85 protein-coding genes and 2 pseudogenes are annotated in these 103,980 nt (G+C 36.9%); 13 read left to right on the forward strand and 74 right to left on the reverse strand.

The features are described 5' to 3' along the window. Window positions 1–429: 429 nt before the first annotated feature. From GCWU000282_RS14125 to GCWU000282_RS14145, 5 genes are all read right to left on the reverse strand, one after another. Complete coding sequence (locus GCWU000282_RS14125; RefSeq protein WP_023355852.1) at window positions 430–888, reverse strand: DIP1984 family protein; 459 nt, start codon at window positions 886–888, stop codon at window positions 430–432. Between the two features lie 81 nt (window positions 889–969). Beyond that, entirely contained in the window at window positions 970–1,785 is an 816-nt protein-coding gene (locus tag GCWU000282_RS14130) for an ABC transporter ATP-binding protein (protein WP_023355853.1), read from the reverse strand. Then, window positions 1,785–2,804: a FecCD family ABC transporter permease gene (locus GCWU000282_RS14135; protein ID WP_023355854.1), complete on the reverse strand. Its 1,020-nt coding sequence runs from the start codon at window positions 2,802–2,804 to the stop codon at window positions 1,785–1,787. Before GCWU000282_RS14135 ends, GCWU000282_RS14130 begins: the two co-directional genes overlap by 1 nt. Next, window positions 2,801–3,799 (reverse strand): FecCD family ABC transporter permease, encoded by a 999-nt coding sequence (locus GCWU000282_RS14140; RefSeq protein WP_023355855.1) that lies wholly within the window; start codon window positions 3,797–3,799, stop codon window positions 2,801–2,803. Before GCWU000282_RS14140 ends, GCWU000282_RS14135 begins: the two co-directional genes overlap by 4 nt. A gap of 25 nt (window positions 3,800–3,824) precedes the next feature. Further along, window positions 3,825–4,958 (reverse strand): iron-siderophore ABC transporter substrate-binding protein, encoded by a 1,134-nt coding sequence (locus GCWU000282_RS14145; protein ID WP_023355856.1) that lies wholly within the window; start codon window positions 4,956–4,958, stop codon window positions 3,825–3,827. Between the two features lie 342 nt (window positions 4,959–5,300). On the opposite strand from GCWU000282_RS14145, the gene GCWU000282_RS14150 reads away from it, so the two are divergent. Beyond that, complete coding sequence (locus GCWU000282_RS14150) at window positions 5,301–6,509, forward strand: EAL and HDOD domain-containing protein (RefSeq protein ID WP_023355857.1); 1,209 nt, start codon at window positions 5,301–5,303, stop codon at window positions 6,507–6,509. Between the two features lie 65 nt (window positions 6,510–6,574). Here GCWU000282_RS14150 and bcp read toward each other — a convergent pair whose 3' ends face one another. From bcp to GCWU000282_RS14165, 3 genes are all read right to left on the reverse strand, one after another. Further along, complete coding sequence (bcp, locus tag GCWU000282_RS14155) at window positions 6,575–7,027, reverse strand: thioredoxin-dependent thiol peroxidase (protein ID WP_035041176.1); 453 nt, start codon at window positions 7,025–7,027, stop codon at window positions 6,575–6,577. Window positions 7,028–7,050: 23 nt separating this feature from the next. Then, entirely contained in the window at window positions 7,051–7,278 is a 228-nt protein-coding gene (locus GCWU000282_RS14160) for a (2Fe-2S)-binding protein (RefSeq protein ID WP_023355859.1), read from the reverse strand. A gap of 184 nt (window positions 7,279–7,462) precedes the next feature. Next, the gene (locus tag GCWU000282_RS14165) at window positions 7,463–8,452 is read right to left on the reverse strand and encodes an AraC family transcriptional regulator (protein ID WP_023355860.1); all 990 of its coding nucleotides are present in this window, start codon (window positions 8,450–8,452) and stop codon (window positions 7,463–7,465) included. Window positions 8,453–8,691: 239 nt separating this feature from the next. On the opposite strand from GCWU000282_RS14165, the gene GCWU000282_RS14170 reads away from it, so the two are divergent. The 4 genes from GCWU000282_RS14170 (at window position 8,692) to GCWU000282_RS14185 (ending at window position 13,837) form a co-directional block, all read left to right on the forward strand. Next, window positions 8,692–10,578, forward strand: a complete 1,887-nt coding sequence (locus tag GCWU000282_RS14170) for a DUF5696 domain-containing protein (protein ID WP_023355861.1) — start codon at window positions 8,692–8,694, stop codon at window positions 10,576–10,578. Window positions 10,579–10,734: 156 nt separating this feature from the next. Then, window positions 10,735–12,057 carry an ABC transporter substrate-binding protein gene (locus tag GCWU000282_RS14175; protein WP_023355862.1) on the forward strand — a complete coding sequence of 441 codons (1,323 nt, stop codon included), beginning with the start codon at window positions 10,735–10,737 and terminating at the stop codon, window positions 12,055–12,057. A gap of 18 nt (window positions 12,058–12,075) precedes the next feature. After that, window positions 12,076–12,996: a carbohydrate ABC transporter permease gene (locus tag GCWU000282_RS14180; protein WP_023355863.1), complete on the forward strand. Its 921-nt coding sequence runs from the start codon at window positions 12,076–12,078 to the stop codon at window positions 12,994–12,996. 13 nt (window positions 12,997–13,009) lie between these two features. Further along, entirely contained in the window at window positions 13,010–13,837 is an 828-nt protein-coding gene (locus tag GCWU000282_RS14185; protein ID WP_023355864.1) for a carbohydrate ABC transporter permease, read from the forward strand. 131 nt (window positions 13,838–13,968) lie between these two features. On the opposite strand, the gene GCWU000282_RS14190 is transcribed toward GCWU000282_RS14185, so the two are convergent. The 11 genes and pseudogenes from GCWU000282_RS14190 to GCWU000282_RS14235 form a co-directional block, all read right to left on the reverse strand. Next, window positions 13,969–15,135: a CapA family protein gene (locus tag GCWU000282_RS14190; RefSeq protein ID WP_023355865.1), complete on the reverse strand. Its 1,167-nt coding sequence runs from the start codon at window positions 15,133–15,135 to the stop codon at window positions 13,969–13,971. A 106-nt stretch (window positions 15,136–15,241) separates the two neighbouring features. Then, a complete protein-coding gene (gene gtfA / locus GCWU000282_RS14195; protein WP_023355866.1) occupies window positions 15,242–16,684 on the reverse strand; it encodes a sucrose phosphorylase in 1,443 nt (480 codons plus the stop codon). 182 nt (window positions 16,685–16,866) lie between these two features. Beyond that, on the reverse strand, window positions 16,867–18,201 hold the full coding sequence (gene gdhA / locus GCWU000282_RS14200; RefSeq protein WP_023355867.1) for an NADP-specific glutamate dehydrogenase: 1,335 nt from the start codon (window positions 18,199–18,201) through the stop codon (window positions 16,867–16,869). A 382-nt stretch (window positions 18,202–18,583) separates the two neighbouring features. Continuing rightward, window positions 18,584–18,793 (reverse strand): hypothetical protein, encoded by a 210-nt coding sequence (locus GCWU000282_RS14205; protein WP_023355868.1) that lies wholly within the window; start codon window positions 18,791–18,793, stop codon window positions 18,584–18,586. Then, window positions 18,793–19,563, reverse strand: a pseudogene (locus GCWU000282_RS17715) (ABC transporter ATP-binding protein); the annotation flags it as partial. The gene GCWU000282_RS14205 and the pseudogene GCWU000282_RS17715, both read right to left, overlap by 1 nt. A gap of 384 nt (window positions 19,564–19,947) precedes the next feature. Continuing rightward, a pseudogene (locus GCWU000282_RS17720) lies at window positions 19,948–20,310 on the reverse strand (ATP-binding cassette domain-containing protein); the annotation flags it as partial. Then, window positions 20,300–21,304 carry an ABC transporter ATP-binding protein gene (locus GCWU000282_RS14215; protein ID WP_023355870.1) on the reverse strand — a complete coding sequence of 335 codons (1,005 nt, stop codon included), beginning with the start codon at window positions 21,302–21,304 and terminating at the stop codon, window positions 20,300–20,302. The pseudogene GCWU000282_RS17720 and the gene GCWU000282_RS14215, both read right to left, overlap by 11 nt. 9 nt (window positions 21,305–21,313) lie before the next feature. Further along, the gene (locus GCWU000282_RS14220) at window positions 21,314–23,143 is read right to left on the reverse strand and encodes an ABC transporter permease subunit (protein WP_023355871.1); all 1,830 of its coding nucleotides are present in this window, start codon (window positions 23,141–23,143) and stop codon (window positions 21,314–21,316) included. A 13-nt stretch (window positions 23,144–23,156) separates the two neighbouring features. Next, window positions 23,157–24,143 carry an ABC transporter permease gene (locus GCWU000282_RS14225; protein ID WP_023355872.1) on the reverse strand — a complete coding sequence of 329 codons (987 nt, stop codon included), beginning with the start codon at window positions 24,141–24,143 and terminating at the stop codon, window positions 23,157–23,159. Between the two features lie 208 nt (window positions 24,144–24,351). Next, window positions 24,352–26,292: an ABC transporter substrate-binding protein gene (locus GCWU000282_RS14230; RefSeq protein WP_023355873.1), complete on the reverse strand. Its 1,941-nt coding sequence runs from the start codon at window positions 26,290–26,292 to the stop codon at window positions 24,352–24,354. A gap of 363 nt (window positions 26,293–26,655) precedes the next feature. Continuing rightward, window positions 26,656–28,587, reverse strand: a complete 1,932-nt coding sequence (locus tag GCWU000282_RS14235) for an ABC transporter substrate-binding protein (protein ID WP_023355875.1) — start codon at window positions 28,585–28,587, stop codon at window positions 26,656–26,658. 309 nt (window positions 28,588–28,896) lie between these two features. On the opposite strand from GCWU000282_RS14235, the gene GCWU000282_RS14240 reads away from it, so the two are divergent. Continuing rightward, on the forward strand, window positions 28,897–29,511 hold the full coding sequence (locus GCWU000282_RS14240; RefSeq protein ID WP_023355876.1) for a DUF1653 domain-containing protein: 615 nt from the start codon (window positions 28,897–28,899) through the stop codon (window positions 29,509–29,511). A gap of 78 nt (window positions 29,512–29,589) precedes the next feature. On the opposite strand, the gene clpB is transcribed toward GCWU000282_RS14240, so the two are convergent. From clpB to GCWU000282_RS14255, 3 genes are all read right to left on the reverse strand, one after another. Further along, window positions 29,590–32,184: an ATP-dependent chaperone ClpB gene (clpB, locus tag GCWU000282_RS14245; RefSeq protein WP_023355877.1), complete on the reverse strand. Its 2,595-nt coding sequence runs from the start codon at window positions 32,182–32,184 to the stop codon at window positions 29,590–29,592. Between the two features lie 9 nt (window positions 32,185–32,193). Then, the gene (locus GCWU000282_RS14250) at window positions 32,194–32,856 is read right to left on the reverse strand and encodes a hypothetical protein (RefSeq protein ID WP_051384204.1); all 663 of its coding nucleotides are present in this window, start codon (window positions 32,854–32,856) and stop codon (window positions 32,194–32,196) included. Window positions 32,857–33,236: 380 nt separating this feature from the next. Next, the gene (locus GCWU000282_RS14255) at window positions 33,237–35,432 is read right to left on the reverse strand and encodes a bifunctional metallophosphatase/5'-nucleotidase (protein WP_023355880.1); all 2,196 of its coding nucleotides are present in this window, start codon (window positions 35,430–35,432) and stop codon (window positions 33,237–33,239) included. A 449-nt stretch (window positions 35,433–35,881) separates the two neighbouring features. Here GCWU000282_RS14255 and GCWU000282_RS14260 point away from each other — a divergent pair, with 449 nt between their 5' ends. Then, the gene (locus GCWU000282_RS14260) at window positions 35,882–37,057 is read left to right on the forward strand and encodes a YibE/F family protein (RefSeq protein ID WP_023355882.1); all 1,176 of its coding nucleotides are present in this window, start codon (window positions 35,882–35,884) and stop codon (window positions 37,055–37,057) included. A 63-nt stretch (window positions 37,058–37,120) separates the two neighbouring features. On the opposite strand, the gene GCWU000282_RS14265 is transcribed toward GCWU000282_RS14260, so the two are convergent. The 12 genes from GCWU000282_RS14265 to GCWU000282_RS14320 form a co-directional block, all read right to left on the reverse strand. Then, complete coding sequence (locus GCWU000282_RS14265; protein ID WP_035041321.1) at window positions 37,121–37,798, reverse strand: GntR family transcriptional regulator; 678 nt, start codon at window positions 37,796–37,798, stop codon at window positions 37,121–37,123. Window positions 37,799–37,995: 197 nt separating this feature from the next. Then, window positions 37,996–38,475, reverse strand: a complete 480-nt coding sequence (ybaK, locus tag GCWU000282_RS14270) for a Cys-tRNA(Pro) deacylase (RefSeq protein ID WP_023355884.1) — start codon at window positions 38,473–38,475, stop codon at window positions 37,996–37,998. Window positions 38,476–38,515: 40 nt separating this feature from the next. Continuing rightward, window positions 38,516–38,869 carry an arsenate reductase family protein gene (locus GCWU000282_RS14275; RefSeq protein ID WP_023355885.1) on the reverse strand — a complete coding sequence of 118 codons (354 nt, stop codon included), beginning with the start codon at window positions 38,867–38,869 and terminating at the stop codon, window positions 38,516–38,518. Window positions 38,870–38,913: 44 nt separating this feature from the next. Further along, window positions 38,914–41,310 (reverse strand): glycoside hydrolase family 31 protein, encoded by a 2,397-nt coding sequence (locus tag GCWU000282_RS14280; RefSeq protein ID WP_023355886.1) that lies wholly within the window; start codon window positions 41,308–41,310, stop codon window positions 38,914–38,916. Window positions 41,311–41,321: 11 nt separating this feature from the next. Then, complete coding sequence (locus GCWU000282_RS14285) at window positions 41,322–42,161, reverse strand: carbohydrate ABC transporter permease (RefSeq protein ID WP_023355887.1); 840 nt, start codon at window positions 42,159–42,161, stop codon at window positions 41,322–41,324. Window positions 42,162–42,170: 9 nt separating this feature from the next. Continuing rightward, complete coding sequence (locus GCWU000282_RS14290; RefSeq protein WP_023355888.1) at window positions 42,171–43,067, reverse strand: carbohydrate ABC transporter permease; 897 nt, start codon at window positions 43,065–43,067, stop codon at window positions 42,171–42,173. A gap of 84 nt (window positions 43,068–43,151) precedes the next feature. After that, complete coding sequence (locus GCWU000282_RS14295) at window positions 43,152–44,522, reverse strand: ABC transporter substrate-binding protein (protein ID WP_023355889.1); 1,371 nt, start codon at window positions 44,520–44,522, stop codon at window positions 43,152–43,154. A gap of 83 nt (window positions 44,523–44,605) precedes the next feature. Further along, complete coding sequence (locus GCWU000282_RS14300) at window positions 44,606–45,610, reverse strand: LacI family DNA-binding transcriptional regulator (protein WP_023355890.1); 1,005 nt, start codon at window positions 45,608–45,610, stop codon at window positions 44,606–44,608. Window positions 45,611–46,014: 404 nt separating this feature from the next. Then, window positions 46,015–46,911 (reverse strand): hypothetical protein, encoded by an 897-nt coding sequence (locus GCWU000282_RS14305; RefSeq protein ID WP_156913161.1) that lies wholly within the window; start codon window positions 46,909–46,911, stop codon window positions 46,015–46,017. Window positions 46,912–47,141: 230 nt separating this feature from the next. Further along, on the reverse strand, window positions 47,142–48,584 hold the full coding sequence (locus tag GCWU000282_RS14310; RefSeq protein ID WP_023355892.1) for an ABC transporter ATP-binding protein: 1,443 nt from the start codon (window positions 48,582–48,584) through the stop codon (window positions 47,142–47,144). Then, window positions 48,569–49,201, reverse strand: a complete 633-nt coding sequence (locus tag GCWU000282_RS14315; RefSeq protein ID WP_242828971.1) for an energy-coupling factor transporter transmembrane component T family protein — start codon at window positions 49,199–49,201, stop codon at window positions 48,569–48,571. The genes GCWU000282_RS14310 and GCWU000282_RS14315 overlap by 16 nt, the downstream gene beginning before the upstream one ends. Before the next feature lie 50 nt (window positions 49,202–49,251). Next, window positions 49,252–49,857, reverse strand: a complete 606-nt coding sequence (locus GCWU000282_RS14320; protein WP_035041179.1) for an MptD family putative ECF transporter S component — start codon at window positions 49,855–49,857, stop codon at window positions 49,252–49,254. Between the two features lie 183 nt (window positions 49,858–50,040). Here GCWU000282_RS14320 and GCWU000282_RS14325 point away from each other — a divergent pair, with 183 nt between their 5' ends. Further along, window positions 50,041–51,468: a carboxylesterase family protein gene (locus GCWU000282_RS14325; RefSeq protein ID WP_023355895.1), complete on the forward strand. Its 1,428-nt coding sequence runs from the start codon at window positions 50,041–50,043 to the stop codon at window positions 51,466–51,468. 79 nt (window positions 51,469–51,547) lie between these two features. On the opposite strand, the gene GCWU000282_RS14330 is transcribed toward GCWU000282_RS14325, so the two are convergent. The 3 genes from GCWU000282_RS14330 to GCWU000282_RS14340 form a co-directional block, all read right to left on the reverse strand. Further along, window positions 51,548–52,138, reverse strand: a complete 591-nt coding sequence (locus GCWU000282_RS14330) for a uracil-DNA glycosylase family protein (RefSeq protein WP_023355896.1) — start codon at window positions 52,136–52,138, stop codon at window positions 51,548–51,550. 162 nt (window positions 52,139–52,300) lie between these two features. Further along, window positions 52,301–53,554 carry an ATP-binding protein gene (locus GCWU000282_RS14335; protein WP_023355897.1) on the reverse strand — a complete coding sequence of 418 codons (1,254 nt, stop codon included), beginning with the start codon at window positions 53,552–53,554 and terminating at the stop codon, window positions 52,301–52,303. 127 nt (window positions 53,555–53,681) lie between these two features. Beyond that, window positions 53,682–54,710 carry a YdcF family protein gene (locus tag GCWU000282_RS14340; protein WP_035041182.1) on the reverse strand — a complete coding sequence of 343 codons (1,029 nt, stop codon included), beginning with the start codon at window positions 54,708–54,710 and terminating at the stop codon, window positions 53,682–53,684. 489 nt (window positions 54,711–55,199) lie between these two features. Between GCWU000282_RS14340 and GCWU000282_RS14345 the strand changes: the two genes are divergently transcribed. Beyond that, a complete protein-coding gene (locus GCWU000282_RS14345) occupies window positions 55,200–56,660 on the forward strand; it encodes an amino acid permease (protein ID WP_023355899.1) in 1,461 nt (486 codons plus the stop codon). Between the two features lie 72 nt (window positions 56,661–56,732). Further along, complete coding sequence (locus GCWU000282_RS14350) at window positions 56,733–58,199, forward strand: glutamate decarboxylase (RefSeq protein ID WP_023355900.1); 1,467 nt, start codon at window positions 56,733–56,735, stop codon at window positions 58,197–58,199. A 55-nt stretch (window positions 58,200–58,254) separates the two neighbouring features. On the opposite strand, the gene GCWU000282_RS17310 is transcribed toward GCWU000282_RS14350, so the two are convergent. From GCWU000282_RS17310 to GCWU000282_RS14360, 3 genes are all read right to left on the reverse strand, one after another. After that, window positions 58,255–58,383 carry a hypothetical protein gene (locus tag GCWU000282_RS17310; RefSeq protein WP_023355901.1) on the reverse strand — a complete coding sequence of 43 codons (129 nt, stop codon included), beginning with the start codon at window positions 58,381–58,383 and terminating at the stop codon, window positions 58,255–58,257. A gap of 66 nt (window positions 58,384–58,449) precedes the next feature. After that, a complete protein-coding gene (locus tag GCWU000282_RS14355; RefSeq protein ID WP_023355902.1) occupies window positions 58,450–59,661 on the reverse strand; it encodes a sensor histidine kinase in 1,212 nt (403 codons plus the stop codon). Then, on the reverse strand, window positions 59,658–60,365 hold the full coding sequence (locus GCWU000282_RS14360; RefSeq protein ID WP_035041184.1) for a response regulator transcription factor: 708 nt from the start codon (window positions 60,363–60,365) through the stop codon (window positions 59,658–59,660). The genes GCWU000282_RS14355 and GCWU000282_RS14360 overlap by 4 nt, the downstream gene beginning before the upstream one ends. A gap of 158 nt (window positions 60,366–60,523) precedes the next feature. Here GCWU000282_RS14360 and GCWU000282_RS14365 point away from each other — a divergent pair, with 158 nt between their 5' ends. After that, the gene (locus tag GCWU000282_RS14365; RefSeq protein WP_156913164.1) at window positions 60,524–61,252 is read left to right on the forward strand and encodes an ABC transporter ATP-binding protein; all 729 of its coding nucleotides are present in this window, start codon (window positions 60,524–60,526) and stop codon (window positions 61,250–61,252) included. After that, the gene (locus GCWU000282_RS14370; protein ID WP_023355905.1) at window positions 61,249–62,760 is read left to right on the forward strand and encodes an ABC transporter permease; all 1,512 of its coding nucleotides are present in this window, start codon (window positions 61,249–61,251) and stop codon (window positions 62,758–62,760) included. The genes GCWU000282_RS14365 and GCWU000282_RS14370 overlap by 4 nt, the downstream gene beginning before the upstream one ends. A 59-nt stretch (window positions 62,761–62,819) precedes the next feature. Here GCWU000282_RS14370 and GCWU000282_RS14375 read toward each other — a convergent pair whose 3' ends face one another. The 22 genes from GCWU000282_RS14375 to GCWU000282_RS14485 form a co-directional block, all read right to left on the reverse strand. Further along, entirely contained in the window at window positions 62,820–64,187 is a 1,368-nt protein-coding gene (locus tag GCWU000282_RS14375; protein WP_023355906.1) for an MATE family efflux transporter, read from the reverse strand. Between the two features lie 13 nt (window positions 64,188–64,200). Continuing rightward, window positions 64,201–64,773 (reverse strand): TetR/AcrR family transcriptional regulator, encoded by a 573-nt coding sequence (locus tag GCWU000282_RS14380; protein WP_023355907.1) that lies wholly within the window; start codon window positions 64,771–64,773, stop codon window positions 64,201–64,203. 386 nt (window positions 64,774–65,159) lie between these two features. After that, a complete protein-coding gene (locus GCWU000282_RS16950; RefSeq protein WP_023355908.1) occupies window positions 65,160–65,351 on the reverse strand; it encodes a hypothetical protein in 192 nt (63 codons plus the stop codon). Between the two features lie 27 nt (window positions 65,352–65,378). Continuing rightward, window positions 65,379–65,831, reverse strand: a complete 453-nt coding sequence (locus GCWU000282_RS14390) for a DUF2262 domain-containing protein (protein ID WP_023355909.1) — start codon at window positions 65,829–65,831, stop codon at window positions 65,379–65,381. A 125-nt stretch (window positions 65,832–65,956) separates the two neighbouring features. After that, window positions 65,957–66,313: a hypothetical protein gene (locus GCWU000282_RS14395; RefSeq protein ID WP_023355910.1), complete on the reverse strand. Its 357-nt coding sequence runs from the start codon at window positions 66,311–66,313 to the stop codon at window positions 65,957–65,959. Window positions 66,314–66,416: 103 nt separating this feature from the next. Beyond that, the gene (locus GCWU000282_RS14400) at window positions 66,417–67,529 is read right to left on the reverse strand and encodes a hypothetical protein (RefSeq protein WP_023355911.1); all 1,113 of its coding nucleotides are present in this window, start codon (window positions 67,527–67,529) and stop codon (window positions 66,417–66,419) included. Window positions 67,530–67,549: 20 nt separating this feature from the next. Continuing rightward, a complete protein-coding gene (locus GCWU000282_RS14405) occupies window positions 67,550–68,389 on the reverse strand; it encodes a class I SAM-dependent methyltransferase (protein WP_023355912.1) in 840 nt (279 codons plus the stop codon). A 79-nt stretch (window positions 68,390–68,468) separates the two neighbouring features. Next, entirely contained in the window at window positions 68,469–69,404 is a 936-nt protein-coding gene (locus GCWU000282_RS14410) for an acyl-CoA thioester hydrolase/BAAT C-terminal domain-containing protein (protein ID WP_023355913.1), read from the reverse strand. A gap of 33 nt (window positions 69,405–69,437) precedes the next feature. Continuing rightward, window positions 69,438–69,719, reverse strand: coding sequence for a CD1845 family protein (locus tag GCWU000282_RS14415; protein ID WP_023355914.1), 282 nt, complete (start codon window positions 69,717–69,719; stop codon window positions 69,438–69,440). A 65-nt stretch (window positions 69,720–69,784) separates the two neighbouring features. Beyond that, window positions 69,785–70,498: an HsdM family class I SAM-dependent methyltransferase gene (locus GCWU000282_RS14420; RefSeq protein ID WP_023355915.1), complete on the reverse strand. Its 714-nt coding sequence runs from the start codon at window positions 70,496–70,498 to the stop codon at window positions 69,785–69,787. A gap of 82 nt (window positions 70,499–70,580) precedes the next feature. Beyond that, window positions 70,581–71,882: an ATP-binding protein gene (locus GCWU000282_RS14425; RefSeq protein ID WP_035041188.1), complete on the reverse strand. Its 1,302-nt coding sequence runs from the start codon at window positions 71,880–71,882 to the stop codon at window positions 70,581–70,583. A gap of 156 nt (window positions 71,883–72,038) precedes the next feature. Then, complete coding sequence (locus tag GCWU000282_RS14435; protein ID WP_023355917.1) at window positions 72,039–72,833, reverse strand: acyltransferase domain-containing protein; 795 nt, start codon at window positions 72,831–72,833, stop codon at window positions 72,039–72,041. 224 nt (window positions 72,834–73,057) lie between these two features. Next, window positions 73,058–73,780, reverse strand: a complete 723-nt coding sequence (locus GCWU000282_RS14440) for an MgtC/SapB family protein (protein ID WP_242828972.1) — start codon at window positions 73,778–73,780, stop codon at window positions 73,058–73,060. 67 nt (window positions 73,781–73,847) lie between these two features. Beyond that, window positions 73,848–74,774, reverse strand: a complete 927-nt coding sequence (gene tsf / locus GCWU000282_RS14445; protein WP_023355920.1) for a translation elongation factor Ts — start codon at window positions 74,772–74,774, stop codon at window positions 73,848–73,850. A gap of 110 nt (window positions 74,775–74,884) precedes the next feature. Beyond that, on the reverse strand, window positions 74,885–75,610 hold the full coding sequence (rpsB, locus tag GCWU000282_RS14450) for a 30S ribosomal protein S2 (RefSeq protein ID WP_035041192.1): 726 nt from the start codon (window positions 75,608–75,610) through the stop codon (window positions 74,885–74,887). Window positions 75,611–75,846: 236 nt separating this feature from the next. Then, window positions 75,847–77,133, reverse strand: a complete 1,287-nt coding sequence (locus GCWU000282_RS14455; protein WP_023355922.1) for a S41 family peptidase — start codon at window positions 77,131–77,133, stop codon at window positions 75,847–75,849. A 39-nt stretch (window positions 77,134–77,172) separates the two neighbouring features. After that, entirely contained in the window at window positions 77,173–78,387 is a 1,215-nt protein-coding gene (locus GCWU000282_RS14460) for a murein hydrolase activator EnvC family protein (RefSeq protein WP_023355923.1), read from the reverse strand. After that, a complete protein-coding gene (gene ftsX, locus GCWU000282_RS14465; protein ID WP_023355924.1) occupies window positions 78,380–79,285 on the reverse strand; it encodes a permease-like cell division protein FtsX in 906 nt (301 codons plus the stop codon). Before ftsX ends, GCWU000282_RS14460 begins: the two co-directional genes overlap by 8 nt. After that, window positions 79,257–79,961, reverse strand: coding sequence for a cell division ATP-binding protein FtsE (gene ftsE / locus GCWU000282_RS14470; RefSeq protein ID WP_242828974.1), 705 nt, complete (start codon window positions 79,959–79,961; stop codon window positions 79,257–79,259). Before ftsE ends, ftsX begins: the two co-directional genes overlap by 29 nt. Before the next feature lie 101 nt (window positions 79,962–80,062). Beyond that, window positions 80,063–81,151 carry a PucR family transcriptional regulator gene (locus GCWU000282_RS14475; protein ID WP_035041194.1) on the reverse strand — a complete coding sequence of 363 codons (1,089 nt, stop codon included), beginning with the start codon at window positions 81,149–81,151 and terminating at the stop codon, window positions 80,063–80,065. A gap of 172 nt (window positions 81,152–81,323) precedes the next feature. Continuing rightward, window positions 81,324–82,436, reverse strand: coding sequence for an ABC transporter ATP-binding protein (locus GCWU000282_RS14480; RefSeq protein WP_023355927.1), 1,113 nt, complete (start codon window positions 82,434–82,436; stop codon window positions 81,324–81,326). A 212-nt stretch (window positions 82,437–82,648) separates the two neighbouring features. After that, window positions 82,649–83,593, reverse strand: a complete 945-nt coding sequence (locus tag GCWU000282_RS14485) for a helix-turn-helix domain-containing protein (RefSeq protein WP_023355928.1) — start codon at window positions 83,591–83,593, stop codon at window positions 82,649–82,651. A gap of 166 nt (window positions 83,594–83,759) precedes the next feature. Here GCWU000282_RS14485 and xylA point away from each other — a divergent pair, with 166 nt between their 5' ends. Beyond that, window positions 83,760–85,082: a xylose isomerase gene (gene xylA / locus GCWU000282_RS14490; protein ID WP_023355929.1), complete on the forward strand. Its 1,323-nt coding sequence runs from the start codon at window positions 83,760–83,762 to the stop codon at window positions 85,080–85,082. A 78-nt stretch (window positions 85,083–85,160) separates the two neighbouring features. Here the strand turns inward: xylA and GCWU000282_RS14495 are convergent, their stop codons facing one another. The 12 genes from GCWU000282_RS14495 to GCWU000282_RS14550 all read right to left on the reverse strand — a co-directional run bounded on the left by GCWU000282_RS14495 (window position 85,161) and on the right by GCWU000282_RS14550 (window position 103,579). Then, window positions 85,161–87,176 (reverse strand): beta-galactosidase, encoded by a 2,016-nt coding sequence (locus GCWU000282_RS14495; RefSeq protein WP_023355930.1) that lies wholly within the window; start codon window positions 87,174–87,176, stop codon window positions 85,161–85,163. Between the two features lie 119 nt (window positions 87,177–87,295). After that, window positions 87,296–88,933, reverse strand: a complete 1,638-nt coding sequence (locus tag GCWU000282_RS14500) for a glycoside hydrolase family 43 protein (protein WP_023355931.1) — start codon at window positions 88,931–88,933, stop codon at window positions 87,296–87,298. A gap of 3 nt (window positions 88,934–88,936) precedes the next feature. After that, a complete protein-coding gene (locus GCWU000282_RS14505) occupies window positions 88,937–90,112 on the reverse strand; it encodes a glycoside hydrolase family 5 protein (RefSeq protein ID WP_023355932.1) in 1,176 nt (391 codons plus the stop codon). Window positions 90,113–90,179: 67 nt separating this feature from the next. Beyond that, window positions 90,180–91,109: a carbohydrate ABC transporter permease gene (locus GCWU000282_RS14510; RefSeq protein WP_023355933.1), complete on the reverse strand. Its 930-nt coding sequence runs from the start codon at window positions 91,107–91,109 to the stop codon at window positions 90,180–90,182. Between the two features lie 11 nt (window positions 91,110–91,120). Continuing rightward, a complete protein-coding gene (locus GCWU000282_RS14515) occupies window positions 91,121–92,041 on the reverse strand; it encodes an ABC transporter permease (protein WP_023355934.1) in 921 nt (306 codons plus the stop codon). Between the two features lie 180 nt (window positions 92,042–92,221). After that, complete coding sequence (locus tag GCWU000282_RS14520; protein WP_035041198.1) at window positions 92,222–93,757, reverse strand: ABC transporter substrate-binding protein; 1,536 nt, start codon at window positions 93,755–93,757, stop codon at window positions 92,222–92,224. A gap of 121 nt (window positions 93,758–93,878) precedes the next feature. After that, window positions 93,879–95,660, reverse strand: coding sequence for a sensor histidine kinase (locus GCWU000282_RS14525; protein WP_023355936.1), 1,782 nt, complete (start codon window positions 95,658–95,660; stop codon window positions 93,879–93,881). Continuing rightward, complete coding sequence (locus tag GCWU000282_RS14530; protein WP_023355937.1) at window positions 95,657–97,156, reverse strand: response regulator transcription factor; 1,500 nt, start codon at window positions 97,154–97,156, stop codon at window positions 95,657–95,659. Before GCWU000282_RS14530 ends, GCWU000282_RS14525 begins: the two co-directional genes overlap by 4 nt. Before the next feature lie 12 nt (window positions 97,157–97,168). Next, window positions 97,169–99,703 (reverse strand): glycoside hydrolase family 3 protein, encoded by a 2,535-nt coding sequence (locus GCWU000282_RS14535; protein ID WP_023355938.1) that lies wholly within the window; start codon window positions 99,701–99,703, stop codon window positions 97,169–97,171. 163 nt (window positions 99,704–99,866) lie between these two features. Next, on the reverse strand, window positions 99,867–100,769 hold the full coding sequence (locus tag GCWU000282_RS14540) for a YitT family protein (RefSeq protein WP_023355939.1): 903 nt from the start codon (window positions 100,767–100,769) through the stop codon (window positions 99,867–99,869). A gap of 51 nt (window positions 100,770–100,820) precedes the next feature. Further along, entirely contained in the window at window positions 100,821–101,627 is an 807-nt protein-coding gene (locus GCWU000282_RS14545) for a hypothetical protein (protein WP_023355940.1), read from the reverse strand. Between the two features lie 5 nt (window positions 101,628–101,632). Continuing rightward, window positions 101,633–103,579, reverse strand: a complete 1,947-nt coding sequence (locus tag GCWU000282_RS14550; protein WP_023355941.1) for a hypothetical protein — start codon at window positions 103,577–103,579, stop codon at window positions 101,633–101,635. Window positions 103,580–103,980: the final 401 nt, after the last annotated feature.

The following is a 103,980-nucleotide window of genomic DNA, read 5'->3' on the forward strand; positions in this document are numbered from 1 at the left end:
TGCTTATCCATTGTTGTATGGAGGAGAGACTGATTCCCAATCTGACAGCAGCATGTCGGAGTGATTCTTTACCTTCTAATATCAGATATACTGTCTGTAATTTCTCTGAATGTGATATCTTGCTTTTAGACATAAAATGCTCCCTTCCAGGCAGTAAGAGATTTTATTTTTTCTCTTGTCTACCTAGAAGGGAGCATATCAGCCCTATCCAATATTTCACAACTCTAAGTCCCCGAACCCACCCTCGCTTCTTAGTCAATGTATGGTTTAAATTATAAACATAATTAAATTATACGCTTGTACTCCATAATGGTCATAACAATAAGGTTGGGGACTCGAACCCCGGCCTACCTTAAGCCAGCCACCTGTAATGAGCAAAGCTCAGAATTTTACATTCGCCCTAATCTGCTACCAACTAAGTATGATTTATTAATCTTCTATAAGCTCTGTGCTCCAATTAGTTGCCTGAAGGCTATTGTCAAGCAGTCTGATTTCTTTTGAAAGCTTGTCAACTTCTTTTTGAAGTTCAGTTACCTTAAGAGTTGCCACTATCTTAATTTCAGTTCCTCTTGCCCTGCCTGTTATGCTGCTTGCTTCATACACAAAATCTCTGTAAGCTGAGGCTTTTAAAATAAGTGCATCCTTTTTGGCTATGACCTCTGTTATGGTCATATTTCCTATTTTAGTCTCATTATTGGTTTTATTTATTCTTGCTGCAAGGTATTCAAACCTTTCTATACAGCTATTTAACTCTTTTATGAGTGCTTTAGGATTTTCAGCAGGTTCTTCACCTTCCTGTACCTGAGCATTATTTCTTATCCTTGCTCTTAATCTTTCTATATTATTTACCAAATCTGCTCTTTCCTGTAATGCTTCTGCAAGTTTCATATCTTACCTCCGTTTCAAATACAAAAATCATTTACAATGCATAATATACTGTTTTCGTGATAAAAATAAGGCAAAATCCAACTATTTATCAGTAATAATAAAACTCTTTTTGTACTTTCCTATCGGTACAACCATAGGTGCATTTGAAGTAGGATCTGTTACAACTTCACTGTCAAGTCCGTAGACATCCTTTATGAGTTTTTCGTTTATTACCTCCTCAGGAATCCCTTCGGCATATAAATTACCTGATTTAAGTGCAAATATATAATCTGCATACCTGACCGAGAGATTGATATCATGCAGTACCATTATTATAGTTGTCTTTTTGGTTCTGTTCAGTTCACCGAGTAAATCAAGAATTTCCACCTGATAAGCTATATCAAGAAAGGTTGTAGGTTCATCTAAAAACAAAATTTCTGTCTGCTGAGCAAGAGCAAGCGCTATCCAGACTCTTTGCCGCTGTCCGCCTGAAAGTTCATCTACCGCCCTGTCACGAAGCTCTGTTATACCCATTATTTCCATAGCCTCTTCTATTGCCTTAAAATCCTTTGTATCCATCCCCCTAAACACCTTGCGATACGGGAAGCGACCTCTGCTTATAAGGTCATATACAGTTATTCCTTCAGGAACCAAAGGTGACTGCGGCATAAGACTGATTATTTTTGCCACTTCTTTAGGGGCATACTCCGATATCGGTTTATTGTCCAAATAAATATCTCCCGACATCACCTTATTTAACCTGCAAAATGTTTTAAGAAGAGTAGATTTACCACAGCCGTTTGAACCTATAATTACAGAAATTTTCCCTTCCGGTATAATTAAATTAAGTCCTTTTATAATCGCATTTCCGTCATAGCCTGCTACCAGATTTTTAGCTTCTAATATATGTTTTCCCATTAATTCACACCTCTTCTATTCATTCGGATAAGCAAATAAAGCATATATGGTGCTCCTAATATGCCGGTAACCACACCTACAGGATAATGTACCGGAAAAGCGTGAAAGGCCACTAAATCTGCTCCTAAAGTAAGTACAGTTCCAACAAAACCTGCCGGTATAAGACAAGATTTTCCTTTACCTGCCAGGCTTGAGGCTATAGGTCCCGACAAAAATGCCACAGATGCTATAGGCCCTGTAACTGAGGTTGCAAAAGAAACAAGAATAACAGCACCAATTATCATAACCGAATAGGTAAATCCGGTATTTAAACCTAGTGCAACCGCAAAATTATCGCCTAAAGGAATAATCTCCATATGTCTTGTAAGAGATACCAATATAAGTGTTATTACTCCGACTACTATAATAAGTGCCGGTACATCTTCCATCTGTACTCCGTTAAGACTTCCACTCAGCCACTGCATAGTTGTACCTACGTCATACTCTGCTGCCTTTGCCAAAAGATATGAAGTAACAGCCCTTAACAAAGCAGAAATTCCTATACCTATAAGAATCATTCTTCCATAGGTGAAATGTCCCTTAATCACTGATAATCTATATATTACTAAGGCAGTAATTATACCAAAAATCATAGCCAATACAGAAACTATGCTTCCTCTAAATCCCATAACTAATATAAAAAATACTGCCGCAGTACTTGTTCCTGCCGATATTCCGATTACGTCGGGAGAAGCAAGCGGATTATGCAAAAGAGTCTGAAATACATATCCTGCCATACCGAATGCAAACCCTGAAAATACTGCTCCCATCATTCTGGGAAGTCTTACATTATTTACCGCATAAGATACACCATCTATTGTCTCACCAAACAAAACCTTAATAACATCTCCGATAGGATAAGACACACTGCCAAAGCAAAGTTCACAGGCAATCAGTATCAATGCAAGTACAAAAAGGAAGAATACAACCAGCCTCCATCTCAGGATTCTTTTCTTAAATCCATAGTTCAACTCTGTCATAGACTTTTTACTCTCCCTTTCCTGATTGCAAATATAAATATAGGTGCACCTAATACCGCAGTAACTATTCCTACTTCAGTTTCTCCGGGAGAACCTATAATTCTTCCAAGTATATCCGACAAGAGCAACAGTATACCTGAACCTATGAAAGAAAGCGGTAACATTTTACTCATCTCACTTCCGAAAACTAACCTGACTATATGAGGAATTATAAGCCCTATAAAGCCTATCGGACCTGCAAGTGCCGTGGCAGCGCCACATAACAATACTGAAGCAAGTGCTCCTACAGACCTGGTAAGCACCACATTAGTACCTAATGCTGTAGCGGCCTCATCACCTAAAGCAAGATTATTTAAATATCCTGAAATTAACATAGAAATTATAAAGCCTAATATCATAAACGGACTTATAAGAGCTATATTCTCCCAAGTAGCACTTCCTATACTTCCCACCTGCCAGAATCTGAAAGCTTCCATTACCCTATTATTGGGAAGCATAATTGTGCTTACCAAAGATCCCAGTACTATACTTACTGCCGAGCCTGAAAGTGCTAATTTAAGAGGTGTAGCCCCATCTTTTCCCATACTTGCAACGCTGTATACAAATACTGCCGTAAGTCCTGCTCCTATTATAGCCAGCCATATGTACTGGTAAGCTGCTGTAATATTAAAAAAAGCAATACCGGCAACCACAAACAGCGATGCGCCGGTATTTACCCCAAGTATACTCGGATCTGCGATAGGGTTTCTTGTTATACTCTGCATCAGTGCTCCCGATATGCCAAGAGCTCCCCCCGCCAGTATTCCAAATACAGTTCTCGGAATTCTTTGTAATATTATTGTCGCTTCAATGCTATCCAAATCATTTCCAAATATTACTTCCATAACCTTTGAAAATGCTATTCTCTTCACTCCCAATGAAACAGAAAACATTGCTATAACAGAAAGCAGGGCTAAGCATAGGATTATAACAAGTACAAACTTTTTCTTTCCCATATTTACCCTGCCCTTTAATTCATATTTACTTAACTACTGCATTAATAGCATCAAGATAATTTACTAACTCTGCCTTTATAGAAAGTACGGAAGGATTGCAGGCTGCTGCAAGATTACCGTTGTTGTCAAGCACCACTACTCTGCCTTCCTTAACAGCAGGCACTTTGGAAAAAATAGCATCTTTCTTTAGGGCTGCTATTGTCTTGTCATCCCCGTATGTAATAATAATATCGGTATCGCTTAAACTTTCAACTGCGAGTTCTGCTGAAATCTGCACATAAAAAGCATTCTTATCCTGTGCTTGTGCTTCTATTTTTTCAGGGAAGGTAAAGCCCAAATCCGTAAGATAAGCACCGCGAGGATCTGCCGTCCTATATACGGAAAAATTGCTAAGATCAGCTGCATTTATATAACACAGGGCAACGCTTTTTCCCGACAGATTAGGATATTTGGCTAAAGTTTCCTTTATAAAATTATCCGTATCAGCTACAAGCTTCTCTCCTTCAGTCTTCATTCCAAGAGCTTCAGCCGCCTCTACAGTCTGCTCTCTCCAAGTGGTTTTCCAAGCTGTCTCCTTAAAAGGAAGAGTCGGAGCTATCTCTGAAAGACGTTTATAAGCTTTCTCATCCATTCCGGAATAAGGTGCAACAATAATATCAGGCTTTGTTCCGGCTATGGCCTCATAATCATATCCCTCAAGATCATTAAATACATTTGGATTCTCGGTTCCAAGTTCTTTAAATTTAGCTTCCGTCCAAGGGAGAAGTCCCTTATCTGTCACAGGTCCCCAGTTTGCTCTGGCAGTCCCCACCGGAACTATGCCAAGTGCTAAAACCGCATCTGCATTATTCCAATCTAATGTGACCACCTTTTCAGGTTTGGCATTGATAATTGTCTCCCCATAGGCATGCTTCATTGTAATAGGGAAAGTTGCTGTTTGGGCAGTACCGATTGAAGACCCCTGCGATACATTACTGCCTGCTGATGAAGCGGAAGATGTTGCTTTATCTGATGATGCACTCTTAGATGTACTTGTTACACTTCCACTCTTTAGAGAACCGGAATTTTCTACCTTTCCTGTCTTTGTACCACAACCTGTAACTACTGCTACTGCAAGCAGTGTTGAAACTACCGCACTAAATAAGTGTTTAACTCTCATAATTATCCTTTCAAGTTTATATTATATTTTGCTGACTGCAGACTAAATATAACAGATATCGCAAATAATTATCAATATCATTAATCAACAAACTTTTACTTATAACATTTTATCTTTAGTGCATTTTAATTATGTTTAATTTCCACTAATTATACATATTAGACATACTAAAGAATACATTGTTCGTAATCAGGTATATTTATATACTATAATTTTTTATATCTAATCCATATATTTTTAATTATTCTTTTACTTAACAAATCAACAAAAGAGTGTTATACTAGGTAATATTACCTGAATATTTAACATATTTATAGATTTTTTTAAGAAAGGGATGCCTATATGTATATTGCAAGACAGCCCATATTTGACAAAACTAAGGATGTATATGGCTATGAACTGCTTTTTAGACATAGCAATACTTCCGCAACCTATACCGGGACAAGTGCAGAAAGCTCAACAGCAGTTGTACTTGGCGGACTTTTTGAGTTAGGTGTGGACAAAATAGTCGGAAATAAAAAAGCTTTTGTAAATTTCAATTATAATTCTTTGTTGTCCAATTCCATAGAACTTGTGGATCCTTCTACACTTATTATAGAAGTATTGGAAGATGTTGAAGTGGATAATCGTCTGATGCGCCGCCTCGAAAGCTTACGCAAAGAAGGATATCGTATTGCGCTTGATGATTTTGTCCATAGTGTCAAGGATTATAAAATGGTGCCTGTAGCTGATATTATCAAGTTTGATCTTATTGCTACTCCGTTAAAAACCATACAAGATGAGGTAATCGAAGCATTAAACCGCAGAAAAATACTTCTTGCTGAAAAGGTAGAAACCGAAGAAGAGTTTCTGGAAGCACGTAAAATGGGCTTTCATTTATTCCAGGGATATTTTTTCAGCAAACCTGTAATTGTTGCGGGACTAAAGGGTAAAAAGCCTGATATAACCATATATAGAAGGTTGCTAAATGAGCTCCATGCTGAAGATCCATCCTTCCACATACTTTCTGAAATTCTTGAAACAGATGTTTCGGTGGCCTACAGACTTGTAAATGTAGTGAGTAAGAAAGGTGGGCATGATATACAAAAAGGCCTTAAATCTGCCCTTATTAAAATGGGACTTACTGACTTTGAGCGTTGGGTGCATATTATGATGTTGCAGGATCTCTCTGTAAATAAGCCTCATGAGCTAATAAGAACATCTCTTATACGTTCTAAATTTGGAGAGCTTGTTGCTTTGAACTGCGGCAGTTTGTATCAAAGAGCCTCCGAAGTATCACTTATGTGTCTTTTCAGCGTACTTGATGCCATGTTGGATCTTACTATGGATGAAGCTATGACTGATTTATCAATAAGTGATGATATTAAAAGTGCTCTAATAGAAAGAAAAGGTCCGCTAGAGCCTGTACTAAAGCTTGCTGAAGCCTACGAAAGAGGCGAGTGGGAAGAAATCGATAAATTATCAAAACAGCTAAACATTGATTGTAACCGCCTTGTTAACTGGTATATGGACTCTATTAACTGGGCAGAAAACATAATGAAGAATTCTTAAATTAACTAAGTAAAATATAAGCAGGAAAGAATTTTAATTTTCTCTCCTGCTTACTTTATTCTTTATTATATCTCACTGAGCATATTTTCAGGATCTTTCTCAGCCTTTACTTTATCATTAGCTCTAATTATAATTCCTTCTTCATCTATAAGGTATGTTGTTCTCACAACTCCCATATACTCTCTGCCTGCCATCTTCTTTTTATGCCATACATCATAAGCATTTATTGCGGCAAGCTCGGTATCGGAAAGAATAGTGAAGCCAAGTCCGTTCTTTTCTTCAAATTTTTTATGTGAAGCCACGCTGTCCTTGCTTATTCCGATAATCTCCACTCCTTTTTCCACAAAAAGCGGATACCTCTCTGAAAATCCACAAGCCTGTTTGGTACAACCCGGAGTACTGTCCTTTGGATAAAAATAAAGAATCAGCTTCTTTCCCTTATACTCTGAAAGCGAATGCATATTGCCGTTTTGATCCGGCAGGTTAAAATCAGGTGCCTTTGTTCCTACTTCTAACATAATCCCTCCTACCACATACAAATCTACATATTATCTTCAGGAAACATAACTAAATCCCTTACAAAAACCTCAATAAACTCTCTGCAGCCACCACAGCCTGTGCTGCAGCCTGTGATTTCCGATACTTCTTCAAAGGTTTTAGCCCCGGAGTTTACCGCATCTATTATCTGTCCGTAAGTTACATTTTCGCAATTACAGGCAATCTTATCTCTTTTCATATACTTTCCTTTCTTAATGACTAATTTTTTCAATAATATTTCTTCCTTAGTCTATAGCTTAATTGGGATATTTGCAAGTGGTAAACTAAAATTTATCTCAAATTATTCACGAAATATCTTGTGAAAAATCGTAATCAAGCCATAGGCTAGCAATTACGATATTTTGCAGATATTTGGCAATATCACCTTTTAAATACTTTATCGGCATTTACCCATATCATTCCCCCGTCAGATTCGAAATATTCTTCACTGAGGCAGCATATTCCATAGGCGACATATTTTCAAGCTTCCTAAATGCCTTTGAAAAATAGGAAAGTGAGCCATATGACAGAAAAATTGATATTTCAGTAAAACTCATATTTCCTTCTCTTATAATAGTCTTTGCCCTGCCTAACTTAAGCTTGTTAAAATAATCTATGGCCCCGCAGCCCTTAGCCTTATAAAATAAGTTGTGCAAATATGACTTGCTCATACCGAATTTGGAGCAGATTTCTCCTATAGAAAGCCTGTCACAGATATGAAACTCCATATATCTGATTACTTCAACAAGAAGTTTCTCCTTATCCATTCCTTTCATTCCCACAGACAGATTAAAATAATTTAAGCTTTTCTTAGAAATATTATCCTCTGTAGACAGGCTTGAAAGTTCAATTTCTTCCTCTTTATCTTTTGTATTGTTTACTTCCGTCCCCCCTACTTCGATATGATTTTGTAAATTTAATATAAGAAAATACTCTAATATACTTTGCAATATCTGTTCTTCTCCGATTTTTAAATCCGGCTTTAGTAGAACCTGCTCGACAGAAGGAATATTAAGCGGTGTTTTTAATATATTTTTAGCCTGATTAATATAAGAAGAAAGTACTACTTTTTCATCCTTATTAAGGGCATACTTTTTCCCTTCAAATAACTTTATTAATTCTGATTTACTCTTAAAGGAAGCTACCACTAAGTTAGGCGATGCCTTACCAACTGACTTCAGGGCATGGAATTCATTAGGCTTATGAAATATTATTTCTCCCTGTTTTACCGTCAGCCATTTATCTCCCGCATATACATCTACTGCACCCTTGTCTACATATAAAAATTCCCAGAAATCATGAAACTCTCCTGAAAATACAAAATCCTTCATATATTCAAAGTAATGAATGGTGATAATTGAATCAATCTCAATAACCTTTCTAAGTTTTGTTGCAACATAAGCCATATTCTACCTCCATCACAATAAATGTACCATTTCTCTGTCATTCGTCAACAAAAACTACAATATTTTTTGTATATAAGCTTTTAATTTATATATTTTCACCCATTTGTGGATTATAATACAACATTTTTGTCTATTAGTGCAACTACCTTTGTAGGTTTTGTATTATAATCATATCAACATCCCTATTAATTTAGTAGAATTTATTGATGTTTCAAATATAACAAAGGACGTGCTTACCAATGAAAATAACAAACAATAAGCTTTCACTTAATTTTGATGAAAATACTCTGAGATTTATTATATCTGCTAACGGAACAGAATGGCAGACCAAAACCGATTTTTCTCCCTTTATAAAAACAGCGGATAAAATTATATATTTTAAGGAAGCCTCGGTTATAAGCCATAAGGAAGTTATAACCGGTGTCGGAAAGGGCATACTAAGCAGATTTGAAGGCTATGAATCAGGAATTGTATTTGAAACCTTTGTATGGATTGAAAACACAACCAATGATATTTATTTTGAATGGATACCTATCGAAGAAGGTTCTACAAATGTAGACTATATATATTGGCCGGGAGAGTTTGAATTTAACAAAGATAGTTCAGACTGGTACACCTTGCTTCCTAAACAGCAAGGTTTGCTTATCCCAAATAACCGGAGCACCGAGTTTAGGCCGGACGGATTCAACGGCAGATTTGGTACAGCCAGCGCCTACCTTCCGTTCTTTTCACAGATTAAAGAAGGAGAAGGTTACATAGCTATCAGCCTTACCCCTTGGAACATGGGCTACTATGCTATGCACCCTGAAAATGGCGGGTATACCTCAGTAGGCTTCAGACTTGAAAATAGTCTTGGCAAGATGGATTACCGCAGAATAATGAGATATTCCTTCCTTACTTCCTGCGATTATAATGATATTTGCAAGCTTTACAGAAATTTTGCGATAGAAACAGGCAGACTTAAGACCTTAGAAGAAAAGGCAGTAAGAACTCCTTCTATAAATAATCTTATAGGCTGCGCCTTCGTACATAAGGGAATTAAAACCTGTGTACAGTCCGATTCAGACTTTTTTGATGCAGCTGCTCCCGATAAAAACAATCATCTCACAAGCTTTAAGAAAAGAGCTGAAGAAATGAGGGAGTTGAAAAGTCTTGGCGTGGATAAGCTCTATCTACATCTTGATGGCTGGGCAGAGCCCGGCTATGACAATAATCATCCCGACTACCTTCCTGCCTGCGCCGAAGCCGGTGGTTGGGAAGGGATGAAGGAACTTTCTGACACTATGAAAGAACTTGGCTTTATGTTCGGAATTCATGACCAGTACAGAGATTTTTATAAAAAGGCCAAAAGCTATAGTGATGATCTTGCCTGTATGAGTCCTGACGGAAGTATATACACTCACAAAAGATGGGCAGGAGGACCACAAAGCTACCTTTGTACCACACAGGCTCCTTATTACGTAAAGAGAAATTTTACTGAAATAGCAAAACATAACATCCACCTCGATTGTGCCTATCTGGATGTGTTTACCTGTAATGAAGGAGATGAATGTGCCAACCCGCATCACCGTATGACCAGATGTGATTCTTACAGATATAGAAATAAATGCTTTGATTACCTGCTTTCAAAGAATATACTTCCAAGTTCCGAAGAAGTGAATGACTGGTGTATGAAAAGCCTTGTATTTTGCCATTATACACCTTATGATTTTATGTTACATGAACCGGGAAGTCCTAAAACCGGTATACCTGTACCATTGTTCAACCTTGTCTACCATGATTGTGTAATAGAGCCTTGGATGATGGATAAGGTAAGTGAAAATGAGGACTATATGCTCTATGCCCTTATAAATGGCGGTGCCCCTTACCTTATTAGAGAGCCTGCTTATCCCGGCATAGACGGCTCATTTACCATAGATAATGACTTAAAACTTACAGATGATATAAAAAGAAGCAAGGTCGTATCAGACTTCCATGAAAAAGTTGCAAAGGCAGAGTTAATTAAACATGAGCTTCTTGATGAAACAGGCAGGAAGCAGGCTTCCACCTTTGCAAACGGATATAAGGTGATTGTGGACTTTGACACTTCCTCTTATGAGATTCTTATGTCTGATTCAGATAGTTAACTATAATTTGTCTATATCGAAATTTTACTTTCATGTAGATAAATTCAGCTAACAATTAGGTATAAATTATTTGCAGTAAATCAATCACTATGTATAAGCTTCTGAAATGTCAGCCCATAAGGGTTTGATATAAATAATAAGAAAAGGAGATTAGTTATGAAAAAAGTTACAAAAAGATTCTTTGCATTACTTGCTACAGCAACTATGAGTATAGCTGCACTGGGAGCCTGCGGAAATAATGCAGCTTCTAATACTACAAAAAGCGGAACAGGTTCTGCTGTAAACTCCGCAAGCGGAGAAAAGGTTTCACTTGCACTCGGAATCTGGGATGAAAAACAGCGTCCTATGACAGAAAAGCTTATTGAAGCTTACACAAAGGCTAATCCTAACGTATCTGTTGAAATCCAGCTCACACCTTATAAGGGTGGTGAATACTGGACTAAGCTTGAAGCAGCAGCTACAGGTGGTAAGGCTCCTGATGTATTCTGGCTAAATGTACTTCACCTTGATACTTATGCAGAGGGCGGTATACTTGCTGACCTTACAGACGCTATAGGAAAGTCAGATATCAAGGCAAGCTTCCCTGAGGCACTTGTAAACAACTATGTAAGAAACGGTGTAAACTACGCTGTACCAAAAGATTTTGATACCAATGCACTCTGGTTCAATAAGGAAATTTTTGACAAAGCTAAAGTAGCTTATCCTACCAATGATATGACTTATGATGACCTTATGGCTATGGCTGAAAATCTTAAAAAAGCCGGACTTGGTGATGGAGTATATCCATTTGCCTGCCCTGTAGACTTCCAGACCTGGTATTATCAAACAGTATATGCAAATGGCGGATATATTCTTAGCGAAGATAAAATGTCAACAGGTTATGATGATCCTAAGACACAGGGTGGAATTCAGTGCTGGATAGACTTTATTAACAAAGACCTTTCTCCTTCTTCCGCTTCTCTTGCAGAAACAAGTGCAGATGCTATGTTTGAAGCAGGACAGCTTGCAATGAATTTTGCAGGTTCTTACATGGTTCCTGAATATGCCGGCAATGAAACAATAAAAGATAAAATTGACTGTGTTGAAATCCCTACTTTTAACGGTGTTGAAGATAACTGTATCAACGGTTTAGGCTATGCCGTATATGAAGGAAGTCCAAACAAAGAAGCTGCAACTGCTTTTGCTATATGGCTTGGAAGCAAGGAAGCCATGAAGATTCAGGGTGAAGCCGGTGCTGTAATTTCAGCTAGAACAGACGCTCAGGATCTCTTTGCTAAAGCTAATTCAACATATAATCTTGCAGCCTATACCAATCACGCAGACAAAGCATATCCACTTCCTGTTTGCAAGAATGCTGCCGAACTTTATGACCTTGAGTCAAAATCTCTTAACAAGGCTTACAGTGGCGAAATGAGTCTTGCAGATGTTTGCAAACAGCTTAAAACTGAGGCGGATGCGTTACTTGCCAAAAATAAATAGAATTTTTGAGAGGTAATTATGGACAAACAACAGACTATGGTAATCAAGAAAAAGAAGGTTACTGCCAGGCAGAAAAAAGACTGGGTTGCAGGCTACGTCTTAATAGCACCTGTCACTCTGGGTTTACTGGTATTTTACATCTGGCCGTTTATACAAAATTTCTGGTTTAGCTTTAATGATGTAAATAAGTTCAATGTTACACATTTCATTGGGTTTGATAACTATAAACAACTTATGGGAGATAAGGAAGTATGGTCTACTTTCTTAAACACTCTGAAGTATGTAGTTTTTACCGTTCCTATAGGTCTGTTTTTGTCCATTTGCATTGCTGCACTGCTTAATGCGAAAATCCGTGGCACTTCTATTTACAGAACTCTGTATTTCCTTCCCTCTGTAACTATGGCCGCTGCCGTAGCTATGGTATGGAAATGGGTGTTCAATGAGAAAATGGGCATACTTAATTCTGTAATTGCAGGTCTTGGCGGTGAAAGAGTAGGATGGCTTACCAATCCTAAAACAGCACTTTTTATAGTAATGCTTGTCGGACTTTGGATGAGTGTCGGCTATAATATGATTATTCTATTAGCAGGAATGCAAGGCATACCAAAGACCTATTATGAGGCTGCTTCCATAGACGGTGCGGGAGGGTTAGCGCAATTTTTTAAAATTACCATTCCACTGCTTACACCTTCCATCTTCTTTGTTATGATAACCTCTATAATAAGTGGTTTTCAGGTGTTCGATGTGGTTTATATGATGGTACTCAAATCAAACCCAGCCTACGAATCTACCCAGACTGTAGTTATGCTCTTCTACCGACAGGCATTTGACTATGGTTACAAAGGCTATGCTGCAGCTATATCAATCCTTATCTTTATCGCCATTATGATAGTGACCATTTTCCAGCTTATAGGCCAGAAGAAATGGGTTAATTACTAGAAAGGAGGAAAATATGAAAAACAAACAGAAACTTAGAAAACTAATCATTCATCTCATCCTCCTAAGTGGTATCGGTGTTGTGATATTCCCATTTTTATGGATGGTACTTACTTCTTTTAAGGCAACCGGTGAAGCCATGCAAATACCACCTACAATCTTTCCAAAACAGTTTCTTATAGATGCTTACACACAGATTATAAGCTCTCTGCCTTTTGGACAGGTATATCTGAATACCTTTATATCAACCGTAGTCACAACTATTGCCCAGCTCATCTTCTGTGCTATGGCAGGATATGCTTTTGCAAGGATTGATTTTCCATTTAAAAATGTGATTTTTGTTGTGTTACTTTCAGTACTTATGGTTCCCGGACAGATTTTCCTTATTCCTCAGTACCTGATTGTTCAGAAAATGGACTTACTTGATTCAATACCTGCACTTTTTATTCCAAATCTTTTCAGTGCATTCGGAACTTTTCTGCTCAGACAGTTTTTTATGTCTTTGCCTAAAGAACTTGAAGAAGCCGCCCTCCTTGATGGTTGCAACCGCTTCCAGATATTCGGAAAAATAATGCTTCCTTTGGTTAAACCGGGGCTTGTTTCTCTTGCAATCTTTACTGCAAAGTTTGCCTGGAATGACTTTATGTGGCCACTTATAGTAAACACCTCCACTAAGAAAATGACACTCGGTCCTGCACTTTCAACCTTACAGGGACAGTACATCACCCAGTATCCTATGCAGATGGCAGGTGCAGTAATGGCTGTTATACCTATAATAGTATTATTTTTCATCTTCCAGAAGCAATTTATAGAGGGTGTTGCCCAATCAGGTATTAAAGGTTGATATGGCATCTTAATTATTCACTAAACTACACATAAAAGCCAATTAAAGCTTGCTGAAAAATAAACGGTACATTTTGAATCTCTTCAACCTGTACCGTTTTACTTATTTCAAATCATCTGCAAAATATTAAATCAATCCCAAAGCTTGCCCCAAACTTCGTTACATACCTTTTTGCAAAAGTCCAGTGAAAATGTGTAGTCCTGCGCTTTCATTACATTCTTCCTTGCAAGCTTTTCGGTGTAATCACTTAGTGGGTAGACACTTGAACCATAATGACCTCCGCCATTATGCATAACAGTAGCCTTTACACCGTATTTAGCAATTTTTACCTTGTTGTCAGCCCCTCTTTTAAGCTTAACTTTAGCAATACCGCCTATGTACCTGTCACCTACTCTGCCTGTAGACATTGTACTGTTTACAAAGTTGCCCAGAGAATAGTAGCATAGCATTTTATGACCTGTCTTTTTATCAATTACATATTTTATAGGCTCTATTACATGAGGATGACAGCCAAGCACAAGGTCAACTCCGTTCTCAACAAAAATTTTGCTCCAGGTCTTTTGATACTCTGAAATTCCTCTGTAATACTCAGTACCCCAGTGTGGGCAGACTATAGTAAAATCAGCTTCTTTTTCTGCTCTCTTTATATCGCTTATTACTTCCTTTTTATTGAGATAATTAACTGCATAAGGCATGTCTTTCGGAAGAGGAATTCCGTTGGTTCCATAGGTATAATTAAGGATTGCAACCTTTATTCCGTTTTTCTCATAAATGCAAAGCTTATTCTTCTGCTTCCATGAGAGATTAATTCCGACTGTCTTTATCTGAGGATATTTCTTCCAGAAATTAAGACAATTGTATATTCCCTGCTTACCTTTGTCCAGAGAGTGATTATTGCTGTGAAGAACTACATCAAAACCCGCATTTACAAGTGCATCTCCAAGCTCGTAAGGTCCGTTAAATCTAGGGTACCCTGTAACTCCGAGCTCTTTTCCGCCTAAGATAGTTTCCTGATTTACTATGGCAAGATCGGCTTCTTGTATAAGAGGCTTGATTTTCTTAAATATCGGGTTAAAATTATAACCACCCTTCCCATCTGCTGACCAGTATGCAAGTCTTAAATGCAAAAGCACATCTCCTGCCATAACCAAATCAAGTTCATTTTCTTTACTTTCTTTTTTAACTTTCTCTTTCTTAACTTCCTTTTTATTATCCGCAAATACTGTCTGTACCGGTGTTATATTTGCTGTAAATAAAATTAGTGAAAGTCCCAATGCTACAATTTTTTTAAGTTTCATAACTTCCCCCTTTTGTAATAAGCTGTCCAGGCTATTCTCAGATATATAGAACAATTTTTTTAGAAATTGACTCCTGTATCAAAGATAATTTTTTAATTGCTTAAGTTTAGTTACTGAAAATCTCTTCCCCATTTGAAAGTATCTTGAATTTTTTAGTCTTAAAATCAGCTATAAGCTCTGCTTTTTCTCCTTCAGCCTCTCTTATTATATGAAGTTTATCCTCATCTGTCGGAAGAATTTCAAATTTTCCATCAAGAGCAAAGGCTTTTGACGTATTTCTAAATTCCATAAGTTTAAGTAGATTTCTAACCACAGGTCTTTCTACTTCCTCATCCACTTCTTCTAAAGTATAATAATGTCTGTTAATATTCCTACCTACCTTAGTTTCCTCAAGAAGCTTAAGGTCATTTTTACCGGCAAGAAGTCCTACATAGTACACCTGTGGAATACCCTTAGCAAAGAACTGTACTGCCCTTGCAAGCAGGTAAGCATCATCATTATCACCGCAAGCTGAATAGTACGAGCAGTTTACCTGATAGATATCAAGGTTATTATAAGCTGCTGTATTATATATCTTTTTAACATTGGCACCAAACTTAAATATATCTTCTTTAGTCCTTTCAATTTCCTCATCAGGAAGCAAATCTTTAACGTCTACCACTCCAATTCCGTCATGTGTATCGAGAGTTGTAAACTGCTTATTAGGGCATTTTAACAACCAGTCCTTAAGATACTTTGTCTGCCCGTAGTAAAGCGAATTAAGAAGAAGCATAGGAAGTGCAAAATCATATACAAAATATCCTTTTTCAGCTATTTTAAAAGGTATTGTATAATGTTCATGTATTTCAGGAAGAATAGTAACTCCTGTAGGTGTGAGCACATCTGTAACCTCTGCAAGAAGCTCCCATACATAAGGCTCTACGAAAAAGCAGCTTGTTCCAGCCTTTTTGGTCGCATAGGCAAAGGCATCCAGTCTTATGATAGCTGCCCCTCTTTTGGCCATGCCTGTTAAATTATCCACAAGGAATCTTTTAGCAGTATCAGAAGGACAGTTAATATCTATCTGTTCTTCATCAAAGGTACACCATACCTTTTCTGTAGTTCCGTCTTCAAAATGAGCTTCTACATAAGGCGCTCTGGGTTTTCTCTTATAAATTGCATCTACTTCTGCCTCGGTAGGCTCTCCATTTTCCCAGAAATCTTTATATCTGATGAAAAGGTCTTTGTAAGGACTGTTATCCTTATTCTTTAAAAAATCTTTGTAATAAGGGCTCTGTGCGCTTATATGGTTTAACATATAGTCAAACATAAGGTAATACTTTTCTGAAAGCCTTGTAACATCCTCCCAATCTCCAAAGGTCTCATCTACTATGTCATATCTCATTGGAGCAAAACCTCTGTCCCCTGATGATGGAAAAAACGGCAAGATATGTACTCCGCCAAGAGCCTTACTGAAATGCTTATCAAGTACCTTAGAAAGGTCTTTAAGGTTATTTCCCATACAGTCAGCATAAGTAATGAGCATAATCCTGTTCTCAAGTTTTTTCATAGACGTGTCTCCTTTTATTTTTGTATGTGCCTTACTCTTTTAGTATAAGATATTTTGGGTGCCGGGGCAAGAAGAAAAAAGAAAGACCGAAATCTATTCTAACACTCCAATATCCTGATATTGAAATAAAAAAACACCTGTCCCAAATATTTGAAACAAGTGCTTTAATTATTCAATCTAATTTACACCACTCCATGTGCCATCATAGCATCGCAAACCTTCATAAAGCCTGCGATATTCGCTCCTGCTACATAGTCACCGTCCTTACCGTACTTTTTAGCTGCCACATCAAGGTTATGGAAGATATTTACCATAATTCCCTTTAACTTGGCATCTACCTCTTCAAAGCTCCAGCTAAGGCGTTCTGAGTTCTGGCTCATTTCAAGGGCTGAAGTTGCAACTCCGCCTGCGTTAGCTGCTTTTCCCGGAAGGAAAAATACTCCGTTCTTCTGCAGGTACTCGGTAGCCTCTAAGGTAGTAGGCATATTAGCACCCTCACATACTGCAAAGCAACCGTTTGCTACAAGTGTCTTGGCATCTTCAAGATCAAGTTCATTCTGGGTTGCACAAGGAAGAGCTATATCACATTTCACGCTCCATACTCCCTTACCCTCGTGATACTCTGCATTCGGTCTTGCCTTAACATACTCTGTAAGCCTTGCTCGCTTTACTTCCTTTACATCCTGAAGTACAGCCACATCTATTCCGTCCGGATCATATACCCAGCCTGTGGAATCACAAGCTGTAACAGGTTTAGCACCAAGAGCTATGGCTTTTTCTATGGCATAAATAGCCACATTTCCCGAACCTGATACTACTACTGTCTTACCTTCAAGGCTCTTTCCTTTTGACTTAAGCATCTCATCTGTGATGTATACAAGGCCATAGCCTGTAGCCTCCTTTCTTGCAAGGGAACCGCCATAACTAAGTCCCTTACCTGTAAGCACTCCCTCATAAAGTCCTGTTATACGTTTGTACTGACCATACATATAACCTATTTCTCTTGCACCGACACCGATATCACCGGCAGGTACATCCTCGTCTTTACCAATATACTTGTAAAGTTCTGTAATAAAGCTCTTGCAGAAAGCCATAACCTCTCTGTCACTCTTTCCCTTAGGATCGAAGTCAGAACCACCCTTACCGCCTCCAATCGGAAGTCCTGTGAGAGAATTCTTAAAGCACTGCTCAAAGCCCAAAAACTTGATTATACTCTGATTTACAGAAGGATGAAGTCTAAGTCCCCCCTTATATGGTCCTATTGCATTGTTAAACTGTACTCTGAATCCTCTGTTTACCTGAGCCTGTCCCTTATCATCCACCCAAGGAACTCTGAAGGTTATTATCCTGTCAGGCTCTGTCATTCTCTCTAAAATTGCATCTCTTCTATACTTTTCTTCTTCACTCTCTATTACAGGTCTGAGGGATTCAAGAACCTCTGTAACTGCCTGTATGAACTCAGGCTCATGAGAGTTTTTCTCTTTTACTTTGCTAAGTACCTCATCAACATATGACATAATATTTCTCCCTTCTAATAAGAAATTTTAATCCTTGAATAATAAGAAATTATCCTAGCCCCCAATTATTAACACCATAGGTCACAGACCTCTTATTCCCCATAGTACAATAGGATAAATAGTTTTGGTCTGTGACTATGTATTTCCGAAGATGTTTCGTGAATAATTTGGGCTAAAATCTGTTTACAGTATAAATGTATGAAGTTTTCCTGTCAACAGTTTTTAGTATCTTTGTATACAATTATACAAAATATATCATCTCGTTATATTTATTAATAGTTACGGCTTCTATCCACTTGCTAAAAATATTAAAAACTGTTTATATGTTATTTAAACCAAAAAACCCGCCTCACCATTACAGTAAGACGAGCCTTTCTAAATTTTATAATGTTAATACAAACATAATAATTCCGATTATAAGAAACAGCGGGCCAAAAACTAAAAGTGCAGAGATTACCATAGCCAGTATATCCTTAAACTCCAGCTTTTCTCTTTCCCTAAAGTCTTTTAACTCTTCCTCGGTTTCTTTCTCTTCTCCACTCAGATACCTCATTGTATCGTAGCTTCTGTCGAGCTTCTTTCCAAAAAACATTATTTTTTCTCTCCATATAAGCCAAGCTTATGGTGGCAGGCAACCCTGTGTCCGGGTGCAACTTCCTCAAATACAGGAGTTACATGCTTACAAATTTCTGTGCAGTAACGGCATCTGGTATGGAACTTACAACCCTTTGGAGGATTGATAGGACTTGGGATATCTCCCTCTATAAGTATGGTCTCCTTCTTATCCTTATCTACATCTGTAGTAGGAATTGCGGAAAGCAGTGCCTCTGTATAAGGATGACTCGGATGTGCATAAAGCTCCTCTGTATCAGCCTCCTCTACCATACTTCCAAGGTACATTACACCAACTCTGTCACTTATATACTTAATTACACTGAGATCATGTGAAATGAAAAGATATGTAAGATTACTCTTCTCCTTCAAATCAATCAAAAGGTTTATAACCTGTGACTGAATAGACACGTCAAGTGCCGAAACCGCCTCATCACATACCACAAACTTAGGACGAAGTGCAAGCGAGCGGGCAATTCCTATACGCTGGCGCTGTCCACCTGAGAACTGATGAGGATATCTGTGAATGAAATATGGTGCAAGACCACACTCTTCCATGACTTTAAGTATATACTCCTGCATCTTCTCATCATTTTCAGTAAAAATATTATGCGCAAGCAAACCTTCTCCAATAATCTGACCAACAGTCATTCTCGGATTTAGAGATGAATACGGGTCCTGGAAAATGAGCTGGAGATCTCTTCTGAGAACTCTTATCTCATGTTCTTTCAGCTTGGCAAGATTTATTCCTCCGTCTCTGTAAGCCTCATGCTTTTCAAAATCAGGATCAGAGCTAAGTTCTTTACGCTTATCCTCAAGAATCTTGCGAAGTTTCGCAAGTTCCTGTTCCTGTCCTGTCCTGCTTTCACGAAGTTTATCTATCTTATTTCTAAGACCTTCTTTCGGTTTCTTGTCATACTGTTTCTGGTATAGGTCTTCTTTTTCCTTTGAATCAAAGATAGCTGCCGCATGGGTATGCTCCTTAATGAGCAGATCCGAAACCTCAGATAAATCATCAAGCACAAAGAAACCACCTATAAGTTCCACTATATTAAGATAAGCTTCCTTGGTCTTTCTGACAGCCTCATTATATTTCTCTAAGGCTGCAAATTTGTCTTCATCGGTTGAAGCAGCCTCATTTGCCTTCTTGGCTTCTTCCTCCTCAGCTACGAGCCTTTCCCATTCTTTTTTAAGAGTCGGAATTTTCTTTAAAGTTTCAGCCACATAGCTTGGAGCAAGGTCATCAATATTTCTTCCATAGTACATTGTACGACCTGCTGTCTGCTTATAAAGCTGTAGGAGTACACGTCCAAGAGTAGACTTGCCGCAGCCAGACTCTCCAACAAGTCCATAGGTTTCACCTTCTCTTATGTCGATGGAAATCCCGTCATTAGCCTTTACATAACGCTGCTTCTCTCCAAAACCTTTTTTGATAGGGAAATACTGCTTTAAATCTTCTATATGAAGTAATACATTTTTTTCATTATTATTTTCCATTTTTTCTTGCCCCCTTTTCAGGATAGAAACACCTTACCTGATGTCCGGGCTCAACTTCTGCGAGTTCCGGCTGTTCATTCAAGCATTTCTCCGTACAATATTTACAACGTGGGGCAAACTTACATCCTTTCGGAAGATCAAGAGGATGCGGAACAGCTCCCGGTATAGCTTCAAGCCTTACACCTGAAGGGGTATCCAGCCTTGGTATAGAGTTCATAAGACCTTCTGTATAAGGATGGTTATAATCATCCTTTCCAAAAATAGTTCTTGACGGAGCCATCTCTACAACCTGACCGCAGTACATAACAGCTACATCATCCGCCATTTCATTAATTACACCAAGGTCATGAGTAATGAATAAGATAGAGGTTCCACGCTCCTTCTTAAGCTCATTCATAAGCTTAAGTATCTGAGCCTGAATAGTAACATCAAGAGCTGTAGTAGGCTCATCCGCAATTAAAAGCTTAGGCTGGCAGGCAAGAGCCATCGCTATCATAACTCTCTGCCTCATTCCACCCGAAAGCTGATGAGGATACTGCTTTGCCACTGCCTCAGGGTTAGGAATCTTAACTGCACTAAGCATTTCCACAACCTTTGCATTAGCTTCTTTTTTACTCATTCCCTGATGAATGATAAAAGGCTCTGCGACCTGTCTTTCTATAGTAAATATTGGATTCAGACTCGTCATTGGCTCCTGAAAGATAACTGAAATATCATTTCCTCTTATCTTATACATATCCTTTATGGATACTCCTGCCAAATCCTTGCCATCAAATATAATCTTACCACCGGCAATCTTACCGTTGCCGTCAAGGAGCTTAAGGATACTCATGGCGGATACACTCTTACCGCTGCCGCTCTCTCCTACTACTCCCAAAGTCTTACCTGCCTCAACATGGTAGGTAACACCGTTTACAGCCTTAACTATGCCCTTCTTGGTAGTAAAGAAGGTTTTTAAGTCCTGTAGCTCAAGTAAATACTTGTTTTCTTCCACCTTTCTTACCTACCTTTCATTAGACTTAGGATCAATAGCATCTCTTAAACCATCACCTACAAGGTTGATGCAGATACAGCATACACCGAGTAGGATGGATGGGAATACCCATCTCCACCAAAAACTCTTAATAACAACCGAATTGATACAACCGTTAAGCATATTTCCCCAAGTAGGTCTTGGAAGCGCAACACCAAATCCCAGAAAAGAAAGTGAAGACTCTGTAAGCATACAGGTTGCAAAGTCAAGTGTTGCAGTAACTATAATAACTGAAATTACATTTGGAATGATATGCTTAAATACTATTGTAAGTTCCTTTATACCCATGGCTCTTGCCGCAGTAACAAATTCCTGCTCACGCTCTGCAAGCACCTGTGCTCTTACAAGTCTTGCAAGACTTGTCCAGGAAAGTACACCGAGGATAACCATTATCATAAATATTCTGGCACCTTCAGGCAGCTTTCCTCCAACTATGGATGAAAGAATCATCGCAAACGGAAGGAATGGAATAGATGATACCATTTCTGTAAGTCTCTGTAGCAAAAGGTCAACAGTTCCACCAAAGAAACCTGAGATACCACCTATAATGACACCAATAATTACCGAAATAACTACAGATACAGCACCCATAGTCATAGTCATCCTACCACCGTTTACTATACGGTTAAGTAAATCTCTTCCAAGCTCATCCGTACCTAAAAGATAACCTTTCAGACCGAAGGTCGTTACTTTTCCATCTTTTGTAAGTGCGTAATTCTGATATGAACCTGAAAATACCCTGGTAACTCCTTTAATAGAAGGTGCGCTTGCCTGACCGAAGTTATTCTTACCCCAGGCAATAACAGAGCCGTCTTCTAAAACTGCTGTGTAGTGATAACGTCCGCCCTGAAGTGATACTATCTTAGACTTAGTCTCAGGTACCTTATTTTCTCCGTTCTTTAAGTTACCCCAAACTACTACTGAGCCATCTTCTTTAAGAGCAGCAGCAGTAAAGCCTGATGCTGCTATATCTTTAACTCCACCGTTTTTTAAATCCTCCGGAATTTTAGATACAGAGGAGTCATTGGAGCCCATATAAACTACATCTCCTGCCTTTGTAAGCGCTATAAGAGCATCTGAAGTAAATGCAAGCTTTGTAATTTCTCCCTGATACTTACGTCTTATTTTTGCATCATTTAATGAGGTATTACCGAAAAGATAGGCATTTCCGTTATCCATAACCACACCTGTAATCTGATAACCTGCCGTAAGCTGAACTATCTTTCCGCCATCAGTTTTAATATCAGGGTTAACATCAGTCTGTTTAAGTCTCCTATTACCCCAGGCAATAAGTTCATTTTTGTCTGTAAGTGCAACTACATGGTCAATACCTGCTGCTACCTTAACAAACTTTTTCCCTTTTACAGTCTTCGGAAAATCCTTGAGATTGATAGTAGGAAGCACCTGAGTCTTGCCCCAGATATAAAGCCCTCCCGTCTTGCTTACGCCGGCAGAAAAACTTGAACCTATGGCTATATCCTCTACTTTGCCCTGAAGTCCCTTTGGAACACTCATCATATCAAGTCCCGGTGCCAAGTTAATCTGTGTGCTCTCCTCGTAAGAAAGATCCTGTACAAAGAAAATAGGTCCGATAATTACAAATAAAAATATACAGACAAAAACCAAGAGTCCGGTCATTGAAAGCTTGTTAGACAGAAAGTTCTTAACAACGGTTCTTCCCGGGGACTGCATCTGTTCTTCTTTAAATATATCTACATCTTTTTCTTCTATACCATTTCTCGGCATAAACAACCTCGCAAGCAGGGAGGCGCGTTTTTTCTTATTATTCTGTTCTGACATCTTCTCCTCCTTACTATTTAGCTATTCTTACGCGAGGATCAACTATACCGTAACTAAGGTCAATAATCAAGTTGCCCACAAGAGAAATAACTATGTAAAACATCTGAACACCCATTGCAAGATTATAATCAAGTCCGTTAAGAGCCTTAAGATAAATCTTTCCCATACCGTTTAAGGCAAAGATTGACTCAGTTATAATAGAGCCTGAGAATATACCTATAAACCAGCTTATTATAAGTGTAATTATAGGAAGAAGTGCATTTCTCCAAGCATGTGAATATATAACAACTCTTTCGGTAAGTCCCTTTGCTCTTGCTGTTCTTATATAATCCATACGAAGTGAATCTATCATTGCTGCTCTGACATATCTGGTCATACCGCCGAGAGACGCAAGTGTAAGTACTATAGTCGGAAGCACCATGTATTTTACTCTATCCAAGAACAACACCATAGCACTACCCTTAATATTAGGCGTATTCATACCCGAAACCGGGAACCACCTAAGCTGTACGGCAAAGAAATAAATAATAATAAGAGCAAATATAAATACCGGAAGACTGTACCCGACAATGGTTAGGACTTGTACCGCCGTATCAAATTTTGAAAATTTCTTGACAGCACAATATATTCCTAAGGGTATAGTAATTCCTAAGGCAAAAAATGTTACCAAAAGATTCAGGAAGATAGTATTCTTCATTGGTACCGTAATAACCTCTGTAACCGGCTTTTTGTATATGAGAGAATCACCAAAATCCAGTGTAACCACCGACTTTATCCATTTTCCGTATCTGACCGGAGCCGGATCGTCAAGTCCCAGCTGCTGCCTCATATTCTGATAAACTTTTTCAAACTGTTCCGGCTTAAGCTTGTCTCTCTGGCTGGCCACCTGCATCATAGCCGGGTCACCCGGAATGGCATTGTACAAGGCAAAAATTAAAACTGACATGGTAAAAAACACGAATACCATGTACAGTAAACGCTTTGTAATATACTTTAGCATACTCCCTACCTGCTTTCATTTTATTGATTTATTTCTGTCCACTGCATATAGGACGGAATCCATCCTCAGTGCAGTAAACAGAAAGCTGCACTCTAGTATACAATAATACACGCATTTTTTCAAGTGCAATAATCGGAAATAAGTCCGGGCAAATAGTTTCCCCGGACTTAAATTCCTAACTATATTCTGATACTTTTCTTAAAACAAATTATTTCTGAACCCAGCAATAGTTAATCTGTGAGGTAATATCCCAGATTGCATCCTTGATTCCCTCATAACCCTTTAACTTATTGTTAAAGAAATCATGATACTGATTTGAATAAAGTGGAAGATCAGGAAGAAGTTCATTCCATCTCTGCTGGAAGGCTACAAATCTGTTAAGGTACTCATCCTCTTCAGAAGGATCTACAAGATTCATATTTTTTGCAAGCTTTGCAAGCTCCTTATCTGCAATTCTGTTATGGTTCTGAGGATTTCCTATTGCGTAGTCAAACTCTCTATTGTAGATAGCTGTAAAGCCGACACCCATGTTATACATGTTATAGTCGTTCTTTTTAGCCTGCTCATAGTTCTGGATAAGTTCATTGAATGTAACAACACTCTGCTTAATCTCCATACCTGCTTTCTTTACATCCTCGCTGTTTGCAAGCTTAGTAGCAAGAAGGTCTGATACCGGGTTGTTCTCAGATGAACACCATTCTATTTTAAGCGGCATAAGCTTACCATTGTCAAGCTTCTTATAACGAAGTCCGCTCTTATAAGGCTTACCATCTTTATCAAGAGTAAATCCTGCCTTTTCAAGCTCTGCGATAGCATTGTCTACAGAGAAACTATATTGGTTAAGAGCACCAATCTCATCTTCTCTCTCCTCTACCATCCACTGTGCAAGACCATAGCAGCCATTAACTACTGAGCCATGTCCACCTGTAAATGTCTTTGCAAACTCATTCCTGTCAAGAAGATAAGCTATGGCATGACGAACTTCTGTATACTGGGTAGGACCTCTGTCACACACAAATACAAGCTTACCATATCCGTTACGAGGATATTCTACATAGTTATGTGTTCCTTTTTCTACAAGATCCATACCTGAGTTGATCTCATCGCCCCCACCCATGTGAAGGAGAATATCAACACCGCCTGTTGCAAGCTCATCCATCTGTGTCTCATTCTGTACATACTTATATATAATTGTATCTATATAAGGCTTCTGTCCTTCATAATTACCTACATAGTTAGGATTCTTCACAAGCGTATAGGTATTAGAAGTTTCATCATACTTCTCTCTCATATAAGGACCTGAGAAAGCATCCATGTTGAAGCGGAAATCTTCTGCCTTTTTCTTAATGTCCTTAGCTTTTAAATCCTTACTAAAGTAAGCACCCTTACCATCATCTTTAATATCATAACCTTCAGGTAACCAGCCCTTCATATATGCAGGAGAAACCCCAGCCATTGCATCCTGATAGTAGTTTGGAAGCTTTTCCTTAGCTATGGTTACAGAAAACTCATAATCTCCTAAAAGTCTTACTCCCTTAAACACTTTGGTCTTGCCTTCATTATACTCTGTAAATCCATCAAAATCAGAGCCTGCTGTGTTATCAGTAGCTCCAATTTCTACGATTACAGGTGAAGAGAAATAAAGTACACGAAATACATAGTCTTTAGCTGTAATAGGTTCACCATTACTCCACTTAAGACCTTCCTGAAGCTTGAATGTTGTTGTTACAGTACCGTCATCATTCTTAACATCATTCTTTTCTTTAACTACCTGTGGATTTACTACAAACTTACCGGCCTTATCAATCTCAATTGTTGATGCACCGCCTGTAAGCTGATATACAGCATAGTCGGATGCGTTGTTTGTCCAGTATGGATAAATATCACCGTTAGACTGTGTACCATCACCAATTATAAGCTGTCCGCCGCTAACAGGCGTAGCCTCTGCACTGGATACACTGCTTGAAGCTGTACTTGAAGTACTGCCGGTTGATGCACTGCTTGCTGTGCTTGACGCACTTGATTTTGCAGAGCTTGCGCTTCCCGATGTACTTCCGCCTTCTGTTGAGTTTCCGTTACCACCACAGGCTGTAAGCGAAAACGCCATAACACCTGCAAGAACAACACTTAAGAGCTTTTTCCTTTTCATATCAGATCCTCCTCTTTTTTATTCACCATGCAAAAGGTTACACCAAGCCTAAATGTTTGGTCTAAGTGCTTCTGTAAAATGATTGTAATTATTATATGCCAGTACAAAGACAAATGTCAAGCGTATGCGTACAATTATCTTTTTTTCATATCTGATATTCTAAATAAACATAAAAAGGTGTGTGCTTGCACACACTTCGCGCGTGGGCGGTGCCACAAGGTAAACTTCCCTGCCGTGAGCCGGGCATCCCTCGGAGAAATTTTTATTTAATAGGAAATTACGAAGAAATTTCCTATTAAATAAAAAACGACCGGACTCCATTTGGAATCCGGCCATTTATATTTTTTAACGGGAAATTCTCTATTATTCCTGAATCCAGCAATATACCAGCTGTGAAGTGATATCCCAAATTGCATCCTTGATTCCTTCATAACCCTTTAACTTGCTGTTAAAGAAGTCATAATACTGGTTAGAGTAAAGCGGAAGGTCAGGAAGAAGTTCATTCCATCTCTTCTGGAAGGCTACAAATCTGTCAAGATACTCTTCTTCATTCTCAGAATCTACAAGGTTAAGATCTTTTGCAAGCTTAGCAAGTTCTTCATCTGATATTCTGTTCTTATTCTGTGGATTTCCGATTGCAAATGTCTGCTGTGGCTCATAAATTGCATTAAAGCCTACGCCCAGATTGTACATATTGTAGTCATTCTTCTTCTGCTGCTCATAGTTCTCGATAAGCTCATTAAATGTAACTACACTCTGTTTAATCTCCATACCGGCCTTCTTTACATCCTCGCTGTTTGCAAGCTTAGTTGCAATAAGATCTGATACAGGATTGTTCTCAGATGAGCACCACTGAATTATAAGAGGCATCAGTTTGCCATTATCAAGTTTCTTATAACGAAGCCCGCTCTTATACGGCTTTCCGTCTTTATCAACAGTAAATCCGGCCTTTTCAAGCTCTTCAATAGCCTTATCTACTGAGAAGTTATACTGATTGAGTTTTCCGATATCATCTTCTCTTTCCTCAACCATCCACTGTGCTGTACCATAGTAACCGTTAACTACGCTACCATGTCCGCCTGTGAAAGTCTTTGCAAATTCATTTCTGTCAAGGAGATAAGCTATGGCATGACGAACTTCTGTATACTGTGTAGGTCCTCTGTCACAGATAAACTGAAGTTTTCCGTATCCGTTACGAGCATAGTCTACATAATTATGTGTTCCCTTATCTACAAGGTCCATACCTGAGTTAATTTCATTTGCCTCACCCATCTTTACAAGGATGTCTACACCACCTGTTGCAAGTTCATCCATCTGTGTTTCACTCTGAACAAATTTATAAATAATTGTATCGATATGTGGCTTAACTCCTTCATAGTTACCCTTATAGTTAGGATTCTTTACAAGTGTATATGTATTAGATGTCTCATCATACTTTTCCTTCATATACGGACCAGAGAAAGCAGTCATATTAAAACGATAGTCATCAGCCTGCTTCTTAATGTCCTTAGCCTTCAATTCCTTGGTAAAATAAGCACCTTTGCCATCATCCTTTATATCATAGCCTTCAGGAAGCCATCCTTTCATATAACCTGCGCCTGCTGCTGCAAGTGCTGCCTGATAGTAGTTTGGGAGATAGTCTTTATTGATTGTAACAGAAAACTCATAGTCTCCTAAGAGTCTTACTCCCTTAAACACTTTAGACTTTCCAGTATTATAATCAGCAAAACCTACAAATTTAATACCTTCAGAGTTATCAGTAGCTCCCATTTCTACAAGTACAGGATGAGAGAAGTAAAGTATACGGAACACATAGTCCTTAGCGGTGATAGGATCACCGTTACTCCACTTCAAATCCTCCTGAAGCTTATATGTAGTGGTTACTGAACCATCTTCATTCTTTGTATCATTCTTCTCTTTAACAACCTGCGGATCCACTACAAACTTACCATGTCTGTCAACAACTATGGTATCATAGCCTGATGTAAGCTTGTAAACACTGTTATCTGAGATGTTATTTGTCCAGTACGGATAAATATCACCGTTTGACTGAGTCTGGTCACCTATAATAAGCTGTCCGCCATCAACCGGTGTCCCCTCTGTAGATGATGATGCACTTCCTGATGCAGTACTTGAAACTGTACTTGCTGTACTCGCCGTACTTGCAGAACCGGTATTTGATTTATCTGTGCCTGTTGCACTTCCCTCTGTTGAAGCAGCATTACCGCCGCAAGCTGTGAGTGTAACCGCCATAATACCTGCAAGAAGAGCACTTAATAGCTTTTTCTTTTTCATTGTGTTTATTTCCTCCTTTTTATTTCACAATACAAACAGCATTTAAAAATTAACTTCTATAATTCAATTAATGCTTTTGTAGCACAACGGTGACTATTATATGCCAAGGCAGAGACAACTGTCAAGCATGGGCGTGTATTTAACATATATATTTTCATAATTACTTGTTATATAAATTATAAATATCGACAAATAATGGTTGAATCTCCCTACATTAGCCCAAAATGCTGGACATCAAACAACATAACATGATACAATCTTATAGCACTTAAAATTTGATTAAAATACAAAACATAAGGAGTATCAGCTATGGAAAATCTTGGAAGAAAGATACCTAAACCTTTTGAAATATATAAGCATTTTAAAGGAAAACTATATCAAATATTAAATATTGCCACTCATAGTGAAACGAAAGAGACTTTGGTTATATATCAGGCTCTTTACGGAGATTTCGGCGTATATGCCAGGCCGCTTGATATGTTCTTAAGCAGGGTCGATAAGAAGAAATATCCTGACTCCGAAGCAGAATACAGATTCACAAAGGTAAAATTAGTTTCAAAAGAAGCCTCTCCAAATATTCCTAAAGAAATACCGGAATCCGCTGCCAAAGCTGAAACTGTTACTCTTACAGACGGTGAAGCTTCAATTTCTACTTCCGGGCCTATAGCAGGCGTTCCAAGCGAGGATGAACAGTTAAGGCGTGCACAGGAACTTTTCATAGAATTTCTTGATGAAGATGATTTTAAGAAAAAAAGACATATATTAAAGGCTATCTCAGGAATTGCAACCGATTCGATGATTAATAATATGGCTGCGTCTCTCGACCTTGTAGTCTCCGGAGCCTCAAGAGAACGTGATGTAAAAATGATTGACGATTATATAAGAGCCAGAATACATTTTGACGGATCCAGACTAAGAAGCTGATACCACTTCTATAATAAAGGAGTTGTCTGTTCGCATTTTGCAATCAGACAACTCCTTATTACATAACTAAAGCTAAAATTACTCAGTCACTATAAGCCTTCCATCTGTCTCATCTACCTTAAGCGTACTTCCTGCAGCTATATCTTTCTTTATTATCTCTCTTGCAATCAGAGTTTCAACCTCAGACTGAATAAGTCTCTTAAGAGGTCTTGCACCATAGTTAGGATCATAGCCTTTTTCTATAATATAATCCTTTGCTGCCTCAGTAACTTCAAGTAATAGATTCTTACCGGCAAGTCTGTCTCTCAAATCCTCCAACATAAGATCAACTATCTTGCCAATATTTTCCTTCTGCAAAGGTTTGTAGAACACTATTTCATCAAGTCTGTTAAGGAATTCAGGTCTGAAGCTTGCCTTAAGAAGTTCATTTACACTGTCTATTGCCTCTTTGGAAATCTCCCCGTTTTCCTTAATTCCTTCAAGTATATGAACAGAACCGAGGTTTGAAGTAAGTATAATAATTGTATTCTTAAAGTCAACCGTTCTCCCCTGCGAATCCGTAACACGACCATCATCAAGCACCTGTAAAAGTACATTGAATACATCGGGATGTGCTTTCTCAATTTCATCAAAAAGCACTACTGAGTAAGGCTTTCTTCTGACTGCCTCTGTAAGCTGTCCGCCTTCCTCATATCCTACATATCCCGGAGGAGCTCCTATCAGCCTGCTCACTGAGTATTTCTCCATGTACTCACTCATATCTATTCTTACAAGGTTCTTCTCATCATCAAAAAGCGACTGTGCAAGTGCCTTTGCAAGCTCTGTCTTACCAACACCTGTAGGTCCGAGGAAAAGGAAGGAGCCTACAGGCTTATCAGGATCCTTGATACCTGCCCTTGAACGAAGTATTGCCTCTGATACCTTGGTTACAGCCTCATCCTGTCCAATAACTCTTTCATGAAGTATTCCTTCCATATTAAGCAGTTTTTCTCTTTCACCCTGCATAAGTCTTGTTATAGGTATACCGGTCCATCTGCCTACAATCCTTGAAATTTCCTCTTCACCGACATGGTCTCTTAAAAGACTTGACTTGCTCTCATTTTCCTCTGCAATTTTCTCTTCTTTTTCAAGCTCAGCCTTAAGATCGGGAAGTCTTCCGTATTTAAGCTCCGCAGCCTTATTGAGGTCGTACTCTCTTTCAGCTTTTTCAATAAGTGCATTTACCTCACCGATTTCCTCACGAAGTTTCTGAACCTTTTCTATGCTGTTCTTTTCATTTTCCCACTTAACCTTCATTTCATTAAAATTCTCACGAAGGTCGGCAAGTTCTTTTCTGATATCTTCAAGATGAGCCTGACTCAGCTTATCCTCTTCTTTTTTAAGAGCAGCCTCTTCTATTTCAAGCTGCATTATCTTTCTTGATATATCATCCATTTCAGCCGGCATAGAATCCATCTCGGTTCTTATAAGGGCACAGGCTTCATCTACAAGGTCAATAGCCTTATCAGGAAGGAATCTGTCTGATATGTATCTATGCGAAAGGGTAGCCGCCGCTATAAGAGCAGCATCCTGAATCTTAACACCATGGAAAACCTCGTATCTCTCTTTAAGTCCTCTGAGTATGGAGATTGTGTCTGCAACTGTAGGTTCATCTACAAGTACAGGCTGAAATCTTCTCTCAAGTGCGGCATCCTTTTCTATATATTCCCTGTATTCGTCAAGTGTGGTTGCACCTATACAATGCAGTTCACCTCTTGCAAGCATTGGCTTTAAGAGATTGCCCGCATCCATAGCTCCGTCTGTCTTTCCGGCACCGACTATGGTATGAAGCTCATCTATGAATAAGATAATCTCGCCTTCTGACTTCTTTATCTCGTTAAGTACAGCCTTAAGCCTCTCTTCAAACTCTCCTCTGTACTTTGCTCCGGCTACAAGTGCACCCAAATCAAGTGAGAATATCTTTCTGTCTTTAAGTCCCTGCGGAACATCACCCTTTACTATTCTAAGAGCAAGTCCTTCTGCTATGGCTGTTTTACCGACACCCGGCTCACCTATAAGCACAGGGTTATTTTTTCTTTTTCTTGAAAGAATCTGGATTACATTTCTTATTTCGTCATCCCTGCCTATAACCGGGTCAAGCTTATTGTTTCTTGCAAGTTCTACCAGATCTTGTCCATATTTTTCAAGAACATTATATGTGTCTTCAGGATTCTGGTTTGTAACTCTCTGATTACCGCGTACATCCATTAATACTTTATAAAATTCCTTTTCCGTAATATTAAATGTTTTAAATAAATCCCTAAGCTTACTGTCAGGCTTTCTAAGAAGACCAAACATAATGTGTTCAACAGATGTATATTCATCCTTCATCTTAATTGCCTGTGCCTCAGCTTCATTCAGGGCAGCATTTGTTTCATTTGAAATATATATCTCACCACTTACATCGCCCGTTACCTTAGGCAATGCATCAATTATATGTCTGGTTTCCGCTTCAAGGTTAGGAAGTGACTTACCCATCTTGGTTATAAGTTCACCTATGAGTCCGGACTCTCCTGTAAGCAGAGCCAGCAAAATGTGTGACTCTTCTATGTAGGAATTGTAGTTATCCCTAGCCAGCGTTCTGGCAGCTTCAAGAGCTTCCACAGATTTAGCTGTAAGTTTTGATGTGTTCATATTGCCTCCTTATACTATATTCACGCCACTTTTAAGGTAATCCTCATAAGAAGCGCGAATCATTTTTTCTATTAATTCTTCATCTCGAAGATGTTCAAAATAAAATTTGATGCATTTGTCCAGCACCTTAATGTACTCTCCTATAGCAGCCGCTATCTCATTTTCATTAAGTTCATTTTCTACCGATACTTTAAGAAATCCTCTTACATACTTTGCATTATCAAAGTCAGACAGAACCCCCTCGGGATGAACTTCGTTAAGGTATTTATTTTCCATACTTATCCATCCGGTAAAAAAATCCTCAATCGCATCTGTAAAATTCTTGCTACTGGTTCTAAAAGAAACCTTCAACCTTCCGGCTATATCCTTAGGTTCCCTGAAAAGCTCAATCGTATAATTCACCATAGGACGGTATTTATATCTTATCGGGCTTCTTAGGGCAAACATAGAGTCCGATGACCTGTCCATTATCTGATAGCAACTCTCTGAAAGTATATGTTCAAGCTGTGTAAATATGTCTCTCATCCTCATTTCCGGAGTCACAAAATTTACACTTTCCGCAAGTATTTGGTTAATAAGATTGGAGCGGTTGGTATTTCTTTCATAAGCCAGCCTGTCTATCGCCTCGACTACATCATCCATAAGCACCAGACTGTATACACTTTTTTTCAAATCATCATCTCCCGTCTAATCTATGCTCAGATATAAGCTCTTTTTTTATTTCAGCTTCATTTCTTATATCTGAAAAAGATAATAACACCATTTAAATAATTTGTCAAGCGTTTTATATAAATTATTTTGCAAATTATTTATATGCATTTCAAAATATATGATATGGGTGTCAAAAGTATTTGCTTGCACACACTTCGCGCGCGAGCGGTGCCACAAGGCAAACTTCCCTACCGCGAGTCCGGCAACACTCGGAGAGATTTTAATTTAATAGAAAATTCCGAAGAAATTTCCTATTAAAATAAAAACGGAGCAGCCTAAGCTACTCCGCTAAAATATGCTTTTTACAAATCATTACAATTAAAATTAACTATAATGAAATTTTATTTGGATATATCCTTAATATAGTCCACCTTCTTAGGTGTAATTGTTTTAGCCTTCTCAATAGCAGCCACAAGTACATCTCTGATTGGAATGGTCATACTTACATTGGTTGCACCGCTGAAGTCATAACCGTCTCCGCCACCAAATACAAAGTCATTGGTTACAACTCTGTAAGTCTTTTCATCTTCAAGAGGTGTCCCGTCTGAAAGTGTAATCTTGGTTATCTTGCTTCCATAAGGCTTTGTTCTGTCATATTCAACTATAAGTCCGCTGAATGCACCGTCAGTAGTACTAGGCATATCAATACCATGGTCAATAGCCTTCTTTATGTCTTTACCCTTTAAGTCCATAGTTGTAAGATAGTTGTCAAACGGCATGATTTCATATAAATCACCCATTGTAATCTTACCTTTTTCAAGGGTACGCCTTAAACCGCCACCATTCTGAATAGCAATCTGAGCCTTAGCTTCCTCAGCCATAACCTCGCAAGCCCATCTTCCGAGAAGGGTCACAGAACCCTTATCACTTCTGTCATGTGTAAATGCCTCAGTAGCCTCTCCTAAAACCTTGTTCTTCTGATCTGCTATCTCAGCCTGAAGCTTGTTGTAGAAATCATCAGCTTCTGCACTCTTAATTATCTTATCTTTTATAGCATTTGCATCATAAAGCTCTGTGGCTATATCTTTTACCTTATAGGTAGTCTTTTTAACAATTTTGTATTTAGACTTCTTAACAGCTTTCTTTTTACCTGCCTTTGTCTTAACTTTTACTTTTACCTTCTTGGATGTAACCTTCTTGTCTACGTCTAAGGTAACATGACCTACTGCACGACCATAGCAATAAGCCTGAAGAATAGGCACATTGTTTACCTTACCGCTTACACTTCTGTGTGAATGTGCTGAAAGTACCAAATCTAGTCCCTTTACTTCGTTTGCAAGTTTGGTTGCATTACCTGTAATTTCCTTTGTATCAAAATTCTGGTCTGAATCGATATGGGTAAGAGCTATAACCACATCCGGCTTTCCTTCTTTAGCCTTGCCGTCTTTAAGATATTTTACCCATTCGTTTGCAGATGTTACAGGATCTCTGAACTCAAAGTTCTCTACATACTCAGCCTTTGAAAGAGAAGGGGTATCAGGATGTGCAAGTCCGATTATACCAATCTTAATACCCGCTTTTTTAACTATCATATATGGCTTAGCCCAAGACACAGGCTTATTAGTCTTTCTGTCATAGATATTGGATGCAAGGTACTTAAAGCTTCCATCCTTTGCCCAGCCTTTAATCTTCTCATAGCCCCAGTCAAACTCATGGTTTCCTACTGCTGATGCCATAGTATTCATACCCTTCATCATAGCAGTTACAGGTTTACCAAAAGTAAGGTTGGAATCAGCTGTTCCCTGATAGTTATCTCCTCCGGAAAGAACTATTGTATTTGGGTGGGTAGCCTTAAATTCATTTACATAACCTACCATCTTAGCCATACCCATATTACGTTTCTTACCTGTTACTTCCTCGGTAATATTGCCATGGAAGTCGTTGAAATAAATAATGTGTACGTCTTCTTTATCTTTTACAGCCGCCTTAACCCCAAGCGTTGCCAGCTTATCCTCTGAAAGAATACCGCTCTTTACAAGATACTCACCAAATTTTGTTTTGGTTCCGTCACCAAGCTCAGCATTTAAGCTGTTTAAGATGATCTCTGCAGCCTCGGCCCTTGTAACAGGATAATCAATAACATCACTTTCATCTACAAGTCCCTGCTTTACAGCCAGTTTGTCGGTATCAGTATAAGCATCTTTATAATTCAATGCTTTTAATACCATTTCTAAAAGTTTTCTCTTTGAAATTTCTTCTTTTTCACCAAAGTTATCAGCTTTCTGAACAAAGCCAAGGTCATAAGCAAGACCGAGATATCCCTTATACTCATTAGAAGCATCAGCAAAAGGATTAAGTTTAATATAATCCTCTTTGGTATTTACATCCTCTTTATAACCGAGAGCATTCAATACCATAACTACTGCATCACCTTTTGTAAGATTTCCGTCTTCCGCAGTTTTAACAGCATCTGTAAATAATTTTGCTTCTCTGAGCTTTAACTCCTGTTTAGATGCGTTTACAGCCCATACAGAAGCTGTGCCCGTACAGACTAACGCTCCTGCAAGCGCAATGGATAGGACTTTTTTCATTCTCATAGTAAACCCTCCTATAAATATATTTTAAATGTGGCTAAACCCTAATTATTCCAAATAATTTGATTATTTATGAATAATTTAGTTTAAATTTTACCTGCTTTTAATGTTTTTTTCAATACACATATGTCTTATTTGGGTAAATTTTTATTATTTTTTTATAAATAATCTATATTTTATGATACAAGTGTCAAAAATATGAGTAAGTAGCCATTTTTGCAAAAAAATAAGCGGATTACGAATATTTTTGCAAGGCTTGCATTAAGCGTAGCTATAGCAAGCCTGTATCATAGTTATAAGAAGAATATTATTCAATACAAGAGTTTATTTTTATACCCTGTTATCGTATAATATATGTCAGAGTTTTAGATATTATTTTAATATCACGTGAAATATAGTCAAAACAATACCGAACTTATATAATTAATCAAAAATCAATAAAGGATTTATATATGAAGAAACATTACTCTTTTGGCATAACCCTGATTGTGCTAACCTTTACCCTGCTATTTTGTCTGTATTCAAAGATCTATGCGGACGAATTATCCTCCGATAAAGATATCAGAGAACACTACAGTAAAGCTATGGAAGATACCGATTATATCATTTTTAAGGCAAAGGTGCTTGAGATAGAGTATGATGATACTGCCGAAAAAAGAAATGTTTCTTTAGAGGCCGACATAAGATACCAGCATCTTAAAATAGAAATATTAGATGGAAGCCACAAGGGCGAAACCATGACTATAAGGCATACCATAGAAAGAATAATGCCCGGATATTATATTTTCAAAGCGGGGGATAAACTTTTAATCCGTGCAACAGAAGATAACGGCAAGATAGAAACCGTAAAAATACAGGAAAAAGTCAGGGATACTCAGGTTTATCTGATAGTAGGTCTGTTCGTAACCCTGCTTTTAATTATAGGCGGAATAAAGGGGCTAAAAACTCTGGTTTCACTTGTTATAGCGGTAGCAATGATATTTTTCGGATACATACCTCTAATAATAAAAGGTGTGAGTCCCATACTTGCTTCACTCGGCATTTCCATACCTGTGGTTATAATAACTCTTATTATTATAAGCGGAAAGAATATCAAAACTTTTGTTGCTATAATCGGAACTTCACTCGGAGTAATAATTTCAGGTATTTTAGCTTTTATCTTTGGAAACTTTGCGCATCTTACAGGTCTGGCGGATGACAGTTCCATAAGTCTTGCCTACATACCGCAGTTTAGAAATCTGGATTATAAGGGAATACTTTTCGGAACTATACTGATAGGTGCAATAGGCGCAATCATGGATGTTGCAATCTCCATAGCTTCCGCACTTTATGAGATAAATGACCTTGATAAGAATATAAGCAAAAAAAATATGATAATTTCAGGCATGAATATAGGAAAAGACATGATGGGTTCCATGTCAAACACTCTGATTCTCGCTTATGTAGGCACTACACTGCATTTGATTATTTTATTTATAGTTTACAGGATCAGATTTACGGAAATCATCAATCTTGATTCTATCGCAACAGAGATAATCAGGGCTATGGCAGGAAGTATAGGGCTGATTATAACCATCCCTGTCACCGTAGTGATAGGAACTGCCATTTATAAGAAAAAGAAGGCTTAATAAATTTGGCTACTTACGAAAAGAGGCTGTGAAGAAAATATTAATCTCTTCACAGCCTCTGTTTTATTCTTCTTCCGCCTCTGCAAGATGCATTCTGTTAATTGATTCCATTATATGATCGTGTGCATATTCCTCGGCAGCCTTTACATTTTTATTTCTTATAGCTTCAACTATTCTTTTATGTTCTAAAATTGAATGTTTCGCTCTCTTTTCTTCAGAAAGATTAACTTTTCTGACTTTTTGCGCATAATGGTGGTAGTCAACCAAGAGCTTTGATAAAACCCTGCTTCCACAGGCATGGTACAATGTTTTATGGAATTTATTATCTAATTCCACTACCTGTTCAAAATGTCCCTTCTTGGCATGGAATTCAGCTAAAAATACGGACTCTTCCATTTCCTCAAGCTGCTCTTCAGTTATATGTTCACAAGCCCAGGCTGCACAAAGTCCTTCAAGATAAGACCTTATCATAAATATATCATTGACATCCTTATCTGAAATTCCTGTTACATAAGCTCCCTTATTTGGTATGATGGTTACCAGACCTTCAAGTTCAAGCTGCCTTAATGCCTCCCTTACAGGAGTCCTGCTCACACCTAATTCTTTGCCTATAACCACTTCTTTAAGTTCTTCCATGTCCTTGTACTTACCAAGGAGAATATCCTCTCTCAGTTTTCCAAAAACTCTTCCTCTTAAAGAATAATTATCCGCAAGTTCATACGAATTGTCTATACTATCCATTTTAACTTCAAAGCCTCCATGTGCTACAATCATACTGTTTTCTAATACTTGTATCATTGTATACAATGTGGCATTTTATGTCAATAGTCAGCAGACAAATCAGTTTCTGTCACTGTCTGTTCGCAAAGGCAAATACGATAGTTTTATCTTCCGAATAATTCGATTATCTGCCTAATCAGGGTGGAAAGAGGTGAAAATCAAATGGTCAGGTCGTCAAGAGAAAAATCAATAACTTTGGAAAGGTCAGAGAGCTTCATCTCAACCTGATAACCGATTTTGCCTGCACTGAAGATAATTATATCTCTGTTTTCTGCACTTTTATCAATAAAAGTTTTGAAAGGCTTCTTCATTCCTATAGGAGAACAGCCACCATGCACATAGCCGGTTAATGGCAAAAGTTCCTTTGATTTAAGCATTTCAACACTTTTCTCCCCTGCTGCCTTAGCAGCCTTTTTCAGGTCAAGTTCCTCCTCAACCGGAATTACAAAGACATAGTTCGTCCCTGATTTTGATGTGGTTACAAGAGTTTTAAATACATCAGCAGGGTTTTGTCCCAAAATCTTTGCTACCTCAACTCCGTTAGTGGTTGGTGTGTCTACATAGCAATGGCTTGTATATTCAACCTTCTTGCTATCCAAAACTCTCATTACATTGGTTTTTTCTTCGTGTTTTGACATTTTTCATCCTTTTGTTTAAATGATATCCTTCAGTCAGGCTTTACTTAGTTAAGTTTTCGCTCCATTCCGCTTCCTTAAAGCCCACAAGCACAGTTTTATCCTTAACAACAATAGGACGTTTTACAAGCATTCCATTCGTGGCAAGAAGTTTAAGCTGTTCTTCTTCATTCATTCCAGGAAGTTTATCCTTTAACTGCATTTCCTTGTATAACATTCCACTTGTGTTAAAGAACTTCTTAAGAGGAAGTCCACTTTTAGCAAACCATTCTTTTAACTCATCATAAGATGGATTTTCCTCCACTATGTAACGTGCAGTATATTTTACACCTTTTTCATCCAGCCATTTCCTTGCTTTAATACAGGTAGAGCATTTTGGATAATATATAAATAACATTTTTTCACCTTCCTTTGTAATTATTATTTATACAATTTTACATTTTATGCAGTAAGCAGCTCTGTTATAGCTCCCTTTACATATTGACTGTTGCAGATAGAGCATACTTCTCCCAAAACAAAAGTATGTCCATTTTTCTCTAGCTTCTTAACACTTTCAAAAATTTCACCCTTTACATCATTATAAATCTGCGCCTTATTCAACAGGTTAAATATCTTGTTTTCCAAGATTTCATTTGAATTATAAACCGAAGCTGCCTTTATTTTAACAATAATATCATCTTCAAGCGATATGTAAGGAAGACTGATAATCAAGACATTTCTATCAGTATCATAGTTTGTTTCGATAGGTTCTATTGTCTTATCTCCCGATTCAATATGCAAAAATTCAAATTCCCTTATTCCATAAAAATGTAAATGGTATTTTCTCTCACTTATACCATCTGATATAATACCATCCGCTTTTGAAATAGTAAAGATATAATCTTTTTCATCTATGCTGTCATTATTTACCAACTCATTCTTAAATTCTGTATATCTCCAATCCGCCTTATCAAATTCAGATAATTCAGCATTATCCTCAGCAAGGGTAAATTCACCACAAGCTCCTGTAAATACGTACAGATCCATTTTCTCCGGATTATTTATCTCATTGCCGGTACATCTTGCATCAAGAGGTAAGATAGTACCTAATTTTGCAAAAACTCCTATATTATCTATATCTCTATAAATTTCAATTTCTCTTCCTCCTTTATATTTTACCCCTGTAAATATATCCACCCACTCTCCATCAGGTAAATACATTTTTGATTTTGCCATACAACTGCTAACTTCATTTTTTTCTGTAATAGGGCATACCAGTAAATTTTCTCCGAAATAATATTCATTTCTATATTTATAAGCTACAAATTTTTCAGAATCATAATAATACAAAGGCAGAATCAAAGGTATACCCTCTCTATTTGCTCTCAAGTTCATTGTATATAAATAAGGTATGAGCTGTTGCCTAAGCCTCAAATATCTTTTTACAACCTTTTCAGTAATAGGATTATAATTCCAAGGTTCTTTGCCCAAAAATTCATTAGATGTACTATGTAATCGCATTATAGGCGAAAATACACCAAACTGTACCCAACGTGTAAATAACTCATCATCTCTTACCCCATTCATATGCCCACCTATATCATGGCTCCACCAGCCATATCCTATATTAGACGCTGTCGAAGTGAAATATGGCTGAAAATTAAGACTTTCCCAGCTTATTACAGTATCACCTGAAAATCCTACCGGATATCTATGACTTCCCGGGCCTGCATATCTTGAAAGTATGAGTCCTCTTTTACCATTCTTTTTTGCATCTATGTAATGAAAATGGTTTAATAGCCACAATGGGTCTAATCCTTTTACACCGGAATTACTTCCCTGCTGCCAGTCTAACCACCAAAAATCCACCCCATCAGCTTCAAGTTTATGATGAACATACTTAAAATACCCTTCTCTGAATTTAGAATCTGCTATATCAAACAGTATTGGGTCTTCATTTTTAACATCAATCTCCATAAACTCTGCAAACTCAGGATAAACATCCTCAAATGCCCTGATTCCATCTGCCGGATGTACATTTAGTGTTACCTTGTAATTATTTTCATGTAGCTCCCCTAAAAATTCTTTTGGATTATCAAATAATTTTCTATTCCAAGTATAACCCGTCCAGCCTGTGCCATACTTAGCATCTACTTCTGTTATATGCCAGTCCATATCCAATACAGCCACATTAAATGGAATATTTTCAGCATTAAACCTATCTATTAGCGCTTTATAGCTTTCTCTGGTATATTTATAATATCTACTCCACCAATTACCCAGAGCATATCTAGGCAGAAGTGGTACACTGCCACTTAAACGATAAAAGTCCTTTATTGCTGTAAGATAATCTGTGCCATATCCAAAAAAGTAAATATCCTCAGCCTCTTCATCATCCCTGTGTTCAAAACCTTTATCAGTCAGAAGCATTGAACTGCTATCATCAAGCACAGACCATAAATTCCAAGAAATTATTCCATCTCCAAGAGGAATCTCTCCATTTACTCCATCCAGAGTCCTTGCTGTACCCTTCAGACTCTCATTTGTGTCTCCATAATGCCATATCCCTGAAGTTGTAAGTGCATTTCCTGCTATATTTATCTTCAGTCCTTCTTTGCTAAAAGGTCTTTCATCATAATTTAATCTAAGATATTTCGTTATTATAGTCAGATTTTTCTCTGCAGATTCAACTCTAAACTCAAACTCATCAAACTTTCTATTTAATACTGTTTGAGTTGCTGCATCCGTAAATATATTTTTTTTACTATACTCCAACCGTATCAGCCTATCCGTCAACAGACTTATACGATAACCTTCACCTTGAATAATCATACTCTTATCAGTTTTTATATTTTCCATTCTAATTCTCCTTATCCTTTAATACCTGAGGTAGCAATTGATGCCTGAACCTGCTCCTGCGCTATTACATATAATATAATTCCAGGCAATATTACAACCGTCAATGCCGCAAATAACCTTGTATAATTATAAGAAAATGCCTCTGTAAAGAACTGTAGCGCCAGAGGCAAGGTTCTTGTCAGATCTGACGACGTTAAAATTGAAGCATAAAAATATTCATTCCAGTTTCCTAAAAACATCAGTATTCCTGCTGTAGCCAGCCCACCTTTAGCCAAAGGAAGGTTAATCTTAAAAAATACAGTAAAAAAATTTGCTCCTTCTATGACTGCAGCTTCATCCAGAGATTTCGGAACAGACATAAATGCAGGTTTTAAAATAAATATTGATATTGCGAGTCCCATAGACATATAAACCAAAGCTACACCCCAAATATTATCATATAAATTAAGCTTAGTTACCAGTGAAAACAACGGTTGTGCCTTAGACTGCACCGGAACTAGAAGTGTTATTGTATATAATATAAAAATGATATTTTTTCCTGGAAATTCATATTTTGCAAGGACATAACTTCCCATAGCAAAAAAAACAAGTGCTATTACAGTTGAGCTTACCGAAATTAAAGTTGAATTCACAAAATATCTAAAAAAATTATATTTTGAAAATATATAAGCAAATGCATCAAAACTTATACTCGTAGGAAGCGAAAATGGACTCGAAAGTATCTGAGCATTTGTTTTAAAGGCTGACATAACTACCCATATTATTGGGAATATCGAAATTATTATCGTAAACAGTAATAACGCATAAATAAATGTTTTAGAGAGAAGCTTCTTTATATTTTCTATCATCATTTTCCCTCCCTAATATACCCTTTCATTCATTCTGAACAACTTATTTATTATCCATAATACCAAAAGTCCCAGTATGAACATTATCACTCCATTTGCATTGGCATAACCATATTTTAGATCAAGTACAGACTTTACAAGTATTATAGGAAGATTCATTGTATCATCTCCCGGTCCACCTGCTGTAGTAAGGGCAATTTGTTCATACATTGCAACTCTTGCTGTAACTGATGCAATTATAGAGGTTCCTATTGCATTTCGGCATAATGGAAGCTGTATGTGCCTTACAATCTGGAGATTTGAAGCTCCATCAACTCTTGAAGCTTCAAAAAGCTCAGACGGAATTGCAAATAGGTCATTTAAAACTATAAGTGTTACAATGACTGCATAAAATAACCATGTAAGAGTTACGGCTATAAATGCAAATGGTGATTTATAGAACCATTGTATATGAAAATCCGGATTAAATTTTCTTACAAGATTGTTTATCATACCCATGTCATCATTAAATATAAATCTATATATCATAGCCCAGGCGGCTGCACTTATTACATTTGGTATCATAAATACTGCTCTTGTAAATTTCCAGCCAAATGGCTTTTTAAATATCGCAAATGCTACAAGCACTCCAAAACCAACATGAAAAATTGTAGCAATAATAGCCCATATTAAAAGATTTTTCAATGAACCTTTAAAGGCAGCATTATTAAATAGCCGGATATAATTTTCTAAACCGATAAACTTTGGTTTGTTAAATCCATCCCATTTTGTAAATGAGGTATATATCACAGTAAATATCGGCTGTATATAAAACGTTGCAAAAATTATAAATGATGGGAGCAAAAAAAGATATATCCATTTATAATTTTTTCGTTCAAGTTTACTTATATGTGGTTTAATAATCTTCATTTTTGTCTCCTGTCAAACTTACTGTATAAAAAATTTAAGCTCCCAGGAGCAAATGCTAAAGGGAGCATAAATTTATACCTTTAATTACTGTTTTGCCTCCTCAGCCTTCTTTGTAAGCTCTGCACAGAATTCTTCCGGAGTGAGCGTATTGTCTATTAATTTTGGGAGAAGTTTTCCAAATTCCGTCTCAGATATTGATGCAGGGAAAATATCTCCGGTTGTTGCTACATATTTTGTGTTTTCATTCATACTCTGATCAAGCTGATAAAGTATACGATTTTCTTTAAGTTTATTAAGAAAATCTTCACTATGCTTGATATTAGGTGTGTTTCCACCTTCTGCAAGAATAAATGCTTCCATTTCTTCCTTAGAACATCTGAATGTTAAAAATGCCTTTGCAGCTTCTTTCTGCTCATCACTTGCTGCATTAGATATCCAGAACTCACCATAGCCCCTTGGATTAGCCAAGGCCACATTCCCCGGATAAATTGTGGTCTTTACATTTTTGCCATCAAAGCCATTACTCCATTTATCCTTTGCATCCTCATTAAATTCAGAGGCCATCCATGATCCGTTACAGATAACCGCAGCATTATTACTCATAAATGCGTTGGCAGCATCGGCATAAGCTGCTCCAACAGTATTGCTTGATGCATATTTTTGTAAGAACTCTTTTAGTTTGGTTACTGCATTTATCATAATAGGATTGTTATAATCCCATACTTTATCAGCAGTATTATTATTAATAAAATCTACTCCACCTTCCTCATTTGCAATAATTGCAGCCAACATGAGAGCAGATGTCCAGGCATTTTCAGCAGTCATAAAAGCCATCTTATTTTCACCGAGGCTCTTCATAAACTCATCTATACTCATGTCCCTTATATCTTTTTCAGGCTTATAAAGAGCTTCATTATAATACAGTCCAATAGGTCTTATAACAGTAAGTGGTACACAAATAAGTTTACCATCTACCGTACAGAACTCTCTAGATTCTTTTATCCATTGTGCTGATATCTCAGGGTTTTGGTTTGCATATTCAGTAAGATCATACGCCATATCATTCTCAAGAATAGCCTGTTTAAACCACTGTGTGTCTATACCACCGGAGCCTGGAGCATGTATAATTGTTGGTAATTTATTCTGAGCTGCAAGCTGTTTTATCTTCTCAGCATAAGAATCCTGAACTACTTCTTCTACAGTTATCTTATACTTTCCTTCATATTTTTTATTAAACCTTTCTATTTGAGGCAAAAAGAAAACCGCCCCAACATTCTCACCTGCCAGAAAGGTAGGAAGTTTCAGTTCAACCACTTCCTGTGTCGCAGCTCCATCAGAAGTCTTTTGTCCAGACTCTGCACTCTTAGGTTTGCCACTATTACTACCTCCACACGCAATTAGTGAGAAGGCAGTTACCATTGCCATTCCAAGTGCCATAATTTTTTTAACTTTCATATCTCTCCTCCTTAAAATATATTTGCTGAATCACTTTATTTAATGATTCTGTTTTAAAATTTCTTTACTTTTAATAATAGTATCTATTCACCATTAATAAGGCTGTGTTCAATGTATACCGTACCGGGATTCTTACCATTTTTAATTATATCCATGAGTAATCTCATACCTTCATATCCTTTTTTTATGATATTCTGATCTATAGTTGGTATCTTAGGTTTTATATAGTTTAATAATTGTATACCGTCAAAACCTGTAACAAAAAAGTCTTCTCCTACTCTATAACTCAATTCTTCTATACATCTTACTGTAGCTATTGCCATAAGATCACTCATACATATAAAAGTTCTTCCTCTACTCTTTCCGTATTTTCCTATATATTCCCGAACAGTAGTATAAGCTAACTCTTCGTCATACTTGCAGTCTAATATATCAATATTATCTTTTGATATAGATTTTTCTTTTACTGCTGTCTTAAACCCTTTATAGCGGTCTATAGTAACTTCTGCCTCATCCTTTCCTTTTACCAAAACCAGTTTTTTATATCCCTTTTCTATAGCATATAAAGTTATTTCTTTGAACGCTTTTACGTCATCCGTAAGCACAGATGCTGCCATATTCCCTTCAAGCCTAATATCTATACCAACACAAGGTATCTCATTATTTTTGACTTCTTCAATATATTTGTCTCCCAGCTTAAGACCTGTTAAAATTACTCCAGACAAACTGTATTGCTCACAAAAATCTTTTAGGCTTAATTGTCTTTGAATTTCTGATGAAATTCCATACATTGCTATCATCATATCTTTTCCTTGAATATATGAATTCAAGCCTTTCAGCACATTTCCTGTAAACTCATCCATAGGACTGTTGGAACCAAGTCCTGATATTAGTATTGCAACATTTTCTTTTTTCTTTAACGAAAGATTTCTTGCGCTCTGGCTAGGCCTATAACCTAGCTTAGATGCCATATCCATTATCCGCTTTCTTGTATCTTCATTAACATCGTCATAACCATTCAAGGCTCTAGACACTGTGCTGACAGAGACCCCTGCCTCTTTTGCTACATCTCTGATAGATATCAACACTAATCACTCCTACTTTATTTTCAAAAACGTTTTTGTAAATTTATAATACAATATTTTTATATTATGGTCAATATATTTTTATTATACATCATATTTTTGGATATTTTGCCATTTTTAATTCATATTTTTTAGTGAAAATGCATAAAAGTTTTTTAGTAGTTTCACTGAGACCGAACATCCATTCAAAGCTATGATATCAGCAAAAATCTCTTATAAAAACGTGTGTGCTTGCACACACGTCGTGCGCGAACTGTGCCACAGGGCAAACTTCCCTACCACTAGCTGCGCATCCCTCGGAGAGATTTTAATTTAATAGGAAATTTCGAAGAAATTTCCTATTAAATTAAAAAGGCAAGTGATACAACACTCGCCTTTTATCTTTATTATTTATTTTCTTTACTAAGTTATTGAATTTTTGTATCCATCTGCTTAAAAGCATCATAAACCGCTTTATAGACTTTATTGTTTTTCATCGGAATGCAGTCCAATACATAATTCCACCAAAAATAGCCACCTATGTAGTTTTTTGTGTATTTCGGCATTGAATAGTATTGGTTAAACATCTTTATCTTACTCTTATCTGTTGCAGTTTTGGCAGTATTCCCACACTCTCCTATACCTATCTTTGATTTCGGAAAAAGCTTTCCGAATTTGTTAAATACGCTTTTCCAATCCGGCTCGTAACCTTCGTTATCATCCTCATAGTAACTTATAAAAGCATAATCCAGATTCTTCCTTAATTTTTTGGGTATATATGTCTTTATCCATTTCATCATATCTCTTTGATAATCCGGGTTTTCATAGTAAAAGGTTACTGCCGTCTTCCCACCTTTAGCCTTAATTACATCATATACCGCCATAATCTTGTCTGCAACCAGGGAATTGTCCTGCTTTATCCATTCTTCGCCGTTTACTTCATTTCCTATTTCCCAAATATCCACATATTTACCCAGATATTTATATGAATCCTTAAATCGTTTCTTATAGCTGTCAACATCTTCATACAGGTTCATTTCATAGGAATCTACAGGCTCTGCCATAACGTCTGCTATCTTGTGTATTTCCTTAAATATTTTAACATATTCCTTCGGCTCAGTATCCTTTGACATTACTATCCTTGCAGTCGGTCTTGTTTTTAGTTTTTTCAGGGATGAAACAACTTCTTTAAGCGAAACTCTCTCATACCAGCTATCGTCTATAGTTAAACCGTATATTTTATCATTTGACTGAGCATAAGCAACTACATTAAATGATGAAATTGCAAAAATTACAAAGACTGTTAAGATAAATTTTAATCTCATTTCCTGTCCTCCTGTTAAAGTGCATATAAATTTCGAGTTTTCTGCCCGGAATGTCGCGTTTTTTACACCCACTTCTTTTTTACCACATTTTATAAAGTTATTCAATCATTTCTCAACCTAATGATACAGTGTCAAAATATAAAAAGGGATATTTTGCTTTTACGCTGAAGATTATACAACTCCTATGAAGGGTATACGAATGGATTATGGACATTAATAAAAGATATATATCATAATTGAACGTTCAAAAATTTTACAATCTCCTCTTCGTTCCCTCTAACATTGATTTTTCTGTGTCCATTCTGTGACATAAGGTAAGCCGTATTACAGGTTTTAAATAACAATTCCAAATCATGTGTAATAAGAATAACCGGAGTTGTCTTTGTTCTTTCCTCTATAATAGATGAAACCTGTGACATCCTTTTATAATCAAGTCCTGCAGTCGGTTCATCCAAGATTATAAGTTTTGATTCTTTCAACATGGAGATGAGGAGTGCAAGTCTCTGCTTTTCTCCACCTGACAGGTCATGCGGGTTCATTGTTCTTTTATCCCATAATTCAAGATGAATTAAGTATTTTTTTACCTTATCCAAATATTCTCTGTCTGCTTCTTTTTCTCTCGGTATCAGTTCTTTTTCAACTGTTTCATAAAAGAACATATTTCTGCAGTTTTGTAAGCTTGCAGCAGTATATCTGAGTCTTTCCCTGTCTGATATCGCGTAAGATACTTCACCTCTTTTAATAGGCAAAAGCCCCATCAGCTCTTTGGCCATAGTGGTTTTACCTATTCCATTCTCACCTATTACCGCCATACACTCTCCTCTGTTTAAGGAGAATTCTGCTAAATCATTAAGTTTATAGCTTTTATTCTTAACCGACAGGTCATTTACCCTTACAAGGACTTCTTCACCTGCTTCGGCTGCTTCACTTGTAAGTTCCGAATAGTCAAAGCACCTGAGCATGTTCTCTTTTCGAATACTCTCATTCAAATCTTCAGGTAAAAATATATTTTCAAGATGTCCTGCTTTAAGAAGAATAAGCCTATCAATTATATCTTTCAGGTAGAATAGCCTATGTTCTGCTATAATAATGGTTTTACCCTGTTCTTTAAGTTTCTTCAGTACGCTTCTCATATCTTCGATTGAAGTAAAATCTAAATTTGCAGTCGGCTCATCAAGTATGATTATATCACTGTCATACACCAAAGTTGAAGCAATCGCTACCTTTTGTTTTTGTCCTCCGGAAAGCTCTCTTAATTTTCTCCCTTTAAGCGATACTATATCAAGCTGTTCCATGGCAGAATTCACCCGTTCAAGCAAAACAGAACGCTCTAATCCCGTATTTTCACCAACCAACGCTATTTCGTTTTCAACTTCATTTGAGAAAAACTGATCATCGGGATTTTGAAATACATTACCGATATATTTGGCAAGCTCTCCAGCTTTATATTCAACTGTCGATTTGCCTAAGATCTTTATTTCTCCTGTCAGCTTCCCCTCGTAAACTTGCGGAATCAAACCATTAAGCAGTCTGATCAATGTAGTTTTTCCCGAGCCCGAAAGACCTGCTATAACTACTGTCTCTCCCTTTTCAACAGTAAAATTCACATTCTCCAAAATAATTTTATCAGCATAAGAGAATCTGTTTATACTTATTTCTACAACTTTTCCCATACCGTTATCCCTATAAACACCATTCCTGCCATAATAACTGCATAATCACGCCATGTTAACGATAAGTCAATATACGAAGTTTTCTCACAATCAAATTCGATTCCTTTTGTTATCAGCGAACAGGTTAAAATATTAGCTGTGTCAAATGCTTTGTAAATCAGGGGGACCAGATACATTTCAAAGCTTTGCAACGGTTTTAGTATATTGAAAGAAATATTTCTAACCTTTAACCCTTCCTTGATTTCCTTTAGATAATTTCTGTATTCAGGTATGAATCGAATAAATATTGACACTCCCACACAGAGATTGTTCGGAAGTTTAAGTTTTCTCAGTGAGGCTATGATTTCCGAAGTATTAAATTCTGTTATAATACCTACTAAAATCCACAGAGGAAACAGCTTAACCACAATAAGAGCCATTGTATAAACAGAACCTATCCAACCACTCAAGGTCAAAAAGTTCATTATCCTGATTAGAGCAAACAATAACATATATGCAGTAATAAAAGAAAACGTTTTCTTTCTGTTTACAAAAAAAAGTAATATAAAACTGAATAAAGTCATAACCCAATATACAAGCATCTCACTAAAAAATAAGATACTTGTATATATAATCATAAGAACTCCTATTGTTATTGGTTTTAAGAACAGGCGATTTTCAAAATTCATTATGATAAAATGCTCCTTTTATCACCGGTTTTATCAAAAAATTTTTTATAAATATATTTTCCGAATAATGTTCCAAGTACGGCTGCAATAATTTCTATACTTAATATCACCGCCATATTCATAGGATTAAAAAAGGTATCTCTTACGCTCTGAGCTGCCTCAAGTGTAAATAGATTAGGAAAAGTTTTTACCAACCCTTCTACACCCAAAACCAGGATGAAAAAAAATCCATGCAATGAATATATCAGTTGGGATATAACATAAGAAAGACTCAGCCTTCCCATATTTATGTAGTTATCCGCCTTACCTACAAGGAACTCTCCTACAATTCCCGACACAGCCATTATAGGAAGCATTGGAATGAACCCCATAATGGAATAAATTATTCCTGATAGAAAATAGTATATAAATATTGCACCTCTTTTAGGAATCTTATTACACATAACAAAATAAACAGGAGCGCATAAGAAGCTTCCTATAGAAACATGAACGAAAACTCCGTAAGCACCAAATAACTGTGTAGCCATTCCCGAAGCCATACTAATAACAAAACCAACTACCCCAAGCAGACTGACAATAATAAAATCTTTAAGTTTTAACTTCATTTGTTTTTCCTCTCCTTCATTTATTAATAAAAACATGTTAGCTCAGACTAACCCATAAGTCAAGGGAATTTTTTCTTGACTTTTCAGGCATTTTTTTATAAAGTTAAACCAAACATAAAGTTAGCATTGTCTAACCCACATTGTCACTGAATTTACTCACAATGTATCTGAAAGGTGAAGAGAATGAGTCAATTAAAACAAACGGAGTTAGGTACTTTTATCTGCAAAGATGAATATATAGACGGAATCAAAATTCAAAGCTTCTTAGGGATTCCATATGCAAAATCTGAGCGATTCGGTATGCCTGAAATGACAGATACATATCGGGAATCTCCTGCAAATTACGGTATAGGCCTGCGCTTTCCGCAAAACGATGTCCCACCGTTTCTTAACCTGTTTCTTAAAAATCCTATGATGCGTAAAGAAATATTAACAGACAGTGATAAAACCGATGAAAATGCTTTTGTCTTAAATATTTGGACAAATGATACCCCAAAAAAGAAACCTGTTCTGGTATTCATTCATGGAGGCGGGTTTACCTACGGTTCCGGCACAACACCTCTTTACAACGGCAGGTATCTCGCAGCAAAAGACATAGTCGTGGTAACCATAAACTATCGTCTGTCCGAGCCCGGCTTCATTCCTGTAAAAATAAACGGAAACCTCTCTGTGAACCGGGGTTTTTTTGATCAACAATGCGCCTTAAAATGGGTACGCAAGAATATTGATTATTTCGGTGGCGATAACTCAAATATTACTCTTATGGGACAATCTGCAGGCGGTCTCTCTGTTTCCACCCATATGATGAGTGAGGAAAGCTCCAAATATTTTGATAAACTCATTGTATGCTCTGCGGGAGCAAATGATTGTATGACCTTAGAGCAGGCAGAAAAAATAGCATATTTCTTTCTTAAACATAATCATATTTCCGGGTTTGACCGATTACTTTCCCTGTCATGGAAAAAGCTGATTCGTCTAAAAATGCCCCTGACAGTATTATCCACACCTGTCATAGACGGTATACTCCTTAAAGATGATGCAAAAAATATAATGAAAGCAGGAAGCTTCTCTCCAAAGCCGGTTATGTTAGGTGCTACAGGTGATGAATTAAAAATGGTTAACAACAAGTCCTGGTATAAGGGGCTTGGTATTGCTGTCAAAGAACCCGATTTTCTTGAAAAATGTCTCAAACAATACGGAGAACCCGGAGTCAGCCTTGCTGATGAACTAAAAAAACAGTATCCTTCTTTAGTAGAAATGCAGTTTAAAATGATGGAAATGCCTTTCCATGCTACTGCCCTGCGAGAGCTAAAACAGTACTCGGCTAAAGCTCCTTGTTACGGCTATCGTATGAATTTTGTGCCAAATGTCTGGAACGGACTTAGAGGCGCATATCATTGTGCTGAACTTCCGTTTATTTTCGGGACTATTAAGGATGTAGACTATACCGTTACTCCCGAAAATATAAAGCAGATGGAAATTCTTCAAAATGACTGGGTTGCTTTTATTAAACAGGGTAGCGTTCCGGGACGGGATATATTCGGAGATACCGGTAAAATTACTCTTTATGAGAGTACGCAAGCCTTAAGCATAGACTTTCCTCAAACGTAAAACAATCGAAAGTCTTCAAGACACCGGGATTTTTACTAAAATTTCCAAAAATTTCATGCAGGGGAGAGATGATAATTTTCTAGCCTAACACTTCCTTTACCCTCCTCTGTAATTCCGGAACTACCTCTTCCTCAAACCAAGGATTTTTTCTCTGCCAGAAAAAGTTCAAGGGACTTGGGTGTACTATGGTGAAATAATCCGGCAGATATTCCCTATAATTTTTTACTGTTTCTGTCAGATTTTTCCCCATTTTACTACCCAGGTAATATTTCATTGAATAAGCTCCTATAAGTATTGTAAGGCTTACTTTAGGCATCAATGCTAAAATTTCTTTATGATACTCCTTAGCAATAAAGCTTCTTGGCGGCAAGTCTCCCGTCTTTCCTTTACCGGGAAAATAAAAATCCATCGGCATAATTGCTATCTTCTCAGAGTAAAAGGTATCCCTGTCAATTCCCATCCATTGTATCAGTTTCTCTCCCGACTTGTCATTAAAAGGAATCAGGCTATCCTCTACTTTTTTGCCCGGAGCCTGCCCTACGATAAGGATACGGGCTTTCGGACTAATTTGGAAAATAGGCGGTATCCCACGTTCTGTATAACTTTTATTTCTCGGATCTTCCTTAAGTTTTTTAATTATTTTATCAAGTTTTATATTTTTTTCCATCATTTTGCCCCGTTATTCTTTCATTGTTTTCATGTAAGGACTTTGAACCCGGCAATTTATATACTTCTTAAAATCCAAACTTTAACTTCTTAGCCTTAATTCAGGCAGAGCCTTTTATTTTTTTGTGTGGAGGATGAGTATATAAATAACATTTTCTCACCCTATTCAATTTTTATAATACCTTGTGTTTCTGGTCAGTCCTTTTTTCTTTATTATACCATCATTTAGAAGCTTATTTAATATACGAATAAGGGTTGCTTTCTTTATGCCTGTAATCTCCTCTATTTCTTTCCTTGTCATTTCATCCGAACCTACAATCACTTTCAATACTATTTCTGCCATATCATCTGTCTTATTTTTTTCTATAACCGGCAAAGTTACACAAATTGTATGCTCAGTAAATGAAAATTCCGGCTTTTGATATTCATTTTTATACGCATTTATTATTCTGCGCACCCCGGTTCCAAATTTTTCAATATAGTTTAGTTTTAAAAATGCTTCTGCTAACTTTGGATTTCTCAGAACAGATACCTGTGAATGTAAATATTCTTCCTCAGAAATATCTTCAGGAAGCCCTCCCGGTGATGTAATCTTTATTTTGTCTTTATACATCGCAACCTGTACTGCTGCAGGAATATCCCACACACGATGTATGAGTGCATTTGCAAGTGCCTCCCTAAATGCCTTTTCGGGAATCATTTCTATAGTTTCTCTTTTGATTCCTTTTATTTCATCATACTGATAATATTTTCTGTATATCGTAATACCATTATTATATTCAGCAATTATTGACTGGTGTTCAAAAGTTTCCCTATCCATAATCCGGTCTTCTGTCTCTCCAAATCGAATAATGTCTATTCCTCTATAATCATTTTTATCCGAAAGAAGTTCTGCAGCAATATTATAGCCTACATCTTTTACATATAGTCCTAACGTTTTCTGGATATCCTTATCAAACTCATCTATCTGAAGTGTATTTTTCAGTTCCTTTTCAAAAACAGAAAAAGTAAGTTCCTTACTGTTCGCCGGTAAATCTTCAAAATCTCTATTTGTTCCTTTTAAGACTAAACGCTTCAATTCCACTGTATCTACAGGTACACTTGCAGTATCTGATCTGCGGTATGCTTTTCCATGATAAAAATACGGAGTTTCACTTCCTTTGTAAATATTTAAAATAACAGTCTTATTTCTCTCATTTACAACAATATCATATTCAGGTACAGGAGTTATGCTGTCATTGATAGCATTTTCAATATCAAGGCAGGCTTTGTTTGCGTCCGGTAAGCCTTTTACCAAACCGTCATCACAGACACCGAATATTATTTTCCCATCATTATAGTTTGCAAATGCACTTACAGCTTTTAAGAATGTCTTTGACACAGTTTCTTTATATTCAATATATTTTCCTTCTTTCTGCATAACCCCCTCCTTTCGAATCTGTTTTAATTATATATGGAATAGCAAAAAAATGCAACGATAAGTTGGTTTCGTTGCATTTGTCAATCCGATTCTGCTTCTAAATCAAGTAACCATTGTTTACCACAGATTACCATAAAATACCGTGATAAGAAAATGCTATCGCTATTATCAAGAGCGCATAGAATCCGGCAAACATCCATTTCATTTTTACGCATAATGCAACATATTCCCGAATAAAAGCGGACGGCAAATAGTAGGAGGCTGTCGAACACCCCAGTCCGTCACCTCTTATTCCGATTTTTTTAGCATAAGTGCTTGTTCTGAATACGTGATAGTCATTAGTTACAAAAAGAAAACGTGGATTCTCAACCAGGCTTTCTCCCAGCTTTTTGGAAAAAAGAAGATTCTGATAAGTCGTTTTAGACTGATCTTCCATTAAAACAGCTTCACCCGGCACATCCGTTTCTTCCATCAGATAATTAAAAATTGCCCGTGCTTCCGAGATTTTCTCATCGGCACCTTGTCCTCCGCTTGCAATTAACTTAATATTTGAATTTCGTGACTTTTTAAATGCTTCCACTGCCTTATCGATTCTTCTCTTTAACAGCGGAGTTACCCGCTCACCGTTTAATAACCCCGCACCATGGATAATGATAAAATCATAGTTTTTTCCCTTGGGAATAAAATTATATAGCAGGGAGTAAAGCAAAAATCCCGCGAATGCAAAACCAAAAATTATATATGAATAAATTACAAATATGAAAAATATGTTAAGCCAAGGATTTTGATAAAAAATATAATTGTCAGTTCCATATGCACGAACAAATATCATTATATAAAAGGCTATAATAAGAATTCCCATACCCAGCGACAGATAATTCACCTTAGATTTGCCTTCACGTTTTAACAGTACAAACCCATTATATATCAGAAAAATACCGCTTAAAAACACCAAGAACGGAACTCCCAAAAAACCGGCTGCCAGTGTAATCATATAAACATTTTCATCACCTGATGTATAAAAGAGTTGAACCAATGATAAATATGAGAAAAATACTCCTATAATAAGCAGTGCAGGATTCCACATACTGCGATTATCCCGCAGCATCGAAAAAATAAATGCCACTATGACGATTCCCGTAATAATGTATAACAAGTGTTGCCTCCCATAAAATTCATTATTTGAATTAGTCACAATTATTTACGCCATAGGTCACAGACCTCTTATTCTACATAGTGCAGTAGGAAAACAGTTTTCAGTCCGTGACTACGGAGGATATTACCAAGTGTTTCCTATTATCTGTTCATTTTTAATCCCGTTACTACTATAACCTTTTTTATATCGATTATACAAGAGTAATATTTTCATATTTTTATAGCAGCTTCACTCGTTCGCTGCTAATACTTAATTTTATCCGAAACATGGACTTTAATATCATATTTGTGAATTTTAAAATATCTCTTTACAAATACGGATTAAATAACTATTATGAAAAAGGGAGCATTATTTTTATCTTACAATTTTATATGTTCTTTCGTAGGCAGTTTATGAATAACTAAGATTCACAATTTTGGAAAGGAGGAGATATAGGCGGATTCAACATAAACAATTTTGGTGAAAAATTAGTGAAAGGAGGCTGTATTTATGGACAATAAATCAACATCGGAAGTAAAACCCGGCAACAAATCCACACATAAATTAGGTTTTTTTGGATTCTTTGCCATAACAGCATCTATGGTAATGACGGTATATGAGTATCCGTCTTTTGCCACCTCCGGATTTCAGCTTGTTTTCTTTCTGATTATCGGGGGCATTCTTTGGTTCCTGCCGGTAGCGCTGTGCTCGGCAGAAATGGCTACTGTTGAAGGTTGGGAATCCGGCGGCATTTATTCATGGGTCGGAAATACGCTCGGACCTCGCTGGGGATTTTCGGCATTGTTTTTTCAATGGTTTCAGATAACTGTAGGATTCGTGACCATGGCATTTTTTATACTCGCTGCCTTGGCGTATGTGTTTAAGGTTGATGCACTTTATGATAATCCTCTTGTAATGTTCTTTGGTGTAGCAATCATAGTATGGGCACTTACATTCACACAGCTGGGCGGAACAAAGTATACAGAACGTATTTCAAAGATTGGTTTTATAGGGGGAATAGTTCTTCCTGTTATTATACTTCTGATAGGATTAATTGTATACTTTGCAACCGGCGGAGTATCTCAAATTAAGATGACTGCCGAAACACTGATTCCAAATTTTACGGAAGTTGACACTCTTGTAATTTTTGCATCATTTATCCTTGGCTATATGGGTGTAGAAGCATCTGCTTCTCATGTTAATGAGCTGAAGAATCCTACGAAAACATATCCGTCTGTTATGGTTGTATTAACCATTCTGACAATTGTACTTGATGCACTTGGCGGACTGGCCATAGCAACAACACTTTCTTCCAAAACATTGAACGGAAACCTTTCTTACGGTGTTATAGAAGCTTTTGAAGCCATCTTTATAAATCACTTGGGCTCACAGTTTGGCTGGCTTGTTTTAGTGATTTCCATATTGTTGGCCCTTGGCGTATTGGCTGAAATTTCTTCATGGATAGTCGGACCATCAAGAGCACTTTTGGAGGCCGCTAATGATAAGATTCTTCCTCCGTCTTTTACAAAAACAAATAAGCATGATGTGTCTGTAAAGACTATTGTAGTTCAATCTATTATAGTAACAATTTGGGATGCTGTTTTATGCGGCTCCATAGCACTTGCAGGCGGATCTGATTCTTCTGTAGGTTATATGACGGCAATAGGCCTCACTGTGGTTATTTATTTAGTTGGATATGTACTGTTTTTCTTGGGATATTTTGTCTTAATCCTAAAAAAGAATAACCTGAAACGTGAATTTCAAGTTCCCGGAGGAAAACCATTCAAGCTGATTGTTGCCGCTGTTGGATTATTTATGACAGTTGCGACTCTTATTATTTCATTTTTCCCATCATCGAAGCTCACATCTGCGGATAACAAAATATATCAGATTGTACTCGTAATATGCTTTGTAATTTCTGTGATAATACCTACTCTTATTTATTCAAATAAGAGCAGATGGGCTTCATAATATGAAAATATATTTAACAACGCAAAAGTAATTAGAGTAATTTACCGTTAATTTTAGGAAAAGGAGGCTCATATGAATAAAAAAACATCAAAGTTAAATAGGAAAAGCAGTAATCGTATCGGTGATGCACTGGCATCTATGAACACCGAAACAAGATATCTTACACCGATTTTCGGAACACTGGCCAGCGATGTTGAAATGCCGAATAAAAAGCTTAATGAGGATCCGGTTGAACCACAGGTTGCGGCTGAGATAATCAGAGAATACTTAAAAACCGAAGGAAATGCGACACAGAATCTTGCAACATTCTGCCAGACCTATATGGAGCCTACCGCTACAGAGTTAATGGCGGAAAACTTTGAAAAAAACGCCATTGACAAGGACGAATATCCGATGACTGCTGACCTTGAAAATCGCTGTGTGGATATTATCGGAGATTTGTGGCATATGGATCCAAAGGAAGAGCCTATTGGAACATCTACGGTTGGTTCTTCCGAAGCCTGCATGCTCGGAGGACTTGCCATGCTTTTCAGATGGAAGCATCTGGCTGATAAGGCAGGCCTTGACAGACACATCAAACAGCCAAACCTTGTAATTTCTTCGGGATATCAGGTATGCTGGGAAAAATTCTGTCGTTACTGGGACATTGAAATGAGAACCGTACCTCTTGATATGGATCATTTATCTCTTAATATGGATACTGTTATGGACTATGTTGATGATTATACTATAGGTATAGTTGCGATATTGGGTATCACTTACACAGGAAAATACGATGACGTCAAAACCCTTGATAAGCTCGTAGAACGCCACAATAAGAATAACCGTAAGTTCCCAATCCGTATTCACGTTGATGGTGCCTCAGGTGGAATGGTTGCACCATTTATAGAACCCGAACTGGAATGGGATTTCAGACTTAAAAATGTGTGGTCAATCAGTACTTCCGGTCATAAATACGGTCTGGTGTATCCCGGAGTAGGTTGGGTAATCTGGCGTTCAAAAGAAGCTCTTCCCGAAGAACTTATTTTTTGGGTTAGTTACCTTGGCGGTGAAGAGGCAACTATGGCAATAAACTTCTCACGCAGTGCATCTCAAATTGTCGGTCAGTATTACATGCTCATGCGAAACGGTTTTAAGGGATATAAAGAGATTCACCAACGTACTATAGATGTTGCAAGATATATGGCTGCTGAAATCAAAAAAATGGGCATCTTTGAAATGATTGAAGAGGCTAAACAAATTCCGATTGTTTGTTGGAGACTACGGGAAGATGCAGATGTCAACTGGACTCTATATGATCTTGAAGACAGACTCCGTATGCATGGCTGGATGATACCTGCATATCCGATGCCGGAAAATATAGCTGATGTGGATGTACAGCGTCTCGTTCTTCGTCAGGATTTTGGCATGCCTCTTGCAATTCTTTGTGTCAATGAAATGAAAAAACAGATTGAAATATTAAGCAGTGCACGTGTTGTCCTACGCGATAACGAAAAGAATGCTAAGCCGGGCAAGGGATTTGACCACAGTGGCAGATAGGTTTTACTGTCAACACTAAAGAACTGCCACAGCTTGTTTTGTTGGCAGTTCTTTATCACCTAAAACAAAGATATTTGAAGCTAATGGCAGTATTTATATCCCTGTAATCCAACAGTTTTGTAAAGATTCCATCAAAATATATTTCTCTGCCACATGATTTACATCGCTGTTGTTCTCTTCTCATATAGTCCCTCCTATGTTTTTATTTTTTTAGCCATTGGTTTGCCATTTCTTTTATTACCATAAGTATTTATTTTAAGCTAAATCTACAGATAAAACCGTTTTTTTTATTTTTAGCAAATTCAACCTTCCATCTGTGAAAACCGGCTACCTGCTTAACTATCTTAAGTCCTAATCCATGGGGACCGTTAGCAGTATTCCACTCATAACCTTTGCAATTTAATTCTTTCAGAAACTCTTCAGCCACTCCTTTTCCATTATCACTTATTTCTAGAATAAGCACATTTTTAATATTTTTGTAAAGCTTTACTTCTATTTTACAACATTCAGGATTATGGTGCATAGCATTTATTATGAGATTAATTACCGCCCTTTCAAACAAATTTTCATTTGCTTTCACCTGTATATCTTGCAAGCTGTCATCTATTTCCAGTTCAAACTCATACCTCTCATCCTCAGCCTGATTCATAAGCTCCGTAATAATTTTTCTAAGAAATCTGCTTAACTTTATTTCTTTCTTTTCAAATTTACCAAGGCCAAAATCAAGCTTACTGGAAAGATTCAGATTCTCTACAAGAGTTCTAAGCCTTATTCCCTGTTTTTCAATCAAATCTGCCTTCTTTTTTATTTCTTCATCTTCTGTCAGATTACTGATTGTTTCCGCATTTCCCATAATTATAGCAAGTGGGGTGCGGATATCGTGCGATACTCCTGCTATCCATTCTGTCCTTTCTTCTTCTTTTTGTCTCTGCCTCCTCCTTTGTAATGTAACCGGTACTGTGATGAGCACTACAGCATTAATCACAAAAAGAAGCGGTATAATAAGTATGGCTGTCCTCATTCTTTCTGAGCCATATTCCAAGGTATATTTCCATACCTTATCTGTCTTTTCACCAATTACCAGTAGTCCTTCATCAGCCACATAAGTTCTTACAGGATAGTCTTCAAGATAATATCGTGTAAATCCCGCCACATCTTTCAGTGTATAAGTTTTATAAAGCTTATCAGGCAGGCTTTCGCTCCATACTATATTCCCGGCATCATCTATTAACATGGCAAAATAATTCTTTTCCCTAATTTTCTTTGTTTCTTGCCTCTTTAACTCATAAGTACCATTCTTAAAAGTAAGATTAGCCAGTATTTCTCTTGAAGAGGGATAATCCACTGAGGTTACATTAAGCATTATAATTAAATATATTAAGATATCTGCAAAAAGAAGTACGAATCCTGTAATTAATACTACAATAACTGTTGAAAATTTCATTTCTTTTCTTCTTCTCATTGTTCTTTCTCCAATTTGTAGCCTAATCCTCTTACCGTCTTAAGAAATCCGGGTTTTGAAGGTTCTTCTTCTATCTTTTCTCTTAAATGCCTCATATGTACAATCAATGAACTTTCAAGTCCGTAGCTTCCATCAGGCCAGAGTGCATCGCAAAGAGTATCTGTCGTTACAATCTTTCCCCTGTTTTTTGCAAGTATAACAAAAAGAGCCAGTTCTTTGGCAGTAAGCGGACTCTCTTCTCCTTTATATCTTACCGTACCGGCTTCTATAGATACGGTTCTCTCACCCAGACGTACCATATTTACATTTTTTTCCAAGTGATAAGTCCTTCTAAGCACTGCCCCTATTCTAAGCAACAATTCCTGTGGAAGAAATGGCTTTGTAATATAATCGTCTGCTCCAAGTCCAAGTCCATGGAGTCTGTCTACATCTTCATCCCTTGCAGAAAGAAAAATTACCGGCACTTCATACATATACCCTTCTTTCTTCATATTTTCATATAGTTCAAACCCCTTCCCATCAGGCAACATTACATCCAAGAGAATCAAATGATAAGTATTTTCTCTTATCTTTTTCTCCGCTTCTTTTAAATTTGCTGCACTGTCAATCCTGCCATAGCCTTCTCTTTTAAGTATATCAGTTACTATATAAGTAAGCTCCTTCTCATCATCAACTGTAAGAATCTTGCATTCCGCTTTATTCATAGCTTTTACCTCACAACATTTTCTTACTTTATTATACTTTATTCTACCACAATAGAGTATAGTGTCCAACATTTCTTAATGTAGCCTTAATGTAAATGCAATGTTTACATAATGTTGATGCTTTATCCTATATGCATAATCAAATGACGGAGGTAAATATTATGAAGTATATACTTGAAACTGTTAATATAAGCAAAAAAGGCGGAACCGGCTATCGTGTTAAAGATTTATCAATTAAAGTTCCCGAAAACTGTGTGTATGGCTTTCTTGGCCCAAATGGTGCAGGTAAGAGCACTACACTTAAAATGATACTCGGGCTTATTCATCCTGATAGTGGGAATATTTCGGTATTTGGTAAGACAATTACTTCTGCAAATAAGCTTGCAATTTTACATAAAACCGGAAGTCTGATTGAAAATCCCGGCGGTTACGGACACCTTACAGGTCTTGAAAATATGCAGATAATCGCAAAGCTTAAATGCGTAAAGGAAACAGAAATAGAATCTGCCCTTAAAACTGTACGCTTATATGATGAGCGTGACAAAAAACTTTCCAATTACTCTTTAGGAATGAAGCAAAGACTCGGTATTGCTATGGCTCTGCTTGGAAATCCTAAGCTCTTAATCCTTGATGAACCTACCAATGGGCTTGATCCTGCAGGTATTCAGGAAATGAGACAGCTCATCATATCACTTCCTAAAGAAAGAGGAATAACTGTAGTAATCTCAAGCCATTTGCTAAGCGAAATTGAACAGATGGCTGATCAGGTTGGCATCATTCATCATGGTAAAATGCTCTATCAGGGAGGTCTTGCAGAGCTTGAAAATCAGGGTGAAAATCTCGAAGAAGTTTTTCTTGAAATGACAGGAGGAAAGGAGTCTCTATGATTACAGCTGTTTCAACACTGACATCTGCTGAATTTAAGAAGGCAAAGCATAAACACACTCTTTTGCTTATTCTGTCAGCAGTTATATTAAATTATTTTTACTTATTTAATGCAATGTCCTCTACAGGTAAAGAATGGACAAATATACTTTTTGGTATTCCTATGATTAACACTTTGCTTCTGTCTGTGTTAATGACAGTACTTGCAAGCAGAACTGTGGATATTGAAAACAAAGGTTCTATGTGGAATTTACTGCCTACTCTCAACAATAGGACTCATATTTACCTTGGAAAACTTTGTTATGGTTTTATCAATCTTACACTATTTTGTATAATTCAAATGTGTATGGTAGTTTTTATTGGAATACACTCAGGTTTTTCAGGGGCTGTACCTCTTAGTGCAATTTTACGTACATTTTTTGCGGAAATTATAAGCGGTATGATAATATTCCAGCTACAGAGTCTGCTTTCTCTCATATTTTATAACCAGTTTGCCGCCCTTTCCATAGGCTTTGGTGGTATACTCACAGGTTTATTTATGGCTTATATCAGCAGTAAACCTTGGACTCCATGGTCAGTATTGCTCTCCCTTAGCACAGTTGATATGAATTTTGATTCAGCTGCAAAAATTATGTCACTAAGCTTTAACCATATATCTATTATGGGAATCTTTATAGCTTTCCTGTATTTGCTCGGAACATTTTTACTTGGACTTTTTCTTTTTACCAAATCTGAACAAGGTACTTCTATATTAGGCTTTAAGAGGCATAAAGTCTCCACATCGCTTCACATCAGCCTTCCTGCTGAGTTAATTAAGCTTAAACGTAATCCAATCTGGCTCTCATTTATACTGATTCCTGTAATCTCAGCAGTAATCGGCACAATTAACTTTAAGGCGAACCGTGAGGTACTTAAGTTTACCTGGGAAGCTCTTTGGACACAACAGTCTCTGTTCTTGGGTTTATTCTTCCTTTCTCCTCTTATAGGTATACTCTCAAGTCTTCTTTGGAGAATGGAGCACTCCGGTAGCAACTGGAATCTGATTCTTACCGTAACTTCTCCCGTAAAGCTCATAAAGGACAAGTGGATTACAGCAGGTATCATGTCTTCGCTAAGTATAATATGGATTGTAATTATCTATATATTTTCCGGAAAAATACTTGGACTCCCCGGAAATATACCTGTACAATTTTTATACAGAATTCTTTGCAGCATACTTTGTGTAGTAACAATAGCTGCAGTTCAATGTACATTATCAATGATAATACACTCCTTCGCCATCCCTGTCGCACTTGCCTTTGCCGGAAGCCTTGCAGGGGTTGCCCTGACAGTTAAAGGATTTTACTATGCAACTCCGTTTTCTGCTTTGATATATAGTTTGGGAAGTACCGCAATTACAGGCGCTCTTAATATACCTGTTCTTATAGGCTCTTGCGCGCTTTATCTTGTTTTGGTATTTATTATCAGCAATATTTATCTAAGAAAAGCCGATGTCCGGACTCAAGTTTAAAAAACGTAGGAAAAATCCCCTTGCAGCAAGTAAAACTGCAGGGGGATGAAAAATTATATTTAAGCGTTCTCTTTAACTTCTTTATCTTTTAGTCCTCTAAGCTCCTTAAAATTCTTCATCAGCATAAATATTACAATCACCGAAAGGAAAATATCAATTGCAAGAGAACCGGTATATATTGACTGTGTTCCAAAAATTCTTGGAAGTATTATCATAAGCGGAATATATAAAAACAGCTGTCTGCCAAGTCCCATTATCATTGCAGGCGCTGCCTTTTTAATGGAAGGCCAGAATGTCATAGCCGTCATGGTAACAGAAAGTAAAGGTGCTATTGTCATAAATATTCTGAAGCTTGCTATGTAGCTCTCATTAAAGTTTACATTTGGCAGCATACTTCCTAAGACAAGTGTAGGACTGCACATTGACACCAGCCAGAATGGAAGCATTATAATAAGTGCCACAAAAGAGAATATCTTAAATGAACTTATACTCCTTTCATACTGCTTTGCACCGTAATTAATCCCCGCCACAGGCTGTAATGCCCTCATAAGTCCATAAATAGGTGTTAGTGAAAAGTTAAATATTCTAAATACTGCTCCGTAAAAGGTTATATCAAGATCTGTTCCATAGGCCTTCAAGGCTCTTAGAATAATAATTCCCTGTATAACCCCCATTATGCTCATTATAAGTGATGGCATACCAAGGGAAATGATTTCTTTAACTATTTCCTTATTGTAGCTTATTGTAAATACATTGGCATTAAAACTTGCTTTGCCCCCTTTACAGTATATTACAAATAACAGCGCATATACAAACATACCTATATTAGTTCCCCAGGCTGCACCGACAACTCCCATTTTGAAAACAGCCATAAGTATGTAGTTTGATATTATGTTTACTACAAGCCCCACACCCATCATAATCGCGGCTGTTTTCATCTTGCCTTCAGCCCTTACTATCATATTATATGCAAGACCTATAATCCAGAATATACTTCCTATCAGGGTAATCCTAAAATAGCTTATCGCATATGTTAATATTTCTCCATCGGCCCCAAGCAACCTAAGTAAAGGTTCCATAAATACAAATCCTACTGCCATCATAATCACAGTTGCTATTACGGAGATTAAATTCGCATTTCCAAGTAATTTTTTCTGCGTTTCCTTATCATCTCTACCTAGTAAAATACTAAGGTATGAGCCTGCTCCCACGCCTACAAGTGAGCCTAAGCCCAGACTTATCTGCGTAAGCGGATATACTATAGAGATTCCTGCAAAAGCCGTCTCCCCTACAAGCCTGCCCACAAAAATACCGTCAAAAATTACATTTAGTCCATACAGCACCATTGCAATAATTGCCGGAAAGGAAAGCCTGTAACACACCTTCCATAAGTTTTCATTTAGTATCATTTCTTTTTCGTTATTCATAATTATGACCTTCCTATCGTTCTAAATATGCCGTAAACATTATTTTAAGCATTTCTTTTAATTTCTCTTTGTCTACATTTTCAAAAAGATATATACCCACATATAAAGAGTTCAGCAAAAAAGTAAATTCTCTGTTACTGATAGCGATATATTCCTCTAGACCCTCTTTTTTACAAAATTCTATAAAATCTTCAAGGCTGTTGTCATATACTTTTTCAAACAATTCCTTAAATGCCTTGTTACTTTGCATTTCTATAAGAAATACCGTATATAGCTTTTTATATGGGTTTTCATCCAGCACCTTATCTAAAAGACTATCCATAATCTTTTCACTACGGCTTTTAGGATTTTCCCTCATATAATCCAAAACAATATTTTTTCTATATTCACCTCCATCTTTTAGGAGTTCTACAAAGATTTCCTCTTTATTAGCATAATGATGATACATCCCTCCTTTTGATATCCCACATTCCTGTACTATTTCATCCATTGTAGTCTTTGCATAACCCTTATCTGTAAAAAGTCTTAATGCAACTTCCTTAATCTGTTTCCTTCTGTCTTCCTTGTTTAGTCTTTTACCCACCATACTTTCCTCCTTACCGACTATGTCGTCGGTAAAGAAATAATACTACTAAACTTTTCCCCTGTCAAGCATAATCAGGCAGAATTTAAATAATTATTTTATCCGGTTATTGGACTTCAGTTTGTTTAGCAACCTTATCCTTAGCTATAGCCTGATATGATTTCTATTTGTCAGACCGGAGATTTGCCATCCGACTTCCTTAAGATTCCACCTCACGACGGACACCCTTGTCTTTGGCGCATCTTTCCGACTACCGGGGCGTATTGGGGACTTCACCCTTTAGAAACGTCTGTCGCAAAGCGCACCTAAAAAAAGGTAGCAAACTTTAATAAGTTTACTACCGCAAAACTTCCCATACCCTCTCCCGAAGCACAGGCACCGCTTCTTCCTCAAACCAAGGCTTCTTCCTCTGCCAGAAAAAGTTCAAGGGTGCTTAGGTGTACTATCGGAAAATCATCATTTTCATCATATAATTTTGCAAAGTCATAATCTAAATTCCAATCCTCTTTAAGGTCTTTAATATATTTTCCAGCATCAAACCTTACTTCATCAAGTAGTACAAAGCCTACAAATGTTGACATATTTATTCTCCTTATAATTATTTACCTTTATCCGTTTATTCCACCACATTCAACTCCATATTCACTGTCTATCTCCATACAAGCCAAATGTCCTAATAAATAATCCGGCTCAGCATCTAAATCTAGCATAAAGTCTGTTTCATTTTCTTTTACATAAATTACGACATTATTCACAAAAAGTGATTCGATAAAATCTTTCTCTGTAATCTCTCTATCTGCGGTAAAATCACCGCTTTCAATCATATCATTAATATTTTCTATAAAATAGTCATTTTCCTTCATAAATGTATCTATTATCTTGTTTCTGTTTTTATTAAGCCAGTTAATTTTTTCAAAAACGATGTCTTCAACTTCTTTCTCATCAGCTTTTATCTCCAGAAGAATATCTGTTTCTTTTCCCCATACATCCATCTTGCCCATATAATCACCACTATCATCTAAAACAAATTCTGTGTTGCCGATTAAAATTTTATTCTTCATATCTTCCTCCCTATGTTATAAGTTTAGTTGTAATCTTATACTTATTCATCTTTTCTCCAAAAATATCTTGTAATTATTTTTCTAAGTTCCCTACTTTGTCTTTCCACCTGTAAAACTTATAAAATTCATTTGCTATCCTTTAGAAATCTGCTTAATTCCTCAAAAGTGTAATCCTTATAAATTTGACCTGCACTCAGTACTGAATCAGTTGTAATCGGAAGCTTTTCAAGCAGTTCTTGTATTTCTATCTCCTTAGGCAATGAAATAATTTCCCCCTCTGCATCTTCCTGTTTATGTACAGTAAAGATAAACTCACCTTTTTCCCAATCCATTTCAAAATTATTTATTACATCAGCCGAATTAACTCCCAAAAATTCTCTTTGGTTAGCTATAAAGTTCTCATAAATAAATTCATACACAGCCTCTTTATCTATTTTTACTACCCTGAGTACATCATCTTCCATAGTTATATCCTTTCCCACTCTTCATTCTTCTACATTCAAAATTAAAGTTATTGGGGTTATTTCGTTTTAACTCAAGCTTTAGTTTCTTTATGTTATATCCCATTTTATTATCTCCATACCTTTAAGTCTGCTGATGTAGCATAACTATAGTTTTGCAGTCCTTACATATTTCTATATAAGCATTCCCTTCCATACCGTCAAGCACTGTATCCCATTGTATCTGGGCAAGATATTTCATAGGCTTTCCACAATCAGGGCACATTTTTATTTCACAGTCCTGAATCCAGAAGGCAAAACCACCAACAGATGAACCACCGTCCCAGTCAGCCGCAAATCTGAGCGGAACAGGTTTATCACCCAAAACAAAGGTATTCGAAGCTAATTCCTCTACTCCGATATCTCCTAAATAATCTTCTCCTCTGAAACTATCTTCCCCGAAAATAGCTTCACTTTCTCCATCTACAGTATATCTGCAAAAATCCCCATCAGAAAACTGGAAGCAGTTTGGACAGCATTTCGCTTTAATAACACCATCTATCCCAATAAAATCAAGTCTTTTATCCCTGCCGTCAATCTCCATAAGATTTACGACAGTACAGCCACATTTAGGGCAATTCTCATCAGTCCTTATACCGATTTTTACAGGACTTTTTTTCTTCTCTTCCGATGTTCCTTTAATCAGAGGATAGCATTGGTCAAAATTGGTTTTAATAAAATTTCCTTCCTTATCATAAGACCAGCCGCCATAGGTCGCATAAAATGAAGGATTGACATATAGCTTTTTCCTCCACTCTTTTGGATGTTTTTCAAGCTCTAAAAAGGTCTGATACACCTCATCTCCACCGGCTGCAGCAAGACATAACAATAAATGTCCCGCAAGTCCATCCTTGATATCATCCTGCTTTATCATTTCAGTCATTGATTTTACTATATCTTCAGAAGCATCTTTATATAGCTCACAAGGATAGAAAACCTTATGCTTAAAAGCAGTTTCGGCTATTTTGGAAGTATTTATATCTCTGTAATCCAACAGTTTTATAAAGATTCCATGGTTTTTATCCAAATCACCTGTTGCTTCAATTTCTTCACAAATTTCTTTTATTCTGATGTCTATTTCTTCTTCTTTAAGTGCCAATATCTCCTTTTTCTGATTTTCTGCTCTGCAATCAGCACAAATCCCATCAAAATATATTTCTCTGCCACATTGTTTACATTTTTGCGGTTCTCTTTCCATAACCAATCTCCTTTGCTTTCTCACATTTCATTAAAATCCATTCTGTTTACCGACATTCTCATCATTTTATCTGCCATTTTAGCAAGTAAGCGATGAGCAAAAGTAATTCCCGGACTTTTCATGTCATAATATCCTAACATATAACCTTTTGAACTGACTTTTATTTTATCTGACCAGTTAAGTTCCTTATTAGGATTATCGAGGTAAAAAAGTCCCTCTACATCATCAATACCCATATTTTTTAAAATCTTTTTCATCATTAATTTTATTCCAAATTTTCCTACACTGTCAAATACCAGACAGCCTTTAGGATATCTTTGGGAAAGCTCTAATACCATTTTCTTTACTTCATCTCTTTTAAAATAATGAAATACTCCGGCAGCAAACAAAATAACTCCGTTTGAACCGTCTACCTCATCCATCCACGAATAATCTTTTAAATCGCAGGCAATATTTTTTTCTCTTTCCTGTGTAGCTGTCAGCTTATTACGAACCTCTATAACATCTGGAAAATCCACATTTACAATATGGCAAAGCCCATTATCGCAAGACTTGCCGGTTTCATCCAGACCACAGCCAAGGTTTACAATAGTAGCTTTAGGATATTTTTTGAGATATTCTTTAATCTCCCATATTATGTCAAGCTGTCTCATTGCAGCCTCAAGAGAGCCGAATTCATATAAAAACGAATTGTTCTTTCTCTCCAGTTCCGAAAAATCATAATCAAGCCTTTCACATAGTTTCTTTGCAAAAGTGTCTGAGTAAAGTTCAGGAAATTTATCATAGCACATTTTTCTGCCATATAGAGGAATAATAAGTGTTTCTTGGACGGTATTTTTTTCTATTTTGACTTTTTCCATAAAAGCGACTAAGATTTTCTATTTCTTAATCGCCTTGTATCTTCAATATTCAGTTTTATTTAGCTCGACAAACTGGGATTTATCGAGTCGAATTTATCCACTGCTTTAGTTCCTCCGATAAGCGCTCATCAACATCAATCCTCGTCTGCTTACACTCTTTCGGATACTGCTTTGCCTCCTTAAAAGCCATGCTGATAAACAGCCCGGAACCCACAGGAAGAATGCCTGTTAACATGGTCTGCGGAAAAATAAAATGCGTTCCATGTTCATAGGTCATGAGAACTACACTGTTATCCGCGTCCCTTTCTTTCAGCCTGTTTTCCATTCTACGAATGTATTTACAGGTATCCCAAAGTACATCATCCTCCGCACCAATCAGCAGAATGCGACCCTTTATATTCTCCACCTTTATTTTCTCGGCTTCCTGCACGGGATGCCTTTTCTCCGATTCATCGAACAAATCGCGACTGGCAACCATCGCGCCACGCCGTTTGGTTTCCTCAGATATTTTCTGCCAGTATTCCGGATGGCGATACGCATAGGGCAGATAAGGAAGCGGCTTACCGTGATATGAAACAGATGACTCTCCGTCTCCCGGACGTTCGTGAGCCCCGTCTTTCCCATCCTGATAAAAACCTTCCATCACAAAATCAGAAGGAGAAATGGCTATCGTAAGCGTTATTTCCGAAAAGCATGACGCTGCGACAAGCGCAAGCATACCAGTTGTCGAGGCACCCATAATACCGATTTCTTCATTGCCCATCGTCTTCAGAAATGCAAGTGCCTTCTCAAAACGTTCGAGTGGATAGTTATGGTGACCGTAATCTTTTGGGGCCGGTGACATTGTGAGGACGTTCAGACCTTTCTTTTGAAGCCATTTGACGCCACCCTTTGCCATCATGTCTTTTGTATCATCACCAAGCATGGCAATCATGCAATATTTACTGCCGTTCGGATTCGGCCAGTATACGCCGTTATATCCATCTTTCTCTATTGTTTTGATTTCTTTCTTCATGGGAAAGTTTCTCCTCTTCAACTTCTAATTTGTCTACACCGCTTTAATCTTCTCATTTATCAATTCAATAAATGCTATCACAGTTGCTCCTATCATTGGAAGTCCATAAGGACTAAATAGAAAACCGATGACCAAGCCCGATATACCTATTCCGACTTCTCCTTGAATGAAAGATGCTAACGCCCCAAATATGCAGAACACCATAACGATATACAGTAATGCTGTTCCTATACCAAGTAAGAATGTTAGAAAAGCAGTCAGAATTGATAAAACAAGACTAATCGGAAATAAGATAATTTTTAATATCCATCGCATACACTACCTCTTTTTCTCTTTAGTTTATGTGCTGCTTACAACTATTATTTTAGTCGATAGTGGCTCTAAGCAACACATAAACCATCAGTTTCTTCAGTTTTTAACTTTGGTAGAAGCTTCAAAACCTTTGATTTTACTGAACTATTTGCCTCTGTCATTATTATGACACGAAACCCACAGCAAGGATCATATACACGGCCTTTAAACGGTTTCAAAATCTCTACTAAAGTACGCACAACACAGGATGGAGTAAAGAATTCACCACCACGCTTTCCTTCCTGCTCAGCAAACATTGATAAACAATATTCATAAGTCCGCCCAAGAATATCTTTTTCGCTTCCATGTTTGGTCATCCTAATATTAGTAAACAGGTCAACAACATCCCCAAGTCTTCTTTTATCAAGTTCAGGGCGGGCAAAATTCTTAGGTAAGATATCTTTTAATCTTTTATTTTCTTTTTCAATAGCACGCATGGCATCATCTATAACTTTTCCAATTTCAGGAGTGTGAGCTTTTGCGGCAATCTCACTCCAATGTGCTCCTGCAGGCACAAAAAATATTCCTTCTGAAGTGTATTCGTCAATATCTTCTTCAAATCCATCGCCCTCCTCGACAAGTGCATTGTATTTATCTTTAAATCTATCAGAAATGTATTTTAAGAAAATTAATCCCAACACCACACTTTTATATTCTGACGCATCCATGTTTCCTCTAAGTACACAGGCAGCATCCCATATTTGTTTTTCAAAGCCAATAACAGCAGTATTTTTGTTTGCCATTTTTTAGATTTCCTCTCTTTTATACTTTTAATTATGTATATCTAGCTATGAATAGTATTATCAAACATTATAACTGATGATTTCACATCTCTATCACTTTTTCATCAAGTAAAAACTGTTCAATTCCTATGTATAAAATTCCTTCTTCATCATGCTTTGGAATAATGTTATCCTTTACTATTACAATTTTTTTAAATGAATCCCCTGTTCTCTTAAGCGAAGCAGTTTCTTGCTCTCTTTTTTCCACGCTGTCCACATTTAATGCCGACTGAATATAATATCTGTTACTGCCAAGATTTATTATAAAATCAATTTCTAAATTTTTTCTGGCATTTTTACCATTTTCTTTCTTATAATTATATCCAACCATTCCAACATCAACGTTTAGTCCTCTTATTCGCAATTCATTATATATCACATTTTCCATAATATGCGACATTTCATTTTGTCTGAAATTCAATCTTGCATTTCTAAGTCCTATATCATTGAAATAATATTTATATGGTGATGAAATATACTTTCTTCCCTTAACATCAAATCTTCTGGCTTTTTCAATCAAAAATGCATCTATAAAATATTCCAAATAGCTGTTTACTGTATATTGTGATATTTTTATACCTCTTTCTGATAAAAATGTATTTGCTAATTTTGTCGGGTTTGAAAGAGAACCTATTGATGAAGAGATAATATCCAATAAATCATCCAAAATAGCGCTCTCTTTTACTATGCTATTTCTCTCTATTACATCTCTTATATAGGTATTTGTAAATACATTTTTCAAGTATTCACTTTTTTCTTTATGACCTTTGAGTTTTACCGCCATTGGCATCCCACCATATAAACAATACTCATCCAAAGCAAATCTTTTATCATTATCATAGCAAGAGTAAAATTCTGAAAAAGAAAAAGGATGAACTCTTATTTCATCTCCCCTGTCCCTAAACTGTGTTAATACATCACTGGACAGCATTTTTGAATTACTTCCTGTTATATAGATGTCAGCATTTGGAATCTTCATAAGTCCTAATACGACATCCACAAAAGTAATTTTATTTTCACTATTTTTTATATACGGATTTTCAACTTCTTCAACAAATTGAATTTCATCTATAAAAATATAATATTTTATTGAGGCACTATCTATTTGTTGCCTTATGTATTCGTCTAAGATAAGTGGATCTCTATATTTCATATACCTAATTTCATCAAGAGCTAATTCAATAATCTGTTCTCTCTGTACCCCTGTACTAAGTAAGTATTTTTTAAATAATTCAAAGAGTAAATATGATTTGCCACATCTTCTAATACCTGTAATAATTTTTACCCTTCCATTATCTATTTTATCTATCAATTGGTTCATATATCTTGGTCTTTGAATTTCCATTACCGTACTCTCCATTTAATATTTTTATACAAATACGCATTTAAATTAAATACCATATCAAAATTATACTGCAAATATCTTACTAATTCAAGGGTGCTATTTAATATTAAGTCACAAATCCGCATTTTTATTAAATGGTAGTTTCTCTCCACTGCTCTAAAACTTTTTATAAACTCCATACCCAATTCCCGGATCTCCGTTTTCTTTAACATATTCCTTTAATTTCTGATAAAGACTACTTTTTTGTCCTCTTGAATATGCCTCATTCAGGACACGTTCACTTGCCTGCTCAAAGTCATACTTTATATGTTGTACATCAAATAATGCCTGAAATTTTCTTATATTGCTTTCTTTCGGAAGGAGTGAAAGGATATTAGGACTTAAGATCCAGGATTCACAGTCAAATCCCGAATACCTATCAAAAAATTCATTTGCCAGATTTATGTTATTTATACACTCATTCACATCAAGGCTTTTGTCCTCAGGAATGTGTATATGCACTATATCTGTACTTTTATCAGGTTCAAACTGTAACCTTCCAAACCTATATAAGTCTCCTTTCACACAGTTTGCTACCCAATAAAGCTCTGAAAGACCTATTTCCCCTGTTTTCCTTTTGTGAACTTCCTGCCAAATACATATATCTGATATTGTGTCAAAGTAAACTGTTTCGGGATTTAAGCCGTTATCATCCAAAATACTTTCTTTTTCATAAAGTCTTTTAGTAATCAAATCATAGTTTTCTGCTGCCAGACAAATATATAGTTTTAATGAAAATAAATACCTATCCTCTTTAGACTTTATACTCTTAAGGAAAAGCATAAAATCCTCATAAAACAGTTTTTTGTACTTTTTATACTCTGTTTCATCCATAGTAATAGTATTTATAAATTCTGAGACATCATCGGCAAAATCCAGTTTTTCAATAAGTCTGTTTATATCTAACATCATCTTTTATATCATTCCCCATATTATAAGTAAAAAAGCTAAGAGAGCACATAATTATTTGTTTAACAGCTTTATCCTGTGGATGATGTACCACAAATTACTATTTCCCCAAAACCACCAGTGAATGTTAAGTCTTAAAAGCTCTTACCTTACCAATATGTCTGTCTGGGACGGAGATTTTAACTCCCCTATAAATAACAATTACAAGCTACTTATAGGGGAAAACTCTATCCTCTTACAGAAACTATGTTTTCTTTCTCTGCCAGCTTATTGATTAAAGCTGTTTTATCATAGCCAGCAGGAAATAACAGTTCAAAATCCACTTTTAAGTTATCACTGTCTCTTTTCGTTATCTTGATTGATTTTATTTCTATTTTTTCCGCGGTCATATAGTCTTCAAGCTCTTTCACAGCATTGTCAGACTTTTTTAGTACAATTATAAAGTATTCCTGAAATGCTTCATTTGCCAGAAATCTCACTCTATGAAATACAACCTGCATTATAAGTATCGTTACCGTACTTAGGGTTGATATGAAATATTGCCCGGCACCCATACTCATGCCGACTCCGGCTGTTGCCCATATGCCTGCGGCAGTTGTCAAACCACTCACTGAAGTATTGTTTTTAACAAAAATAATTCCGGCTCCAAGAAAACCCACCCCGCTGACTATCTGCGATGCTACTCTCGAAGCATCAAACTTGTCCACATCCGGAAATCCGTATTTGGATACAACCATCATAAGTGCAGCCCCCAAAGCTACTATTGCATGTGTACGCACTCCTGCCAATTTATTTCTGTTCTTTCTTTCAAATCCTATGGCTGCTCCCAAAAGTCCTGCAAACAATATTCTTAAAGCAAGTTCTCCATGGTGCATACTCTGAATAATAAATTGCTCTTTTATAAAAGGAAGTATGGTTATCACCTCGTCTTTCTTTAATATAGATTGCAAAAAATCCCTCTGCAAACCATCTAATTTGCAGAGAGATCCATAATTATTAATATTCTAAACTCTAAAATTAGTTGCCCATCTGAGCTGCAACTTCATCTGCGAAATTCTCGCTTCTCTTCTCAAGACCTTCACCGGTTTCGAAACGAACGAAACCTGTAAGAGCAATATCCGCTCCTTCAGCCTTAGCTACACTGTCAATATAAGCCTGAACAGTCATGCTGCTATCCTTTACATAAACCTGATCTACAAGGCAGATTTCCTTAAGTTCCTTGTTAAGCTGTCCCTTAAGAATATTCTCAAGAACATTTGCAGGCTTACCCGATAACTTAGGATCATTTGCAGCCTGAGCCTTAAGAATTTCCATCTCATGATCAAGGTATTCTTTAGAAACTTCGTCTCTGTTAAGGTATGTAGGGCGCATAGCTGCTATCTGCATAGCTACGTTTCTTGCTGCTTCCTTAACGGCATCGTTAACTACGCTTGTCTTAAGAGCAACAAGAACACCGATTCTGCTTCCGTGGATATAAGATTCAACTAAGCCTTCAGCCTCAGCAAGCTTTCCAAATCTTCTGATATTCATATTTTCGCCGATAACTGCGATCTGTTCTGTAAGGGCTGCCTTTATAGACTTGCCTGCTTCAAACTCTTCCTCAAGGAAAGCATCTACATCAGCTGCATTTGTAGTAAGAGCCTTAGCAGCTACCTCATTTGCAAATGTTGTAAATTTCTCATTCTTAGCAACGAAGTCTGTCTCAGAGTTAACTTCAACAACTGCTGCACTTTTGCCGTCTGCTGCTACTGCTGCCACGCAAACACCTTCTGCTGCAATTCTCTCTGCCTTCTTAGCAGCCTTCATAAAACCGTTCTCTCTAAGCCATTCTATTGCCTTATCCATATCTCCGTCAGTTGCGCCAAGAGCCTTTTTGCAATCCATCATACCTGAGCCTGTTATCTCACGAAGCTCTTTAACCATAGCTGCTGTAATTGCTGCCATTTTTTCGTCCTCCTATTAACTGTTTATATACAAAAATTTACGTCCCTGCCTGCAGATTCCACTCTGAATATAAAACCGGAATACTGCCTGCGGCTAAGGAATATCATTATTTATTCTTCTGTAGCTGCTTCTTCTACTGTCTCTACAAACTGCTCACCCTGATTAGCTTCGATAACAGCATCTGCCATCTTAGCAACGATAAGTCTTACTGCTCTGATAGCATCATCATTTCCGGGGATTACATATGTAAGTTCATCAGGATCACAGTTAGTATCTGCAATACCGATAATTGGAATATTCAGTGTGTGTGCCTCCTGAATACAGATTCTTTCCTTCTTAGGATCTACTACGAAGATAGCATCCGGAAGCTTCTTCATCTCCTTGATACCTCCAAGGTTCTTCTCAAGCTTCTCCCAAGCCTTCTTTATCTGGATAACTTCCTTCTTAGGAAGTACATCAAATGTTCCGTCTTCGCTCATTTTCTCGTACTCTTTAAGCTTTGCAATACGGCTCTTGATAGTCTTGAAGTTGGTAAGCATACCACCAAGCCATCTCTCATTTACATAGAACATACCTGAACGGATAGCTTCATCCTTAACAGCTTCCTGAGCCTGTTTCTTTGTTCCTACAAAAAGAATGGTTCCGCCGTTAGCTACGATATTCTTAATAGCTTCATAAGCTGAATCAACCATACCTACAGACTTCTGTAAGTCGATGATATGGATACCGTTTCTCTCGGTATAGATATAAGGAGCCATCTTAGGGTTCCATCTTCTGGTCTGGTGTCCGAAATGTACACCTGCTTCAAGTAACTGCTTCATTGAAATAACGCTCATTTTTTTCTACCTCCATGGTTTTTCTTCTGCCTGTCTCAGCGTTTAACTGCCATACCCCTTCAGGGCACCATCAGTATAAAACAGGCATGATTTAATTGTTATGGTATTTCATAAAAAATACCCTGCACATTTTTGCGCAAGGTATATTCTAACATAAAATAAAGCTTAATGCAAGTATTTTATCTGCCGCCCATTTGGGTATTGGGGTATACTGCAGAGATTTTAATGCAGATTTCCTACTTGCCTATATCCTTTACAACCACATCTAAAGCCTTGTCTAACTGGTTGTCTTCTTTCCTATCAAGTTTTCCGTCATTTAAGGCTTCTTTGTTAAGCTCTACCACTACATCGGGCTTAATTCCCGTTCCATGGATATTTGCTCCGTTTGGGGTATAATACTTTGAAACTGTGACCTTCATTGCTGTACCGTCTTCAAAAGGAACTATAGACTGAACTATTCCTTTGCCGAAAGTGTTGGTTCCGACCAATGTTGCAGCCTTATAATCCTTCATAGCCCCCGAAAATACTTCCGAAGCCGAGGCAGAGTTACCGTTTACAAGTATGGCTACAGGCTTATCAAAGCTTAAATTATCCGTAGCCTCCTCATCAACCCTCTTTCCGTTTTTATCCACTGTATATACAAGAATTCCTTTTTTTATCATTCTGTCAAGCATTTCGCAGGTAACATCAAGGAGACCGCCCGGATTGTCTCTTAAGTCAATTACAAGTCCCTGCATACCTTCTTTTTCCAGGTCTTTTAAAGCACTCTTAAACTGGGAAGCCGTAACTTCATCAAACTCCGAAACAGCAATATAACCTATTTTTTTACCATCTTTTTCTTCCATCCTGTATGTAACCGTATCAATTTCAAGTTGTCTTCTTTCAAGATTAAACTCAATTTCTTTTCCGTTTCTTAATACGGTTACCTTAACAAAGGTTCCTTCCTCTCCTTTAATCTGAGATACTACCTTGGAAAGTTCCAACCCTTCTATCTTCTTGCCTGCAACCTTATAAATCACATCTCCGGGAAGCATTCCTTCTTCTGCTCCCGAGCCTTTTTTAAATGTCTTTACTATAGTTATTGCCCCTGTTGTTACATTTTGACTTACCGCAACACCTATTCCGCAATAAGTTCCGCTGGAGGCTGTGGTAAATTGTTTATATTCATCCGCAGTATAGTATACGGTATACTGATCACCCAGACTGTCTACCATTCCCTTGTATATACCGTCCTGCATTTTGTCATTATCTATTTCATTCAGATAATAATCATCTATTGTATCATACAACTCTTGGGACTTTCTGCTAACTTTTTCCCAATCTATGGCGGCTCCTGTAGTCGTATCTGTTCTATTTGTCTCATCCTCAGCTGAATCCAGCGCGGAAATCTGTTTAACCACTCCGAAAAGCATACCTCTTATAGCTCTGCTCTCAAAAGCCATTTTTATAAAGGCTGCGGATAATATACAAAATATAACAATACCAACCAATATGCCTAAAAAAAACTTTTTATTTTCTCTCATCAATTATCTCCATTGTTTCTTCCAAATTCCGGTCTAATCTTAAGGTGATACATAATCAAGCGGATTCACATACTGTCCGTTTACTTTTACGCTAAAATGTAAGTGAGGACCGGTCGACATGCCGGTACTTCCAACCAAAGCTATAGTTTCTCCCTGACTTACTTCCTGTCCGACAGTTACCAGAAGTTGTGAGGAATGCATATAAACAGTATATACTCCGTTCCCATGATCGAGTATTACATGATTTCCCATGGAATAATGATAGCCTGCTGCTATTACTCTTCCTGCTTTAGCTGCTACAATTGAGGCACCTGCATTAACTGCAATATCTATTCCGTTATGAAAAGTACCTGAACCTGCCATTACTTCATTTCTGTAACCAAATCCTGATGTTATATATCTGCTTGCAGGCAAAGGCCATATCATGCCTGCTGCCGATTCTGTTCCGGAAACAATTATATCATTCCCGGCGCCTGAAGCCTTTGCCTCTCTTTCCCTTCTCTCTCTTTCTGCTCTCTCCGCTTCCGCTATTAATTCATCAATATATCTTTCTTTCTGAACTATCTCAAGGTCATATTCACTGACCTTTTTACCGGCTTCTTGAATCAAACTCGCAAATTTTTCAATCTGAGCATTCTTAGCATCTGCAAGTCTTTCATTTTCTGCCTTTTTTGTCTCCAGTTCATTAAGAATAATATTTAGATCTGTCAACTTATTTTCTTTTTCAATTTTTTTCTCTTCGGCAACCTTTTTAGCCTGTTGATATCTTCCAAGCAGAGTATTGTCATATTCCGAAATTCTGGACATATATTCGCTTTGATTTAACAAATCTTCCACCGAGTTTGAGCCGAGAATTATTTCCAAGTAATCAGTCTCTCCGTTTTCATACATATATTTAATTCTTTTTTTCATTATATCATACTGTTCATTCTCGACTTTTTTTGCAGCCTTAATCTCTTTTTCCGTCTTGGCGATACTCTTTTCCGTCTTTTTCACCTTTTTATCATAATCCGCAATCTTAAGTTCTATATTCTGCTTTTTTTCATCCAGTTTCTTTATTGCATCCTGTATTTCGTCTCTCTGATCTTTTAATTTTTCTATTCTTTCGTTCTCTTTCGCTCTCTTCTTTTCAAGTTTTTTCTTTTCATCCTTCTGGCTTTTAATTGTATCAGCCATCGGTGTAAAAATATTTCCGCCAAATGCTGTTAATATCGCAAATATAAGCATAGTTGCAAACATTTTCTTTTTAGACATCTATATGCCTCCTAACTGTAAAAAAACTGCCTACAAAACCTATTCCTACCCCTATGGCAAGCAAAAGCGGTGTAAGCACCATAAATTCTTTTTTAGTATCAATAAACACCAAAATATTTACGAGAGTATTAAATCTCTCCGAGAGTACCTTAACCGTTCTTTCGTAAATGAAATACAGCAGAACTAACGGCAACAAAGCTCCTACAAGTCCCAGTGCTACACCTTCTATAACAAATGGTGCACTAATGAAAAAATCAGTTGCACCTACCATTCTCATAATAAATATTTCTTCTTTTCTGACTGAAATTCCCATAGCTATGGTTGTACTTATAAGAAATATCGCTACTGCCAAAAGTAAACCTATTATCGTTATAGATATAACTCCAACCAGTGAATTAATTGCAGAAAAGCCCGAAGTTGTATTACGGTTACTGTTTACTTTTCTTACCCCTTCAATTGTTTCAATATAGTTTACAATTTCCGGTTGTTTTTCTATTTCTTTAACATAAACAGTATATGAGTCACTGCCCGCAAGAGGATTATCGTTTCCGAAAGTCTCTATAAGCTCAGGCTTTAGGGAAGTCTTTTTGTAACGCTCCCAAGCTTCATCCGCTGAAACATATACAACATCCCTTACTTCTTTCCTTGAAGAAATTTTAGCACCGATTTCTTTCTTTGCCTCATCCGACAAACCATCTTCAAAAAAAACCGTAATTCCGACTCCTGCCTCCGCTGACTTCATCATATTATCAAAATTACTTACCAACAAGAAAAAAAGTCCAAAAATAAATAGGCAGGCGGCTATGGTACCCATTGATGCCAAAGAGAACATCCTGTTTCTGCGAATACCCTTAAACCCCTCCCTAAAACTATACAACAAAGTCCGTATTTTCATCATCTGCACCGTTTATCCAATCACCTACAACTTCACCGTTTCTTAATTCTATCACCCTTTTTTTCATGGTTTTTACAATTTCTATATTATGGGTGACAACCACAACCGTAGTTCCGTTTTTATTCACTTCTTCCAAAAGATTCATAATCTCCCAAGAGTTATTAGGATCCAGGTTACCTGTAGGCTCATCTGCAAGTAAAATAATAGGCTCATTAACCAGTGCTCTCGCTATTGCAACTCTCTGTTGTTCACCCCCTGAAAGTTCTTTTGGATAAGCTTTCTCCTTATCTGAAAGCCCAACTATTTCCAGCATTCTTGGAACTGTCTCTCTGATAACCTGTGGGCTTTTTTCGATTATCTGCATAGCAAAAGCCACATTCTCATAGACTGACCTTTCCTTTAAAAGTCTGAAATCCTGAAATACCATCCCTATATTTCTTCTGTGTTTCGCCACCTGGCTATGTCTAAGACGTTTTAAGTTCTTACCGTTTACATAGACCTTACCGGATGTAGGATTTATTTCTTTCATAAGAAGCTTTAATAAAGTAGACTTTCCTGCTCCGCTGTCTCCGATAACAAATACAAATTCACCTTTTCTTATCGTAATGTTAACGTTTTTAAGTGAATTTGTCTCTCCGTTGTTCTTAGATGAATAGTCCTTCGATGCATTCACAAGCATAACCGCAGGAATATCCATTTCAAGATTCTTATCTGAATTAGCACTTTCAGAGAATAATTTCTTATTCTCTGAAAGCCTTTTCTTTCTATCATTATTAATCATTAGTATTCTAAGTTCTCCATATATTTCATGTACTTAACTACCATAAGTGCAATCTTAAAGGTAATAGCATCATCAAATACCCTTATATCAAGGTTAGTTGTTTTCTGAAGCTTATCCAGACGATATACAAGAGTATTTCTGTGAATATATAACTGTCTTGAAGTTTCAGAAACATTTAAGCTGTTCTCAAAAAACTTATTGATGGTTGATAAGGTCTCCTCATCAAATTCATCCGGAGATTTACCGTCAAATATCTCTCTGATAAACATCTTGCAAAGCGGCATTGGTAACTGATATATAAGTCTTCCTATTCCAAGGTTGTTATAACCTACTATATTGTAATCCGCATAGAAAATCTTTCCTACATCAAGAGCCATCTTAGCCTCTTTATAAGAACGGGATACATCTTTAATTTCAGGAACTATTGTTCCATAAGAAATATTCACCGAAGACATAGCTTCAGAGTTAAGCATATCAAGCATGGTCTTAGCTACCTTGTCCATATCTTCATAGCTTTCACCCGGCTTAAGTTCTTTAACCACTATAATATCTTTTTCATCTACTGCCGTAATAAAATCTTTGGTTTTACCTGTAAAAAGACTTCTTACCGTTTCAAGGGCATTGGAATCTTTCTCATTTTTAGTTTCAATAAGGAAAACTATACGTCTGGCTTCCACATCAATATGAAGCTTCTTTGCTCTGTTATAGATATCAACCAAAAGAAGATTATCCAACAACAGATTCTTGATAAAGTTATCCTTATCATATCTTTCTTTATAGGCAATAAGCAGATTCTGAATCTGGAAACCTGCAATTTTTCCTACCATATATACATCATCATTATCACCCCTTGCAAGGATGATATACTCAAGCTGCTGTTCATCAAAAACTTTGAAAAACTGATTTCCTGAAAGCACCTGGCTTTCAGCAGGTGATTCCGCAAAATTGAGAACTGCTTCTTCATACTGTTCTGCTTCTTCAAAAGTTGAAGCAAGATTCTTTCCTTCAGTGTCCATCACACAAAGATCAACCCTTGTAATAGCCTTAAGCCCTTCAATGGTACTCTGTAAAATCTGATTTGATATCATTGACTCACCCCACATATTAAAATTTGTCTAAAGTTACTTAAGTTAGTTATCACATTACATTCTACCATTCATTTTAAAAAAAGTAAAGAAAAGCCGGTCTCATATTAAAAATTTCTGATGAGACCGGCCGGAGTTTAATATTATTTTACTAAATTCAAATTATTACGCTAACTTAAAATGCGATTGCAAGTCCTGATTCTTTATCAAAAATATGCATCTTTGAAAGATCAAGAGCAAATTTAACTGTGTCGCCTACTCTTGCGGTAGTACGAGGATTAACTCTTGCGGTAAACTCTACATCACCGACAGGGAAGTAAAGGAATACTTCCGCACCAAGAAGCTCGTATACCTTAATTGTAGCATCAAAAGTAGTATCAGGTGAGTTATTGATAAATACTTCTTCATCATGAATATCCTCAGGACGGATACCGAATTCAACAGTCTTTCCGTCATAACCGCCATCAAGAAGAGCCTTAGCCTTATCTTTAGGAAGCTTAATCTTAAAGCCCGCAAACTCAAGAGTTGCTCCTTCACCCTCTTTCTTAACTACCGCATCTATAAAGTTCATCTCAGGAGATCCGATGAATCCTGCAACAAACTTATTAACAGGTTTCTCATAAAGATTCTGAGGAGTATCTACCTGCTGAATATAACCATCCTTCATAACTACGATCCTTGTACCGAGAGTCATAGCCTCCGTCTGGTCATGTGTTACGTAGATAATAGTTGTCTCAAGTCTCTGATGAAGCTTACTGATTTCAATACGCATCTGCACACGGAGCTTAGCATCAAGGTTTGAAAGAGGCTCATCCATAAGGAATACTTTAGGGTTACGAACTATAGCACGTCCCATAGCTACACGCTGTCTCTGTCCACCTGAAAGAGCGGCAGGTTTACGATCAAGAAGTTTCTCAAGGTCGAGAATTCTGGCTGCATCATTAACAAGTTTATTGATTTCTTCCTTCGGAGTTTTTCTAAGCTTAAGACCAAAAGCCATATTGTCAAATACTGACATATGTGGATAAAGAGCGTAGTTCTGGAATACCATCGCAATATCTCTGTCCTTAGGCTCAACGTCATTTACTCTCTTATCGCCAATGAAAAGATCTCCGCCCGAAATCTCCTCAAGACCTGCGATCATACGAAGTGTAGTAGACTTACCACAACCCGAAGGACCTACGAAAATAATGAACTCTTTGTCTGCGATTTCAAGGTTGAATTCCTTAACTGCCTCAAAACCGTTTGGGTACTTCTTTGTAACATTTCTTAATGATAAACTTGCCATAACAGCCTCCCTTTAAAAACATTTTCTAGATTTTATAAATCCGTTCAAATTTTATTATAGTGCAACAAAACTTCTGTATAATAATATACACTATCAGAACTCACTAAACCATTCTTTTTTTACACAAAATCAAAGCTTCATTTTTGTTAGTTTTGTCCTAAAAACATTAAAAGTATACATAATATAGAAAACTTGTACAATTTTTCTTTTAATTATTGGGCAAATTTTACTTTACTTAATTTTTGTTCCCATTTTTTTAAAAGAACTACCCCTTCCTCATCTGAATATTTATATTCCAGCAGGTGTTTTTCCTTATTTACAGCTTCATTATTTATATTTTTTACTGCCAGCTTTCTGTATTCACTCAAACTGCATCCTAATCTCTTCTTTATTATGGAAGAAAGATATTTTGCATCGGAGAATCCGCAGGATAGGGCTATATCCATTTGGGAAAGCTGCGTATTTAATATAAGTGTCATTGCTTTTTCAAAACGAAGATTATTTAAATAATTCTGAAAAGTAATACCGTAATAATCCTTAAAAAGATGCGAGATATGAGTTGTTGTAAGCCCTTCTATATCTGAAAGTTCCGAAAGCCTTACAGCCTCTGTATAATGATCGTTAATGTAAGCTGTAATTCTTTTCATTCTTTGATTCTTCTTTTCTCTTAACGAGTGATTGTGTTCATTTAAAATGCTGAATTGAAAATCCTTCATAAGTCTGCAAAATAGTCCGCTCACCAATGAAACCAGTTCTATCTCAAAAAGAGGCTTTGCTTCAAGGTAACAAAAGGCAATCTGAAATATAACTTTCCTTAGTTCTGATATGTTTTCCGATAAGGAACAATTTGAAAATGACAGGTTTGAAAAATATGGAAAATAATCCTTACAATAATGTCTGGATACCTGCAGAAACAATCCTAACACCGCTTCATTCCCTGTCTGAATTTCGTGTGGCTCATACGGATTGATAATAATAAGCGAACCCGGCATCAATTTTATAACTTCATTTTGTAACGATAAAGTCCCCTCACCGTCAAGCACAAGAAAAATTTCAAATGCATTATGTGTATGATAGTTTCTGTACTGTATTTTATTTAAAAATACTTTTATATGATGCAGGCGGCTATACCTGACAAATTCGTATTCCTGACTCATAAATAATCTCTTTCAAATTTTTATACTTTTGATACTCGTATCATTATATCAAAAAATCGCAAGATTGTCATATTAAAATCGCAGAAAAATAATTGTAGATAATTACTATATAGCCTATAATCTACATATAAACAAAACTTCAATCTAAGAATAGGAGGAACCCGTTATGTCAGAACTATTTCAAAATATACCTAAAATAAAATACGAAGGTGCGAATTCAAAAAATCCTTTAGCTTTTCACTATTATGATGCAGAGAAAATCGTTCTCGGAAAGACGATGAAGGAGCATCTCCCATTTGCCATGGCCTGGTGGCATAATCTCTGCGCTGCGGGAACAGATATGTTTGGAAGGGATACAGCCGATAAAAGCTTCGGTCTTGAAAAAGGCAGCATGGAGCATGCAAAAGCAAAGGTAGATGCCGGATTTGAATTTATGGAAAAACTGGGAATCAAATATTTCTGTTTTCATGATGTAGATTTGGTGCCTGAAGCTTGCGATATTAAAGAAACGAATTCCCGTCTTGACGAAATTTCAGATTATATTCTCGAGAAAATGAAGGGAACCGATATCAAATGTTTATGGGGAACTGCCAATATGTTCAGTAACCCAAGGTTTGTAAACGGAGCCGGTTCTACCAACAGTGCCGATGTTTACTGTTTTGCCGCAGCGCAGATAAAGAAAGCTCTTGATATCACCGTTAAATTGGGTGGCCGCGGTTATGTATTCTGGGGCGGCAGAGAAGGATATGAAACCCTGTTAAATACAGACGTTAAATTTGAGCAGGAAAATATAGCCAACTTAATGAAAATGGCTGTCGAGTACGGTCGCAGCATTGGCTTTAAGGGCGATTTTTACATAGAACCAAAACCAAAGGAGCCAATGAAACATCAGTATGATTTTGATGCCGCTACTGCAATCGGCTTCCTTAGACAATATGGACTTGATAAAGATTTCAAATTAAATATAGAAGCTAATCATGCTACTCTTGCAGGACATAGTTTCCAACATGAACTTCGTATTTCATCTATTAACGGAATGCTCGGAAGTGTAGATGCCAACCAGGGCGATATGCTTCTCGGCTGGGATACAGACGAATTCCCGTTTGATGTATATGACACAACAATGTGTATGTACGAAGTTCTTAAAAACGGCGGACTTACGGGCGGTTTTAACTTTGATGCAAAGAATCGCCGCCCAAGTTATACTTACGAGGATATGTTCTACGGATTTATACTGGGAATGGACAGCTTTGCACTTGGACTTATCAAGGCTGCCAAACTTATAGAAGAAGGAACTCTGGATAACTTTATTAAAGAGCGTTATAAGAGCTTTGAAAGTGAAATAGGAAAGAAAATCCGCTCCAAGTCAGCAAGCCTGCAGGAACTTGCGGCTTATGCCGAGGAAATGGGTGCTCCTGCTATGCCGGGCAGCGGAAGACAGGAATATTTACAGGCTGCATTAAATCAGAACCTGTTTGGAGAAGTTTAGTTAAAATTATTCAATAACTTAGAAAAACTACCGCACGGTATCAACAAGAAATTCTGTTGTATGTGCGGTAGTTTATATTTACATTTTCTTTAGTACCACCAAGTCCCAATCCTCAAGCTTAATCTTATCACCCTTTACATAGCTTTTACCGCTTATAATATCCTTATATCCGGTTTCATTGTCTCCGTCTATAAAAATATCTGCATCAGATAATGAATAGTTAAACACATAGGTAAGTTCTTCACCCGCTTCATTAACTCCGCTTCTGGTAATTATAGGAAAACCTGCGCTTATAGGCACGTTCTGCTTTTTTCTAATTTCAGCCAAAGCTTGGTTCAATACTTTTTTTAGCACTTCCTTATCCGGATAAGCCCCTATATAATAAGCCTTACCCCTACCATACTCATTGCAAGTGATTGCTGAATATCTGTCCCAATACCTGTGTTCATAAGGATAGAGCTCTGTAGCACTATCAATTGTTATAAGCTCAGCTACATACTTAACTTCCCTGCCTCCAACTTTCATATTCAATGTATGGGTAAATTCATCATAATGTATACCAAAACATTCTGTAAGTCCTGCCGGTAAAGTCTCTTTATATACACTTACCTTCCTATCGGCTACAAAAGAGCGAAATCCCCCTATTAGTATTCCACCGTTTTTTACAAAGTCATCCAACCTTTTTAGAAGTGCCTCAGATACACAGTATAAAGCAGGGCAGACTATAGCCTCATATTTACTTATATCCGCGCATTCTGAGAACACAACGTCACACTCAAAGTTTTTTTCATAAAGGCTGTCATAAATATATCTAACGACATCATTATAACTTAGATTTTTATCAATCGGAAACCACTTAAAGGCACTGAGAGATAAGGTATCAACCAACAGGGCAATTTTATTATTCTTCTTTATACAAAGTTTTTCCTTAGTTAAAGTCTTTATCTCATTACCGATTTGTGATATTTCATCATATATTCTTCCCGGTTTTAAATCATGACTTAAGATACCTTTCCAGTAAGTTTCATAACTCTGATGGATGGAATGCCAGTTCCAATACAAAATTCCATCAGCCCCTGAGGCTATGTGGCTGAAAGCATGAAGCCTTAGCTGTTTCGGAAAAGGACACCAATACTTAAAAGCTTGCGACTGACATTCAAGTACGAAGTAATTATCATTTTTAAGGTTTCTTATTTCATCCCCACAAAATGCTATCTCTGCTCCTGTAAGCTTAAATCCTGTCGGATGGTAGATATCAGTCCCTGCATGTGTCAATGACTTAGCTGCATTAAAATGGTTAATACCATCCTGTACTCCATAAGAATAGCCGTCCTGAGCTATATCCGCACCAAACTTATGCCATTCAAAATCAAAATTATGTGTAATAAACTGATTAGGATTTTTATATTCATTTATAATCTCAGCCTGCATTTTTAGGAAATTAACCGCCGTTTCTCTTTGAAATTCTTCAAATTCACAGGAAAGGCTCGCATTTATAGTACCGGATATATCTGTAAAATCCTCCCAGGAATGTATGCTGTTACTCCAGTATGCAAGACCGTAATCTCTGTTGAACTCCTCTATATCGGAATATCTGCTTTTAAGAAAATTTACAAAACCTTCCTGAATCTCTGCTCCGTAATTGTCATAATGTTTGGTTTCATTATCTATCTGAAATCCAATTACCTGAGGATGATTTACAGTATGTTCCAAAAGCTTGCGAATTATTCTACTTCCGTAGAATATATAAGTATCCGATAAAAGGTTGAATATCCGCCTTTTACCGTATTTCATATCTCCGTTTTTGGTGTGCACAAGCACATTTTCATCGAGCCTTGCAAGCCAGGAAGGTATTGCATAAGTAGGTGTTCCTATTATTACCTTAAGCCCATACTGACCGGCCCTTTTTAATACCTCATCAATGTAGTAAAAGTTATATTGACCTTCCCTTGGTTCTAACGTACTCCAGGTAGACTCAGCAATCCTTACCACATTCATACCGGCTTTTTGCATAAGCGCAAAATCTTCATCTATCCTCTCATAAGGCATATACTCAGGATAATATGCACAGCCGTACAAGAATTCATTTTCCATAACCCATACTCCTTATCCGATTAACTGAAAACATCTGTAGTCAGTATAACTCAATAATATGAGATTATGTCGGCTACAGATGCCTTAGATTAAATTTTATATCCTGCTTAAATTGCTGATTAAAGATCTTTTTTATCAACTACACTAAAATAATCAAAATCAGCTTCCTTCTTATGGAACATACTGTCAACCGCAAAAATGCCTACCATCGTACCCGTAAACTCGCCGTATTTACAGTATTCATCAGAGAGTTTACTTGTATCAAATACCGGTCCTATAGGTTTTGTCTCCTCTCCTTCATAGCCCCATTTAAAAAAGCTTTTTCTTTCAGACACTATAAGCTCAAAACAAACCGGTCTGCCATCTACGGCTGTCCTTGTATCAAGAAACTCCTTCTTTTCTCCATTTTCCAAAGAAATAATTGCAATCGCCGGTTGCTTAAGAGTATCTGAATAATATTTTCTTATAGCAATATAGTTCATATTGTCATAATAAAGCACAAGCCCGGCACTATGCTGATATATCTCAGGATTAAAGTCCAAACCGGCAGAAACTTCTACATTGACTGACGGCAGCTTTCTGCAAAGCAGACTTACTTTGTTGAGGGAGGATAATGATTCCTGTCCGCGAAGTTTAACAAATCCCCTTCTACTTTTGTAGTCTGTAAAGTCGCTTGGAAATATTCTTGGTGAATAATAATCTTTTCTTAAAACTTCTCTGTCAAAATCATCCCTGTCAGGAAGTATTTCCGCATCAAATTCAACCAAGCCGGTTTCCTCTGTATCAAGCTTAGCAAGATTGCTTCCATCAGCAAGACGAAGCCAGCCATCCTCTGTCCATATCATTTTCTGAATAGCTGTTTCCCTTCCCAAAGTACATCTAAGCTCAGGTACAAAAGGTCTTGCACAGAGATGAACAAGATATGCATTTTTCTCATCCAGATTGACATAGCTTCCATGTCCTGACTTCTGTAAGATTGAATCCGGATTATAGTATTTTGGCTTCAGGTGATCCCAGTCCGCCCTTTCATCAGAATTATTAGGTGATGAAGTGAGTATCGGATTCGTCGGATCCTTTTCAAACGGTCCGTAAGGAGACTTCGACCTTGCCATGGTAACACAATGATTATATCCTGTCCCTCCCTCTGCACACATAAGGTAATAGTATTCTCCTCTTTTGGTAAGATGAGGCGCTTCAATACATCCCCTGTCTGTACCACCGTTATACACTCGTTTAGGGTATTCTTTTAAGCATTTGTTTACCGTATCGTACTCTGCGACACAGATTACACCGGGTTTTTCGTAACCGTCTCTGGTCTCCCATTCTAAAGAAACTATGTATTTTTTCCCATCGTCATCGTGAAGAATTGAGGCATCAAAGCCTGCAGAGTGAAGGTATACAGGCTCTGTCCAAGGTCCTCTGATATCTTTTGCTTTTATTAAATAATTATCTATATCAAAATACCTTGCATTCATTGAATTCATCACGCCGTAAATCACATAAAAACTATCTTCTTCCTCACAATAGGTAAGGCAGGGTGCCCATACTCCTTTTGCGGACGGAAGCTTCCTAAGCTCAACCTGTGAATCTAATGTTAAGACATGAGTATACAATTCCCAATTCTTCAAGTCCTTAGAATGATATACAGGGATTCCGGGTAGCCATTCAAAGGAAGATACTGCAATATAAAAGTCATCTCCCTTTTTGCAAATGCAGGGATCGGGGTTAAATCCTGTGAGTATAGGGTTTTTTATCATAATCTACTCCGTTTCAAACCAGCCAAAGGCGGCGCTTCTACCAAGATCCCAAGGTTCCCAGCCTTCCCAGCCTTTTGTATTTACAGTATCTGTAAGCAGCTTGTAACTCCAGTAATAATATCCGCTTCCCTGATTCCAAGCTGCAAGTTGTGCCTTACATAGAGTTTTATAAATATGCTTCTTTTCTTCATCACTGAGCACCTTAGTTATGTCTTCCATCTCTCCGTTTAATACAGACTGACCTCCCTTGGTATCTCTGCCGCAGGCAAGAGAATTAAACAGACACCATTCTCCGCAGATTACAGGAAAATACTCCTGCATTTCCTTTACATCCGCTTCATACACATCTTTTATAAATTTTACGTAGGAATCCAGGTTTTGTGCAGCTCCCTGCATTTCAGCCATCATTAAATACTGATGAGTATCCAGTACTACATTTTCAAATCTATCCTCCCTCATAAAGTCCTTCCATTCTTTAAGTCGGAAGCCATCATGAAATACTACATACTTCTCCTTAGGAAGATATTTTCTCATTCTGTCATAAGCATTTACATAAAACTCTCGTAGGAATTTGCTTGTGACAGGACCTGAACCCTCAGCTTTTTCCTTATCCACAGGGGGATATCTCTTTTGAACCATATCCCACAACTCCTCCGATACAGGTTCATTTATTATCTGAATACCCCAAAGTCCTTTTCTTTCACCATAACGTTTGGCAAGCCTTTCAAGTACGGTAAGCACAAATTCAACCTCTTCAGGTTCACTTGACCACTTACACACTCCACTTATACCTCCGTTATCAAAACCATTCTGGCTGTCGGGTGCTGTGTGTAAGTCTATAAGAATACTAATCTCATATCTTTCAGCCCAGTTAAATGCCTTATCAAGTTCTTCAACACAACTGATAAACGGTTCTCTGTCTCCGAAAATAAAGTATGGAACCGGTATTCTTACTGAGTTTAATCCAAGAGATTTTATATGCACAAAATCTCTCTCTGAAATATATTCTGCTCTGTGCTGACGAATTCTTGCCTCATACACCTCTTTTGAAAGCTGTGTCGGCAGATAGTATTCGTCTTCTGCAGTTGTTCCCTCAAAAAGTTCAGGACTCATCCATTTTTCCAGCACAAGCCAGTTGCCTAAATTAACACCCTTTACCTTATCTATTCTTGTATTCATACTTATACCTTTCTAAACCATTAAACCTAGTTCGTTAAATACCTAACAATATATTTTTTCTTAATTATCATCCCTTTACTGAACCAACTGTAATTCCCTTTACAAAATACTTTTGTACAAACGGATATACCAGAAGGATAGGACCGGTAGCAACTATCGCCATTGCCATCTTAAGACTGTTGGAAGGTAAATCTGCTACGCTAATACCTGACTGCGAAGCTATCCTTGCAAGAGCCTGAGTCTGCTGGAGGAGATTATAAAGCATATACTGTAGCGGAAACTTAACATTACTGTTGATATAGAGCATTGCATTATACCAGTCATTCCAGTATCCAAGTGCCATAAATAAACCTACTGTAGCAAGACCCGGCTTAAGCAGAGGGAACACTACCTGAAAGAAAATCCTGTACTCGCCCGCTCCGTCAATTTTTGATGCTTCTATGAGAGAAGGTGGAATAGTATTTACAAAACTCCTCATTATGAGTAAATAAAATACATTAAAAAGTCCCGGTAAAATAAGCGCCCATAGGCTATCCTTTAATCTCAGATACTGAATATAGAAAATATAGGTAGAAACCATACCACCATTAAAAAGTGTTGTAAAGTAGAAGAAAAATGAAAAATGGTTTCTGTACTTAAAATCTTTTCTGCAAATTACATAGGCTGTCATAGTTATTAACAATGTACCTAAAACAGTTCCTACTCCGGTTATAAGGATAGATACTCCATAAGCACGAAATACCGTAATCGGATTCCTAAATATAAGTTCATAAGCTTTTGTTGAAAATTCATTTATAAAAAGGCTGTATCCCTGTGTCCTTATATAGTTCTCGGAAGTAAATGAACCCGATATCAGCACTATAAACGGTATGATACAGATAAGCGCCATCAAACCTACACATACATAAGCCAATATATAAAATATTTTTGAAGACAAGCTGAGTTTAACTTTAGAGCCTAAACCGCTGCTTTCCATATCTTTATTTTTTGTTGCCATATTTTCCTCCTTTAGAATAAAGCGTTTGATTCGTCTACCTTTTTCACAATCCTATTGACAACTATAATTATCACAAAACATAATACCGACTGATAAAGCGAGGCCGCCGCACTCATTCCTAAGTTAGAGTTCTGCAAGAGGGAGCGGAATACATAAGTATCAATAACATCGGTTGCGTTGAATAACTGTCCGTTTTGTCCAACTATCTGATAGAACATTTCAAAATCTCCGCGAAGGATACGCCCTACATTGAGAAGAAGCATTGTTATAATGGTCGCCCTTATTGAAGGAAGAGTAATGTTTCTGATTCTTTGAAAAATATTAGCTCCGTCTACCGATGCAGCCTCATATATCTCTGCATCCACGCCTACAATGGCAGCTATATATATAACCGAATTATAACCACACCATTTCCAAGAGTTGAAGCAGGCTATGATTACAGGCCAGATTCCCGGCATCTCATATACATTTACCGGATCACCGCCTAAAGCCTTGATTATGCTGTTTAATAAACCTGTTTCATAATTAAAGATTGCAAATACAAAGGTTCCCACTATTACCCATGAAATAAAGTAAGGCAAGAAAATTAAAGACTGTGATATTTTTTTGAAAAATTTCTTGTTAATTTCCGAAATAAAGATTGCTATGAGTATAGCAAGTAACTGTGATGTTATAAGGTTGACCAGGTTATAAACTATGGTGTTCTTAGTAATGAGCCATCCTGTACCTGATTCAAACAAATATCTGAAGTTCTCTATACCGTTCCAGTCACTTCCAAATACTCCAAGATCAAAACGGTAATTCTTAAATGCCAAAATAAGTCCTGACATAGGAAGATATGCCATTACAACAGTAAGAACAACTGCAGGCAAAATCATAACAAACAGAGGTTTGTTTTTCTTAAATTCTGCTAAAAATCCATTTGATTTCATTGTTACCTCCTCTTCATTGTTTCATTTTCTTAATTGTAACTTTTTATTGTCAAAGTTTACACTTATATAATTATGAAAAAGGGGAAATTTTTATGCTTTTAAATATGTTACATAATGATAATAAAAGAAAAGCACAGCACCCCTAAGGTACTGCACTCTTCTATATTATAAATATCAACTTTACTTATTAAGTCCCGCTACATATTCATCAAGCTGTTTCTGTATTTCAGCTCTAACCTTTTCAATTCCTGCGGCCTTCATCTTTTCTTCATACTCAGCAAGACCTTTGTCGATATCAGTATAACCAAGCTCTAGTGGCCACCAGTACTGCTGATGTACGCTGTTGCAAGCTGCATATTCTGTCTCAATCTTAGATGTATCTATAATAAAAGATGAGAATTTTTCTGCTGTATCATCAGCTTTTATCTTCTCTTCCCATTCCTTACGAAGTGTCTCGTAGGAGTCAGGGTATTTAGCGTCCATACGGTGAAACTCATTGGTTCTTACAGCCCACATAGCTGATGTGTTGTAATTGTTAGTATCAAGCAATGTGAAACGTCCCTTGTCGTTAAGCTCGTAGCTTGTTCCAAGTACACCAAAATAAAATGCATCGTAAACTTCTCTGTCTGTGGTTACAAGATTCCAGAATGCCAGGGCTCTCTCAGGGTTCTTTGAGGTATGGGATATAGCAAGGGCATCCTGTGTATAAGGAAGATGTGCCTCATACTTAACAAAGTCAGCAAATTTAAAATTCCACTCAGGATGCATTGAATAATACCCTCCATAAGTATCTATGTTGTGAAGCCTTGTAGCAGCTACACCATTCTGTGTCTTTGTTGCGTCTGTATCAGACAGAGCTGACTTTGAGAAGAAGCCTTTTTCATTCCAACGCTTCATCATGGAAAGATAATCCTTTACCTGAGGATACTCATAATATGTGAAAAGCTTAGGATTTGCTTCCTTAGGGTCGAAGAAAAGGAAGTCGTTTGTAGCACCTTTTGAGTTGCAGAAACCATTGATGTACATCCAGTTATCATCAGCGGCTGTTCCTTCTGCATATACTTCAAAAGGCTGTATTCCAGGTTCATTCGCTTTAACCCAGTCTAAGTATTTCTCATAGCTTTCAAAGTCTTTTACTTCTTCAGTATATTCCTTTCCATCATCAAACTTTGTACGGTAGATAGGTCCATAGCCCTTATATGTAGCAAGCTGTGTAGGTATTACATAGTAGTGGCCATCTACCTTCGCCTGCTTTTTTGCGTTGTCAGTCGTATTTTTGAAATTATCAGGTGCATATTTTTCCCATAAATCATCAAGCTGCATAAAAGCACCTTTTCTTGCAAGCTGTGTCCAGTTGAGCCAGTTTGATGTATAGGCCATGTCAAACTCTTCACCTGATGAGAACAAAAGCGGATATTTATTTGCAAAATCCGACCAAGGAATCCAGTTGATAGTAAGGGTTGTATTCATTTTCTCTTTGAGGAGTTTATTGAAATTCTCATCTATCAGGTCCTGTCCCGCAGGTCTATCACTTACTACATACATAGTAAGATTTACTTCTTCCGAAAAATTATTAGTCGCACTCCCTGACTTTGCAGTACTTGCTGTATTTGAGGTATTTGAGGTCTTAACGGTATTACCCTGACCACCACAACCAACCAGACTTCCTACAATAAGACAGGATGCAACTAAAGCAGACAACATTCTCTTTTTCATTCTTTTCCTCCTTTTAACCATCTAATAAAATTTCATATGGTTTCCTATTGGCATAATTCTAATCCATTTTTCTTAGATTTTACACAGACGAATTTAAGAAAAGGGGGAAATTTTTATGTATCTACATCAAAGTTTCTTCTAACTCCTTTATTGTCAAAGCTTTTATTTTTATAGTTAAATCAGTACCATGCGGCTTAATATTATCATATTTTATACCATAGTCCTCCCCATAGCAGAGCTTAAGCCTAAAGTTTACATTATTTATGCCAAAGCCTCTGAATCCTCCCACAGGAAGATCTTCAAGAAGTTTTTCTATTTCTTCCTTGTCCACTCCGACTCCGTCATCTATGATGTGAAATTCTATATCATCTTCTATCTTCTTAGCCGTAATCTTTATATGCATCTCTTTTATGGCAGGATGTTCAGCTATGCCATGCACTACGGCATTTTCCACAAAGGGTTGTAAAAGAATATTAAGGCAGGCATATTGTTTTATGTTTTCTTCAACTTCAATTTCAAGGTGAATTGCACCTTCATAATGTACATTTTCAATCCTTATAAAGCTCTCTGCATGAAGAAGCTCCTCCGCTATACTTATCACAGCACTTCCATGATTTAGGCTCAGTCTGTAAAACTGTCCCAGATCCCTGGCTATCTTTGCTACCGATTCTGCTCCGTAATCAAGTGCACCCCAATTAATCAAATCTAAGGTATTATACAGAAAATGCGGATTAATCTGAGCCTGTAAAGCCCTCATTTCAGCCCTTGTAACATCCTTACCAAGCTTATACTGTTCCTTCATAAGCCTCTTTACTTCAGATACCATAAATTCAAAATTATTGTAAAGCTCATCCATTTCATCTTTGGTACTTGCATCCGTCTTTTTATTTTTTACGGATAAATTGCCCTCTGTTATATCATTTACCCGTTTTTTGAGCGCAAATATTTTTCCTGAATAATATTTTGAAAATACTAAAGAAATGGTATAAACTATGGCAATCATAATCAAAATAGCCGTTATGTACATAATTACCACAATACTGCTCTTTTTTTCTGCTTCTGCCTTAGGAATGAGACTGACAATGCGCCAGTTATTTTCCATTAATCTCTGAGTGAAATAAAATTCCCCATCACGAAGCTTTACAAGCCTCATTGCATTATATTCTATGTCATCAGGCAGTTCTATACTTGTTCTGTTTGCAGGCTTAACGAGCACTTTTCCTTTTTCATCAGCCAGATACATAAGTGCACCTTCCACACTCTTTGCGCTGTCAAGCACCTTTTTTAGCTTCTCTATATCTACCTGTGACATAATCGCATAGGTTTCTGTATTTCCGTCCGTTTTCCTTATATCATACTTGGTTACAAAGCTTAGGTATTCATTTACTTTTATATTATCTTTAATCTTCATAACCATATAAGTATTCTTCGAAGCAGAGTCTAAAATCTCGGAGAGATTTGATTCAGGATAAAAATAGTGAAAATTATTGGTATATACAACATTATCTTTAAGAAACATTCCTAATTTATAGTTGGGATGGGCTATTCCAATGAACTGAAAAGCAGAGTTCAAGGCTAAAAACTCTCTGTAATTCTCCCCTAAATCTCTTTTTTTCCCAAAGTCTTTATCTTCAAGTATCCCTCTTATTTCCTGATCCGACTTTATCTGGTCAACAATAAATTTTAGGTTACTAAGATAATTACTGATAAATGCATCCGCCTGAGTGTTTGCCCTCTCAATGCTGTAGTTAATCTGATCTTTATACAGATTTTCAAAAACCGAACCCATGCCTAAAAGTAATGCTCCCAAAAGTATAACTATTGGAAGCACAAAAGACAGATGCATTTTTATTCCTAAAGGTAGTGCATTGAATTTATTTTTTATTTTTTCTACCGGTTTCATGGCATATTATCCCTATATTCTGATGGTGTAAGCCCCATCTTCTTCTTAAAAGCCTTGGCAAAATACTTGGCATCATCATAGCCTACCATCTCTGCGACTTCATACTGCTTGTAAGCAGGATTTTTAAGCAGCTCACAAGCCTTATTTATCCTTGTTTCCTGAATGTATGAACTTATTGTATTTCCTGTCTTTTTTCTAAAAAGCGCACTTAAATAAGTAGGTGCAAGACAGGCAACCTCTGAAAGTTCCCCTATCGAAAGGTCTGTTTTTGAAATATGACTGTCTATATAACTACACACTTCCTTAATAATATAATGACTTGAAACATTTTGTTTTATATTTTTTATCTCTCTTATATAGCTGCATACATAGTCACGAATCTCATTTATCGACCTGGCTTCTTCTATGAACACATAACTTCCTTCGTATATCGTATCTTCCGTACTGCCTCCATAATGCTTTTCTATCATATTATGTAAGGTGTAAAAGATGTTCTTTACAGAAAGATTCATTGCTGCCTTATCATTTATAAGCTTATCACACCGGTTATCTATGTACTTTATCATATTATCGGATTCACCGGCATTTATCATCTTTTGAAAATCTGCAATTTCAACTGTTGACAAACTTAAGTATCTGTCAGCAGTCTCATCTTCTTCAAATGATATATTATTCCAGCCAAGATAAGACAGACTGTTAAGCTGTTTTTTAAGCCTTGAAATTTCTTTCTTTAACTCCTCCGGTAAAGGACAGCTAAATCCCTTCATTTCATTTCCAAAGGCAAGAAACCATTGTTCATCTTCCTTTCTTAAAGAAAGCATAATCTTACCCAATAATTTCTCGGTTTCGCCCGTCCAAGCTTTTCCGCTCTTAAAAAGAATACAATAAACATTGTTTCCTAAAGAATCTGTAAGAGTAATATAGTCTTCTTTAGTTTCCGCAGATAAAATTTCTACAAGCCTTTTGGCTATCGCACTTACACTTACAACTTCCTCTTTGGTAATTAAAAGAAGAGGAAGAAAAAATCCTTCTGTATCTCCGCTTTGTTGCAAAGAATCTATAACAGCCTCCCGAGGGAGGTTAAGTACACTGTGCAAAAGATTTTTTCTCTGTCTGTTTAATTTATTTACTGCATCAACAGCTTTTTTTATAGAGGACTTCAATTCCTCAATATCAATAGGTTTTTCTATGTAGCTTACCGCACCTAAGGAAATTGCAGTAGTGAGATATTCCTTATCCGAGAAACCACTTATAAATATAATCTGGCAGTCTTTAGCTTTATTTTTATAGGTCTTACAAAGCTCTATTCCACCCATTCCCGGCATTCTGATATCAGAAACTATAATATCGGGCTTGTACTCACTCATAACTTCCAGCGCTTCTTCAGCACTGGAAGCACTCTTTACCTCATCTACACCAAGTTCCGTAAAAGGAACATGCTTTAATATTCCGTTTCTGATTGGGGCTTCATCCTCAACAACCTGTAATTTAATCATAGCTTTTCCATTCTAAAATCCAAATTGTTCTTTATATGCCTTTACATCCTCCATCCCAATTGTCTGGAAAATTACTTTTATAAGCCTTGCGGCACAGGTTCCGGCTGTACTTCTTGGAAGTGAACCATCTTTAAGAGCCGCCATTATATTATCTATGTCTATCCGGTTTGCAGGCATAATGAGGTCGTTTCCGGCTATAGCACAAGCAAAAGGTTTGCTTCCTCCCGCTGTTGTGGTAGTCCAGTCTGTCATTATTATTCCTTCAAATCCCCATTCATCCCTTGCCACTGTAGTACACAAATCATAGCTGTTGGCTGTATGTATTCCGTTTATAAGATTATACGAAGTCATTATACACATAGGCTGAGCAGTTTTTACAGCTATTTCAAAGCCTCGCAGATAAATCTCTCTGAGAGCCCTTTCTGAAACTATACTGTTTGAACTCATTCTGTTGTCTTCCTGATTGTTGCAGGCAAAATGCTTGATAGTAGTTCCGACTCCCGGCACAGATTGTACTCCAAGAGTTATAGCCGCCGCCATAGTACCTGAAAGCAGAGGATCTTCCGAATAATATTCAAAGTTTCTTCCGCATAGCGGATTTCTGTGAATATTAAGTCCCGGAGCCAGCCACCAGGCTACACCAAATTCGGTCATTTCAGCTGCGACGAGCTTACCGAGTTCTTTAACCAAATCTACGTCAAAAGTCTGAGCCAGATGAGTTCCTATAGGTATGGCCGTAGCATACATATAATAGGTATCCACATTTTCATTTTTATATTCTCTTCTGAATAATCCGCCTTCAAGGCTTCCTATCAAATCAACACCATAAATTTTACCGGATTTTCTGTCTACATCATAATTCCTAATTACTCTTAGTCCGGCCGGCCCGTCAGCCATAGATATACCCGGAATACCATATTTTTCTTCCAGAGCACAGGTGGTTTCTCCGGCTGCTCCCGGTACACAAATTCCGGTTTCTATTAACTCGTTATCCTTTATATTATCCTGACCTTTACTTATCTCACCCATTAAGAGTCCTGTAATCTCTTCATCAGTAAGCCTTACTGCAAGTTCTTTTGCAATACTGTCTAAATCTTCACGTCCTTTCGGAGCCTTATTTTCCTCCGTAGGAACAAACTCAAGTACCCTGATTCCCTTAGCACAAGCCTCTTCCTTCCATTTTGTCGTAAGTTCCTTTATTACTTCGTCCGGTCTTACTATTTCTTCCAACTTTTCCTGTAAAGGATGAATGTGCCCTGTCTTTTCTATTACATAATCTTCACTGACAGCAATCACTCCTGCTAAAACATTGTTTACGGATGAATTGCCTATAAATATTCCATATTCACCCTTTTCAACTATCCAGGCACTTTCTTCTTCGTTGTACGAAGCAAGGGACTTGGAAGAAATAGCAATCTTCACTACTTCACTCTCATTCGGTTTAAGCAGTTTTGTCTTTTTAAATCCTACAAGACGCTTAAATTCCTTCTTAATTCCTGTCTGTGGGCAAGCAATATAAACTTGTGCAACTTCGCGGCCATTAAATTTATCACCGGTATTGCTAATCTTCGCTTCCACTGTTATTTCACCGTTATCTACAGCTACCCTGTACTCTGAAATATTAAAATCAGTATAAGAGAGTCCAAAACCAAAAGGAAATGCAGGCTTTACATCGAAGCTGTCAAAATATCTGTAACCCACATATATGCCTTCAGTATATCTTTCATTTTCTGTATCACCATTATTATGACTGAAGGTTGCCGCATTAGGATAGTCTTTGTACTCAAGTGCCCAAGTATCTGAAAGCTTGCCGCTTGGGACTTCCTTTCCAAGCAATGAATCAGCCACAGCATTACCCAGTTCCATACCCGGCTGTGAGATATTCATTATTGCTTTTACACTTTTATTTTTTAATATCTCATTTACGTCTATAGGCCCGCCTGCATTAATTAAAACTACAATCTTATCTGTAAGCTTACCAAGCTCCTCAAGCTCTTTACTCTCTACATCGCTTAGATAATAATCACCCTTTTCTAATACTCTGTCCCTACCTTCTCCTGCTACCCGGCTAATAACATAAACAGCGGCATCTGAACTTTCTACCTTATCCTTAGTAATGGATATTCTCTTAAAATCTCTCTTTTTCTCTCGTAAAAATAATTCAAAGAAGTCCTGACTTGATATATTTGACATATTTTTAAGTATCTTGTCAACATATTCTGAAAGTGCCTCTTCATAGTCGGCTATCGAAGCAAGAATGTCTTCTTCATTTATAACAGTAACCCCTGCATTTTTTAATCCTGTTAAAATATTAACAACTTCTCGTTCGTTTACATCTCCTGAGCCTGTACCCCCCTTTATTGCATGGACTGCACCCGAACCCGCTAAAAACACCTTAGTTTCATTTTTAATTGGAAGCAAACCATCATTTTTTAGAAGCACAAAGCCCTGTGTAGCCGCATATCTGGCTATTTCTCTGTGCTTAATCTCACGGTTTGACACTTCCGCGCTCTTAATACCACTGTACTTCCTAATTCTTTTCTGCATAAACCCTCCTTAAATAATAAGACTGCATGATTATCCTATTTGCAACCTACGGCGTAAATAATTGGCGTTTTATATAACTTTGCACTAATTATTAATCAGAGTTAATTTTTAATCAGAATTTCACACATACAGTAATTGATATTTATAAAAGAAATCTATCTCCTTATTTCACAGCACTGTCATGACTATACTCAACAAATCCTTCTCCAAATACTTCCCTTACATCACTGACTATAATCAAAGACTTTGGATCGGTTACTGCTGCTATTTCTTTTATTTTGACAATTTCTTTTTTACCAACTACGCAAAACAGCATACTTTTATCCTTATTGGTATACATTCCTCTTGCTGAAATTGCTGTAACTCCTCTGTCCATTTCGCTCATAATAAGACTTGCTATTTTCTCGTATTCATCTGAAATTATATAAACCAGCTTTGCAAACTTCACACCTTCAAGCATAGTATCTGAAATCTTTGTTAATACATAAATAGTAATAATACCGTACATAGCATTCCTAAAACCAAGTACAAATGCACCGAGAACTACTATGAGGCCATCTACTACAAAAAGAATAGTCGGAACCGAGTAATGCTTGAAAAACTTATGAAGAATAGCACTTACCATGTCTGTTCCGCCGCTGGTAGAATTGGTAAGGAAAATAAGTCCTATACCCACACCATCCATAAGACCGCCTATTGCTACTGCTAAAAGAAAATCTCCTCCACAGATATCATAAGTAGGTATAATATAAAGCCAAACTGCGAAAGACACTGCGCCGAGTAAAGTTTTAGCCACAAAATCTTTCCCGATTACAAAGAAAGCTATAATAAATACCGGAATATTGAGTACTGCATTGGTTAACCATACCGGAATGTCTAAGCCAAAACCTTCGGCAAAATACTTTACAACTATTGCAAAGCCTCCAAAACCTCCCATAACCATCTTCATAGGCTCATAAATCAGCTTAACCGGAGCCGACATACATAAGGTTCCTAAAAGAATTAAAATCACGTCAAAAAACTTTCTGTACTTTGACTTTTGCATTTTTGTAATTGCCTGAATCATGTTATAAAATAACCTCTCTTTTTATTATTTCCTTCAAATCAGATTTTGATTTTATTCACTTTTTGATGATAAGCTCTGTGATATCATTTTTTTATTTATAACTACTCCGTTATCAAGCTTCTCACCCTTAATTGTTGTAAATTTAATATTTTCAGTCTTTACATCTTTTAGCTTTTTCAATATATTCACATAGCCCTTTTTCTTAATATCTGTGAACTTATAATTATAAACAGAAGCTACAAATTTGGATTTATTTTTATTACTTCCATTTATAATATCATATACAAAACTTTGTAAAAATGTAGAATTACCCTTTTCATTAAAATAAAATATTTTCTCCGCATCCTCACTGTTTAGAAAAAGATAGTGGGACAACCCTAAGCCCAAATAATCTTCAAGCATAAGCATACCGGCTTTAAGCCCCTGTTTACTCTTACTGTATTTATACAAATGTGACAGTTTAACCACCTGTGGTATATCTGCAAGAGAAGTGGAGATATCTTTATACAATTCGTTAGAGACTTCAAACATCATATCTCCCGGAATATTATAAAAACTGATTTTATTTTCCTTCTTATTAAAATCTACAAAATATGCAGAACTTATAAGCTTTTCATCTTCCTTGTCCCCAATGAAGACGACTCCTCTAATCACTTTTTCCTTTTCGACGTTAGGGAGAGACTTATATAAAACACCGTTTTTTTCATACTTAGTCTCTTTCTTTATATTAGATGCTTCATTCTGTGTATGTTTACTTATATCCTTAAATCTAAAAATATATACAGCAAGCACACCGATTATAAACAACATAACAATTATAGTTGTTAATATAAATATTTTAACTACTTTCTTACCCATCTGTCTTATTGCCTCATTTTGCTAACCACAATCGGTATCTTTCTCTCAAGATCAGGCCCATAGCCCTTAAGTACGGTTATTTCATCTGTACCGTAATCCTGTATGACATTGTTATTCATAAGTACATTGAAATTTGGCATATAATGAATTTCTGCCTCTTTAGTGGTAGGATTTCTTCTGATTGAAAACGTCGAACCCTTGGCAGAGGACAAAACTTTCGAGTCAGGAAACAGGGTTACTGTTCCTACTCCCAACGGATCCTGATCTGCAATTCCAAGATAGTACAACACTTCTCCGTATTCCTTAATTGCGGTTCCGCTTGAAGTATAAAGCACAAAAGGAATTATATTATCCTGACCTACATAAGTAGTGCTTCCTGTAATGAAAAATGCCTTAAGTGAACTTCCGTCAGTTATCATTTTCTTTATAACTTTTCTTATAGTACCACCCTGGATAGTAATATTCATTTCACCCGTCTTAACTTTTCCTGCCCTGAGCGGATAAGTAAGATAGCTTACTCCGTCTACGGTTATCGGACGGATGGACTCTTTAACTTCAACTCCATTTTCAAGAACCGTATCAAGGCTTATAATTGCACTTCCCGTAACATCTACATTTAACTTAAAATCTCTTATTCCGGTTGAATTTATATTATTTCCGTAATTATCTGTTGCCTTAATGAGCAGATAATAACTGTCAGGCAGATTATTCATCATGGCATAGCTGCCAAAATCCTTTATTTCATCGCCGTTTTTGAGCTTTATTACATCTTTATCCAATACAGTTTCATAAGAAATGGCTGCATTTGTTGTACTGTATACACATCTGTAAACTCCTTTAAATTCAGCATCAGTAATAAAGGAAGGCGGTACAACACTTACAGTTTTTGTATCAGTAATTTCACTGTTATTTGTATTTTTATAACTGATTTTAAGCTCTCCTGAAGTTCCTATAGGAGTCGGTACATTAGGTGTATTGGCGGGTAAAATCAAAGTTACCTTTCCCGGTTCCCCCAATTCATTCATCTGTATACTGTTCCCCTTCCAGGTTACAGTAAATCTGCTGTTAACTATATTAGGGCTGCCTGTAATTTCCTTTCCGTTTCCGTCAAAAATCTTATAATAGACATCTGCAAAAAATACACTGTTCTGCCCGTTTAAATCCCTTATGACAGCATTGCTTGATAATTCAATTTTTGCAGGCTGTAATTTGCCGGCATTAGGCACTTCTTCTTTCTTGTCCTTATTTTTGTCAGCTTCGTCATCCGTTTTAGCCTCAGTGATATTTACTTTAATAACATCACTTACAACATCATCTTCCGCCTTTTTGGTCTTCTTTGCAGAAGCTCTTACATACAAGGTTCCTGCCTTTTCGCCTGCAGAAAAAACACCGATGGAATCTATGGTTCCCAGTTTAGTTTTCTGCGTACAGTCTTCATCTGCAAACAGCTGGTAAAATACCTTATCTGTAGATTTAATTTTACTGTTTATTTCAACAGCCTCTTCAACAGGTTTAATTTTTGCCTTGAATTTGTAATCAGTACCACTTTCAACAGTTACTTCGTCGGTAGTATTGGCTGAATTAAGAAGGCTCACTTCCTCCGCCTTGGTTTCCGCAGTAAATTTGCATTTAAGTGTATAAGTCTTCCTTCCAAATCTGTATGTGAAGCTCACCGTAGCTTTTCCGTTCCCTACCGCCTTGCAGGTACCGTTCTTGCTTACCTTAATTCTCCCGGCATTATCGGACTTCCAGGTACCTTTTATACCTTTTGTTCTTCCGTTTATATTATATTTTAATTTAACACTGCCTCCACCAACATAAATTGTCTTTTTAGAAACGGGTTTTTTAGATGTATATAAATAACTTTTAGCTGCGGCCAGAACCTCAGTACTGAATACTGATGATATTCCAACAGCTGCACTAAGTAAGATAACAAAAAATTTATTTTTCATAGGTTCCTCCTTAAATTTTTTTCGCTCCTAATAGTATAACATAACTTTAAGTAATTTACACTATTATCTTGCATAGTTGTTTATTAAAAATTTGGAATAAAAATCAAAGAATTTTTCCAATAAAATTTATTTTAACTGTGATATGTACATTGTTCTGAATGTAATCGTAAAGGCAGGTGCACTTGTCATCACTGCTGTTACGGCTTATATAGCTGCTAGTGTACTGGCACATTGATATTTAGCATTACAACAACTTCCTATCTGGAAGCTGTTGTAAACTTAGGATACAATGAATTCAACTTTACTCTGGCATCAACAGTTCGAAATTGCCAGTTGACCTTTGCTGCGAAAATATTTCGCTCGACTTCCCAGGCTGCTAATTCTTCGCGAAGATTGGTAAT

Origin of the sequence: Catonella morbi ATCC 51271 (assembly GCF_000160035.2) — a bacterium.
GTDB classification, from domain to species: domain Bacteria; phylum Bacillota; class Clostridia; order Lachnospirales; family Lachnospiraceae; genus Catonella; species Catonella morbi.

Coding starts and splice junctions, on each gene's coding strand:
- GCWU000282_RS14260 (WP_023355882.1), top strand. CDS start 35,882: ATGAAGAAACATTACTCTTTTGGCATAACCCTGATTGTGCTAACCTTT.
- GCWU000282_RS14320 (WP_035041179.1), bottom strand. CDS start 49,857: ATGAAGTTAAAACTTAAAGATTTTATTATTGTCAGTCTGCTTGGGGTA.
- GCWU000282_RS14495 (WP_023355930.1), bottom strand. CDS start 87,176: ATGGAAAATGAATTCTTGTACGGCTGTGCATATTATCCTGAGTATATG.
- bcp (WP_035041176.1), bottom strand. CDS start 7,027: ATGTTAGAAGTAGGAACAAAGGCACCTGATTTTAACCTGCCGGATCAA.
- GCWU000282_RS14405 (WP_023355912.1), bottom strand. CDS start 68,389: ATGGAAAAAGTCAAAATAGAAAAAAATACCGTCCAAGAAACACTTATT.
- GCWU000282_RS14475 (WP_035041194.1), bottom strand. CDS start 81,151: ATGATATCAAATCAGATTTTACAGAGTACCATTGAAGGGCTTAAGGCT.
- GCWU000282_RS14535 (WP_023355938.1), bottom strand. CDS start 99,703: ATGCAGAAAAGAATTAGGAAGTACAGTGGTATTAAGAGCGCGGAAGTG.
- GCWU000282_RS14125 (WP_023355852.1), bottom strand. CDS start 888: ATGAAACTTGCAGAAGCATTACAGGAAAGAGCAGATTTGGTAAATAAT.
- GCWU000282_RS14145 (WP_023355856.1), bottom strand. CDS start 4,958: ATGAGAGTTAAACACTTATTTAGTGCGGTAGTTTCAACACTGCTTGCA.
- GCWU000282_RS14175 (WP_023355862.1), top strand. CDS start 10,735: ATGAAAAAAGTTACAAAAAGATTCTTTGCATTACTTGCTACAGCAACT.
- GCWU000282_RS14350 (WP_023355900.1), top strand. CDS start 56,733: ATGAATAAAAAAACATCAAAGTTAAATAGGAAAAGCAGTAATCGTATC.
- GCWU000282_RS17310 (WP_023355901.1), bottom strand. CDS start 58,383: ATGAGAAGAGAACAACAGCGATGTAAATCATGTGGCAGAGAAATATAT.
- GCWU000282_RS14525 (WP_023355936.1), bottom strand. CDS start 95,660: ATGAAACCGGTAGAAAAAATAAAAAATAAATTCAATGCACTACCTTTA.
- ftsX (WP_023355924.1), bottom strand. CDS start 79,285: ATGATGAAAATACGGACTTTGTTGTATAGTTTTAGGGAGGGGTTTAAG.
- GCWU000282_RS14400 (WP_023355911.1), bottom strand. CDS start 67,529: ATGGAAAGAGAACCGCAAAAATGTAAACAATGTGGCAGAGAAATATAT.
- GCWU000282_RS14460 (WP_023355923.1), bottom strand. CDS start 78,387: ATGTCTAAAAAGAAAATGTTTGCAACTATGCTTATATTTGCGATATTA.
- GCWU000282_RS14310 (WP_023355892.1), bottom strand. CDS start 48,584: ATGGGAAAAGTTGTAGAAATAAGTATAAACAGATTCTCTTATGCTGAT.
- GCWU000282_RS14170 (WP_023355861.1), top strand. CDS start 8,692: ATGAAAATAACAAACAATAAGCTTTCACTTAATTTTGATGAAAATACT.
- ybaK (WP_023355884.1), bottom strand. CDS start 38,475: ATGTCAAAACACGAAGAAAAAACCAATGTAATGAGAGTTTTGGATAGC.
- GCWU000282_RS14235 (WP_023355875.1), bottom strand. CDS start 28,587: ATGAAAAAGAAAAAGCTATTAAGTGCTCTTCTTGCAGGTATTATGGCG.
- GCWU000282_RS14255 (WP_023355880.1), bottom strand. CDS start 35,432: ATGAGAATGAAAAAAGTCCTATCCATTGCGCTTGCAGGAGCGTTAGTC.
- GCWU000282_RS14315 (WP_242828971.1), bottom strand. CDS start 49,201: ATGATTATATATACAAGTATCTTATTTTTTAGTGAGATGCTTGTATAT.
- GCWU000282_RS14285 (WP_023355887.1), bottom strand. CDS start 42,161: ATGATGATAGAAAATATAAAGAAGCTTCTCTCTAAAACATTTATTTAT.
- GCWU000282_RS14135 (WP_023355854.1), bottom strand. CDS start 2,804: ATGACAGAGTTGAACTATGGATTTAAGAAAAGAATCCTGAGATGGAGG.
- GCWU000282_RS14370 (WP_023355905.1), top strand. CDS start 61,249: ATGATTACAGCTGTTTCAACACTGACATCTGCTGAATTTAAGAAGGCA.
- GCWU000282_RS14415 (WP_023355914.1), bottom strand. CDS start 69,719: ATGCGATGGATATTAAAAATTATCTTATTTCCGATTAGTCTTGTTTTA.
- GCWU000282_RS14280 (WP_023355886.1), bottom strand. CDS start 41,310: ATGGAAAATATAAAAACTGATAAGAGTATGATTATTCAAGGTGAAGGT.
- GCWU000282_RS14190 (WP_023355865.1), bottom strand. CDS start 15,135: ATGAAACTTAAAAAAATTGTAGCATTGGGACTTTCACTAATTTTATTT.
- GCWU000282_RS14545 (WP_023355940.1), bottom strand. CDS start 101,627: ATGGGTAAGAAAGTAGTTAAAATATTTATATTAACAACTATAATTGTT.
- ftsE (WP_242828974.1), bottom strand. CDS start 79,961: ATGCTTGTGAATGCATCGAAGGACTATTCATCTAAGAACAACGGAGAG.
- GCWU000282_RS14295 (WP_023355889.1), bottom strand. CDS start 44,522: ATGAAAGTTAAAAAAATTATGGCACTTGGAATGGCAATGGTAACTGCC.
- GCWU000282_RS14360 (WP_035041184.1), bottom strand. CDS start 60,365: ATGAATAAAGCGGAATGCAAGATTCTTACAGTTGATGATGAGAAGGAG.
- GCWU000282_RS14180 (WP_023355863.1), top strand. CDS start 12,076: ATGGACAAACAACAGACTATGGTAATCAAGAAAAAGAAGGTTACTGCC.
- GCWU000282_RS14355 (WP_023355902.1), bottom strand. CDS start 59,661: ATGAGAAGAAGAAAAGAAATGAAATTTTCAACAGTTATTGTAGTATTA.
- GCWU000282_RS14480 (WP_023355927.1), bottom strand. CDS start 82,436: ATGGCAAGTTTATCATTAAGAAATGTTACAAAGAAGTACCCAAACGGT.
- GCWU000282_RS14165 (WP_023355860.1), bottom strand. CDS start 8,452: ATGGCTTATGTTGCAACAAAACTTAGAAAGGTTATTGAGATTGATTCA.
- GCWU000282_RS14375 (WP_023355906.1), bottom strand. CDS start 64,187: ATGAATAACGAAAAAGAAATGATACTAAATGAAAACTTATGGAAGGTG.
- GCWU000282_RS14510 (WP_023355933.1), bottom strand. CDS start 91,109: ATGGCAACAAAAAATAAAGATATGGAAAGCAGCGGTTTAGGCTCTAAA.
- GCWU000282_RS14330 (WP_023355896.1), bottom strand. CDS start 52,138: ATGATGGAAAAAAATATAAAACTTGATAAAATAATTAAAAAACTTAAG.
- GCWU000282_RS14485 (WP_023355928.1), bottom strand. CDS start 83,593: ATGAGTCAGGAATACGAATTTGTCAGGTATAGCCGCCTGCATCATATA.
- clpB (WP_023355877.1), bottom strand. CDS start 32,184: ATGAACACATCAAAACTTACAGCTAAATCTGTGGAAGCTCTTGAAGCT.
- GCWU000282_RS14130 (WP_023355853.1), bottom strand. CDS start 1,785: ATGGGAAAACATATATTAGAAGCTAAAAATCTGGTAGCAGGCTATGAC.
- GCWU000282_RS14140 (WP_023355855.1), bottom strand. CDS start 3,799: ATGGGAAAGAAAAAGTTTGTACTTGTTATAATCCTATGCTTAGCCCTG.
- GCWU000282_RS14275 (WP_023355885.1), bottom strand. CDS start 38,869: ATGTTATTTATATATTATCCAAAATGCTCTACCTGTATTAAAGCAAGG.
- GCWU000282_RS14290 (WP_023355888.1), bottom strand. CDS start 43,067: ATGAAGATTATTAAACCACATATAAGTAAACTTGAACGAAAAAATTAT.
- GCWU000282_RS16950 (WP_023355908.1), bottom strand. CDS start 65,351: ATGTCAACATTTGTAGGCTTTGTACTACTTGATGAAGTAAGGTTTGAT.
- GCWU000282_RS14500 (WP_023355931.1), bottom strand. CDS start 88,933: ATGATAAAAAACCCTATACTCACAGGATTTAACCCCGATCCCTGCATT.
- GCWU000282_RS14390 (WP_023355909.1), bottom strand. CDS start 65,831: ATGAAGAATAAAATTTTAATCGGCAACACAGAATTTGTTTTAGATGAT.
- GCWU000282_RS14335 (WP_023355897.1), bottom strand. CDS start 53,554: ATGCAGAAAGAAGGAAAATATATTGAATATAAAGAAACTGTGTCAAAG.
- GCWU000282_RS14220 (WP_023355871.1), bottom strand. CDS start 23,143: ATGTCAGAACAGAATAATAAGAAAAAACGCGCCTCCCTGCTTGCGAGG.
- GCWU000282_RS14225 (WP_023355872.1), bottom strand. CDS start 24,143: ATGCTAAAGTATATTACAAAGCGTTTACTGTACATGGTATTCGTGTTT.
- GCWU000282_RS14410 (WP_023355913.1), bottom strand. CDS start 69,404: ATGAAGAAAGAAATCAAAACAATAGAGAAAGATGGATATAACGGCGTA.
- GCWU000282_RS14550 (WP_023355941.1), bottom strand. CDS start 103,579: ATGAAAAATAAATTTTTTGTTATCTTACTTAGTGCAGCTGTTGGAATA.
- GCWU000282_RS14515 (WP_023355934.1), bottom strand. CDS start 92,041: ATGAAATCAAATGGATTTTTAGCAGAATTTAAGAAAAACAAACCTCTG.
- GCWU000282_RS14265 (WP_035041321.1), bottom strand. CDS start 37,798: ATGGATAGTATAGACAATTCGTATGAACTTGCGGATAATTATTCTTTA.
- gdhA (WP_023355867.1), bottom strand. CDS start 18,201: ATGTCATATGTTGATGAGGTACTTAGCAAAGTAAAAGAGAAAAACTCT.
- xylA (WP_023355929.1), top strand. CDS start 83,760: ATGTCAGAACTATTTCAAAATATACCTAAAATAAAATACGAAGGTGCG.
- GCWU000282_RS14230 (WP_023355873.1), bottom strand. CDS start 26,292: ATGAAAAGGAAAAAGCTCTTAAGTGTTGTTCTTGCAGGTGTTATGGCG.
- rpsB (WP_035041192.1), bottom strand. CDS start 75,610: ATGAGCGTTATTTCAATGAAGCAGTTACTTGAAGCAGGTGTACATTTC.
- tsf (WP_023355920.1), bottom strand. CDS start 74,774: ATGGCAGCAATTACAGCAGCTATGGTTAAAGAGCTTCGTGAGATAACA.
- GCWU000282_RS14185 (WP_023355864.1), top strand. CDS start 13,010: ATGAAAAACAAACAGAAACTTAGAAAACTAATCATTCATCTCATCCTC.
- GCWU000282_RS14520 (WP_035041198.1), bottom strand. CDS start 93,757: ATGAAAAAGAGAATGTTGTCTGCTTTAGTTGCATCCTGTCTTATTGTA.
- GCWU000282_RS14150 (WP_023355857.1), top strand. CDS start 5,301: ATGTATATTGCAAGACAGCCCATATTTGACAAAACTAAGGATGTATAT.
- GCWU000282_RS14530 (WP_023355937.1), bottom strand. CDS start 97,156: ATGATTAAATTACAGGTTGTTGAGGATGAAGCCCCAATCAGAAACGGA.
- GCWU000282_RS14380 (WP_023355907.1), bottom strand. CDS start 64,773: ATGGTGGGTAAAAGACTAAACAAGGAAGACAGAAGGAAACAGATTAAG.
- GCWU000282_RS14305 (WP_156913161.1), bottom strand. CDS start 46,911: ATGAGATTAAAATTTATCTTAACAGTCTTTGTAATTTTTGCAATTTCA.
- GCWU000282_RS14240 (WP_023355876.1), top strand. CDS start 28,897: ATGGAAAATCTTGGAAGAAAGATACCTAAACCTTTTGAAATATATAAG.
- GCWU000282_RS14505 (WP_023355932.1), bottom strand. CDS start 90,112: ATGAATACAAGAATAGATAAGGTAAAGGGTGTTAATTTAGGCAACTGG.
- GCWU000282_RS14455 (WP_023355922.1), bottom strand. CDS start 77,133: ATGAGAGAAAATAAAAAGTTTTTTTTAGGCATATTGGTTGGTATTGTT.
- GCWU000282_RS14345 (WP_023355899.1), top strand. CDS start 55,200: ATGGACAATAAATCAACATCGGAAGTAAAACCCGGCAACAAATCCACA.
- GCWU000282_RS14420 (WP_023355915.1), bottom strand. CDS start 70,498: ATGGCAAACAAAAATACTGCTGTTATTGGCTTTGAAAAACAAATATGG.
- GCWU000282_RS14425 (WP_035041188.1), bottom strand. CDS start 71,882: ATGGAAATTCAAAGACCAAGATATATGAACCAATTGATAGATAAAATA.
- gtfA (WP_023355866.1), bottom strand. CDS start 16,684: ATGAAAAAACTTGAGAACAGGATTATGCTCATTACTTATGCTGACTGT.
- GCWU000282_RS14325 (WP_023355895.1), top strand. CDS start 50,041: ATGAGTCAATTAAAACAAACGGAGTTAGGTACTTTTATCTGCAAAGAT.
- GCWU000282_RS14435 (WP_023355917.1), bottom strand. CDS start 72,833: ATGATGTTAGATATAAACAGACTTATTGAAAAACTGGATTTTGCCGAT.
- GCWU000282_RS14205 (WP_023355868.1), bottom strand. CDS start 18,793: ATGTTTTTTGGAAAGAAGCTCGACAGAAGCTACGATACAATGAGGTAT.
- GCWU000282_RS14540 (WP_023355939.1), bottom strand. CDS start 100,769: ATGATTCAGGCAATTACAAAAATGCAAAAGTCAAAGTACAGAAAGTTT.